The organism is Bifidobacterium aquikefiri (genome assembly GCF_002259795.1).
GTDB classification, from domain to species: domain Bacteria; phylum Actinomycetota; class Actinomycetes; order Actinomycetales; family Bifidobacteriaceae; genus Bombiscardovia; species Bombiscardovia aquikefiri.
In genome coordinates this window covers 57672-173014 of sequence record NZ_MWXA01000005.1, presented here as the reverse complement: position 1 = coordinate 173014, position 115343 = coordinate 57672, and the positions used below count along the sequence as shown (strand labels likewise).

95 protein-coding genes, 2 tRNA genes, 4 pseudogenes and 1 riboswitch (2 of these 102 cut by a window edge) are annotated in these 115343 nt (G+C 51.6%); of the genes and pseudogenes, 40 read left to right on the top strand and 61 right to left on the bottom strand.

Translation table 11 applies throughout. From position 1 onward, the window contains the following. Both BAQU_RS04640 and BAQU_RS04635 read left to right on the top strand, forming a co-directional pair. Positions 1–1169, top strand: partial view of a glycosyltransferase family 2 protein gene (locus BAQU_RS04640; protein ID WP_094693189.1) — the 3' portion only. Its footprint begins 1984 nt before the window's first position; the window shows 1169 of its 3153 coding nt (coding positions 1985–3153); its start codon lies beyond the left edge, outside the window; its stop codon occupies positions 1167–1169. Between the two features lie 8 nt (positions 1170–1177). Continuing rightward, the gene (locus BAQU_RS04635; protein ID WP_094693187.1) at positions 1178–2803 is read left to right on the top strand and encodes a DUF5719 family protein; all 1626 of its coding nucleotides are present in this window, start codon (positions 1178–1180) and stop codon (positions 2801–2803) included. A gap of 25 nt (positions 2804–2828) precedes the next feature. On the opposite strand, the gene BAQU_RS04630 is transcribed toward BAQU_RS04635, so the two are convergent. Beyond that, positions 2829–3263 (bottom strand): metallopeptidase family protein, encoded by a 435-nt coding sequence (locus tag BAQU_RS04630; RefSeq protein WP_094693185.1) that lies wholly within the window; start codon positions 3261–3263, stop codon positions 2829–2831. A 113-nt stretch (positions 3264–3376) separates the two neighbouring features. Here BAQU_RS04630 and BAQU_RS04625 point away from each other — a divergent pair, with 113 nt between their 5' ends. Both BAQU_RS04625 and BAQU_RS10425 read left to right on the top strand, forming a co-directional pair. Beyond that, a complete protein-coding gene (locus tag BAQU_RS04625) occupies positions 3377–4231 on the top strand; it encodes an HAD-IIB family hydrolase (RefSeq protein WP_244568431.1) in 855 nt (284 codons plus the stop codon). A gap of 507 nt (positions 4232–4738) precedes the next feature. Continuing rightward, a complete protein-coding gene (locus BAQU_RS10425; protein WP_158215641.1) occupies positions 4739–5257 on the top strand; it encodes a ComF family protein in 519 nt (172 codons plus the stop codon). On the opposite strand, the gene BAQU_RS04615 is transcribed toward BAQU_RS10425, so the two are convergent. From BAQU_RS04615 to glgB, 5 genes and pseudogenes are all read right to left on the bottom strand, one after another. After that, positions 5241–6638, bottom strand: a complete 1398-nt coding sequence (locus BAQU_RS04615; protein WP_244568430.1) for a Y-family DNA polymerase — start codon at positions 6636–6638, stop codon at positions 5241–5243. The genes BAQU_RS10425 and BAQU_RS04615 overlap by 17 nt on opposite strands. Positions 6639–6824: 186 nt before the next feature. Beyond that, a pseudogene (locus BAQU_RS10830) lies at positions 6825–7196 on the bottom strand (LexA family protein); the annotation flags it as partial. 408 nt (positions 7197–7604) lie between these two features. Then, positions 7605–8630 (bottom strand): sensor histidine kinase, encoded by a 1026-nt coding sequence (locus BAQU_RS04605; RefSeq protein ID WP_094693928.1) that lies wholly within the window; start codon positions 8628–8630, stop codon positions 7605–7607. A 117-nt stretch (positions 8631–8747) separates the two neighbouring features. Continuing rightward, positions 8748–9479 carry a response regulator transcription factor gene (locus tag BAQU_RS04600; RefSeq protein WP_094693181.1) on the bottom strand — a complete coding sequence of 244 codons (732 nt, stop codon included), beginning with the start codon at positions 9477–9479 and terminating at the stop codon, positions 8748–8750. A 56-nt stretch (positions 9480–9535) separates the two neighbouring features. Continuing rightward, on the bottom strand, positions 9536–11785 hold the full coding sequence (gene glgB / locus BAQU_RS04595; protein WP_169713266.1) for a 1,4-alpha-glucan branching protein GlgB: 2250 nt from the start codon (positions 11783–11785) through the stop codon (positions 9536–9538). Between the two features lie 123 nt (positions 11786–11908). Between glgB and BAQU_RS04590 the strand changes: the two genes are divergently transcribed. Next, positions 11909–12505 (top strand): CarD family transcriptional regulator, encoded by a 597-nt coding sequence (locus tag BAQU_RS04590; RefSeq protein ID WP_094693177.1) that lies wholly within the window; start codon positions 11909–11911, stop codon positions 12503–12505. Positions 12506–12518: 13 nt separating this feature from the next. Here BAQU_RS04590 and BAQU_RS04585 read toward each other — a convergent pair whose 3' ends face one another. Beyond that, on the bottom strand, positions 12519–13514 hold the full coding sequence (locus BAQU_RS04585) for a metal ABC transporter solute-binding protein, Zn/Mn family (protein WP_158215640.1): 996 nt from the start codon (positions 13512–13514) through the stop codon (positions 12519–12521). 210 nt (positions 13515–13724) lie between these two features. On the opposite strand from BAQU_RS04585, the gene BAQU_RS04580 reads away from it, so the two are divergent. The 6 genes from BAQU_RS04580 to pyk all read left to right on the top strand — a co-directional run bounded on the left by BAQU_RS04580 (position 13725) and on the right by pyk (position 21968). Next, entirely contained in the window at positions 13725–14609 is an 885-nt protein-coding gene (locus BAQU_RS04580; RefSeq protein WP_094693173.1) for a bifunctional methylenetetrahydrofolate dehydrogenase/methenyltetrahydrofolate cyclohydrolase, read from the top strand. A gap of 107 nt (positions 14610–14716) precedes the next feature. Further along, the gene (rpsA, locus tag BAQU_RS04575) at positions 14717–16204 is read left to right on the top strand and encodes a 30S ribosomal protein S1 (protein WP_094693171.1); all 1488 of its coding nucleotides are present in this window, start codon (positions 14717–14719) and stop codon (positions 16202–16204) included. A gap of 226 nt (positions 16205–16430) precedes the next feature. Continuing rightward, a complete protein-coding gene (coaE, locus tag BAQU_RS04570) occupies positions 16431–17096 on the top strand; it encodes a dephospho-CoA kinase (RefSeq protein WP_415447704.1) in 666 nt (221 codons plus the stop codon). A 46-nt stretch (positions 17097–17142) separates the two neighbouring features. Next, complete coding sequence (gene uvrB / locus BAQU_RS04565; RefSeq protein WP_094693167.1) at positions 17143–19254, top strand: excinuclease ABC subunit UvrB; 2112 nt, start codon at positions 17143–17145, stop codon at positions 19252–19254. A 126-nt stretch (positions 19255–19380) separates the two neighbouring features. Further along, positions 19381–20361 carry a TerC/Alx family metal homeostasis membrane protein gene (locus tag BAQU_RS04560; protein ID WP_094693165.1) on the top strand — a complete coding sequence of 327 codons (981 nt, stop codon included), beginning with the start codon at positions 19381–19383 and terminating at the stop codon, positions 20359–20361. Between the two features lie 164 nt (positions 20362–20525). Continuing rightward, positions 20526–21968, top strand: coding sequence for a pyruvate kinase (pyk, locus tag BAQU_RS04555; RefSeq protein ID WP_094693163.1), 1443 nt, complete (start codon positions 20526–20528; stop codon positions 21966–21968). A 139-nt stretch (positions 21969–22107) separates the two neighbouring features. On the opposite strand, the gene BAQU_RS04550 is transcribed toward pyk, so the two are convergent. Beyond that, positions 22108–22704: an NUDIX domain-containing protein gene (locus tag BAQU_RS04550; RefSeq protein ID WP_094693161.1), complete on the bottom strand. Its 597-nt coding sequence runs from the start codon at positions 22702–22704 to the stop codon at positions 22108–22110. Between the two features lie 119 nt (positions 22705–22823). Here BAQU_RS04550 and BAQU_RS04545 point away from each other — a divergent pair. The 17 genes and pseudogenes from BAQU_RS04545 to BAQU_RS04475 all read left to right on the top strand — a co-directional run bounded on the left by BAQU_RS04545 (position 22824) and on the right by BAQU_RS04475 (position 40560). Beyond that, positions 22824–22897: transfer RNA gene (locus BAQU_RS04545), tRNA-Leu, on the top strand. A gap of 83 nt (positions 22898–22980) precedes the next feature. Next, positions 22981–23595, top strand: coding sequence for an ANTAR domain-containing response regulator (locus BAQU_RS04540; RefSeq protein WP_094693159.1), 615 nt, complete (start codon positions 22981–22983; stop codon positions 23593–23595). A gap of 19 nt (positions 23596–23614) precedes the next feature. After that, complete coding sequence (gene polA / locus BAQU_RS04535) at positions 23615–26509, top strand: DNA polymerase I (RefSeq protein ID WP_094693926.1); 2895 nt, start codon at positions 23615–23617, stop codon at positions 26507–26509. A 99-nt stretch (positions 26510–26608) separates the two neighbouring features. Then, positions 26609–27571: a Nif3-like dinuclear metal center hexameric protein gene (locus BAQU_RS04530; RefSeq protein ID WP_094693157.1), complete on the top strand. Its 963-nt coding sequence runs from the start codon at positions 26609–26611 to the stop codon at positions 27569–27571. Positions 27572–27588: 17 nt separating this feature from the next. Further along, the gene (locus BAQU_RS04525; RefSeq protein WP_094693155.1) at positions 27589–28248 is read left to right on the top strand and encodes an NUDIX hydrolase; all 660 of its coding nucleotides are present in this window, start codon (positions 27589–27591) and stop codon (positions 28246–28248) included. 88 nt (positions 28249–28336) lie between these two features. Continuing rightward, the gene (glgX, locus tag BAQU_RS04520; protein WP_169713275.1) at positions 28337–30454 is read left to right on the top strand and encodes a glycogen debranching protein GlgX; all 2118 of its coding nucleotides are present in this window, start codon (positions 28337–28339) and stop codon (positions 30452–30454) included. 80 nt (positions 30455–30534) lie between these two features. Beyond that, a tRNA-Pro gene (locus tag BAQU_RS04515) sits at positions 30535–30608 on the top strand. A gap of 267 nt (positions 30609–30875) precedes the next feature. Further along, on the top strand, positions 30876–31205 hold the full coding sequence (locus BAQU_RS04510; RefSeq protein WP_143241964.1) for a helix-turn-helix domain-containing protein: 330 nt from the start codon (positions 30876–30878) through the stop codon (positions 31203–31205). After that, positions 31202–32410, top strand: coding sequence for a HipA domain-containing protein (locus tag BAQU_RS04505; RefSeq protein WP_094693149.1), 1209 nt, complete (start codon positions 31202–31204; stop codon positions 32408–32410). Before BAQU_RS04510 ends, BAQU_RS04505 begins: the two co-directional genes overlap by 4 nt. A 216-nt stretch (positions 32411–32626) precedes the next feature. Continuing rightward, positions 32627–34057 (top strand): UTP--glucose-1-phosphate uridylyltransferase, encoded by a 1431-nt coding sequence (locus tag BAQU_RS04500; protein ID WP_094693147.1) that lies wholly within the window; start codon positions 32627–32629, stop codon positions 34055–34057. Positions 34058–34296: 239 nt separating this feature from the next. After that, a pseudogene (locus tag BAQU_RS10760) lies at positions 34297–35011 on the top strand (helix-turn-helix transcriptional regulator); the annotation flags it as partial. A 107-nt stretch (positions 35012–35118) separates the two neighbouring features. Continuing rightward, positions 35119–35829 (top strand): annotated as a pseudogene (locus tag BAQU_RS10825) (WYL domain-containing protein); the annotation flags it as partial. Positions 35830–35841: 12 nt separating this feature from the next. Then, a pseudogene (locus BAQU_RS10820) lies at positions 35842–36222 on the top strand (WCX domain-containing protein); the annotation flags it as partial. Between the two features lie 11 nt (positions 36223–36233). Then, a complete protein-coding gene (locus tag BAQU_RS04490; protein WP_094693143.1) occupies positions 36234–36548 on the top strand; it encodes a hypothetical protein in 315 nt (104 codons plus the stop codon). 29 nt (positions 36549–36577) lie between these two features. Beyond that, positions 36578–39226 carry a DEAD/DEAH box helicase gene (locus BAQU_RS04485; protein WP_094693141.1) on the top strand — a complete coding sequence of 883 codons (2649 nt, stop codon included), beginning with the start codon at positions 36578–36580 and terminating at the stop codon, positions 39224–39226. An 82-nt stretch (positions 39227–39308) separates the two neighbouring features. Continuing rightward, positions 39309–39656, top strand: coding sequence for an RNA polymerase-binding protein RbpA (locus BAQU_RS04480; RefSeq protein WP_094693139.1), 348 nt, complete (start codon positions 39309–39311; stop codon positions 39654–39656). Positions 39657–39783: 127 nt separating this feature from the next. After that, a complete protein-coding gene (locus BAQU_RS04475) occupies positions 39784–40560 on the top strand; it encodes an HAD hydrolase-like protein (RefSeq protein ID WP_094693137.1) in 777 nt (258 codons plus the stop codon). Between the two features lie 227 nt (positions 40561–40787). Here the strand turns inward: BAQU_RS04475 and BAQU_RS04470 are convergent, their stop codons facing one another. The 24 genes from BAQU_RS04470 to BAQU_RS04355 all read right to left on the bottom strand — a co-directional run bounded on the left by BAQU_RS04470 (position 40788) and on the right by BAQU_RS04355 (position 63522). Next, the gene (locus BAQU_RS04470; protein WP_415447694.1) at positions 40788–41459 is read right to left on the bottom strand and encodes a MerR family transcriptional regulator; all 672 of its coding nucleotides are present in this window, start codon (positions 41457–41459) and stop codon (positions 40788–40790) included. Between the two features lie 121 nt (positions 41460–41580). Beyond that, complete coding sequence (locus BAQU_RS04465; protein WP_094693922.1) at positions 41581–42021, bottom strand: FHA domain-containing protein; 441 nt, start codon at positions 42019–42021, stop codon at positions 41581–41583. Positions 42022–42026: 5 nt separating this feature from the next. Next, positions 42027–42797: a DUF881 domain-containing protein gene (locus BAQU_RS04460; protein ID WP_094693135.1), complete on the bottom strand. Its 771-nt coding sequence runs from the start codon at positions 42795–42797 to the stop codon at positions 42027–42029. Positions 42798–42877: 80 nt separating this feature from the next. After that, positions 42878–43210 (bottom strand): small basic family protein, encoded by a 333-nt coding sequence (locus tag BAQU_RS04455; RefSeq protein WP_094693133.1) that lies wholly within the window; start codon positions 43208–43210, stop codon positions 42878–42880. Position 43211: 1 nt separating this feature from the next. Continuing rightward, the gene (locus BAQU_RS04450; protein ID WP_094693131.1) at positions 43212–44180 is read right to left on the bottom strand and encodes a DUF881 domain-containing protein; all 969 of its coding nucleotides are present in this window, start codon (positions 44178–44180) and stop codon (positions 43212–43214) included. Further along, positions 44173–44787, bottom strand: a complete 615-nt coding sequence (locus BAQU_RS04445; protein WP_094693129.1) for a CDP-alcohol phosphatidyltransferase family protein — start codon at positions 44785–44787, stop codon at positions 44173–44175. Before BAQU_RS04445 ends, BAQU_RS04450 begins: the two co-directional genes overlap by 8 nt. 2 nt (positions 44788–44789) lie before the next feature. After that, the gene (gene hisG / locus BAQU_RS04440; RefSeq protein WP_094693128.1) at positions 44790–45641 is read right to left on the bottom strand and encodes an ATP phosphoribosyltransferase; all 852 of its coding nucleotides are present in this window, start codon (positions 45639–45641) and stop codon (positions 44790–44792) included. Positions 45642–45744: 103 nt separating this feature from the next. Next, complete coding sequence (locus BAQU_RS04435) at positions 45745–46008, bottom strand: phosphoribosyl-ATP diphosphatase (RefSeq protein ID WP_094693126.1); 264 nt, start codon at positions 46006–46008, stop codon at positions 45745–45747. A gap of 60 nt (positions 46009–46068) precedes the next feature. Then, positions 46069–46734 carry a ribulose-phosphate 3-epimerase gene (gene rpe, locus BAQU_RS04430; RefSeq protein WP_094693124.1) on the bottom strand — a complete coding sequence of 222 codons (666 nt, stop codon included), beginning with the start codon at positions 46732–46734 and terminating at the stop codon, positions 46069–46071. Between the two features lie 41 nt (positions 46735–46775). Beyond that, positions 46776–47837 carry a prolipoprotein diacylglyceryl transferase gene (lgt, locus tag BAQU_RS04425; protein WP_094693122.1) on the bottom strand — a complete coding sequence of 354 codons (1062 nt, stop codon included), beginning with the start codon at positions 47835–47837 and terminating at the stop codon, positions 46776–46778. A 177-nt stretch (positions 47838–48014) separates the two neighbouring features. After that, on the bottom strand, positions 48015–48920 hold the full coding sequence (gene trpA, locus BAQU_RS04420; protein ID WP_094693920.1) for a tryptophan synthase subunit alpha: 906 nt from the start codon (positions 48918–48920) through the stop codon (positions 48015–48017). Between the two features lie 8 nt (positions 48921–48928). Further along, positions 48929–51025, bottom strand: a complete 2097-nt coding sequence (gene trpB, locus BAQU_RS04415; protein ID WP_094693918.1) for a tryptophan synthase subunit beta — start codon at positions 51023–51025, stop codon at positions 48929–48931. Between the two features lie 79 nt (positions 51026–51104). Beyond that, positions 51105–52721 (bottom strand): chorismate-binding protein, encoded by a 1617-nt coding sequence (locus BAQU_RS04410; protein WP_094693120.1) that lies wholly within the window; start codon positions 52719–52721, stop codon positions 51105–51107. Beyond that, positions 52721–53143, bottom strand: a complete 423-nt coding sequence (gene hisI / locus BAQU_RS04405) for a phosphoribosyl-AMP cyclohydrolase (protein WP_415447695.1) — start codon at positions 53141–53143, stop codon at positions 52721–52723. The genes BAQU_RS04410 and hisI overlap by 1 nt, the downstream gene beginning before the upstream one ends. 139 nt (positions 53144–53282) lie before the next feature. Further along, entirely contained in the window at positions 53283–54053 is a 771-nt protein-coding gene (hisF, locus tag BAQU_RS04400; protein WP_094693118.1) for an imidazole glycerol phosphate synthase subunit HisF, read from the bottom strand. A gap of 153 nt (positions 54054–54206) precedes the next feature. Beyond that, positions 54207–55175, bottom strand: coding sequence for a phosphatidate cytidylyltransferase (locus BAQU_RS04395; RefSeq protein WP_094693116.1), 969 nt, complete (start codon positions 55173–55175; stop codon positions 54207–54209). A gap of 53 nt (positions 55176–55228) precedes the next feature. Then, the gene (gene frr, locus BAQU_RS04390) at positions 55229–55783 is read right to left on the bottom strand and encodes a ribosome recycling factor (protein ID WP_094693114.1); all 555 of its coding nucleotides are present in this window, start codon (positions 55781–55783) and stop codon (positions 55229–55231) included. A 20-nt stretch (positions 55784–55803) separates the two neighbouring features. Then, positions 55804–56580, bottom strand: coding sequence for a UMP kinase (pyrH, locus tag BAQU_RS04385; protein ID WP_094693112.1), 777 nt, complete (start codon positions 56578–56580; stop codon positions 55804–55806). 526 nt (positions 56581–57106) lie between these two features. Continuing rightward, a complete protein-coding gene (tsf, locus tag BAQU_RS04380) occupies positions 57107–57955 on the bottom strand; it encodes a translation elongation factor Ts (RefSeq protein ID WP_094693110.1) in 849 nt (282 codons plus the stop codon). Between the two features lie 78 nt (positions 57956–58033). After that, positions 58034–58900, bottom strand: coding sequence for a 30S ribosomal protein S2 (rpsB, locus tag BAQU_RS04375; protein WP_094693108.1), 867 nt, complete (start codon positions 58898–58900; stop codon positions 58034–58036). A 204-nt stretch (positions 58901–59104) separates the two neighbouring features. Further along, positions 59105–59593, bottom strand: a complete 489-nt coding sequence (gene def, locus BAQU_RS04370; protein ID WP_094693106.1) for a peptide deformylase — start codon at positions 59591–59593, stop codon at positions 59105–59107. Positions 59594–59608: 15 nt separating this feature from the next. After that, the gene (locus BAQU_RS04365) at positions 59609–61705 is read right to left on the bottom strand and encodes an AMP-dependent synthetase/ligase (protein WP_094693104.1); all 2097 of its coding nucleotides are present in this window, start codon (positions 61703–61705) and stop codon (positions 59609–59611) included. 40 nt (positions 61706–61745) lie between these two features. Then, a complete protein-coding gene (locus BAQU_RS04360; protein ID WP_094693102.1) occupies positions 61746–62228 on the bottom strand; it encodes a hypothetical protein in 483 nt (160 codons plus the stop codon). A gap of 169 nt (positions 62229–62397) precedes the next feature. Further along, complete coding sequence (locus tag BAQU_RS04355; RefSeq protein ID WP_094693100.1) at positions 62398–63522, bottom strand: GuaB3 family IMP dehydrogenase-related protein; 1125 nt, start codon at positions 63520–63522, stop codon at positions 62398–62400. 122 nt (positions 63523–63644) lie between these two features. Here BAQU_RS04355 and BAQU_RS04350 point away from each other — a divergent pair, with 122 nt between their 5' ends. Both BAQU_RS04350 and BAQU_RS04345 read left to right on the top strand, forming a co-directional pair. After that, entirely contained in the window at positions 63645–64877 is a 1233-nt protein-coding gene (locus BAQU_RS04350; RefSeq protein WP_094693098.1) for an NADP-dependent isocitrate dehydrogenase, read from the top strand. 287 nt (positions 64878–65164) lie between these two features. Then, entirely contained in the window at positions 65165–66799 is a 1635-nt protein-coding gene (locus tag BAQU_RS04345; RefSeq protein ID WP_143241963.1) for a substrate-binding domain-containing protein, read from the top strand. A gap of 13 nt (positions 66800–66812) precedes the next feature. On the opposite strand, the gene BAQU_RS04340 is transcribed toward BAQU_RS04345, so the two are convergent. Further along, entirely contained in the window at positions 66813–68651 is a 1839-nt protein-coding gene (locus BAQU_RS04340) for an AMP-dependent synthetase/ligase (protein ID WP_094693094.1), read from the bottom strand. A gap of 160 nt (positions 68652–68811) precedes the next feature. Continuing rightward, on the bottom strand, positions 68812–69423 hold the full coding sequence (locus tag BAQU_RS04335; RefSeq protein WP_158215639.1) for a M23 family metallopeptidase: 612 nt from the start codon (positions 69421–69423) through the stop codon (positions 68812–68814). Positions 69424–69804: 381 nt separating this feature from the next. Here BAQU_RS04335 and BAQU_RS04330 point away from each other — a divergent pair, with 381 nt between their 5' ends. The 5 genes from BAQU_RS04330 (at position 69805) to BAQU_RS04310 (ending at position 75440) form a co-directional block, all read left to right on the top strand. After that, positions 69805–71154, top strand: a complete 1350-nt coding sequence (locus BAQU_RS04330; RefSeq protein WP_094693090.1) for an ABC transporter permease subunit — start codon at positions 69805–69807, stop codon at positions 71152–71154. 33 nt (positions 71155–71187) lie between these two features. Further along, positions 71188–72171, top strand: coding sequence for a branched-chain amino acid ABC transporter permease (locus BAQU_RS04325; RefSeq protein ID WP_094693088.1), 984 nt, complete (start codon positions 71188–71190; stop codon positions 72169–72171). Positions 72172–72286: 115 nt separating this feature from the next. Next, the gene (locus BAQU_RS04320; protein WP_094693914.1) at positions 72287–73312 is read left to right on the top strand and encodes an ABC transporter ATP-binding protein; all 1026 of its coding nucleotides are present in this window, start codon (positions 72287–72289) and stop codon (positions 73310–73312) included. Positions 73313–73362: 50 nt separating this feature from the next. Further along, the gene (locus BAQU_RS04315; RefSeq protein WP_244568461.1) at positions 73363–74109 is read left to right on the top strand and encodes an ABC transporter ATP-binding protein; all 747 of its coding nucleotides are present in this window, start codon (positions 73363–73365) and stop codon (positions 74107–74109) included. A gap of 74 nt (positions 74110–74183) precedes the next feature. After that, a complete protein-coding gene (locus BAQU_RS04310; protein WP_094693084.1) occupies positions 74184–75440 on the top strand; it encodes an ABC transporter substrate-binding protein in 1257 nt (418 codons plus the stop codon). 432 nt (positions 75441–75872) lie between these two features. On the opposite strand, the gene BAQU_RS04300 is transcribed toward BAQU_RS04310, so the two are convergent. Continuing rightward, the gene (locus tag BAQU_RS04300) at positions 75873–77678 is read right to left on the bottom strand and encodes a flavodoxin domain-containing protein (protein ID WP_094693080.1); all 1806 of its coding nucleotides are present in this window, start codon (positions 77676–77678) and stop codon (positions 75873–75875) included. Between the two features lie 90 nt (positions 77679–77768). Further along, a complete protein-coding gene (locus BAQU_RS04295) occupies positions 77769–78719 on the bottom strand; it encodes a TMEM175 family protein (RefSeq protein WP_158215638.1) in 951 nt (316 codons plus the stop codon). Positions 78720–78841: 122 nt separating this feature from the next. Then, positions 78842–78999, top strand: a riboswitch (M-box (ykoK) riboswitch). Between the two features lie 366 nt (positions 79000–79365). On the opposite strand from BAQU_RS04295, the gene BAQU_RS04290 reads away from it, so the two are divergent. Next, entirely contained in the window at positions 79366–81117 is a 1752-nt protein-coding gene (locus BAQU_RS04290; RefSeq protein ID WP_094693912.1) for an ABC transporter permease, read from the top strand. Between the two features lie 81 nt (positions 81118–81198). Continuing rightward, a complete protein-coding gene (locus tag BAQU_RS04285) occupies positions 81199–82512 on the top strand; it encodes an ABC transporter ATP-binding protein (RefSeq protein ID WP_415447707.1) in 1314 nt (437 codons plus the stop codon). 2 nt (positions 82513–82514) lie between these two features. Here BAQU_RS04285 and BAQU_RS04280 read toward each other — a convergent pair whose 3' ends face one another. The 16 genes from BAQU_RS04280 to BAQU_RS04205 form a co-directional block, all read right to left on the bottom strand. Beyond that, positions 82515–83285 carry a metal ABC transporter permease gene (locus BAQU_RS04280; RefSeq protein ID WP_158215637.1) on the bottom strand — a complete coding sequence of 257 codons (771 nt, stop codon included), beginning with the start codon at positions 83283–83285 and terminating at the stop codon, positions 82515–82517. A gap of 10 nt (positions 83286–83295) precedes the next feature. Beyond that, entirely contained in the window at positions 83296–84180 is an 885-nt protein-coding gene (locus BAQU_RS04275) for a metal ABC transporter permease (protein WP_094693072.1), read from the bottom strand. 93 nt (positions 84181–84273) lie between these two features. Beyond that, positions 84274–85170 carry a metal ABC transporter ATP-binding protein gene (locus BAQU_RS04270; protein WP_094693910.1) on the bottom strand — a complete coding sequence of 299 codons (897 nt, stop codon included), beginning with the start codon at positions 85168–85170 and terminating at the stop codon, positions 84274–84276. Between the two features lie 11 nt (positions 85171–85181). Continuing rightward, on the bottom strand, positions 85182–86111 hold the full coding sequence (locus tag BAQU_RS04265) for a metal ABC transporter solute-binding protein, Zn/Mn family (RefSeq protein ID WP_211277113.1): 930 nt from the start codon (positions 86109–86111) through the stop codon (positions 85182–85184). 276 nt (positions 86112–86387) lie between these two features. Continuing rightward, a complete protein-coding gene (locus BAQU_RS04260) occupies positions 86388–86954 on the bottom strand; it encodes a GNAT family N-acetyltransferase (RefSeq protein WP_211277112.1) in 567 nt (188 codons plus the stop codon). Further along, positions 86923–88353: an ATP-dependent Clp protease ATP-binding subunit ClpX gene (gene clpX, locus BAQU_RS04255; protein ID WP_094693070.1), complete on the bottom strand. Its 1431-nt coding sequence runs from the start codon at positions 88351–88353 to the stop codon at positions 86923–86925. The genes BAQU_RS04260 and clpX overlap by 32 nt, the downstream gene beginning before the upstream one ends. A gap of 509 nt (positions 88354–88862) precedes the next feature. After that, the gene (locus tag BAQU_RS04250; protein WP_094693068.1) at positions 88863–89534 is read right to left on the bottom strand and encodes an ATP-dependent Clp protease proteolytic subunit; all 672 of its coding nucleotides are present in this window, start codon (positions 89532–89534) and stop codon (positions 88863–88865) included. 2 nt (positions 89535–89536) lie between these two features. Further along, on the bottom strand, positions 89537–90154 hold the full coding sequence (locus BAQU_RS04245; protein WP_094693066.1) for an ATP-dependent Clp protease proteolytic subunit: 618 nt from the start codon (positions 90152–90154) through the stop codon (positions 89537–89539). A 217-nt stretch (positions 90155–90371) separates the two neighbouring features. After that, complete coding sequence (gene tig, locus BAQU_RS04240; RefSeq protein WP_094693064.1) at positions 90372–91784, bottom strand: trigger factor; 1413 nt, start codon at positions 91782–91784, stop codon at positions 90372–90374. Between the two features lie 46 nt (positions 91785–91830). Further along, positions 91831–93108, bottom strand: a complete 1278-nt coding sequence (locus BAQU_RS04235) for an HRDC domain-containing protein (protein WP_169713265.1) — start codon at positions 93106–93108, stop codon at positions 91831–91833. 172 nt (positions 93109–93280) lie between these two features. Further along, on the bottom strand, positions 93281–94006 hold the full coding sequence (locus BAQU_RS04230) for a DUF3000 family protein (protein WP_094693062.1): 726 nt from the start codon (positions 94004–94006) through the stop codon (positions 93281–93283). Between the two features lie 125 nt (positions 94007–94131). Continuing rightward, positions 94132–94974 (bottom strand): pyruvate formate-lyase-activating protein, encoded by an 843-nt coding sequence (pflA, locus tag BAQU_RS04225; protein WP_094693902.1) that lies wholly within the window; start codon positions 94972–94974, stop codon positions 94132–94134. 223 nt (positions 94975–95197) lie between these two features. Then, a complete protein-coding gene (locus BAQU_RS04220) occupies positions 95198–97570 on the bottom strand; it encodes a formate acetyltransferase (RefSeq protein WP_094693060.1) in 2373 nt (790 codons plus the stop codon). A gap of 241 nt (positions 97571–97811) precedes the next feature. Further along, positions 97812–98015, bottom strand: coding sequence for a hypothetical protein (locus BAQU_RS04215; protein ID WP_094693058.1), 204 nt, complete (start codon positions 98013–98015; stop codon positions 97812–97814). Positions 98016–98081: 66 nt separating this feature from the next. Then, entirely contained in the window at positions 98082–99731 is a 1650-nt protein-coding gene (locus BAQU_RS04210) for an NAD+ synthase (protein ID WP_094693056.1), read from the bottom strand. A gap of 192 nt (positions 99732–99923) precedes the next feature. Beyond that, a complete protein-coding gene (locus BAQU_RS04205; RefSeq protein ID WP_094693054.1) occupies positions 99924–101621 on the bottom strand; it encodes an oleate hydratase in 1698 nt (565 codons plus the stop codon). A gap of 224 nt (positions 101622–101845) precedes the next feature. Between BAQU_RS04205 and BAQU_RS04200 the strand changes: the two genes are divergently transcribed. Further along, entirely contained in the window at positions 101846–102385 is a 540-nt protein-coding gene (locus BAQU_RS04200; protein ID WP_094693900.1) for a peptidylprolyl isomerase, read from the top strand. Between the two features lie 121 nt (positions 102386–102506). Next, positions 102507–103553, top strand: coding sequence for a Gfo/Idh/MocA family protein (locus BAQU_RS04195; RefSeq protein ID WP_094693898.1), 1047 nt, complete (start codon positions 102507–102509; stop codon positions 103551–103553). A 95-nt stretch (positions 103554–103648) separates the two neighbouring features. Here BAQU_RS04195 and BAQU_RS04190 read toward each other — a convergent pair whose 3' ends face one another. From BAQU_RS04190 to BAQU_RS04175, 4 genes are all read right to left on the bottom strand, one after another. Then, positions 103649–104371: an ECF transporter S component gene (locus BAQU_RS04190; protein ID WP_094693052.1), complete on the bottom strand. Its 723-nt coding sequence runs from the start codon at positions 104369–104371 to the stop codon at positions 103649–103651. Between the two features lie 202 nt (positions 104372–104573). Further along, positions 104574–105968 (bottom strand): replication-associated recombination protein A, encoded by a 1395-nt coding sequence (locus BAQU_RS04185; RefSeq protein ID WP_094693896.1) that lies wholly within the window; start codon positions 105966–105968, stop codon positions 104574–104576. Positions 105969–105978: 10 nt separating this feature from the next. Next, complete coding sequence (locus tag BAQU_RS04180) at positions 105979–108549, bottom strand: DEAD/DEAH box helicase (protein WP_094693050.1); 2571 nt, start codon at positions 108547–108549, stop codon at positions 105979–105981. A 124-nt stretch (positions 108550–108673) separates the two neighbouring features. Then, a complete protein-coding gene (locus tag BAQU_RS04175; RefSeq protein WP_094693048.1) occupies positions 108674–109711 on the bottom strand; it encodes a LacI family DNA-binding transcriptional regulator in 1038 nt (345 codons plus the stop codon). 253 nt (positions 109712–109964) lie between these two features. Between BAQU_RS04175 and BAQU_RS04170 the strand changes: the two genes are divergently transcribed. Continuing rightward, positions 109965–111896 (top strand): glycoside hydrolase family 13 protein, encoded by a 1932-nt coding sequence (locus BAQU_RS04170; protein ID WP_094693046.1) that lies wholly within the window; start codon positions 109965–109967, stop codon positions 111894–111896. A gap of 185 nt (positions 111897–112081) precedes the next feature. On the opposite strand, the gene BAQU_RS04165 is transcribed toward BAQU_RS04170, so the two are convergent. From BAQU_RS04165 to BAQU_RS04145, 5 genes are all read right to left on the bottom strand, one after another. Further along, on the bottom strand, positions 112082–112294 hold the full coding sequence (locus BAQU_RS04165) for a hypothetical protein (protein WP_094693044.1): 213 nt from the start codon (positions 112292–112294) through the stop codon (positions 112082–112084). A gap of 294 nt (positions 112295–112588) precedes the next feature. Beyond that, positions 112589–112894 (bottom strand): hypothetical protein, encoded by a 306-nt coding sequence (locus BAQU_RS10420; protein WP_158215636.1) that lies wholly within the window; start codon positions 112892–112894, stop codon positions 112589–112591. Positions 112895–113116: 222 nt separating this feature from the next. Then, on the bottom strand, positions 113117–113674 hold the full coding sequence (locus BAQU_RS04155) for a hypothetical protein (protein ID WP_143241962.1): 558 nt from the start codon (positions 113672–113674) through the stop codon (positions 113117–113119). A gap of 10 nt (positions 113675–113684) precedes the next feature. Next, complete coding sequence (locus tag BAQU_RS04150) at positions 113685–114443, bottom strand: TIGR04255 family protein (protein ID WP_094693038.1); 759 nt, start codon at positions 114441–114443, stop codon at positions 113685–113687. A gap of 184 nt (positions 114444–114627) precedes the next feature. Next, positions 114628–115343: the 3' portion of a PPK2 family polyphosphate kinase gene (locus tag BAQU_RS04145; RefSeq protein ID WP_094693036.1), read on the bottom strand. The gene runs 271 nt beyond the window's last position; the window shows 716 of its 987 coding nt (coding positions 272–987); its start codon lies off the right edge, out of view; it ends in the stop codon at positions 114628–114630.

Below are 115343 nucleotides of genomic sequence, written 5' to 3'. Positions count from 1 at the left end.
TTGGTGATATTCAGATACCGGTTTCGAGCGTCGGAGCTTCGCCAAGAGCCTTGAACGCACTGCAACTCATTGAGCAGAGCTTCGGCATGCAGTCCATGCAGAGCAAACAATTGTGGCTCTTGCAAGGCAATGTCTTGGTTATCGCACTTTGGGCAAGTTTTGCCTTGCTGGTTGTATTTGGAGTGTGTGCGTTGGCTTTGCCTTTCGCTTTGCGTCTTTCAAGAATGATGTGGATTCTCGCAATCGCAGGACTGCTCGTGTCTTTGGTATCGGTTCGCATTGGAGTTGGTACGGATGCCACAGCAAGCGTGGCCGCATCACCGCTGCCCGGGCTTTCTCTCGTGATTATGGCGTTGCTTTCATGCGTCTGCCTGATAGCCGGATCGGCAGTGCATCAATTCATTGAGCTTGCTCAGCGATCCACTATGCAGGAAATCAGCGCAGGTTCACGGCATCGTTTCGTGTCTTTTGCCAAGGCGGGCCGCATCTCGCTTGCCATTGTTCTGTTCCTGTGCGTTGCAGTATGGGGGGTGTATGGTGGTCTGCTGACTAGTGCTCGAAGCTCTATTACGACATCGGGCAGTGGTCTGCCAATGGTGGCGCGAGACTATCTTTCTCAGAAATCATCGCATCGTGTGCTTGCCTTGGCTGCGCTCTCTGCAAACAGAGTGGATTATTCTCTGATGCGAACAGGCAACGGCGATATCATCGATAGTTCCCCCGCAGCACGAGTATCACAATATCTCGGCCGAGAAGATACAGCATCGGCAGTCATAGGGCAAGCCTGTGCCGAGCTGCTTTCGAATAGTGCCGATGATGCCATTGCGGCGTTGACCAATCTCGGCATTGGTGCCATCTATGTGCCCTATACGGGAATGGTCAATAATCTCAGTGCCAGGAATTCCTCGGTCAGCAGTGAAAATGCTACGGATTCCTTGATATCCAACATCACAGCGAGTGCTGGGGTGCAATCGGTCGTGAGCAACGGCAACGGAACCTATTTCCGTTTGACCGGACTCGATGCCTACAAGGGTGGCATCTCCACAGTCGGTGAACACAAGGCACTCAATAATCCATTCAGAGCGCCATGGCTCTGGTGTCTGGCAATCTGCCTTGTCATATATTGCCTCGTGGCTTTGCCTCGTCGCACAAGAAGTAGCCAGAGGTGAGAAGAAACATGAAGAAGAATACTGAAACCATGAACTCACAACACCGTGAAAATCAGCAGGGTGCCATCTTCAGCAAAGCTGAGCCGCCGGTACAGATGGCCTCATCACGCAGTCGAAGAATTTCAAAGATAGCGCTTGCATCGCTCTCCGCCCTAGTAATTCTTGCGATGATGTTCGTTCTTGTCGCCATTGAACCGGCACAGGGGCAAGTCGATAGTGAAAACGGCAGTTCCGCAATCCAGGAGCATACCGTTACCCAGCATACGATTACGGGATATTGCCCTTCTCGCATGAGTTTGGCAGATTCTGCGAGTTACGGTGATTCACAGTTCCAGGCCACTTCAGGAGACATCTCATCGGATTCGGCACATGCGGCATTTGGAGCAATCTATGATTCATCGATCACGGCTTTCCCCAATGGTGATGGGACTGCCCTGGCAACTCAACTCGAAGACAAGGATCCGACTGATGACGCTGCCGTCTCCGTCGCTCAGAGCACTGTAAATGCACACGCCTTAGTGCAGAACACGCAATTGTTGGATACCAAGAATGGTGCAGGAGCTGCCTCTTCTGTCGTTTCACAGGCAACGCAAGGTGATTTGCGTGGTTTATCGGCTACTTCATGTGTGAGTCCGACGTTGTCGCAGTCTTTTTTGCTTCCCCCAACCGATACGGGATGGACTCAGCAGTTGGTTATTGCAAATCCAACTGATAAGGCCACCGCGATTTCAATTAATGTCTGGGGGACGGGGAGCGATGGAACACTCGCACTCAATACTGCTCGAACCGTGACCGTTGGAGCTGGTAGTGAATCAGTATATGATCTTGCTGCTGCGGCTCCACAACAGGATGGTTTATTCGTCACCATTTCAAGCAAGGATACGGCAGTCGCTGCCGTCGTCAAGGTGGTTGGTCTTGATGGTTTGAAAACCTTGGGATCTGAATACGTTACGGCAAATGGTTCCGCTTCACAGAGCATGGTGTTGCCAGGCGTGACCAAGGGGCAGCATGTGAAGCTGCTTGCATACGCTGAGGCGGCCAGCAAGATCAGCTTATCTTGGGTGACGAAGGCGGGCTTGAAGAATTCAAGGTCGGAATCCATTGAGGCGCATCGCGTCGCATCCATCGATATGGGTAGCGTTCCCGACGATGCCATGGCGATATCGGTGACTGCCGATAATGATATTCATGCTTCAGCAATTACGACAGTGAACGGCTCAAACGGCCAGCAGGACTTTGGTGTGATTGCTGCCCAATCCACGCCTCAGTTCAGTGCAATCGCTCTGCCCAAGGGACTGGACGGCTCATTGGTGGTGGCGAATCACTCCACACAGAAAGCGTCAGCCGACATTGATAGTTACAATGCGGATGGCAGTCGTCTCGAAACAACAACGGTTCAGGTTGGTCCTAATGCCGCTTCCTCTCTGGCATTGAGTGATTTGGGCTCGCATGTCGCCGCAATTACAGTGCGGCAACAGCAATCTTCGAAGGATGCTCTGTCTTGGGACATAGCTTTGTCCAGTTCGACACTGGACAAAGCAAAGGTGGCTGCTTCAAGCTATCTGCAACCCATTTCTCTGATGCTTCAGCACGCAAAGATAACAGTGAACGAGACTGTCGGCGTATTGCGCTGATTCTTCATCCACCAGTCTGCATGATTCATCCCCATAGGCCCCATTGCGGATCGATTTCCTCAGGTCTTCTTCCATACAGTTCTGCAAGTCGTGACACCATTTCGTCGCGAATGAGCAGCTGCAGTTCGCTATCATCCTCGACCTGCATCTGCATGGGCATTCGATACAGGACTATGCGGGCAGGAATACCGTGGCTGGCGGGAAAGGAATTTGATAGGCTGCGCACATCTTCATCCCAGGGCACTGGATCGGATGGGGGCACGTCTTCAACGGCGAACTGGACTGGATGGATAAGATGTGGCCAAGCTTCGTTCAATCGCTTGATCTGAGAGGCAACAGCACTGTCAAAGATTCCCGAACGCGTTCGATAGCGTGGCAACCGTGTGCCAAACATCGGTTTGCGTTGTCCTCGACCATGTCTATCGCGGAAAATCTCACGCGTCCAAGGATGTTCATCCATATCTCTCACAGTAAGAGCCATCAACGACCGGTACAAGCTGCAATGCAGATATCTCTCGAAACTGTGAACTATGATGTAAGCTCTCAGCAGTGAACAGCGAAAGGAATAATGCGATGAACGGCATAGGGATGGAAACACTCACCACACAGGTTGAAATCGCAAGTTCCTGGAAGCAACTCGACATTGATGATATGGGTGCTCGCGCGAAAGTCGTTGCCTTCGATCTTGACAACACGCTTGCACGGTCGAAGATGCGCATGAGTGAGCACATGGGCTCCTTGCTCTCTCAGCTCACCCACATCACCACCGTTGCCATTGTGTCTGGCGGCAGATTCGAACAGTTTCGCGATCAGGTACTCCAAGTGCTGCCTGATGCAACGGATAATTCTCGACTTCATCTGATGCCAACCAGTGGAACGCGCTATTATCGCTGGCACAATGATGCGTGGCTCCGTGTGTATGCCCACGATCTGAGCGAGGCTGATCGCAAGCGAGCCATCGCTTCATTGACATTGCATGCGCACGAGCTTGATCTGTGGGAGAGCAGGACCTGGGGGCCTCAGATAGAGGATAGAGGCAGTCAGATAACCTTCTCTGCGCTCGGTCAGCTCGCGCCAGTCGAGGCAAAGGATGCCTGGGATCCAGACAATGCAAAGAAGAATGCCTTGGCTGCAGCCGTCCGTGCTGATTTGCCCCATCTACAGGTGCGCTCCGGCGGATCCACCAGTGTTGACATATCCGCCAAAGGCATCGACAAGGCGTATGCGGTGCGCAAGCTCGGCGATATTCTTGGTGTGGCTGTTCCTGAAATGATCTTTGTTGGAGATCGCATGGATCCACAGGGCAATGATTATCCTGCTGCATGTGCAGGTACGATGCCTGTTCGAGTCGCCAACCCAGATGAGACCGCCGCCTTTGTTGAAGAACTGCTGCACAGCATGCCACATTCTGGAACTTCGACGTTGTGAGTTTTGCGGAGATGTCCAGAGACTTTTGATGGCCAACACTTTTCGCAACGCGTGCCACATTCGACCACAGTCTTGATTTACGGTGTACCGAATCAAGGAAAGTTGGGTATCGTCACCATCATGACTGAATCCTTTGGCATCAATGTTTCTGCTCTTGCGAAACTTGCACGTTCCGTTCATGGCGATTGTCTTGTGCAATGCAGGCATGCCGGCGAACAGTGTCGTTCATCACCTGAGTCTGCGTTCACCAGCGCACCTGCGCTGATTCCTGCGATGACATTACATGCGCGCCGAGCGTCCCTTGCTCTTTCTGCCCGGTGCCTCTACCGGGAATTGCTCGATATATTGATTCCGCGTGGCTGCGCTGGATGTGAACTTCCGGATTGCGTCATCTGTCCACGATGTGCGGCGGCATTCCGATATGGCAGTATACGGGCCTTTCCTCCTGCTCGCATGGAGCGATCCTTCTCATGTGCCTTGTATCGTGGTCCAGTCAGAGCCGCCATCTTGTCGTGGAAAGATCATCGAGATGAAGAGCTCACGAATTTTTTCAGTCAGCGGATGATTCATCTGGTGTACGCGTCTTCCTTGGTGGACTGGTGCTACAAGCACGGGATATATGCTCTCTGCATTGTTCCGATGCCATCCTCGCCATATGCAATCATGAAGCGGGGGCGCACGCAAACCCTTGCTCTGGCTCAGGCAGTGGCAGAGACGCTGCAGCGAGAAGGCATCGATGCACATGTGCAATCAGCGCTGCGTCTGAATTTTTCGACAACCAAGGCCATTCGCACTGCTGATGCCAAAGGTCGCATGCAACGGGTTCATGGCAATGTTGCTGTGAAGCGAGCGCATGGATTGAACAATCGGCATGTCGTTCTTGTCGATGACATCATCACGACCGGCTCGACCATTCGCGCATGCACCAAGATGCTCAGTGCACATCAGGCACATGTTGTAACCGCACTCACCTTGGCATCAACGCCTTGCGGCCCAGGTCTCGATGCTGCTATGCATGAACGATAGGCATTTCATCCCATCTGGTCGTGCCACGGATGGAAAGCATGTCGCGCCTCATCGTCCAGGTGGCGCCGGTATCGGCATCATTGCGTCCTGCGCCGCGAAGTCCTCCATAGCCGATACCCACACGCCGAGGGACGAATCGACGGGTGGCAATTTCAAGCACGTTGCCGATGCCGTGTTCATCGCGCTGGGCATCCATGCCCTCGAAGGTGTTGAAATCCTGAGCATCACTCAGATCCAGCAACATTACACCAGCACGGATATATGGCGCATGTTCGTCTATTCTGTGACGCAAGGCATCACAAGCTGCCTTCGACACCACCATTGGATTATCGCTCGGATCATCAAGGATAACCGAATTGCCGATACGCGAGTATTCCTTGGAAAATGGGCTTGTCGAGCAGAAGGCGGCGACACTGCCACATAAACTGTTCTGACGATGCAGGCGATGACAGGCTTGCTGTGCATAGACACTCAAGGCTTGTGACAATGTTTCAAACCCCCTTACCGGTGAGGAAAACATGCGCGAGCATAAAATCTGGGTTCTCCTTACACCGCTGCTTGCATTTGATGCATCCTCAACGCATGGTATGCCACGCAGCTCCAAAACGGTGCGTTCCAACAATACGGAGAAACGATGTTGAATAAGGACCGGATCAGCTCTTTGCAGATCCAGGGCAGTGGTGATGCCCATGCTCATGAGCTTCTTGGTAATGCGTCGACCAACGCCCCACACTTCGGATACGGGTATGCTGCGTAGCACGTCATCACCGTACTCGTGCAGAATATCGGTCCAGAATGTTACGTTGTGCGAAGCGGGATGTTCCTTGGCCCAATGATTGGCGATTTTTGCCAGGGTTTTGGTTGGAGCCACACCAACGCTCACGGCAATGCCTACGCCGCGCAGCACGGCGTTTCGCAGACGGTTGCATGTCTGTTCGGTCCTTGCTCTGGTCATCGTATTGTGAAGAAAGCATTCATCGATGGAATACACTTCCTGATGAGAGAAGAATCCAGACATGACATGCATCATGCGGTGAGAGAGGCTGGCATAGAGTTCGTAGTTGGAACTTCTGGCAATCACGCCATCGTGTTCCGCCTGGTCGCGAATCTTGAACCAGGGCGTTCCATTGACGATACCTATCTGTTTGGCCGCCGCACTGCGCGACACCACACATCCGTCGTTGTTGGATAGCACCACAACCGGGCGTCCGGCCAGTTGCGGGTTGAATACCGTTTCACACGATGCGAAGAAATTATTGGCATCCGCGAGAACTATGGCATTGGGAAGACGAAAGACATCGGCACCTTGGATAGTATTGGCTGATGACTCGACGCTGTGCCCTCCAAGAGTCGAATGTTCTGCACGCATTGAATTGGCCATGGGTCATGCACCCCAACCTGATTTCGGATATCGCTGAGAGTCCTGACGTGGCTGACGGGTGCTGTGTGATCCTGCACCGTATGAGGATATGCGAGCATCGTGACTGCTTCTCGATGTGCCGGCACGCTGAGGTGCAGGTGTGGATGTGCGGGGTGCCTGGGCATTGCACTGTGGTGAGAAAGCATCACGTTGGCTGTGAAAATTGCCGGTGACGACACCCCAGATGCTGAGGCTTTCGTCATTGCCGGGAATGAAGTCTGGATATCGTACATTTTCAGGATGAAGAATCGGTGTCGTTCCATGCACCAGAAGGCGTTTCACCGTGAGCTCATCATCGAGAATCGCTACGACGATGTCACCGGCAGTTGGTGCAATCGAACGGTCGACGATGAGAAGATCGCCATCAAATATGCCGGCACCTTCCATGGAATCTCCGGCAACATGAAGGATGAAGGTTGTATCGGGATTCATAATGACATTTTCATCAAGGCTGAAGTCGCCGGCAAAATAGTCCTGAGCCACCGAAGGAAAACCCGCATGAACGGCTTCCAATGCCATCGGTACCGGTCTTGGGCTTATTGCCGCCTGAAAGATGTCAGCGATATGCACAAATGTCTGAGTCGCTGCCCCGTCGACTCCAGATACGCTATATGAAGGCCTGTCATTGTCACGTTCGGTGGCATTCGATATCTTGCCATGCATGTGCATCGCTCCTCCAGCCCATAACTTGTCTGAATAAATTTGTCTGAATAACCCGAACGCAGATCCGAACGCTGGGTAACGGTGCTCATGGGTGAAGTCAACCAAGGGTTCGAACATATGTTCGAATACCATTATGTATGAGTAAAGGGACATATGCAACCGCATAGCGCAATCGAGCGGTCATATATCGTGGACGCGCGATAATTTGGGGCGTGTCAAAACATTGGCTCAGCGTGTCCGAACAATCCATGAATGATTGATGATTTATGCGTCGTGATATCGGGGTAGTACGATTTCAAAATCCGCACCACGGGTATCGTCAACGACACTGACCGAACCGCCATGCAATTTTGCAGCCCAGCGTGCTATGGATAATCCGAGACCGGTGCCCCCGGATTCGGTTCCGGGGCCGGCCTTGCCCTTGACAAAGCGTCTGAAGATATCCGAGCGGGCCTCTTTTGGAATCTGAGAGCCATAATTCACAACATTGGTGACCACACGCGCAGGATCAATTTCCACATGACCTTCGATAAGGACAGTTGTGCCATCGGCAGAATGCTTGAGAGCATTGGAAATGATATTCGTAAAGAGCTGACGAAGCCTGTCCTGGTCGCCTTCCATCTTGATATTGTGGGGGACATCAACTTCGATCTCATGTGCATGACCGGCATCGGCAATCTCAAGCGGTTCAATGGTTTCATCGATGAAATCGGCAAAGTCGAAGCTCGTTATCTCAAGGCTCGAGGCACCTGCCTCCATACGCGAAAGATCAAGAAGAAAGGCAATGAGATCCGAAAGACGGTGGGTTTGATTGAGTATGCTCTCCAGGTTTGCAGGGGTCGGTTCAACGACGTGGTCTGCAAGGTTCTCGACCATTGCCTGCAACGCAGACACAGGGGTACGCAATTCGTGACTGACGTTTGCAACCATGTCGCGTCGCATCTGGTCGGCGTGCTGCAATTCCGCAGCCATGACATTGAACGAACGTGCCAGCTGCCCGATCTCGTCGTGACTCAGTGTCGCAGACTGCACGCGAACGGTGTAGTCGCCATCTGACATGGCTTCTGCAGCATCTCGCATCTGACGCAGCGGGGCAGTGAGTCCACGGGAAAACATATAGGTGATGCCCAGGGCCACAATCAGGGTCAGTGGCATGGCAATCCATCCACTGAGTCCAACCTTGAGCAAGAACCACGCCATGATGAATGCTATGGCCGTGGAAATGGTAATGAGAACGCTCAGCTCGCCCTTCAGCGACGAAAGAAAGCCAATGGGTCGATCGGGAGGCATGTGCTGCGTCTTGATACGCGCACCGCTTCTGGCATGAGAATTCTGCTGATGCTTGTTGCTGTCAATTTTCATATGCGTTGCACTGATATCTGCTGATATGTGTGATGTTTCCGTAAATCACGCGGCGCGCTGCTCTGGTGGCTCAAAGGCATATCCAACACCGTGTACGGTGCGAATCATGTCTGAGCCGAGCTTATGCCGCAGCGCCTTTACATGGGAATCGACGGTACGTGTACCTGACGCATCGACCCAATCCCACACGTCTTCAAGAAGTTTTTCACGGGTGAGAACCGAGCGTGGCTTGCGTGCAAGCGTCGCAAGCAGGTCGAATTCAGTAGGGGTCAGATGAATCTGCTGATCGTCAAGGGTCACAAGGCGCTGTGCAGGATCAATGATGAGCGAGCCAAAGTCCAGAATCTTTTCATTCTCTGAATTCTTGGCAATGACCTTTGCACGTTCGACGCGGCGCAGCAACGCCTTGCACCGAGCGATCAGCTCTCGCATTGAGAATGGTTTGGTCATGTAGTCGTCGGCTCCGGCACCAAGGCCGATGACCTTGTCGGCTTCATCGTCGCGGGCTGTCAGAATCAAAACAGGTACAGGCCTTTCGGCGACGATGCGCTTCGTCGCCTCAAGACCATCCATGACAGGAAGCATGATGTCCATGATGATGAGATCGGGCTTCAATTGTGCCGCAGCCTGAACTGCACTGGCACCATCGGAAGCGACTCGTGCCGTCCAACCCTCTGCCGTAAGACGTTGTGCGATTGCAGTGGCTAAGGTTGGCTCGTCCTCCACAACAAGAATCGTGCGATGTGTGGTATCGCGACGAATTGTAGTGCTATTCATGCTCACGTTTTCCTGCCTCCATATGTATGTTGGGTATCCCCAAATAATCTCTCCCGTTAGCTCTCCGGTTTCAAGAATACTGCGCCCAAGGCAGGCACGGTGAGTCTTGCAGACCATTGTCTACTATGGAAAGGTACATTATCAGCATCAAAACTGCCATTGTGTATTCCAGAACCGCCATATTTCGCATCGTCGGTGGTCAATATCTCGGTCCATCTGCCACCCTGGGGAAGTGGAACCTGATAGTTCTGCCATGCGGTTCCAGCAAAGTTCACGACTACGACAATGCATTCGTCCTGTGATCCCAGACGCATGAAACTCAGCACATTGTGATCTGAATCATCGCTGGTAAGCCACTGGAACCCTGCGGGATCAAAGTCCTGTGACCACAGGGCAGGCTCATGGCGATATACCTTGTTCAGATCTGCGACCAGCGTCTGAACTCCACGATGATCTGACCAGTTCAATGAGTCCCAGTCAATGCTGTACTCGTAATTCCATTCACCGAACTGTGCAAGTTCGTTGCCCATGAAGGTCAGATTCTTGCCCGGATGTGCCCACTGATAGGCAAACAGCGCTCTGACCGTGGCAAACCGCTGCCAGTCATCGCCTGGCATTTTACCAATGAGCGAACCTTTGCCATGGACGACCTCGTCATGAGAAATCGGCAGCACATAGTGCTCCGAATAGGCATAGACCATGGAGAAGGTGATTTCGTTATGATGATATTTTCGATTGATGGGACTCTCATGGAGATATTCGAGCGTGTCGTGCATCCAACCCATATTCCATTTGAGACCGAATCCCAGGCCACCAATGTTGGTTGGAGAGGTGACGCCTTGCCATGCAGTCGACTCCTCGGCAATCATCATGATTCCAGGATTCACACGGTATGCGGTTGCCGTCACTTCCTGAAGGAAGGAGATGGCCTCGAGGTTTTCCCGACCGCCATAGATGTTCGGCCTCCATTGACCGGGATCGCGGCTGTAATCCAGATACAGCATGGAGGAGACGGCATCGACGCGAAGGGCGTCGATGTGGAACTGTGACAGCCAATACAATGCGTTGGCAACCAGGAAATTGCGCACCTCGTTGCGTCCGAAGTTGAAGATGTATGTACCCCAGTCAGGGTGTTCTCCGCGAAGGGGATCAGGATCCTCATAGAGCGGAGTGCCATCGAAGCGACCAAGAGCGAAGCCATCTTTGGGGAAGTGAGCGGGAACCCAGTCCATGATCACGCCAATGCCTGCGTTATGCAGTTTGTCTATCAGATATTTCAAATCATCGGCACTGCCCTGGCGTGAATCTGGAGCATAGTAACCAGTGACCTGATATCCCCATGATCCGGTGAAGGGATGCTGTGTCAGGGGCATGAACTCAACGTGGGTGAAACCAAGTTGGGAGACGTAGGGGACAAGCTGATCAGCCAACTCACGGAAGTTAAGGCCTTCCTTCCAGCTGCCAGCATGAACTTCATAGATGCTGATGGGTCCAGTATGCGGATCGCGCTGAGCCCTCGCGCTCATCCAGTCCGCATCGTGCCACGTGTGCCGTGAATCACTGACGACGGATGCAGTTGCCGGGGGAATTTCATGGCCACGCTCCATGGGATCTGCCTTCATGACCCACTCGTAGTTGGCATTGAGAATCTGATATTTATATGTCTCACCCGCCTGAAGTCCCGGAATGAATAGCTCCCATATTCCTGAAGATCCCAGCTCTCTCATGGCGTAGCTTCGTCCATCCCAGGAATTGAAATTACCCACAACGCGAACTGCATGCGCATTCGGTGCCCAGACTGCGAAAGACACGCCGGTGACCTGCTGCCCAGCTGTACCGCTTGCGGAACCCATTGGGTCGTCATAGCTTCGCACATGCGCGCCGAGAATCTCCCATAGTCGTTCGTGTCGTCCTTCGCCGAAGAGGTAAATGTCGATATCACCGATCGTGGGTAGATAGCGATAGGGATCGTCTTCGACATGTATGGTTCCGTCGGCGTATTCGGTGCGGATGCGGTAATCAGGCACTGAGTAGCGCATCGAGGTCTGGAGGGCTGGGACGACAACGGTGAATATCCCGTTGAACTCATGACGTGTTGGGTATTCGCCGTCCTGAGTGATGATTACCACACTTTTTGCCATTGGCCTGAGCACTCGAATGGTGACCTCAGGATTGTCGCTTTCCATGTTAACGTGCTCGCCCAGAACTGCGTGAGGGTTGAAGTATTGTGCATTGCTCACGGCATCCAAAATAGCGTGATCAACGTTGATCGGCAGCTTGTCTGATTTTTGTGAAACTGTTGTCATAAACAGAGTGTAAACGAGCATGGCGGAAATAGGCAAAATCCATGCGATTCCTTGTCAAAGTCCTTGCTGCATGACACAATTATGTGGGTTTTTAGGCCAACTTAAAGCTACTCTGGAGGATTCATGGGATATAAGGTCGGCGATATGGTTGTCTATCCGCGGCACGGTGCAGCGAAGGTAGATGCCATTACCGAACGAACTGTCAAGGGAGTTACGCGTCAGTATCTGCAACTCTCAGTGCTGTCTTCTGATGGTTTGGTTATCAATGTTCCCGTGGATAATGCTAAAAAAGTTGGTGTTAGAGATATTGTGGGCGCGCGTGAGGTAGCCAAGGTATTTGAGATTCTTCGGACTCCAATTGTCGAAAAGGAAATGAACTGGTCACGCCGGTACAAGTTGAACGTTGAGAAGATTGCAACCGGAGATGTCAACAACATTGCAGAAGTCGTGCGTGACCTGGCACAGCGCGATGTTGACGAGCACGGGCTTTCTGCGGGTGAGAAACGTATGCTTACCAAGGCGCGTAATATTTTGACCTCGGAAATTGCCCTGTCGGAAGATCTTGATGATGACGAGGCGCAACGTCTGCTGGATGTGAATCTTGGCTATCTACCCGCCCAGCCTGGAGACGAGAAACATCACACCAAGGCTCCCAAGGAACCTGTCATGGAGACTCTGGCACGCATGGAAGCGGAAGCCAAGAGCGCCAAGAAGAAGTGATCTGCAAGGCCGATCACTGAGTTGAACTCGGCGTTGCGTCTGACCCACTGGTCGACGGTGAGGCACTGTCAGATACCGTTGCCTGAGTGGACTCTGCATCCGAGTCCTCGGACTGAATCTTTGTTCTGAGTTCCAATGCCTTGGCGATATTCGTTGTTATGGTGCTGATCCATTCATTCAGTGTCGTCTCCTGCGTAGGCATCTCTTCGGTGACATCAGTCATGGGAACAGCGTTGCCTTTGGCAGTCGTCACGAGTTTCTCCTGTGTCTCAGTCGATTGTCGCGTGGAATCTTCCAGGAAAATGCTGGGGTGCTTTGATTTGCCGAGCAGATTCACGAATTCATCGACTTCATCAACTGTAGGTTCCTCATTACCACTGAGCGCCTGTGCAAACTTTTTGGGCGTCTTGTCGCTAAATCCCAGATCAGCCATGAGGTAGTATGCGATTGGCCGTTCCTGAGCGTAGGTCAACTTTTTCTTTGACTGTGATGCAACGGTCTGTATCAGCGTTTCCAGAGTTGTCTCGCTTTTTTTCCATGCCTTGAGCCGGGCATTGAAGTAAGCCTTCTGATTGGGGAGTGCCTTGATATAGGCCTCGGTCACTTCGGTTGCAACGCTGTTGCGCACATCCTTGGAAAACCACAGATAGGGGTTGTCTCCCTCTGAAGCACCCACAGCATCGGCGGCACTGACCAAAGTTGCGTCCTTGGGCACGGATTTGGTAGCCCAATCGTCATAGCCAGCGCCATTGACGATCTCAATTCGGGACTTGCCAATGGTGGTGATATCCGTTGTCTTTGGCTCATATTCCTGTATCGCAAGATTTGGATCCGAAATGATGGTGGTGACCTTGACCTGATTGCCACCTAATTCCTGTGCCAACGAACCCCATGGACGGATGGTGGCGACTACAGGGATTGGTCCACTCAGCGTGGAAGATGTCGTGGAAGGCGTTGCGGAACTCTGCGAGCGCAGTGAGCAAGCGGATAATGCGATAACTGCGCTCATGGTGAGAAGAGCTGCCAATATCCTCTGTGCTAAGCCCCTATGTTGTTTCATACCTGACCTCTTCATCAAACATCGATGGTTACGTGACCAGCATTATCGATGCAAGCTCCACCGACTCCAATTAACTTCATCTTCATATGAAGGCGATAATCCTTAATTCACGATAGCCTATGACTCGGAGCAATTTCGAGAAGAACTGGAGTCTCAATTATGGTTTTGTTGCTTGATGGCAATGCCGTTTCACAATCGGTCAAACAGGATTTGCGGCAGCGCGTCGAACGATTGCAGCATCACGGAGTCTTTCCAGGTCTTGGAACGCTTCTTGTCGGTAACGATCCTGCTTCTGCGCGATATGTGGCTGGCAAGCATCGAGATTGTGCAGAGGTCGGCATCAAGTCAATCAAGTATGATCTTCCGGAAAGTGCCACGACTGAAGACATCATACGTACCGTCGATGATCTGAATGCAGATGCACAATGCACAGGATTCATCGTTCAGCTCCCGTTGCCGAAGGGCACGGATACGCATGCCGTGATAGATGAAATCGATGCCTGCAAGGATGCCGATGGCATGCATCCATATAATCTCGGTCAGCTGGTCTTGCACGTTTCGGGCGAGATCTCAACCCCGCTGCCATGCACTCCACGGGGAATTCTAGAACTTCTTGCTGCATACAACATAGATCTTGACGGGAAGAACGTCTGCGTTGTCGGACGGGGAATCACGATTGGTCGAACCATCGGACTGCTCCTCACCCGCAAGGAGTGCAATGCCACGGTGACGCTATGCCATACGGGTACCAGGGATCTTCACGAACAGATGAAAAGAGCCGATGTCATCATCGCCGCAACAGGGCAGCCTGGCATCGTTCAGGCGAATGATGTGAAGGACGGCGCTGTTCTCGTAGATGTCGGCATTGCCCGCATACAGGATAAAACAACAGGAAAATGGCGAATTTCAGGCGATATTGACCCATCGGCACGGAACGTCGCATCAGCGTATACGCCCAATCCTGGAGGCGTTGGGCCGATGACTCGTGCGATGCTGCTTACCAACGTCGTCGAAACTGCGGAACGCCAAGCTTTTGGAAAGTGACAACAGGCGATTTATCGCATATACTAAGGGCGTATGTGCCTACTAGGCAGATATTCATAATTGAAAATCGATTTTATTCATCCACTACTTACAGAAATAATCAATTAATGGCAGAAAATAATACAGAAGTCCAGAAGGTTGCGATCAACGACATCGGCACCGAGGAGGACTTCATCAAGGCAGTCGATTCCACCATCAAGAACTTCGATGATGGTGATTTGGTCGAGGGTACCGTCGTTCGCGTTGATCACGACGAAGTATTGCTTGACATCGGCTACAAGACTGAAGGAGTCATTCCTTCACGCGAACTTTCCATCAAGAAAGACGTCGATCCCGATGAAGTGGTCAAGGTCGGCGATTCGATCGAGGCTCTTGTCGTCACCAAGGAAGACAAGGAAGGCCGTCTTATCCTTTCCAAGAAGCGTGCACAGTATGAACGCGCCTGGGGAGATATCGAGAAGATCAAGGATGCCGATGGCGTTGTTGAGGGAACTGTCATCGAAGCTGTCAAGGGTGGCTTGATTGTCGATATCGGTCTGCGCGGATTCCTGCCTGCATCTCTTGTTGAAATGCGTCGCGTCCGTGATCTGAGCCCATACATCGGGCAGAAGATCAAGGCCAAGATTCTTGAACTTGACAAGAACCGCAACAATGTGGTTCTTTCACGCCGTCAGTACCTCGAAGAGACCCAGTCCGAAGTGCGCGAGACCTTCCTCTCGCAGCTCAAGAAGGGCCAGATCCGTGAGGGTGTTGTCAGCTCCATCGTCAACTTCGGCGCATTTGTCGATCTCGGCGGCGTTGATGGCCTCATCCACGTTTCCGAGCTCTCCTGGAAGCACATTGATCACCCGAGTGAAGTGGTCAAGGTTGGCGACAAGGTTACCGTTGAGGTCTTGGATGTCGATATGGATCGCGAGCGCATCTCGCTCAGTCTCAAGGCAACTCAGGAAGATCCATGGCAGCGCTTCGCCCGTACTCATGTTCCAGGGCAGATCGTCAAGGGCAAGGTCACGAAGATCGTGCAGTTCGGTGTCTTCATTTCCGTTGAGGATGGCATTGAGGGCCTGGTTCACATTTCCGAGCTGGCCAACCGTCACGTCGAAAATCCAGAGACTGTTGTCAAGCCAGGAGAAGAGGTCTTCGTCAAGGTCATCGATGTTGATCTTGATCGTCGTCGTATTTCCCTCTCGCTCAAGCAGGCGAACGATTCCGTTGATCCTTCATCGGAAGACTTTGATCCGGCACTCTACGGCATGCCTGCAGAGTACGACGAGAGCGGTAATTACAAGTACCCAGAAGGTTTCGACCCAGAGACCAACGAATGGATTGCAGGCTACGAGAAGCAGCGCGAAGAGTGGGAAGCTCAGTATGCTTCAGCTCACGAGCTGTGGGAAGAGCACAAGGCATTCGTTGCCAAGGAGATCGAGAACGCAGCTGCTTCCGCCGCCGAAGACGGTCAGGAATCAGAGCCGAAGGAGAAGAAGGCCGAAGAGGCAACTTCGAACTATTCTTCTGAAGAAAGCACCGAAGGCACACTTGCTGCCGACGATCAGCTCGCTGCTTTGCGCGAACAGCTCCTCAGTGAAAAGAAGTGAACTCATGCATTGAATGAACCGACTGATTGCCAGTGCGATTCATTGAATGTAGGCGATAGACCCGGTCAATTGACCGGGTCTATCGTTTTTTTCATGGCATTCTCTGTTCGTTGTGAACTTAGCGAAGTATCAACCGTAGGAAAACACCAAATCGTCAGCGTTTGATGCCATTTTTGGCATTTTATACTTGGAGAAGTTCAGAATGAATAATAAGATGGCCTGCGAGATGCGGAATCCAATGAGAATAGGTATTACCGGAGGCATTGCCGCCGGAAAAAGTACGGTCGTAGCTCATATGCGTGAGCTTGGTGCCTTTGTTCTTGATTATGACGGCATTGCTGCCGAAGTGGTTGCTCCAGATACTCCTGGATTGAGAAAGATCGTGTCTGCTTTTGGCCCGGAGGCAATTGACAATCAGGGGCAATTACGAAGGAAATGGCTGTCCTCGGTGATATTCGGGGGAGCGGAGCATGCTCCTTTACGTGAACGGTTGAATGCCATCGTCCATCCTCTGGTCTACGAACGTGCAGCAATTCTTGAGACTCGTTTCATGCAGAGATTGGATAACGGCATTGATTCGCGGTCTCGGATCATCATCCACGATATACCGCTGCTAACCGAGGTCATCCGTACCATACCCTTTGACTTCAGGCACATCATCACCGTTGAAGCACCTGTCGATCTTCGCATCCAGCGCATGCTCAGTAGTCGCCATATGTCAATGGATGATGCACAGGCACGAATTCAGAGCCAAAGCAATGAGCATCAGCGCCTGGACATTGCAGACATTGTTATCGACTCAGCTGTGAGCATCGAACAGATGTTCGAAACTGTTGATAGAGTATATGCTGGTTTGGTACAGGAGCAACAAAGGTCATGCGATGCACGATGAGCTCGGGGAAGCTGCCTGTAATCGTTGACCTTATGAGGAGGAATGTATGGGATTCAATATCGAACGTGCAAATAAGCCTTTCGAAGTGAAGTCACCATACCATCCCTCAGGCGATCAGCCACAGGCGATCAATGATCTGGTAACACGAATCGACAATGGCGAAAATGACGTTGTGTTGATGGGTGCAACCGGAACCGGAAAGACCGCCACCACTGCATGGATGATTGAAAAACTGCAGCGTCCGACGTTGATCATCGAACCGAATAAGACCCTTGCAGCGCAGCTCTGTGCAGAATTCAGGGAACTCATGCCTGACAACGCCGTCAGCTACTTCGTTTCCTATTATGACTATTACCAGCCGGAAGCCTACATTCCCCAGACGGATACCTACATTGAAAAGGATTCGAACATCAATGACGATGTTGAGCGTCTTCGGCATGCAGCAACGGCGAACCTACTCACGAGGCGAGATTGCGTCGTCGTGGCAACGGTTTCATGCATATATGGCCTGGGGACTCCAGAGGAGTATGCGAGTCGCATGCTGTTCCTCAAGCAGGGGCAGCAGCTGAACAGGGACGAGCTTCTGCGCACCTTCGTCAATATGCAATACAAACGCAATGACATTGCATTCGTTCGCGGTACCTTCCGAGTCCGGGGCGATACGGTTGAGATCATTCCGGTCTATGAGGAACTGGCCATTCGAATCGAATTCTTTGGTGACGAGATTGACCGCATATCAACCCTGCATCCCCTCACAGGAGATGAGATCGAAGAGGAGAAAGAGGTTCATATCTTCCCTGCATCGCACTATGTTGCCGGCCCCGACCGCATGGAGCATGCCCTGAAAACCATCAAGGAGGAACTTGACACTCGCGTCGCCGAGCTGCACAAGCAGGGCAAGGAACTTGAGGCGCAACGTCTGAACATGCGAACTACATACGATCTCGAAATGTTGACGCAGATTGGTGTGTGCTCTGGTGTTGAGAATTATTCAAGACATTTTGATGAACGCGCTCCCGGCACACCGCCTCATACCTTGCTTGACTTTTTCCCGGATGATTTTCTTCTGGTCATCGATGAATCGCATGTGACCATTCCTCAGATTGGCGCTATGTACGAGGGCGATGCAAGCAGAAAGAGAACGTTGGTGGAGCATGGATTCCGTTTGCAAAGCGCCATGGACAACAGGCCGTTGAAATGGCCGGAGTTTCTCGACAGAGTTGGCCAGACCGTGTATCTTTCAGCAACGCCTGGTGATTATGAACTAGGGCTTTCAGATGGCGTTGTCGAGCAGATCATCCGTCCAACGGGACTCCTGGATCCTCAGATTGAAGTACGTCCTGTCAAGGGGCAGGTCGATGATTTGCTCGCTGAAATCAAGGACCGAGTTGCCAGAAATGAACGCGTGCTTGTCACGACTCTCACCAAGAAGATGGCCGAGGATCTTACCGACTATCTCGTCGAGCGCGACATCAAGGTCGAATATCTCCACTCCGATGTTGATACCTTGCGACGGGTGGAATTGCTGCGTGAACTCAGGATTGGCACGATCGATGTGATCGTCGGCATCAACCTGCTGCGCGAGGGCCTTGATTTGCCAGAAGTGTCGTTGGTGGCGATTCTCGATGCAGACAAGGAAGGATTCCTTCGTTCCTATCGCTCGCTGATCCAGACCATAGGCCGCGCTGCAAGAAACGTTTCAGGAACTGTGCTGATGTATGCGGACGAACGCACGGATTCGATGAACAAGGCAATTTCCGAAACGAACAGGCGTCGTCAACGTCAGATTGAATACAACAAGGAACACCACATCGATCCAAAACCGCTGATCAAGAAGATCAGCGACGTCAACGACATGATTGCTCATGAGGACGTTGACACCCAATCCCTGCTGGAAGGCGGATATCGCAACGCAAACAAGGCGGGCAACTCTCACCTTGGCGTGCCAACCTTCAACGACAAGGAGGCACAAAAACGCCATGAGGAGATACTCAAGGCCGGTCTTCCGGCGCAAGATCTTACCGATTTGATTCGTCAGTTGAGCGAACAGATGCATACTGCCGCCGAACAGTTGCAATTCGAACTCGCCGCGCGATTGCGTGATGAGATCCACGATTTGAAGAAGGAGCTGCGTGGTATGGTCAATGGCGCGAAATGAGCGATGCATCATTTCGTCTATGGTCTTCTCCAACGATTGCCATGGCATCGTATTGGAAATCGATGCCATGGCATTCCCCAATCTACAAAAGGCAATCGTTCTCGGTGGGTCGTATAGTTAGCTAGTATGGCTGAAACCCCGTTACCCTTTATGATCGGCACCTTCGTGGTGCTTGCAATGTTCTTCATCGTAGACATCTTTTTCATTGGGCGAAAACCTCATGTTCCCAGCACCCGTGAATGTGTGACGCACATCGGGTTCTTTGTCGTTGCGGCGCTGCTTTTCGGCGGTTTGCTCTGGTTGGTTGCAGGTTCTCGGCCTGCCATCGAGTTCTATTCTGGATGGTTGACTGAGTACTCACTGAGCATCGATAACCTGTTCGTATTCGTCATCATCATGGCCAACTTTGCCGTTCCGAAGACACTTCAGAAATATGTATTGAGCATTGGCATTACCGTAGCTCTGCTGCTGAGAGGCCTCTTCATATTGGCTGGAGCTGCGCTTATTACCCGCTTTACCTGGGTCTTCTTCATCTTTGGGGCATTCCTTCTGGTCACAGCGGCAAGAATGGTATTCGGATCCAATGATGACGAGGAATATAAGGAAAATGGCTTGATACGGATGCTCAGAAAAGTCATGAAGATTTCCGATGACTACGATGGCGAGCATCTGCGCACCACACATCATGGTCAGCGCTATTTCACACCGATGCTCGTTGTATTTCTCGCCATTGGCACGACTGATGTGCTGTTTGCCTTTGATTCGATTCCCGCCATATTCGGTCTTACCAAAGACCCGTTCATCGTGTTCACATCAAATGTGTTTGCGCTGCTTGGTCTTCAGCAGCTTTTCTTCCTTCTCGGCGCTCTGCTGGACAAACTTGTATATCTACCGATAGGTCTTGCCGTTGTTCTCGCATTCATCGGCATCAAACTCATTCTTGAGGCGATCCATGAAAATACGCTGCCATTCATCAACGGCGGGCATGCCATCGATGCAGCGCCAGAAGTGCCCACGTGGCTGTCCTTAGGAGTGATCGTCGTTTCGATAGGAACTGCTGCAATTGCAAGTCTCATACACATGAGATCGGTGGAGGCTTCCAAATAATCATGCCAACTTGCTTGATATAACAAGTAAAATACGTATTGTGAGCGCTAACAACACACCTCGCGTATTTATGGATTCTGGTCGGTGAAAGATAGTACAGTTGTTTGTGGAAACAATGCGAGGATACAAACCTCGTTCACCAAATAAGAAATAGGCAGGCATTCATGCGCAAAGCCAAAATTGTAGATACTATCGGACCAGCCACAGAATCGCTGGAAAACATCACCAAGCTCATTGGAGCCGGGATGGACGTTGCTCGTCTGAACCGCTCACACGGAACTCCTGAAGATCACCTCAAGGTCTACAACAACGTTCGCGAGGCCAGCAAGAAGACCGGACGCAACGTTGCGGCACTGGTTGACATTCAGGGACCGAAGATCCGTTGCGGCTGGTTCAAGAAGAATGCCGATGGAGAAGACAAGGTAATCCTTAAGGAAGGCCAAGAATTCACCATCACCACCGAAGACGTCACCGGTGACGAGCACATCACCTCAACGACCTTCAAGGGTCTTCCCGGTGACTGCCATGCCGGAGACCCAATCCTGATCGATGACGGCAAGGTTCGTCTTGAGGTCACTTCCGTCGAGGGCAATGAAGTGCATACCAAGGTCATCGTCGCTGGCCCGGTCTCATCCCACAAGGGCATCAACCTTCCAGGTGTTGCTGTGAGTCTTCCCGCTCTGACCGAGAAGGATGAGGCAGATCTTCGCTGGGGCATTCAGACCGGTGCGGACATCATCGCCATGTCATTCGTGCGCTTTGCAACCGACATCGATCGCGCTCACGAAATCATGGACGAAGAGGGTCGTCGCATCCCGATCGTTGCCAAGATTGAAAAGCCCCAGGCTGTAGATAACCTCGAAGAGATCGTGCGTGCCTTCGATGGCATCATGGTTGCTCGTGGCGATATGGCCGTTGAGATGCCATTCGAACAGGTTCCTCTCGTCACCAAGCGTTGCATCGAGCTTGCTCGTCAATATGCAAAGCCTGTAATCGTGGCCACCGAAGTTCTCGGTTCCATGGTTCACTCTCCAATCCCCACACGTGCAGAGGCATCAGACTGCGCCAACGCCATCCTTGATGGTGCGGACGCAACCATGACCTCCAACGAAACCGCTGTTGGCGATTACCCAACACAGACTGTACAGACCATGGCACGCATTTCGGGTTATGCCACAGATCACGGATACGACCGTATCCCAGATCTCAAGAATCTCGATATGTCAAACTCCGGTGCTGTTTCATCCGCTGCGGTCGATTTGGCGGAGAAGCTCAATGCCAAGGCCATCGTCGCCTTTACCCAGACCGGTAACACCGTTCATCGCGTCTCCCGTGAGCGTCCTTCGGCTCCGATCTTCGGCATGACTTCAAACATGCACACTTTCCACTGGCTCGCACTGAGCTGGGGAACCGAAGCGTTCCTGCTCGACAGTGACTATCATGACCTTACCCGTAAGGAATTGATGAAGCTTGCTGACGATACCCTCAAGAAGGCCGGAAAGGTCGTTGACGGCGACAAGATCGTTTTGCTCAGCAGTGCACAGGGCGAGCACAAGGCTGGAAGCACCGATTCCATCTATGTGCACTCCGTCGGTGCCGCTGACTGATCGAGAGTTGCTCGTCACCTAAGATTGTGTGAGCTATGTAGACTGGAATGTTTTCATTGATTGCTTTCCGGCAACGGCAAACATAATAAACCGGCATCATCAAAGAATCTGATGATGCCGGTTTTTGCATGACGAACGCTTATTGCAGTTTTTCCCCAAGACCGCAATGTGCACGCAATATGGCAATCACAGTTTTCGCATCGACTATGGTCCCGCTCAATACCATCTCATAAGCCTCCTCGGGCGTATAGAGACGCACGCTTGAACGAGGTGACTCCGGACCAATGACGCCTCTGTCTACCGGTGTCAGTCCGCTCGCGTAGTACATGGAGGTGTGCTGGTTCGAAAAGCTTGGCGTATTGATGAATCTGCCGAACTGCGTGAAACTTGCAGCTTCGAAACCGGCTTCCTCATGAAGCTTGCGCTTCGCCACATCGAGGGATTTCTCGTTCGGTGAATTGGCATGTCCAGCTGGAATCTCCAACGTCCAGCGGTGTGTTGGAATCCGATATTGCTCAATGAGCGGAATCTTCCCGTCGGGCGTGACTGCGAGAACCGCAACGGTGTCGCCGTTGTTCTCATGCAGTATGTATCGCTCGAATGATCCAAACACATTGGATTCAAAAGAAACCTGATCCACATTGAAGTAGTGGCTTTGCACGATCTGGGTCCTTGAGCCCTCCTTGACTGGGGCAGGACGCCAAGGGTCGAATGGCCGATATGTTGGATTGCTCATGGAATCTCCTTGCTTCGTGGGCTTGATTTGGATTATCTCCCTACCGACATTGTATGCCGCCACGCGCGGCCATGTTGCAAGGTCGCGAGAATATGGTAGATTCCCAAAGGTAACAGTAAGCCCCTGTATCCCAATTGGTAGAGGAAACGGCCTCAAAATCCGTCCAGTGTGAGTTCGAGTCTCACCGGGGGCACGGTTGCAGGTACCTGTCAGCATACGCACCTAGGGGAGCACGGAAGCTACGCTGGGAGGGAAACATATGGAAACGAGGTTGGCATGGTAGCGGAAACGGATAAGACCGAAGACTCTCAGTCAAACAGGACGGTTGTTGTCGCTGAGGATGAATCGTTGATCCGACTCGATATCGTCGAAGCCTTGGGCGATGCCGGTTATGACGTCGTGGGTGAGGCTGCAAGCGGTCAGGAAGCTCTTGATTTTACTCGAAAAATGAAGCCTGACATTGTAGTCATGGATGTTAAGATGCCCGGTATGGATGGCATTACAGCTGCTAAGGAAATCGGCAAGGATAATCTTGCACCAGTTGTCATGCTTACGGCATTTTCACAGCAGAAGCTCGTCGAAAAGGCTGCAGAGGCCGGTGCCATGGCTTATGTTGTGAAACCGTTTGTGCCTGAAAAGCTGCTCCCCGCACTCGAGGTTGCCATTACAAGATTTGAGCAGATCAACACACTACGTGATGAAGTCAGTGATCTCAAAGCTCGTTTCGAGGCACGCAAGCGCGTTGATCGTGCAAAAGGTCTGTTGATGGAAAACATGGGCCTGACAGAGTCTGAAGCTTTCCGTTGGATTCAGAAGACTTCCATGGATAGAAGACTTACCATGCAAGAAGTTGCAGATGCAGTTATCGCTCAAGTAGAGAGTGACGACTGATTCAACGAAGGTCAGGGAGATGGATACGGATTCTGAAAATAGGCAATTGCCGAAAGACACACTCCTTGTTGTTGATGGTCATTCATTGGCCTTCAGGGCATTCTTTGCCCTGCCAGTAGAGAATTTCACCACCCAAAGTGGTCAGGCCACCAATGCGGTATGGGGCTTTGCAACGATGCTTGCACAGGTCATTGAAACGGAACGACCGAACCACCTTGCCGTTGCCTTCGACATGTCAGGTGGCACCTTCCGTAACACCATGCTCAAGCAGTACAAGGCAACGCGAGATGCGGCTCCAGAGGAGCTTCTCAGTCAGCTTCCATTGATACAGCAGCTGCTTGCTTCGCTGGGCATTACCTATGTGGAACGGCGCGGCTTTGAGGGCGACGATATCATCGCAACCCTTGCCACGATGGGTTCACAGGCGAGGTACAAGACCTTGGTTCTCTCCGGAGATCGTGATGCCTTCCAGCTGATTGACGATTATGTGACGGTGCTCTATCCGGGTCATCACTTCAAGGAATTGAAACACATGACCGCCGACGCTGTACAGGAGAAGTACCATGTCTCGCCCTCACAATATCCAGACTTGGCTGCGATGCGTGGCGAGACTGCTGATAATATTCCCGGGGTTCCTGGAGTAGGCGATGGCTATGCGGCAAAATGGATCAACCAGTACGGTGGTCTTCAGGGAATCTATGAGCATGCCGAGGAAATAGGCGGCAAAAAGGGCATAGCTCTGCGGGAAAACATCGAGCAGGTCAAACTGAACCGCAAAGTTAACGCACTCGTTCGTGATATGGATCTGGGTGTTGACATCAGTGATCTGGAATATGGTGACATCAAATCTGACGATCTTTCGAAACTCTTTGACTCCTTGCAGTTCGGTGAACGGACCCGCAAGCGCGTCATCGCTGCATTCGGTGCGGATGCAGCGAACAAGCTGAAGCAAGCTGAGGCAAGCAATGATGTGGATATTGCAGGTGAGCAGCCCAAGGCAGAGATTGCTACAGTTCTCGACTCTGTGGGCGACTCGTATGCCTTCCAGGCGTGGTTGACGGAGCATGCGCACACAGTCGAAGACTCCATTGCAACGAGCAACGACGAGCATGGCAATCCGGCATTGAAGGCATCGGCGACCGCTGCCGCAGCGTTGCCGAATGCCATTACCGTTTTCGCCGCCGGCAAGGATTTACCCGGTCGGGAATCATTTCGTTCATTGGCCATAGTGGCAGCAGACGAACATGTACTGGTGCTCGATGACGCTACCGAAAATGCCGAGTTGCTGCATTCGCTGCAGCAGTTCCTCGACAAATACCAGTCTCAGATACTGCTTCATGGGTACAAGGAGCAGCGGCATATTCTCAGTGCGTGTGGGCTTGAGCTTCATGAACCATTGTTCGATACGAAGCTTGCCGGTTACATCGTGGAACCAGACTTCCACGCAGATAGTCTTTCGGCATCAGTCGCGCATTTTCTGGATATTCATGACGACAACAACGATGTGACCATCGAGCAGGGCAGCTTTGCATTTGATGACACTGATTCAGAGGAGCGCAAGAACGAATCCTCGTCAGATGAGCATGCGCTCCCCGAATCTGTAAAACAGGCCATTCTTGTATCTCGTCTGGCACGGTATCTGATGCCGATCGTTGATGAACGCAGGCAATATAGACTCCTTCGCTCGATTGAGATACCAGTATCCTCAACGCTCTATGCCATGGAATCCTCAGGCGCATCCGTAAGTACCCAGAGAATGAAGGAACTGCACGACAGATTCATAGCGGATGCCTCACAGGCACAGGACATTGCGTGGGAAAATGCGGGTTCAAAGATCAATCTGCAAAGTCCCAAGCAACTCCAGAAAGTGCTGTTCGAAGATCTTGGCCTCAAGCCATCCCGCAAGACCAAGGGTGGGTCATATACCACCAATGCCGCAGCATTGCAGAGCATGTATCTGAAGTCCACCGATAAGACCAAGGCAAATGATTTTCTCGGTGCCCTGTTGCGTTACAGAGAGACCAACAAGCTCAAGCAAATCATGCAGACTCTGATCGATGCAGTGAATGTTCGCGACGGCAGGATTCATACGACCTTTGAGCAAACGGTTGCTGCGACAGGGAGATTGAGTTCAGTCGATCCGAACTTGCAGAACATACCGAATAGAAACGCTCAAGGGCGTGAGATTCGCTCGGCGTTCGTACCTGCAAGTGGTTACGACTATCTCTTGAGCTCCGATTATTCTCAGGTTGAATTGCGCATCATGGCCGACCTTTCTGGAGATGAGGCACTGATCGAGGCGTTCAAGTCCGGAAGGGACTTCCACAAATACGTTGCCAGCCTTGTGTACCAGAAGTCGGTTGACGACATCACTGGAGATGAACGCTCACACGTGAAGGCAATGAGCTACGGTCTGGCCTATGGATTGAGCACGTACGGACTCGCGCAACGATTAAGCGTCAGTCCCGCTGAAGCTGATGTGCTGCGCCAGAAGTATTTCGCCACCTTTGGCAAGGTTCACGAATATCTCGAATCATTGGTGAGTACGGCACGAGACAAAGGGTATACCGAAACCATGTTTGGCAGAAGAAGATATTTCCCGGGTCTCAAATCGACCAGACGTCAGATCAGAGATGCAGCAGAGCGTGGAGCACTGAACGCTCCTATCCAGGGTTCCGCTGCCGATATTATGAAGATTGCGATGATTCGAGCCGATGTCGCATTACGCTCTGCGGGTATGAAGAGTCGCATTGTGCTTCAGATTCATGATGAACTTGTGCTTGAAGTTGTAGAATCTGAAGTCAAGAAGGTCACTGCTTTGGTCACTGAGGCAATGGAACATGCAGTTCACATAGCCGTTCCCTTGGATGTGTCAACTGGTTTGGGAGCAGACTGGCAGCAAGCCGCACACTGATAGGGAAGGCGTATATCGGTGCCCACGTTGCTGATGTGTGAATGGCGGGCTGAGCCACTCACAGCGTTGCAATGATGCGTAACATTGGAGGTTATCGATATGAATCATGCAGGTCCAGATACCGATCATGTCAGGAAGCAGACACTCGGTTTCTCACAGCAAAGTAATGAGGAGCAACCCATTCTCAGTCAGGTTGTCGAGATTCTGGAATCGCTGTATCCACTCGAATATGCGGAAAGTTGGGATGCACCCGGACTTATCGTCGGTGATCTTTCAAGACGTATCAGCAGAGTCATGTTTGCGGTTGATCCGACCATAGACGTTGTTGACGAGGCGATCCGCCACCATGCCGATGTGCTGATCACCCACCACCCCTTGCTGTTCAGGGCAGTCCATGAGGTCAGTGGACTTGGCTTCAGGGGTGGCATCATCAATGCGCTTGTGCGGAACAATTGTGCATTGTGGGTTGGCCATACGAATGCCGATGTCGCCTATCGCGGAGTTGCGCACAGTGCAGCTGATGCATTCGGCTTGGTGAACCAGCACCCGCTGGTTCCCTCCGACACGCAGCAGCATGGGCATGACATTGGTCTTGGCAGAGTGGGAACGCTTAGCAAGCCGCAGACCTTGCGCAATTTCGCAACAGCGATTGCACACAAGCTGCCCAAAACGAATGCCGGCGTTCTGGTATGCGGTGAGTTGGATGCGATGGTTCATACAGTCGCCATCCTGCCGGGATCAGGTGACTCATGCTTCGATGAAGTGCGAAGCAGCGATGTTGATGTGTATGTCACCAGCGACTTGCGGCATCATCCGGTGACCGATGCCTATCAGCAGTCACGGTATGAATTCATGCTGAAAAGCTCAGGTTATATCCCTGGGGGAGAGCACCACACCGCTCCCTTTCCAGCATTCATCAATACACCTCACTCCGCAATCGAACATCTATGGCTGGAACGCGCAGCTGTGGATCTGCAGGAAGCGCTGAAACGACATCATCAGCGCAGCATTACCATCTATACGTCAACATTGAACACGGATCCTTGGAATCTACGACTGTAGTCAGGGGAAGGGGAGTCATGCCACGGAAAGAATCTGCGGTTGATCGACTTGAGGCAGTGTTGCAAGAGGATTCAGACGGCATCAACATGGAGCGTCAGCCACATATCACTGCCAGAATCGCTCAGTACTCCGGGGCAATCTTCGATGTGGACGAACTTACGGTTGCTCTGCCAAAGACGGATGGTGGCGAGGAATCCATAACTCGCCAGCTTGTCAAACATGCTCCATCGGTGGTGATGATCGTTCATGACTCCAAGCATGACAAGTATCTGGTTGAACGCGAGTATCGAGTGGGATGCAATGGCTTCGTCTTTGGATTGCCTGCAGGACTCATGGACGGTGCGGAATCCGTCGATGCCGCTGCCTTGCGTGAGCTGAGAGAAGAAACCGGCATTGTCCCGACGCAACATGCTTGCACAATCACTCGTATCAGCGATTCGTATTCCTCTATGGGCATGAGTGATGAAATTTCACATGTGATCTCTGTTGAATTGCATGATTGGAACATTCACGAAACACATTGTGATAGCGATGAACATGTCCAATCTGCATGGATAACCTGGGACACGCTGAAAGCACTGAAAATTCAATCCGCAACATGTGTTATCGCCTTGCAGTCTGAGGCATTGAAGCGAGCTGGAATCCCCGAGGAAATGAATATCAGGGAGAATTGCTGATTGCTCATTGGCCAGCTTTGCTCGGTTTCAACACCCCTTAATCGTTTTGAGGTGTCATACTGTAATTATGCAAATTAGACCAGGTTCAATGTATCCGCTCGGCGCAAGCTATGATGGGGCGGGCGTGAATTTCGCATTATTCTCACAGCTGGCCGAAAAAATTGAGCTATGTCTGTTCGACGATGATGACAACGAGACTCGAATCGAGATGAGTGAGCAGAACTCTTTCGTATGGCATAACTATGTTCCCGGCATCCAGCCCGGGCAGCGTTATGGATACCGCGTGTATGGACCTTATGAACCAGAGCATGGGCTTCGATGCAATCCCCACAAACTGTTGCTTGATCCCTATGCCAAGGCGATTGAGGGCAACTCAGATGGCGATGAGAGTCTGTATTCATTCTGGTTCGATGACAAGGGTGACCATACCGGTATGAACACACTGGACTCGGCACCCCATATGATGAAATCCGCCGTCATCAACCCCTATTTCGATTGGGGAAGCGATCAGCATCCCTTCATTCCGTATCATGATTCGGTCATCTACGAAGCACATCTTCGAGGTATGACCAATCTAAACGAGGGTGTTCCTCCCGAGATTCGTGGAACATATGCTGGTCTCGCATATCCAACCGTTATCGAATACTTGAAAAAGCTAGGAGTGACCGCCATTGAGTTGATGCCAGTGCATCAATATGTCAATGACGCATTCCTGCAGGAAAAGGGACTTTCGAATTATTGGGGATATAACACCATTGGTTTCTTCGCTCCTCACAACGAATATTCAAGTTCTGGTCAACGAGGCGAACAGGTCAACGAATTCAAATCCATGGTAAAGTCATTCCACAAGGCCGGCATGGAAGTGATTCTCGACGTGGTGTATAACCATACTGCCGAGGGCAATGACAAAGGTCCCACCTTAAGTTTCAAAGGCATCGACAACAAGTCATACTATCGTCTGGTCGATGGCGATGAGGCACATTACTTCGATACTACGGGCACCGGAAACTCACTGTTGATGCGCTCTCCCCATGCCTTACAGCTGATAACGGATTCGTTGCGCTACTGGGTTACGGAAATGCATGTTGACGGTTTCAGATTCGATCTGGCTGCAACATTGGCTCGTCAGTTCCAAGAGGTCGATAAGCTCAGTGCCTTTTTTGACATCGTGGAGCAGGATCCGGTTATTTCACGCGTCAAGCTCATCGCAGAACCTTGGGATCTGGGTTCTGGCGGTTACCAGGTGGGTGGATTCCCATCCTCGTGGAGCGAATGGAATGGTCGGTATCGTGACTGCGTCCGTGATTTCTGGCGGTCACAGCCATCGACATTACCTGAATTTGCCAGCAGATTGATGGGCAGTTCCGATTTGTACCAGGATGATGGACGCAGGCCTGTGGCATCCGTGAACTTCGTCACCGCCCATGACGGCTTTACCCTGAATGATCTGGTGAGTTACAACGACAAGCACAATGAATCGAATTTCGAAGGAAATCTGGATGGTGAGAATAACAACCGTTCATGGAACTGCGGCGTTGAAGGTCCGACGACAATCGATGATGTGACCGAATTGCGCATGCGGCAATGCAGAAACTTCCTTTCCACATTGCTGGTCAGCCAAGGCATTCCTATGATCTGCGGCGGGGATGAGGTTGGTCGTACCCAGCAGGGCAACAACAATGCGTATTGTCAGGACAATGACATTTCGTGGACCAACTGGAATCTCGATGACAGCCAAAAGGAATTGCTTGAATTTACCACCAAGTTGATTCATCTCCGTCTCGATCATCCGGTTCTGCACCGCCGTCGCTTCTTCACAGGTCGGGAACCTGGAGATAAGTCCGATACGATCCCACAGGTCGAATGGTTTGATCACACCGGTTCGATCATGGACATGAATGACTGGAACAACACGCATGCCTTCTCAGTCATGGTATTTCTCAATGGAGGTGATATTCCCGAGAAGGATTGGTTTGGTACGAATCTGACTGACAATGATTTCATATTCATCTTCAATGCCCATTACGAGCCAATCGTATTCACCCTGCCAGAGGAAAACTATGGCAATAAATGGCAACTTATGGTCGATACCTTCAATCCGAACGGCCCACAGCTTGCCTATGAGGCAGGTTTTGCCATTACAGCCCAACCCAGGAGCTTCCTGTTGCTCATGAGCGCCGGGCGGCATAATCGACTGGACGCATAACCAGAGCAACACGTGTGTTGCGGGAATTGACGCATTTCTTATGGTTATGCTAGTTTATTCTGTGGTGCTTTTTGCACCGTCGGGCCATAGCGCAGCTTGGTAGCGCACTTGACTGGGGGTCAAGGGGTCGCGAGTTCAAATCTCGCTGGCCCGACACAGCGTCCTGTGGACGCTGTGTCGCAGTGCGCGAACAGTCGAGCGCATATCGCTGCACACAGCAACCGCGAAGCGGTTCCTTTCATTATGGTCCGGTGGACGCTTTATCGCAGTGGGCGAGGCATCAAATCCACATCGCCAGGCACGACGCTCTTAAATTCCAGCGGTTTTTCAGTGTTGGATTCCGCCTGTTTCTTCCTTCGTTGGTGAATAACAGAGTTCGAGAATGTCTAACACAGCTATAATGCAAGGACGGGAGGCGATCATGAACGGCAGTATGCAGTACCAGCTCGGCAAGCCATCGAAGGAAGAGCTGAGCTTCGCGGGCAATCTGCGAAAGCGTGCCGTCGTCCGTCGTCCGAGAATCGTATATCTGACCGGCACGGAAAGTGTTTCGCGTGAATTGAAGCGCGAGATGGAGAGATTGGGCATCGGTGCGTCTCAGATTGCGGACCGCTCCGGGGTTGCACAAGAAGTGGTCGATGCCATGCTTGATGGTGGTGCCGTGCGTGCGCAGGATGCCATGAAGATTCTGAGGGCGGTTGGGCTCAACCCCACCACGTTGCCGACCGCGTATTTCAAGGGTGCATCGTGAGGGTTCTCCATGCCTGGCTTGAGGGTACATATGTTGGCAGATTTATACGAAGCGCCGACAGGCATACGGTTTTTGAATATGCAGGTGATTACCCTTCATCGCCCATAAGTCTGAGTCTGCCCCGCAATGGAAGAGGAACACGTAAGGCAGCTGGGAATTTTCTGGAGAATCTGCTGCCTGACAATCCCGCGATGCGCGAGGTCATGGCAAGGAATACCGGTGCTGCAAGCACGGATGTGTTTGACTTGCTGGACCATGCGGATACCACCGGCGGATTGGTGTTCTCATCGACCGAGAACATGCCGGTCCTGGAGGATGAACCCCCTGTACTTGCAACCGATGACGAAATTGCATCCAGAATCTCAACATTGAACCATGCCGGTACGGCGTGGTGGGAGAGTGGTCTTCCCTCAAGGTTTTCGTTGGCAGGCAACCAGCCCAAGTTCACTCTGGCCAGGGTCGGGGACGACTGGTATTGGCCCAATGCGGCTTTGCCATCCACACATATTTTTAAGCCGGAATCCACGCATATCAAAGGCGCTGAGATGATAGAGGCCGCCTCGCTCAGACTCGGCGGACTGGTGGGGCTTCCTGCCCCTGATGCGGGGGTTATGAATTTCGAGGATCGTCATGCGTATGTGGTCAGGCGCTTTGATAGGGCACAGCGCAATGGCGAGACTATAAGGGTCCATGTCGAAGACTTTATGCAGTCTTTAGGTGGCGCGTCGAACACCAAATATGATATCAGCGCGAAACGGATTCTTCGCTTGCTCTCTGACGTCGATCCGAGCTTGGAAATGTCATACGAGTGGCTGCGAAGGCTGGCGTTCAACACATCCATAGCCAATGCCGACGCGCATGCGAAGAACTATTCGGCAATGCTACGCCCCGGACAACTATCACTTTCACCGCTGTATGACACCATCACCACGCGGTATTGGCCGACATTTAACCAGAATCTCGCCATGCCCATCTCAGGAGCCGTCAGACCCGAGCAGATCACGCCCTTCCATTGGGCCAAGCTAGCTCGACAGACAGGACTCGACTCTGACAGAGCGGTGACGACGGCGCAGAAGATCGCGGGCGCAGTCGTCGCCCACGCGCCAGAGGCATATGAAGGGCTTGAAGCGCCGATGCGCGGTGAACTTCTCAAGATTATTGCATTGGCGAATGCGCGCATCGAACCGAAGAGTCCGGAGACATAAGCTGCGTGACGGTGGGGGCCGTGCCAGAGCTGCGAGAAACCCCGATCATGCGGGATTCATCATGTCGGGAGTTTCGATGCGGTCCTTCGTTCGAAGAGTCACTTCCCTGCGTAGCTCAAGCGATGATTGCCGTTTCATACTGTTTCTTCATGGAAATCGGAACAATCCCTCAGTCAAGGGACTAGACTATTGCTGACCATTACCGAAAGGGATTTAATGAGAGAAGAAGCATTTGAACTTTCTGCCGAGAAGATGCGAAAGCGTGGCTTGAGCGAGGTCTCCATCAAGCAATTCAAGCGGTTATACGATACTTGGCAGGGAGAGAATTCAGAGTTTTCGATACAGGAAAAAAATGTTGATGCTCTCAAAGAAGTGCCGTATGTCGGTGACGTTCATGACAAGATGAACCAGCAACAAGCGTTGGATGCCTTCTCCAAGACGGCATTCTTAAAGCTCAATGGTGGATTGGGAACCTCCATGGGACTTGACGGTGCTAAATCACTGCTTCCTGTGCGTCGTCACAAGGCACGCCAGATGCGATTCCTGGATATCATTCTGGGTCAGGTGCTCACAGCGAGAAAGCGTCTCGGCGTTCCGTTGCCATTGATCCTGATGAATTCCTTCAGAACTTCCAAGGACAGTCTGAAGCTGGTGAAGAAGAATCGACTGTTTGAACAGCATGACATCCCACTGGAGATCATCCAGCATGTTGAGCCGAAACTGGTGCTGAAGACTGGTGAGCCGGTGGAGTTCCCCGAGGATCCAGAACTTGAATGGTGTCCGCCTGGCCATGGTGATGTCTATTCCACTATTTGGGAGTCGGGCCTGCTGGACAAGCTTCAGGAGAATGGTATCGAATATCTGTTCATCTCCAATTCAGATAATCTTGGTGCTCGACCTTCGCGCACCTTGGCATGGCACTTTGCCAAGTCCGGTTCTCCATTCATGGTTGAGGTCTCGAGAAGAACAAAGGCGGATCGCAAGGGTGGGCACATTGTCTTTGACAAGAAGACGGGACATCTCATGCTTCGTGAAATGAGTCAGGTGGCTCCCGGTGATGAGGGCGACGCAACCAACATTCGCAAGCATCCGTACTTCAATACCAACAGTATCTGGGTCAGGGTCGATGCCTTGAAGGCCAAGCTTGAGGAATACGAAGGTGTACTTCCATTACCCGTCATCATCAACAAGAAAACCGTGAACCCTGCCGATTCGAGCACAGAAGATGTTGTTCAGCTTGAGACTGCCATGGGTGCTGCCATTGGCCTGTTTGAAGGAGCAACATGCATTGAAGTCGATCGCATGCGCTTCCTTCCCGTAAAGACAACCGATGATCTGTTCATTATGCGGTCAGATAGATTCCACTTGACGGACTCGTATGAAATGGAAGATGGCAACTATATCTTCCCGAATGTGCAGCTTGATGAACGGTATTACAAAAACATCAACGATTTCAACGAACGATTTCCATATTCCGTTCCTTCGCTTGCGGCTGCCAACTCAGTCACCATCGAGGGAGACTGGACTTTTGGTCGTGATGTGACGATGTTCGCCGATGCGGAGCTCTCTGATCAGGGCAGACCATCATACGTTCCGAATGGAGAGTTTGTAGGACCACAGGGTGTTGAACCTGACGAATGGGTCTAGAAAGCAATCAGCTCGGATTCACTCGAGGACTCTTGCCGCTATGCTTTGAGATTTGGCTGCACTGAACATAAAGAAGTGCGGTCTATCTCTCGGAGCGTATTCATATAGCTTCGCTCATAATGATATTTGTACATTTTTTGAGTTATTGTGCCTGATTCGAGCAAAATACATCTAATATAGATAAAGGTCTGTGCAAACATGCACAGTTACTTAGGTATGCTAACGATACGCGAGGACTAATGACAGAGGGAACGAATGGTAGGCGACGCTTCTCCGATAAGTGGGGGAAACATGAATTGGATGTGCTTGCCGTATTGTCCTCAGCCTTCCCGCAATGGCTGACATCCCGTCAAATCGCACAACGCGTGAAGGCGTATGCGGATTCGTACGGCGAACTTGCTGACCAGGCGGCAAAGGCTGCATTTGCTAAACAATTTCAACGTGACCGCGCAAAGCTCGCGGCAATGGGAATAGCAATCGAATCTCGACAACCCGAGTATTCGTCGAAGTCAGAAGGTCAGGATTTCGCGTCGTACCGTCTTCAACTCGGTGATGAACCAAGGGTTCGACTTCGCTTTGAGCAGGACGATTTGCCGGTGTTGGCCGCTGCCAACTACCTTGCCCGTTCCGTGTCCATTTCACAATCCGCTGAACATCAGGAGCACCACACTTCGCGCACCAGTCCACGTGTGCCACAAATGCCGGTTCCGGGACTCGGTCTTGATTCCATAGCTCCGGGCTTAGGAACGCAACCCATTCCAGATGCCTTGGTGAAGGTCATCGACTCTCGACGCTTCGCCGCTACTGTTGACGATAATGGTGAGCATATCAATGTGGCATACACGGATTCAGACGATTTGGCGATGTTCGTGCTTGGGCATCCTGGTTCATCCATCATCAGTCCTCAGGAGGCAGCCGATGCATTCAGCAGAAGACTGCATGCTGCCACGCGTCTTCAGTCCATTGACAACAATGGTGATGATCCTGTGCAACCCATGCCGGAGATCGATAACGGCAAGGATCCGTGCGAGCTTCATCACAAGGAGGGAAGAAAGTCATCGGCATCCTTCCAGACTGGTTCTGAGGTTGATCGCCGACTGCGCTTGATGCTCTTCCTTTCAGCTCACCTGGGCGAGGAGTTCTCGCTCAATGAGCTTGCAGAACGCTTTATTGGCCGTGTCCGCGACGACGACGATCTGAAGCGCTTCGTCAATATCATCCACAAGGACATCAATACCTTGACAACCGTTTCTGACGATGGTGAAATGGCAGGCAGTCAGTTCTTTGACATCGATTGGAATCTGCTCGAGACCGAAGGCATCGTCTCTGCAACAAATTCTCTCGGCCTGGAACGTCTTGCCGGAGTTTCGCCGCAGTATCTCAGTCTTCTCACTGCTTCCGTCAGCTATCTAGCCCATTCGCCACTCCTGCCGGACTCCTCGCGTCAGCAGGCTCAATCACTGTATCTTAGGCTGCGACAGCACGTCGAGCCGGGTGTGACACCATGGCTCAGCCTGACAGGATATGAACTGGAACCCATGAGCTTTACCATTGTGAAGCGTGCCATCGATACCCAGTCGATTCTTGACATGGAATATACCGATGGGGCAGGCAGGACACATCGCAAGATCGTTGCTCCAGCCAAGATTTTCGTTGATGAGGGTGTGTATTACGTCGCTGCGTGGACCGATCTCTATCATGTCATCGATATGAGTGCGATGTCGGATGAGTTCAAGGAAATCATCACCAAGCAATCGGAGCAGCTTACCCATATGAAGGGCGAGCACCGCCAATGGCAGGTATTGCGTCTCGCTCGGATTGAACATGCTCAGCTCGTTGAGACCGAGAACGTACCCGAAATTCCAGACGTTCCCATAAGCACATTGCGCGAGTGGAGTTTTGACAATGGCACTGCGGCTGTCATCATCACCGACAAGAAGCATCTTGCCTTCGTGAAGTCTCTTCCCGGAGCGACTGTTGATGACAATGGCACTGGTGAAAGGGTGCACCTGACAGTCTCCTCGGATTCTTGGTTCGTTGCTTTCTGCATCTCGCATGCCCGGCATATTACTGCTGTGGCACCTGAGACCTTGCGTACGATGATCGTCGCTCGTGCAGAGCGCGAACTAAGTTTGGGAGAGAACAGCATAGCGAACGAAGAGTAAGGGGAGTGACAATGCCAGGATGGATTTGGCTACTATTGGTCATCTTTATGATCGTTGTCCTTATCGCTGGAGCCGCGTATGTAGTGTTTCGCGCTCTCGCTGCAATGCGCACCGCGACCAAGCTCAGTACCGTCATCGGCGCTAAGATCGCTGACGCGCAGTCTTCCTCTCAAGACAAGGAACCACAGGATCCATTGCTTACACAGCCATTGAGCGTCGCAAGTGATCGCTATTCGCAGACACATGCAGAGGTTCTCCGACGCCATAACCGTATTCACGAACGGCATATGCGTACCTGGCAGCAGTGGAGGTATTTCAACGACTGATTCACGTGTAAGGATGTTTAGGGACCGTTATGCCAGATAATCCGACTCAGCGTTATGCTGCGTTCAGGAAAAGACAGACTCACGCACAGACCGCTGCCTTTCGTTTCGCCAGCAAGCTTCCATTTGAACTCGACCGATTTCAGGAAGAGGCCATTGAAGCCTTGGAGGCTGATGACAATGTGCTTGTTGCAGCCCCAACGGGATCAGGAAAGACGGTCGTTGCAGACTTTGCCGTCTTTCTTGCGCAAGAGCATAATGTCAAGGCTTTCTATACCACACCAATCAAGGCGCTGAGCAATCAGAAGTATCACGATCTGGTTGAGGTATTCGGAGAGGATCATGTGGGTCTCCTTACGGGAGATACCTCAATCAACGCAGAGGCAGACATCGTGGTGATGACGACGGAAGTTCTGCGCAACATGCTGTACGAGCACTCAACCACTCTGCAGGCTTTGCGATACGTCGTTCTCGATGAGGTTCATTATCTCAGCGATCGATTCAGGGGACCGGTCTGGGAAGAAGTGATCATTCATCTTCCTCCCTCCGTTCGTGTCATTGGATTGTCCGCTACCGTGTCGAACGTCGAGGATTTCTCCGATTGGATTCAGTCGGTTCGCGGTCACACCAAGCTCGTCATCACAGAGAATCGCCCTGTGCCTTTGGAACAGCATGTGATCGTTCAATCGGACGATCATACACCTCCCGAACTCATCGATCTGTATCGAAAGAATGCGAATGCTGACAATCATCAGCCGAAGCTCAATCCGCAATTGATCGAGCGCCTTGACCAGCTCGATCGGCAGGCTGCTCGCGCGCACGGCAAGGCTCAGGAGCGTAAGCACAGTAGCAGACATGAGCACAATGCGCATCGGCGCAATCAGTCGGAGCACTTTGCCAATTCGCGTCACGTGCCTCGTCGCTGGGCTGTTGTCGATGAATTGGATTATGAGGATCTGCTTCCGGGCATATATTTCATCTTTTCACGCAACGGATGTGATCAGGCGGTTGAGCAATGCATGAATGCGGGTCTTGAACTCACCAGTGCCGACGAGGCACAACGTATTCGGGGCATTGTCGACGAAATGGTCGAAGGCCAGCTCAGTCGTGATGATTTGAAGACACTGCACTTCTCATCGTTTAGATTTGCACTCGAAAAAGGTTTTGCAGCCCACCATGCCGGCATGGTTTCACTGTTCAGGCAGATTGTCGAACGGTTGTTCGAGGCCGGCTTGGTCAAGATGGTCTTTGCCACGGAAACGTTGGCATTGGGTATCAATATGCCTGCACGCTGCGTTGTTGTGGAGAAACTTGAAAAGTTCAACGGTATTGGACATGTGTCCCTGACTCCTGGTGAGTTCACTCAGCTCACAGGGCGCGCAGGCCGGCGAGGAATCGACAGCATCGGACATGCAGTCGTCGTCGATCATCGAGATTTTGTTCCAGCAACCGCTGCGGCACTTGCCAGCAAACGAGTCTATCCGCTGCATTCCAGTTTCCGGCCAACATTCAATATGGCTGTGAATCTTCTCAATTCCAGTGATTACAAGACGGCGCGAATGACTCTTGATCATTCCTTCGCTCAGTGGGAGGCCAACGAATCGGCGTGGCAGCTCGAATCTCGGATGGATACCCTTGCTCAGGCATTGCACGGATATGAGGATGCATTTGCCTGTGATCATGGTAATTTCGCTGAATTCATGGAAATTCGCATGAGGCTCTCGGATGCGCAGAGGCACGAGCGCCAGGAACTCAAGCACAAGCGATTTCGATCTGAAAAATCAAGAAGCCGAGCATTCCGAGAGCTCGATCAGCGCATTGCAGAGCTCAAAGATCAGGAACGGCATCATCCCTGCAGAGAATGTCCTGATTTGACCACTCACTTGAAATGGGGCCATCGCTGGGCGCGTGAAAAGAAGGAACTCGAACGGGTTCGAGACCGTTATGAATCCAGAACAGGCTCCGTAGCACGTCAGTTTGATCATATCTGCGAAATACTCAACAATCTTGGATACATCACTCCTGAGTATGCCGATGCCGTGTCTCCACTCACCCCTGCGCATCATGACAAAGTCAAGGAGTTGCTGGTTCCCAGCAGATTCAGCAACTCGGCTGATTTCGTGGATGATGCGCATACGATGGTCAACTACGCTCTGACACCGCGTGGCCAGATGCTGAGAAGAATATACAGTGAACAGGATCTGGTACTGGCTCAGATGATTGTGGATCATGATCTGCTAGGTCTATCAGCTCCAGAACTGGCAGCCGTTGTTTCATCACTGGTGTATGAAGCTCGTCGCGGCGAAGGCGGGGGAGATGGCAACTTCCCTGGCGGGCCAGAAGGCAATGTGGCAATCGCCGTCCAGGCGTCGCTGGGAAGCAGGGCACATGTTTCCATGCTCTGTGAAGACTATGGACTTGAACCCGTCAAGGAACTCGATTTTGGCATGTCACAGATCATCTATGAATGGGCCAAAGGCGAGACCTTGTCGTATGTTCTTCGGAATACTGAGCTCACGGGTGGCGATTTTGTCCGTAATACCAAACGACTCGCAGATTTGCTTACGCAGATAGCTCAGGTTGGCAGATTCTTCAAGGATGCCGCATCACTATCTAAGGTTGCCGAGCAGGCAGTGTATGTCGTGAACCGGGGGATAGTCGCCTATTCGGGAGTTGACTGATTACGCGATTGTAGAAATGTTGGAATAAGTATCAAGTCCCAGCTGTTTTGTAGCTTGGATAGTAAACATACGAGGAGGAATTATGGCAGAGCGCAGTTTGCGTGGAATGAGTATAGGGGCAAAATCCCTTGAGTCGGACGATAATGTGGACTTTGCTGCACGTACGGATGTTGCATATCTCTGTCCGAAGGGTCACCGAACCATTCTTCCCTTTGCTGAAGGTGCCGAAATCCCTGATCAGTGGGAATGTCGCTGCGGCGAGGTTGCTCATCGTGAGGGGGAGCAGGATCAGGAAGCCGATGAGATCTCCAAGCCAACGCGTACGCACTGGGATATGCTACTCGAACGTCGTTCAATGGACGAATTGAAGACTTTGCTCGACAAGCGTCTTGAAATGCACCATGACGGTTGGATTCCTGATTACGAGTAATTGTCTGGTCTCAATCTCACTATCATTCACAGCATTGTCAGGCGCGTCGTCCAACCGATGCGTCGTATAGATAAATTGTCAAGCGGTCAATCGCAGCATTGGTGATACCTCAAAAGGAGCAAATACTATGGCAGAACATCCACGCAAAGTCGTGTTGTTGGATTTGGATGGTACCTTGACGGAATCTGCTCCTGGAATTCTTGCATGTGTGAAAAAGACCTTCGAAGCGGTTGGCATGAAGATCCCTGATGATCATGAGCTCCAGCAATTCATAGGACCGGCAATCATCGAATCCCTGCAGCGTAACAATGTTCCCGAAGGTAAGCTTCAGCTTGCCGTAGACACATATCGTAGCTACTACAGCGACATCGCTGCCTTCGACGATCCTTGCATGCCAGGTAACAAGGTGCCTGGCAAGCTGGTGAATGTCATGTATCCGGGAATCATCGATCAGCTAAGAAAACTCAGGGCAGAAGGTTACTATCTGGCGATTGCCACCTGCAAGCCAGAATATCAGGCCAATCCAATATGTGAGCATTTCCATCTCACCGATGAAGTCGATGGACTCTATGGTGCCAGTCAAGATATGACTCGGTTACATAAGGATCAGGTCATTCGCTACGCTTTTGCGTCCATTGGGTTTGATGAATCCCAGGGTGATATCGCCATCATGGTCGGCGATCGTTGGACTGACGTCGACGGTGCCAAAGCAGTCGGCATTGCTTCGATTGGTTGCAACTGGGGCTATGCCAACCCAGGTGAACTTCGAGAACATGGCGTGACGACTACCATTGATAAGGTTCATGATCTGACCGATGCAGTCAATGATCTGTTTGCGCATCTCGAACGCGACGCACATGGCGATACAACGGTCAATCATTCGTATTCGGCTCAGCATGTTTGATATTCAAAAAACGCGGCGATGATCTATCGGTCATTAACGGATTCTGATAGCGATCTTTAGCCGATAATGTACGTTATGTCAGATTAGTACATCGTAAACCCAGCCACTCATTCATTGTGAACTTCCCCAAGTAACGGTGCGTAATTTTGCTTGAATTCCGGTGGAATATACATAGAAACAACGACTTATAGTTTCGCAAGTTCACAATGAGCAAGGCCGGAAGAATATCAAGCAGCAACTTCACGTTCTTGACGCTGGCGTTCAAGCTTTCGACGCACACGAAGTGCCGTGAGTTCGTCAATCGGTCGACCCTGAGCCTGTGATTGATGCATCTGCGTCAAATCAACGTGATCTTCCGAATTGAGCGCCTCTTGAATCTGATGCCAAACCTTTGCCACGGAAAGACCAAAGACTGCGCGGCCCTTAGCCATGAAATCGGACATTTCCTCTACATTGCTGCACTCATGAACAACATCACCGTCACACATAATCGTGAGATCTTCAAGATCAGATATTGAATGCTGTGTAAGAAATTCGATGGCGCGTGTCACATTCTGCAGATTGACACCGGCATCGAGAAGTTTTTTGGAAATTGCTAGAATCACAACATCTTTGAATGAATAGAGACGTCGTGAACCAGAACCATGTGAAGGCTTTATCGATGGCTCAACGATTTGTTTGCGGGCCCAGTAATCAAGCTGACGATAGGTTATTCCAGCGACCTTTGATGCCACTGTCCCCCTGTACCCTCGTGTTTGTTCCTCATCATTGCTAGTTGAAAAAAGCTCACCCTGAACTGCATCATCCGCATTAAGTGTGTCTCGTTGTTCAAGAGGCACGTGAAGGTGAAGACCTGGCTGCCCGTTACGTGATGCCACATCATCGGTCATTTCTGCCATTCTCAATCCCTTCGGCTTGCCTCTTACACTCATGTCATACCTAATATAAGTTGCAGTTTCTCGCATGAGTGCTCATATTCTGTGCCCATCATATTCGAGTGTAATCACTGCAGATGCTCAGCTAGTCCTTGACAACCGCAGATTTTGTGAAGAAAACCAAGCGAAACTTGCCGATTTGGATTTCGTCGCCTGCATGTAGTTCCATGTCATCGACTCGCTTACGATTAACGTACGTGCCATTGAGGCTGCCTGCATCGAGAACATGATAGGCATTACCGATTTTTCTGAAGATGGCATGCGCACGAGACACGGTAGAATCGTCAAGCAAAATGTCGGCATTTTGATCACGGCCAACGCTGACTTCATCCTCATCGAGAAGATAGCGTGAACCGGACACCGCTCCCCTAGTTGAGATCAGCAAAGCCGTTCCCTCTGAAAGCTTTGCTATCGTCTCCAGATCTTCCTTCGTCAAAGGACGATCCGCTGTGGTTACTACTGGCATATTGAGGGCTGGCAGACCAATGATTGTGGTCTCGCCTGCCGTTGGAATTGGATCAGTCATAGATGTCATTCTACCGTCTTTGCATACTTATACGTTGGGGAGCGTCGAACCTCGTCGATTTTGACACTTTCCTGCTGTTTCAACACTACTTTTGCATTGTATTGTACCTTGAGTCTCGAACCCACTCCCCCTGCGATCTGAATCGCATTCTGTAAGTCTTCCGGATTACCGATAGCCTTGATCGTATAAGGTGATGCGGCGCTTTGCCCATCTACATTGAGCCCCGATTTCGTATCCTTGATATACGACGAGGTGACGATTCGAACGGAATTGAAGGAAATGACTTCAGCCCCGGCATTTCTCAACTCTTCAATCAGAGTAAACATGGTCGAGGCATCCACATGAGTACTGCCCTGTGTCACGGTGATGGTGATGCCTTTGCCTTCAGCAGGCAATCTACCAGACAAAATTCCGTTGGTCGTTTCATTCTGAGCAGCGATCCTTGCTGCTTCCTCCTGCTTGTCAGCAGCCGATTGGATGGATTCCAGCTGAGCGTTCAGCTCACTCTTTCGCTGCTCAAGCTTGTCAACCTGCGTGCTCGTCTCATCAAGAACGCGCACCAACTCGTCTTCGGTCAGGGACTCGTATGAGGACTCGGTGTTGCGAACCTGTGCAACGTAGCCAAACCCCAGCAGGGCAGAAAGCAACGCAACCAGTACGCTGCTGACGATCCGTGCCCTTCTTGCATTGCCTCTCGGCCCGTAAGGTGGTTTTCTGCGCACTATCGGAAATGAGCCGGTATCTGTAGTGTCGTTGACCTTATCCTTGGTGTTCATCCTGTGGTAGCGGGGTATGGCAGCGTGAAGCTCGCGATGCCCATGCTGTTCGTAGTGTTCGTGATTAGCCCGTGCCATGATCAGCCCTTAAAGATAAATCGACGTATGGCAGAAACATTGGAAAAGATGCGAATGCCGAGCACCACGATAACTGCCGTGGAGAGCTGCGAACCTACACCAAGCTGATTGCCGAGCAGCACCAGCAGGGTTGCTGTGATGACATTCGAAAGGAACGAAATGACGAACACCTTGTCAGAGAAGCTTCGCTCAAAGAATGATCGCGCGGCACCCAACAGTGCATCGAGAGCTGCCACAACCATGATCGGCAGATATGGCTGCAGAACGATGGGAATATCGGGCTGCAGGAAGATGCCAAAAACCACGCCTGCGATTAAACCGATGACTGCGGCCATGTTATTCGCTCCTCTTTGCGTACGATAAATCCGGTGTACCAGCGGTGCTGCTCATTGTAATCATATGCTCTTTCGAAACCTGTGGATGGATCCCCGCCTTGTTCAGCGTGCCATAGAGATCCTTCTGTTCTGAGCTACTCATATCAGTCTGCAGAACGTTGGTATCGCCTATGGCGGTTATCATATAGGGACTTTGAATGGAATTGAGTCCAACGAGAATCGTGGTACCCGCTGTACGTACAGAAGTCTGGACACCTACGCGATACCCGTTGATGGAGATGGCTTCCGCACCCGCAGCCCACAGCTTCGAAACGAATTGCTGAAGGTCAACGTCGGTGATGACACGGATATTGTCATTATCACTATCGTTTGAACCTGCTGAATCCGTTGCTGCTATGGGGTTGGCAAGACTGATTGAAATACCCTCGCCCTCGACCTTAGTAAATCCGTTGAGCAAGTTGTCTCTATCGGCGGTTGGATTGACGGCGTCTCCTCCAACCTGTGCAGAGAGCGAGTCCATCTGACTGCGGAGCTTGGCAATCTTATCGTTCGTCGAATTGTATTCCCTGGTTTCCGCCTCGACCTGAGATATGAGTTTCTCGCGAATCTTGCTCCTTGGATCGGTATGCAACTCACGAACAATTACTGTTCCAGCCAATCCGACGGCAAGACATATGAAGAAGACCAGCAACCTGGACATCCATACCTGCAATGGTCCACGCCGATCATGAACCAGTGTGGCATCGCTGAACATCGGATCGAGCGAGCGGTTGGTCAAATCGTCAATGAGTCGCAGCGATTCATCGTCTATGCGTCTTCGACGATTGCGGATATTCGAAACCGTGTCCGGTAGCCGATCTACATGCCTCTCAGCGAGTCCAGAGACATCTTTCGAAAACACAGCTCTGCGGTGATATGGCATTCTGTCTGGACCCACCGAAAACGACCGTGGCCGCTGCATATCATTCATGACGTCGTTCTTCGCGCATCAGCGACATTCCCTGGCGAATGTAGAGAATGCCTGCAAACCAATAGAAGAAGACACCCCACAGTACAACTGCGAGAGAGATCAGGTGAAGAACACGGAACATTGAACCAGACCAGGCATCAGCAACGATCAGTGCAGGAATGCCGACCATGAGCAAGGCCGTGCCGGTTTTTCCCGCAAAGTGAACCGGTAACGGACCATAGTCATACTGCGCAAGAATGAGTATAAGTCCAGCCATTAGCAGGTCGCGCAGCCCTACGACAATGAGCAGCCACCAGGGCAGAATGTGTGATACGCCCAAAGCTAGAATGGTGAAGAATATCAGCATACGGTCGGCAATGGGGTCGAGCATCTGCCCGGCCTTGCTGACCTGATTGAAACGCCTGGCAATGTAGCCATCGACACCATCGGAAAGGGCTGACACAAGGATGAGCAACAGCGAAAGCACCAGATGCCTATGAGACACCAGGACGGTGATGAACGGAATGCATGCGATGCGCATCAAACTGATCGCATTCGGGATCGTCCAAATCGTGTCTTTGGCTTCTGGGCTGTATTTGCTTTCCATTGTGGGGTCCTGGGAGGTCATACTCACATTCTCGATGCTTGCAATGCGGTTACTATAATGGCACGTGCCCCAACATCATAGAGTCTATCCATCAATGTGTTCACTGTTTCCCTGGGAACCATTACGCGGACGGCAGACCACTGCCTGTCGTGCAGGTGTGAAACGGTCGGTGATTCAAAGCCTGGAGTGATATTGACAGCTTCGGGAACCTTTTCTGTGGGAATATCGTAGTCCATCAAAACATAATGATGAGCCGTGAGCACTCCCTGCAGTCTACGACTGAATTTGATCATGCGCTCATCGTCAACATGGACCCGAGGAGATCTAATGAGGATACCTTCCGAATGGAGAATCGGATCGGAGAAAATCTTCAGTCCGGCATTGCGCATGGTCGTTCCGGTCGAAACCACATCGGCGATCAGATCCGCGACACCCAGATGTACCGAAGACTCGACGGCACCGTCCAGATGAATGATCTCTGCAGAGACACCACGATCCTTAAGATAGTCGCCAACAAGCTTGTCATAAGAGCTGGCAACCCTCTTGCCATTGATATCCTTGAGTTCCTTGATATCTGAACCTTCTGGTGAGGCAAAACGGAATGTGGATGCACCAAATCCAAGCTTGAGGTGTTCTACTGCGGCAGTGCCTGAATTCAGCAACAGGTCACGGCCAGTGATGCCAACATCAACGGTTCCACGCCCGACATATACGGCAATGTCGAGTGGACGGAGATAGAAGAGTTCAATATCGTTGTCGTGGTCTTCAACGACCAGCTGACGCGGATTCGTTCTCAGTCTGTATCCCGCCTCTGCCAGCATGTTCCACGATGGTTGGGAGAGCATTCCCTTGTTTGGCACTGCTATTCTTAACATCAATCCTCCTATAAACAGCCTCTACCATACTGTTTGCGCATCCATGTCGCCAATTCGTCTCATGCGCAAACATGTCCTGATCGCAAACGTGTAATCATACGACTTACAGATGCTTATACACGTCTTCAATGCTGATACCACGATCGATCATCATGACCTGCATGTGGTATAGAAGCTGGCTCATTTCCTCCGCAGTGCGATCTGCGCCTTCGTATTCGGCCGCCATCCAGGTCTCACCTGCCTCTTCGATGATCTTCTTGCCGATGAAGTGAGTTCCCTTTGCAAGCTCCCCTACGGTGAGCGATCCTTCTTGCCTGGTGGCTGCCTTCTCTGAGAGTTCCTTGAACAGCGATTCAAATGTCTTCATGCTAACTTTCCTATGTCCCATTGCCGGTGATGCACATTCAACCAACTGGTGATGCCGAGTTCAGTCCTTATATGCAGCCTGTGCGAGATTCCTGATATTATCTATGGCCTTTGCCGGATCTGGTGACCCATACACGGCAGAACCCGCGACAAGAACATCGGCACCGGCCTCAGCGACTATATGAGCGGTAGATGGACTCACGCCACCGTCAACCTGAATATGCGTGCCAAGTCCTCGGCGTGTGATCTCATCGCGAAGGCGACGCGTCTTGCCCATCTGATTGGCAAGGAACTTCTGACCACCGAAACCAGGTTCGACCGTCATGATCAAAATCATGTCGAATTCATCGAGGATATCGAAGATTGGTTCGACGGGTTCTGCTGGGCGCACTGCGAAGCAGGCCTTGACACCCATGCCACGAAGTTGACGGGCCAGACGAACTGGAGCGTGCGTGGCTCCCATATGGAACGACACAGAATGGACGCCAAGCTTTGCAAATTCTGGAGCCCAGCGATCTGGGTCTTCAATCATCAGATGAACATCGACGGGAAGCTCACTCACTTGGCAAATTCTCTTGACGATCGGTTCGCCCAAAGTCAGATTTGGAACGAAATGATGATCCATGACATCGACGTGAACCAGATCCGCATTGTCTATTGCATGAAGATCGCGTTCTAGGTTTGCAAAATCGGCGGAAAGAATACTTGGTGCTATCTGAATACTCATACGCGCCATTCTAAGCAATACGAAAGACGAGCGGCTGTCGATCAAGCCTTCTTATTCTTCTCGGATGACGCTTCATTCGATTCCTTGCCTGTCCGCGCATCGTCGTTTTCATCACTGTCTGGCGAATTGTGCGAAAACTCGTCAGCATCGAATGACTCCCGCTTTTCGACTGTGCCACTTGGTTTTGGTGAAAGTGTTGAAGTTGAGCCTTCCTGCTCACGCGACTCAAGTTCGGTGATGGTACGCAGCTTCTCAGATAAGAGAGCAGTGGATTTGCCGTATCTCTGAATCAGTATGAAGGCAAACACGCCGAGAATGAAGCACACCATGGATACCCATACGTTGATGCGGACACCGAGGAATTCATGTGCGAAATCTATGCGCAGCATTTCAATCCATGTGCGTCCGGCCGTGTACCACATCACATATATGGCAAACAGTGAACCCGCCTTCAGTGCTTTCGACGCCCTGCGACCAATCCAAAGAATGAGTGCGGCACCGATGAGGTTCCATATCATCTCGTACAGAAACGTTGGTTGGAAAAGAGTGCCAGTTGGGCATGAGGAGCCGTCATAGCAGAGTTCACTGCTGCCGATTGCAGTACCGGTGATGTTGAGTTTGAGTCCCCATGGCAGTGTGGTCGGTGCACCATAGAGCTCCTGGTTGAACCAGTTGCCCAAGCGACCTATGGCCTGTGCCACCAGAAGGGCCGGCGCGATCACATCACTCAGCAGGGCCATGGGATAGTGACGATGTCTGCACCAGCCCCAGGCAGCAAGAGCTCCAAGCACAATCGCTCCCCATATCCCTAATCCGCCGTTCCAGATGCGAAACATGTCTATCCAATCCCCGGTTGGACCGAAGAAACGTTCAGGAGTAGTGATGATGTGATAGATTCGCGCCCCTATGATGCCAGCCGGAACTGCACAGAGGGCAATGTCAAGAATCTGATCGCTGATTCCGCCAAGTTTCTTCCATCGCACGGTTGCTATCCACACGGCAACGACAATGGCCGCAAGCATAGTCAAGGCATAAAAGTGTATGGTCAACGGTCCAATCGAGAATTCGGAAATCGACGGTGACGGAATATAGGCTAGGTTCATGACTCCCCATTCAATTGTCTGTTATGAAGCTTCGAGAGCATGTGCACTCACATGAACGGTGCCGGCAGCACACAGCCGGCCAGCACCGAATTGCAACTTCTATGTTCACAAGCCATACATAATATTAGGGCATATCCCAAGGATTGTTCACCCATGGATTTCAGGCATAGTCGAAAGCTAGCCTCGAGCTCCGTGTATTGCTTCGGCCAAATCATGTGTCGTCTGAGCCAGATCAGCCAGGCCCTGTTCTTCAGGCTTGACGTGTCTGCCCGTGCCATCCAACAATTGGTGGACCAAGGCTGAACCTACGATGACGCCATCGGCATAGCTGCCCACCTTCGAACCCTGCTCTGGCGTGGACACACCGATACCGACACAGACATGATCGGCACCTGCCTGGCGGGTACGTTCGACAAGCAACTCCGGTGAGGATGAGATGGTGGTTCTTTCGCCCGTCACCCCCATGCGTGAAGCAGCGTAGACAAAGCCTCTGGCATTGTTCGCAACGATGGCAAGCCTCTCTGCAGTGGAATCCGGTGACACCAAAAAGACCCTATCCAGACCGTAGCGCTCCGAAGCTTCGATCCACTCCCCTGCTTCGTCTGGTATCAAATCAGGTGTGATCAGTCCAGCGCCCCCGGCGTTCGAAAAATCCCTGGCGAACCGTTCGACACCATAGCGGAAGATCAGATTCCAATAGCTCATGATCAGTGGCACACCACCTGCCTTGGCCACGGTCTCGACCGCATCGAAGACTCCTGCAATGCGCTCGCCATTGTCCAAGGCAATGTGCGACGCTGCCTGAATGACCGGACCATCCATGACGGGATCAGAGTAAGGCAAACCGATTTCTACAATGTCAACGCCATGTTTGACCAGCGTCTCGAAGGCCTTCAGCGAGTATTCCTTGTTGGGAAAGCCATAGGGAAGATAGCCGATGAATGCAGGTGAATTGTTATCAGCCAGCTCCTGCAGCCTTGTGGCCGTCTTGCTAGGCGCATTGGTGAACCCAAGTGGTTGAGTATGGCGAACATCAGACGTTGCAGCTGCAGATGATTCGAAGGTATTGTGTGTGTCATTCATGCCGATCACTATTCTCCATCCACGCTGTTGCCATGGGCACCATTGGCGTCCAGAGCCTTGCTTTGTTCATCGGTCAGGAAGCCGAACCACTTGCCTGCAGTTGCCACATCCTTGTCGCCGCGACCAGAAATATTAACGACCAGTACAGGATTCTCTACACCCTTGTCTATCAGATCCTGTGCCGCCTTGTATGCACCCGCGACGGCATGAGATGATTCGAGCGCTGGAATGATGCCCTCACTGCGGGAAAGATCCAGGAATGCGCTCATGGCTTCCTTGTCGGTGGCGTAATCGTAATGTACCCGGCCAATATCCTTTAGCCATGCATGCTCAGGGCCAACGGAGGCATAGTCGAGTCCCGCTGAAATCGAATAGGTGTCAAGCGTCTGACCTTCGGCATTTTCGAGCAGATAGGATTTAGCCCCCTGGAATACACCGAGCTGTCCTGTCCCCTCGGTCAGACGAATGGCATGATCGCCTGATTCCGGCCCATTGCCACCCGCCTCATATGCATAGAGACGAACACGATCATCATCAAGAAACGCATTCATGATGCCAATCGCATTGGATCCGCCGCCCACGCAGGCAATTACCGCATCGGGATGTTCTATCCCATAGTCATCATGCAACTGTTCCTTCGCCTCTTCGCCGATGATTTTCTGGAAGTCTCTCACCATGGTTGGGAATGGGTGCGGGCCAGCGACGGTACCCAGAAGATAATGCGTATCTTCTACATTCGTTACCCAGTCGCGCAAGGCTTCATTGATGGCATCCTTCAAGATGCGTGTGCCTTGAGTCACTTCGACGACCTCGGCTCCAAGCATGCGCATGCGAGCGACGTTCAATGCCTGACGGCGTGCATCGAACTGACCCATGTAGATGCGGCACTTCAAACCAAGCAATGCACACACCGTAGCCGTGGCAACGCCGTGCTGACCTGCACCTGTCTCTGCAATGACACGGTGCTTGCCCATCCGCTTGACCAGCAGACCCTGGCCGAGTGCATTGTTGATCTTATGAGCCCCGGTATGGTTCAAGTCCTCGCGCTTGAGGAAAACCCGCACAGGAGCGCTCACTTTGTCACTGATGAGCTTTGCAAAGCGAGGTGCTTCGGTCAATGATGAAGGGCGACCGACATATTGCTTGCACAGTCGTGCAAACTCCTGGTGAAACTCAGGATCGGCCTTTGCCTGCCTGTATACGCTCTCAAGCTCATCAAGAGCATGAACCAAGGCTTCTGGAACATATCGTCCACCGTATTGTCCGAAATAAGGGCCGTCATGGGTACTGAGCGGCTGACTTTCTGATTCCTTCACGACTTTTCCTCCTTCAACGAGGCGTTTGACGGCAAGCTCATGGTCGCTCGCAGTCGCAACTCCCTCTCCCACCAGAACGGCATCTGCACCAGCTCTGGCATACATTTCGAGTTCCTTGATCCCAAATACACCTGATTCGGCTACACGGATAACGTTCTCAGGCAGGTTTGCAGCCAATGCCTTGTACTTCGTGACGTCAACAGACAAGTCTTTGAGATTGCGTGCATTGATGCCGATTATTCTCGCTCCGGCAGCTATCGCCCTATCGATCTCTTCGCGGGTGTGTGTTTCCACCAGCGCGTTGAGACCGAGCGAATGTGCAAGATCCAGCAGTTCTCGAAGCTTCGCGTCATCCAAGGCAGCCACTATCAGCAGTACTACATCGGCGCCGTGGGCTCGGGCTTCCCAGATCTGGTATGGGGTGACGATGAAGTCCTTGTTGAGGACGGGAATCTGGACCGCCTGGCGGACTGCATCCAGGTCATCAAAACTTCCCAAAAAGCGATGACGCTCGGTGAGCACAGAAATGGCGCTTGCACCACCGCTCTGATATTGCGATGCCAGCGCAGCGGGATCATCGATATCGGCAAGATGACCTTTTGAAGGTGATGCACGTTTGATTTCGGCGATGATGGGAATGCAATCAGGTTGCTTGAGCCATCGAGTGGCGTCCAAGGGTGTGCTCGTCATATTCCGTACCTGCTGCTGAAGCTGGGTCAAGGAAAGTTTGGTTTCGCGTTCGCGCTGATCAGCTAACGCTCCTGCAACCAATTCATCTAGGACTGACATCATTCACCTCGCTATTTCCACTCACTGTTCTTGGTGTTCATTTATTGAGACCATATGTCTCAAGATTATGTGCAGATCGTTAGATCTGTGCCAATTGGGCCGCGATCTGAACTGCCTCGACAGATGCCTCCGCCTTGTTGCGTGTCTCCTGCCATTCGTTCTCAGGCACGGAATCAAGCACGATGCCGGCTCCTGCCTGTACGCTCGCCTGATGGTCGCGAATGAAGGCAGTTCGAATAGCAATGGCCATATCCATGTTGCCCGAGAAATCGAAGTATCCGACCGTACCACCATAGATGCCCCGATCAATGCCTTCAATGCGGTCAATGATGCTGATGGCACTCGTTTTTGGCGCACCGCTCAACGTCCCTGCTGGGAATGCGGAAGTGAACACGTCAAAGGTCGATGCACCAGGCGCGAGTCTGCCGGTGACCGTCGAAGCGATATGCATGATATGGCTGAATCGCTTGATGTCCATAAGCGAGACAACGCTCACTGTTGAGGGATCGCAGACCCGCGAAAGATCATTCCTGGCCAAATCAACGAGCATGATATGTTCGCTGCGTTCCTTGGGATCTGCCAGGAGTTCCTCAGCCAGGCGCCGATCCTCTTCAGGAGTTGCGCCCCTGGGACGAGAGCCGGCGATTGGGAAGGTCAGTGCCCTGCCACGGTCGACTTTGATCAGGGTTTCTGGACTCGAACCGATGACATTGAAATCTCTGCCCTCCGCATCCGTCAATGCAAAGAAGTACATATATGGGCTGGGATTAAGTGTGCGCAGCACTCGATAGATATCGAATGGCCGTGAAGGAGCATCAAGATCGAGTCGTTGTGAAATCACTACCTGAAACGCGTCGCCATCGATGATATGCTGCTGCGCCTTCGCAACCCATTGCTCATAATCGCTTTTGGCCGTACGGAATCTGAGCTCCGGCCTTGGCTTATCTACATCGAGAGTGCCAATGAAATCCGTTGACTGGTTAGGATGCGCTGCATCGGTCTGCATGGCATTGAGGCGCACAACTGCCTCATCATAGGCAGCATCTGCGCGTGTCGGTCGGTTGTCGATATTGACCGCATTGGCGATCATCCATACGGATCCACTGAAATGGTCAACTACAGCAATGTCTGTTGCCAACGCCAGCACAAGTTCTGGCTGACCAGTTTCGTTTACTGCCTGACGGGGAAGCTTTTTCTCCCAGTGACGTGTTGCATCCCAGCCGATAGTACCGACCAAGCCGCTGGTCAGATTGGGAAGCCCCTCCACTTCTGGAGCCTTCAGGATGTTCAGTGTCTCGCGTGCCACATCGATCACATCGCCATGCTGGGGAACACCGGTAGGTACCTGACCGAGCCAATCGGCTTCACCATGGTTTGAGCGTAACTGGGCTATGGAATGCACCCCAATGAACGAATAACGGTTCCACGAGCCAGCATATTCGGCCGTTTCAAGGATAAAACTCCCACTGCGACCATGGGCAAGCCTCTCATAGAAGCCTACCGGTGTCAGAGTATCCCCGAGCAATCTTCTGACAATGGGAATGATTCGGTAGCCGGCATCCGCAAGGCGATGGAATTCCTCTCGGTCTGGCCACGTTGAGCCCCATTGCAGGTCCTTGACACTGCAATGGTAGTCATGCGCTGCGTTTGTGCCTTTGTTCACAGCAGCCTTGTCCGGTTCTTCAGCATTATTCATCAGATGCTCTTCTCTTCATCGCTACGCGTTCCGACGACAACCGGCAGCGGTCCACCAGAAAGGAAGCATGTACGTGTGCCATGGTGACATGCAGCTCCGACCTGATCGACCTCGACAAGAATGGCATCGCCATCGCAGTCGAGATTGAAGGACTTGACATACTGCACATGCCCCGAAGTGTCGCCCTTGCGCCAGAATTCCTGTCGTGAACGCGACCAGAAGGTGACGCGTCCTGTGGTAAGTGTGCGGCGGACGGCCTCATCGTTCATGTATCCGACCATCAGCACTTCCTTGCTGTCATATTGCTGAATAACTGCAGCGACAAGACCTTGAGCGTCATGCTTCAACCGTTGCCGAATGCGTGGATCCAGAATTTCGGAGTTGTTGTATTGCACATCGTCTGCGTCTCTAGAGGCTGGCACTTGCGTAGTTTCCTTCAATCTATTCACACCCTGAGTAATGCGAGCAGCACCTTGCCGGGCCACTCATGCTTTCTGTTTCAATTGTTGTACAGTGTAGAGTTTTGCCATCGAATTGGAGTGACGTGTCTCATGGTGAGTCCTATCTGACCTGGTACCCTGCATTGTGCAGTGCATGTTTCACCTGCGCAATAGTGATGATTCCATAGTGGAACACAGAGGCAGCCAATACGGCATCGGCTCCCGCCGCTACAGCGGGTGGAAAATCTTCCACCTTGCCTGCCCCACCGCTGGCGATGAGAGGAATGCTCACTTCCTTGCGCACAGCCGAAATCATGTCAAGATCGAATCCATTCTTGGTCCCATCTGCGTCCATTGAATTGAGCAATATCTCGCCAGCGCCAAGCTCCTCTGCGCGCTTGACCCACCAGAGCGCATCAATGCCGGTGCGCTTGCGACCGCCCATGGTCGTGACTTCAAATCCAGATTGCGTGTGTTGCGTACCCTGCTCACGACGCGCATCGATGGATAGCACAATAACCTGGCTGCCGAAACGATTCGAAATGTCAGAAATGAGTTGAGGATTATTGATTGCGGCAGTATTCACACCAATTTTGTCCGCTCCACAGCGCAGCAGAGAGTCAACATCCTCTATGCTTCGCACGCCTCCGCCAACGGTGAGTGGGATGAAGAGCTGTTCTGCCGTTCGAGTCACCACATCAATCATCGTATTGCGATGCGAAGAAGAGGCCGTCACATCGAGGAAAGTGAGTTCATCTGCACCTTGACTGTAGTATTCTGCGGCGAGTTCGACTGGATCACCTGCATCTCGAAGATTTTCAAAATGAACGCCCTTTACTACCCTTCCAGCATCAACATCCAAACAAGGGATAACCCTTATGGCAAGCGACATTTTGTGCTCCTCGTGTGTAACCGTGGTGAATCGTGTACAAACTCGTGGTGAGTCTGCCCATCATCAACGTGCGTTAGACGGTACCAGTTTTTTCAGACTACTCATAACATACGACGCGTATATATCGTGGATGGTGAAACGCTGTGTCGCATGTTATTGCAGTGTGAGAATCAGAACTGCCGCAATGAAGGGTGCACACATCAGGATGGAATCGACGCGATCAAGAACGCCACCATGCCCTTTAAGCAAGTGCCCCATATCTTTGATTCCAAGATCCCTCTTGAGCATTGATGCGCAGAGATCACCGAATGTGCCGACAATTCCTACAAGAATTCCCAGCATTATGGGCACCCACCATCGGGTCCTCCATAACGTTGCATCAAATGTCACTGCTGAAGCCACAAAGGCACCAACCATGGCAAAGAGCATCGATCCGATCAATCCCTCATATGATTTCTTCGGCGAGATTCGCGGTGAAAGCTTATGCTTGCCCAACAGAGCTCCGAAAAACAGACCGCCAATATCACTCAAGGCGGGCAAGAATACCAGCATGCAGGCATTTACGATGCTAAAGCGTTGAATATGGAGCGGAAGAACGAGGAAGCACGCAAGCAGGGGTATGTAGGTAACGGTGAAGAGCGACACTGCGACGTTCGAAAAAGCGCCCTTCGACGTTATCGCATTGTCGTGGTTGTATGAAGATTCCAAGCGTGCCGATGACTCGGAAGACGAAAGCTTGGTTGCCACGGCCATCGGAACACGGGTGCCAAAACTCAGTCGCACCGTTGCTGAAATCACCACGAGAATTGCAGTGAGCATTATGGACAGACCCATCGCAATCAATGGCCGTGGGGCATAGAAGGTCAGCAGAATCGATGCAAGTGAGCAGATTGAAAGCGTAATGAATGGTATGTGCAGTCCGGCCGTTGCAAAATCGACCCGCAGCTCCCACAAACCCAGAACCATGAATACGGCGATAAGAATAACGAATACGTCGATTTTGATGAAGAGCGTGGCAAGAATGATGATCACCAGAAGCGCACCGGTTGCCACTGCCTGGGGCATATTGCGTCCGGTACGCTTGTTGATTGCCTTCAAGGCATCTTCAGTTTCGTTCTGCATGGCCTAACACTTCGAATATTCGAATAATGGTTACCGCGAAATCTTCATAACTATCAGACCTCGAGAATTTCCTTTTGCTTGCCTTCAAGCAATTCGTCAATGGAATCAGAGATCTTCTTGGTGACGGTGTCCAGATCCTTCTGAAGACGCTTGCCTTCGTCCTCACCAAGATCGCCATCCTTGACCGAGACTTCGATGCTTTCCTTGGTCTTGCGACGAATGTTTCGTACAGCGATCTTTCCGTCCTCAGCCTTGCTCTTGGCCAACTTGACATAATCCTTGCGACGGTCCTCTGTCAATTCCGGTAGCGTCACTCGAATCACGTTGCCATCGCGATTCGGATTGACACCGAGGTCGGAATCCCTGATGGCCTTCTCGACGGCAGCAGCCTGAGAGGTGTCAAATGGTGTGACGGCCAGAGTCCTTGGTTCAGGAACACCGATAGAAGCCACGGCCTTGAGTGGCGTTGGTGAACCGTAATAGTCGACGGTAATCCCGTTAAGCAATGCAGGGTTGGCTCTCCCGGTACGGATGCCTACAAAATTTTCCTTGGTCGATTCGACAGACTTGTTCATCTGAGCCTGTGCCTGATCTACGATATTTGCCATCTGAGTTCCTTACCTGTTGATTACTCGGTTACTGATTCCTGATCGCACACCAATGTGCCAAGAGCTTCGCCCTGCAATGCCTTGGTGACATTATCCGACTTCTCGAGCCCGAACACACGAATCCTCATGTTGTTGTCACGTGCCATGGAAAGAGCAGCAGCATCCATAACCGCGAGATTATCAACCAGAGCACGCTTGTAACTCAATCGTGTGAACATCTTGGCAGTAGCATCCTTATGAGGATCGGCGGTGTAGACACCCTCGACTCCATTCTTGCCCATCAAAACCTCGGCGCAGTGGATTTCCAGTGCTCGTTGAATGGAGACCGTATCCGTTGAGAAGTAAGGCATGCCTGCGCCCGCACCAAAAATGACTACCCTGCCCTTTTCCAAGTGCCGAATTGCCTTCTGTGGAATATATGGTTCAGCAACCTGACCCATCGTGATTGCCGTCTGAACACGAGTGGCCTGGCCTTCCTGTTCGAGAAAGTCTTGCAGTGCGAGGCAGTTCATGACAGTACCGAGCATACCCATATAGTCGCCTCGTGAACGTTCGATCCCTGCCTGGCTCAGCTGCGCGCCACGGAAGAAATTTCCTCCACCCACAACGATGGCGACCTGAACTCCATGCTTCACCGCGGCGGCGATTTCTGAAGCAATACGGCTTACAACCGTGGTGTCAACACCAACGGCTCCCCCACCAAACGCTTCTCCCGAGAGCTTCAGCAAAACTCGTCTCGGTGCTACCGGTTTATTGCTCTTATCCTGATCACCATCAGGCACGTCATCGTAGGTCATTTGAAGCCTTTCATTGCCTCGCAAGCCGTTTTAACCGTATATCAGATTATCTGTGAACTGCGACAATGCAGCGAAGCATGCATCTGCACAATACTGTGTCCATAGAAAGAAAGGCTGCTCCGGTTTTGGTGTGTACGTGTACATCCGTGTGTGCTGTTCCTCTGCAAGCGTGAGCGTTCTCCTTCCTTGTCATCCCGAGCGTAGTCGAGGGATCTCCGTTGTTGGGAGCCAGAGGTGAGATCTCTCGACTGCGGCTGCGCCTTCGCTCGAGATGACAGGAAAGAGAAACGCTCAGGACGATCAGGAAAAGAGGAATGCTTGAGACGACAAGGAAAGAGAAACGCTCGGGACGATCAGAGGTATGACAATGCGAAAGGACGGCGAGTCTCACAGTTGTGCAGACTCACCGTCCTTTCGCATTGATAATGGAGCTTCATACCTTGCGGACATCAAGAATCAAGACGAAATAATCATTCATGATTTGACAACGGCAATGGAAGCAAGCCGATGTGCATCAAACACGTAATCACTCGTCACCCTTGCCGACTTCAAGTCGGGCGAAGCCAACAGCCTGTGCTCCAGCTGTCTTGAACAGGTCGCCAATCGTCTTGGATGTATCCTTGACATATTCCTGCTCCAGGAGCACCGTCTCCTTGAAGAAGGCGTTCAAACGACCCTCTACGATACGTGGAATGATCTTTTCAGGCTTGCCTTCAGCCTGTGACTTCTCAGTGGCAACGCGAGTCTCAGTCTCAACGACATCAGCAGGAACGTCTTCGCGGCGTAGCCACTTTGGACTCATTGCAGAAATCTGCAGTGCGACTTCATGCGCAATCGAAGCTCCGGCATCATCCGTCGCGATGACGGCAACGATTGATGGGGGAAGTTCGACGGACTTGTGATGAGCATAGATCTCGACATGTGGACCAGCGACGCGAGCGAACTGACCGAGCTTGACGTGTTCATGGAACAGCGCGCCAGCTTCTTCGATGGTCTCGTTGACAGTGCCTGACTTTGAGGCAGCCTTGAGTACATCTTCTGTTGTCTTGACATCAGCCTTGGCGACATCGGCAACGACTTCGTCTCCAAATTCCACAAACTGTGGTGTCTTGGCAACAAAATCGGTTTCCGAATTCAATTCAACCGCATATGCAACCTGACCATCGGCAGTGTCAGCGATGGTGGATGCGATCAAACCTTCCTGAGCCTTGCGACCTTCGCGCTTTCCTGCAGCCTGAATGCCTTTGGCACGAATGATTTCCTTTGCACGCGCGACATCGCCTTCAGCCTCGGTGAGCGCCTTCTTGACGTCCATCATGCCGGCGCCAGTTGCATCACGCAGCTCTTTGATGAGTGCGGCAGTAATCTTTGCCATAGAAACTCTCCTCTGTGATAAATTGCCGGTCGCAGCGCTTATGCACTGCGACCGGAATGCAAGTTCATGGTGCCGAAATTACTCGGCCTTTGCTTCCTGATTTGGCTCTGCAACGGATGCTGCCTCTGCCTTGTCAGCGGCTTCAACAGTTTCTGAGCCTTCTGCAGCCTTTTCACCCTCTGGTGTCTGAAGAAGATCCTTCTCCCATTCCGCCATTGGCTGTTCTGCAGACTCATCAGTCTTGGCTGCCTTGCCGGAACGCTCCAGCAGACCCTCGGCAACGGCGTCAGCCATCAATGAGGTGAGCAATTCGATGCCACGGATGGCATCATCATTTGCTGGGATTGGGTAGGTGACGGTCTCAGGATCGGTGTTCGTATCAACGAGTGCAACGACGGGAATGTGCAGCTTGTGCGCTTCCTGAACGGCAAGGGCTTCCTTGTTGATGTCGATGATGAACAGTACCGAAGGGGTGCGGTTCATGTTGCGAATGCCGCCAAGCTGCTTCTCGAGCTTGTCCTTTTCGCGCTCAAGCAGCAACAGTTCCTTCTTGGTCAGGCCGGAAGCGTGAACATCGTTGAAATCCATCTCTTCGAGTTCCTTGAGACGGGAAACACGCTTGGTGACAGTCTGGAAGTTGGTGAGCATGCCGCCCAGCCAGCGCTCGGAAACATATGGCATGTTGACGCGGGTTGCCTGAGTCTTGACTGCATCCTGAGCCTGCTTCTTGGTTCCAACAAACAGAATGGTGCCGTTGTGAGCGACGGTCTGCTTGATGAAATCATAGGCCTTGTCGATCAAATCGAGCGACTTGAAAAGATTGATGATGTGAATGCCATTGCGCTCGGTGAGAATGTACTGCTTCATCTTCGGATCCCAGCGACGTGTCTGATGTCCGAAGTGGATGCCAGCCTTGAGCATTTCGCTCATGGTGATCTGTGCCATGATAGATACCTTTCATTGTCGGTTATTGCCTGGTCATGCGAACCTGAGTACAACCCTAAAAGGCCGACCGACACAGGTCGTCGCCGACATGACGCGATGTCGTGTGTCATTTCTAGGAAAGTTCGAATCAATAGAGCCTGCGACTGCCTATCGAATCATCGACACACAAACCAACATAATACCATGAGTCATCGTCAGCGGTGGTTATCCATGGGACTGTGAACGAAGCTCCCGCAGCGCCTTGCGTCTGACATCCTTTTCCAGACGATCGATATAGACGTGCCCATCAAGGTGATCACATTCATGCTGCAACATTCGTGCCTTGATTCCATGGCCTTCAATGGTGATTGCGTCACCTGACAAATCGATGCCTCGAACGCGCGCAAATTCCGCTCGCCGCGTGTCGTACCATAATCCCGGCAGTGAAAGGCAACCTTCGGCACCGAGCTGTTCGCCTGAAGTCTCTTCAAGCACTGGATTGATGACATAGCCGAGTTCTTCCTCAATATTGAATGAGAAGATGCGCAAAGGTACGCCTATCTGATTCGCCGAAAGCCCGGCCCTGCCAGGGTCGTTGACTGTATCGAGCAAATCCTGCACCAAACGTTCGATGGCGGGCGTGATTGATTGCACTGGATCGCAAACGGTACGAAGAATCGGATCGGGAACTACTCGAATGTCACGAATTGCCAAAACTGCTCCTGAACATTAGATATCCGAGTCTTTGGTGTTGCCATCATGCGCATCGGAACCTTCTTCATGTGAGGAAGGTCGTGAGTCCGCAGACGAGTTCTGCTCGGCTTGAGAACGAATTCTCTCAGAAACGTTAGCAAGGGAATCAGACACGTTGCTGCGTGCGCGGTCAATGCTTCCGAGCATTTCATTGATGCGTGGCATGGCATTTTCCTGGGCTTTGTTGACCAGCGGTGTAATTGATTCGGATGCTCGTTCCATCAGCTTTGCAGAGGCTGGCACGGGTCTCGGCTGACCAGCCCTTGGAGCGTAGAGCACCTTGTCAATCAAATTCTCGTATTTGCGGAGCACTTGAGGACGGACAACCTTCATGCTGGGAGTGAGAGTACCATCCTCCTGTGTAAAGTCTTCATCCAAAATCAGGAATTTTCTTACCGATTCAGCGCGGGAGACGCTGCTATTGGCCTGATCGACAAACTGCTGGATGTAGGATCGAACCGCCTCGTTGCTGACTGCCTGAGCTAGCGTCAGGGAGGAATCCAACTTCTGCGATTCCAGCCAGTTTTTCAGCATGTCAGGGTCGAGTGTGACCAATCCTGCGATGAAAGGTTTGCCATCGCCGACGACCACCGCCTGCGAGACGATTGGGCATGAGGCAATCGTATCTTCCATGGGAGCGGGGCTGATATTCTTGCCTCCGGCAGTAATGATAATGTCTTTCTTCCTGCCGGTGATGAACACGAAGCCCTCGTCGTTGAGCTGAGCCAAGTCACCGGTGTGCAGCCATCCATCGCCATCAACCGTATCCTGTGCCAGATCTGGCTGGCCATAGTAGCCGACAAATACGTTCGGCCCCTTGACGAGAAGCTCGTCGTCGTCGGCTATGCGAACGGAAATGCCCGGGCCAGGGCGGCCTACGGATCCGACGATATTGTCGTGTTCGCCATTGACGCAGCAAGGTGCAGCCGTTTCCGTCATGCCATATCCCTGAATGAAGGTGATGCCGTCAAAACCATTGAAGAAGTTGGCCAGATCAGCGTTCATCGGTGCTCCACCGCATGCCAGATATTTGAGATTTGGGCCGAGTGCCGAACGAATTGAGGAGCCTACCGTGCGCATATAAAAGGAATGGCGCATGCGTGCGATGACACCGTGTTTACCGCTCTCCTGCTCATCCTTTGACCATTGTATGAAGTGCTTGAATGCATTGGCGAAGAGCCGACCCTTGAATCCAGCTCCTGCCTTCTGCGATGCTGCGTTGTACACCTTTTCAAATACGCGCGGCACACCCAAAAGATATGTCGGTTTGAAGCTTCGCAGATCGGCCAGAAGATGCTTGGCATTGGGAACGTATCCGACGACGCCCTCTGCCCCAATACACACATATTGAATATAGCGGGCAAAGCAGTGGGCCAATGGGAGGAAGAGCAGCAGACGGGTTGGCGCAGCCAGCATGTCTGGTAAGGCCTCATATCCGGCATAGATGATATGAGCGAAGTTCCGGTTCGATAGCATAACCCCCTTGGGTTTGCCTGTGGAACCGGAAGTGTACACAATCGTCAACAAATCATCCGCGTGAACGTCTGCGATGCCCTCATCAAGAGTTTCATCCGTCACTGCCTTGCCGAAGTCGCTGACAGCATTGAGACCATCATTTTCAAAGTTAAAGACGAATTTCAGCTTGTTATCGTCAAGACGTACCTGCTCCATGATCTGTGTGTGATCGTTGTCGCCGGCAAATGCCACGACCGGATCCACCGCCTGTGTTATTGCAGATGCCTGCTTACTCGAATCTGTTTCATAGATTGGTACGGTCACGGCACCTATGGCCGCACAGGCAAAGTCGACTATCCCCCAGTCATAACTCGTGGCGGAATAGATGATGATCTTGCTTCCCTTGGTCACTCCCAATGCAAGCAACCCCTTGGCAACCTGACGCACGCGGTCAAGCATCTGCTCTGCCGTTACATCATGCCATGCCTTGGTGTTCTCGTCTTGCCATTGAGCGATCACATCCTCGGGATCACGTTTGCTTCGATTGCTCAGCAATGAGTATACAGTGTCGTCGTCCGTCGTTGGTCGGTTAGTTTTTACATTGAATTCTCGCAACATGCATACCACTATAGAACTATGCCAGAATCGTGCATGTGCGTTACCCAATATCCAGCAATGAGCATCTCCATCGTCCATGTTCAATCTGCAGCACAACATTCGCCCAATAATGGCTCTCTCCAATGCTGAAGCATACTGAAACCTCATAGGTTTCAGGTCCAACCAGCAATCCATGAATCTGTTGCGGAACTACCGGCATATGTCTGAGCTCATCCTTGACAAAACCCTTCTTCGGTCGTGATTGATGCAGTAGCTTGGAAAAGGTGAGTAGTCGTTCGATCAGTTCAGGCTTGAGATAGCGCTCTAACATCTTGGAATCGAGACGCTGGCGAACCACATCCATCGCTATGCAGGCATTGCGGCAGGCCACGACTGCAAGGTGATGGCATTCCTCATTGCTGATGGTGGAAGGAATGCAGCGAGCGATGCGTATTGGTATCGGGTCCATGGTTGCAACGATGCGAACCTTGTTAACGTAAGGCCCAGTGATCGTGGGGTGGGTATCTTCGATGGAAGCATCCATATCCTATTCCTCAACTTCTAGCATTCACGGTGTGAATCGTACGTAAATTGAGCATCGCAGAGTTTTGACATGTCGTCAAGATATGAATAGGCCTGTCGAGTGTGTACGACAGGCCTATTCATATCCCTCAGAGAGCAGGTTATGAATTCAGGAACTATCCCTTATTTGTTCAGATGTGTTCGTACGGTGTGACGACGACCGAGCAACGCTGGAAGTTCTTCACATCGACATATCCGGTCGATGCCATCGCACGACGCAAAGCACCAATGTAGTTGGTCGCGCCATCGGCTTGGTGACTTGGCCCGAAGAGAACCTGCTCAAGCGGTGCAACGGTACCCACCTCAACACGGTTGCCGCGTGGCAACGTTTCATGATGTGCCTCTGAGCCCCAATGCATGCCCTTACCTGGGGCTTCGCTTGCTCGCGCAAGAGGAGCACCCAGCATCACCGCATCAGCACCCATGGCGAGAGCCTTGACGAAGTTCCCCGACGTGCCCATACCGGCATCGGCAATCACCTGAACGTAGCGCCCGCCGGATTCATCCATGTAGTCGCGGCGTGCCTCGGCAACGTCTGCGATGGATGTCGCCATTGGAGCGTGGACGCCGATGGTGGTTCTTGTGGGTGAAACGGCACCTCCACCGAAACCTACAAGCACTCCAGCGGCACCGGTACGCATCAGATGCAAGGCGGCCTGATAGGTTGCGGCACCGCCGACTATCACTGGAACATCAAGTTCATAGATAAATTTCTTCAGATTCAAAGGCTGATGACTGGTGGACACGTGTTCGGCAGACACGGCAGTGCCACGAATGACGAACAGATCAACACCAGCTTGGATCAGGGTTGATGTGAATTCCTGTGTATGCTGTGGAGAAAGCGCCCCTGCCACGGTCACACCCGCCTTGCGGATCTCTTGAATACGCTCAGCAATCAACTCAGCCTTGATAGGCTCACGGTAGATTTCCTGAATCCTCGCAGTCGCCTTGTCGGCAGGCAGTTCTGAAATCTCCTGCAACAGCAACGTCGGATCTTCATAGCGTGTCCAGAGTCCTTCCATGTCAAGCACGCCAAGCCCGCCGAGCTTGCCAAGCGCAATGGCAGTCTGAGGGCTCATAACCGAGTCCATTGGAGCTCCAAGAACCGGTATGTCAAACTCATAGGCATCAATCTGCCAAGATGTGGAAACATCTTCTGGATCGCGAGTTCGACGTGAGGGTACTATTGCTACATCATCGAGTGAGTATGCAAGACGGGCCTTTTTGCCGAGCCCGATTTCGATTTCCTGAGACATAATCCATAGGCTAATGCTCGTGCCCGACCTATGGCCGAAAACGATGATGCAATCGGTTAACATGAATGATGTATCAATGGAATTCAAGCCGCCGCCATACAAGGCGATCTTAGGAGGAATTCATGCCCACAACCAACACTTCCAAAATCAAAGTCGAGGGTACCGTTGTTGAACTCGATGGCGATGAAATGACACGCGTCATATGGAAGGACATCAAGAATCGTCTGATTCTGCCGTATCTCGAACTCAATCTGGATTATTACGATCTTGGCATCGAGAATCGCGACAGAACCGATGATCAGGTGACCATCGACTCAGCCAATGCAATTTTGAAGACACACGTTGGCGTAAAATGCGCGACAATCACTCCTGATGAGGCGCGTGTGAAGGAATTTGGTCTCAAAAAGATGTGGAAGTCGCCAAATGGAACAATCCGTAACATTCTGGGTGGCACGATTTTCCGCGAACCAATCGTCATTTCGAATGTGCCACGGCTTGTTCCCGGCTGGACCAAGCCGATCATCGTTGCCAGGCATGCATTCGGCGATCAGTACAAGGCCACCGATTTTACTGTGCCAGGCAAAGGCAAGCTGACCGTTACCTTCACCCCGGAAGACGGCTCTGCCCCAATCGAGCATCTCGTCTATGACTACCCAGGTGCCGGCATAGCTCAGGTGCAATATAATCTTGATGAATCCATCAGCGGTTTCGCTCGGGCATGCTTCAACTACGGGCTGCTTCGTCACTATCCGGTTTATCTGAGTACCAAGAATACGATTCTCAAGGCATATGACGGTAGATTCAAAGACATATTCCAGGAGATATTCGAGACTGAATACAAGCAACGCTATGACGCAGAAGGCCTGACATACGAGCATCGACTCATCGACGACATGGTTGCCAGTTCATTGAAATGGAGTGGTGGATACGTCTGGGCTTGCAAGAATTACGATGGTGATGTGCAGTCAGATACCGTTGCCCAAGGCTTCGGATCACTGGGTCTCATGACATCGGTGCTGATGACACCAGATGGTCAGACAGTAGAGGCTGAAGCTGCCCATGGCACCGTGACCCGGCACTATCGTCGCTGGCAAAAGGGCGAGAAAACCTCGACCAACCCGATCGCTTCCATCTATGCCTGGACCGGTGGTCTGAAGCATCGGGCCAAGTTGGACGGCAATTCGCAATTGCAACATTTTGCGGAAAATCTGGAACAGGTAATCATCGAAACCGTCGAATCTGGCAAGATGACGAAGGATCTCGCGCTGCTGGTGGGGCCAAATCAGCCATGGCTGGATACCGAAGGCTTCATGGATGCATTGGATGAGGCACTCGCGAGGAAACTTAGCGACTGAATATTCTGTTCAACTTGCATAAGCCCGTTGCTGTTGGGCCTATAACCCGGGTTATAGGCACGAAAATGTGTCTGGTCGTTATCCGCTGAATGTTGCGTATGTTGTGCTTGGGAAGTCGCTTTTCGAGCAAACTCAAGTGAAAGGCGACTTCCCAAGCACAACCTGAGCAACGGGCTTTTGCATGCCCGAGACAACCATGCAAACTTCAGTATGGCTGAAGTTCTACAATGGTGATGTCTTGAATTCATGTGTACTCATGAGACGATGCTGATGTGCGAAGGGATTGCATGAACTGCATAGGGAAAAGACTGGAACATTTCATCGCAATGGCTTTGAGTCTGTGCTTGATGGTGGCCACAGCCGCTTGCTCTTCAACGCCTGCTCCGGAGAAGAGCACTGCAACAGGCACCGCAGCACGAGGTTCCGTGGCAATTTTTACGCCTGCTGATGGAGTTACCTTTTCGGAACACACACCATTGAATAAGTGGACAAAACTTACGCCGGAAGTACAGAATGCCTTGACTGCAACCGAGGGCTTTCAGAAGGATTCAATCTCGACAACAACATCCGACACTCTCGATACACAGAGCCGAGCGGTTCAGGACTATGTGGTAGGGCACGTTACCTCCCAGAGTTCCAGCTCTTCCAGCGCGTCAACAACCTTCAAACCCAGTCAGGAAACCATCATCATCGCACCAGTTGTCACGAAGGACAACGCAATTCGACAGTACGGAGATTTTGTAGATCAACAGGTGACATGGAACGAATCAACTACCGATTCCTCGACTTCATCGAGTTCGCCTTCAGCCTCGGCATCGGACTCGGCATCTCCATCACCAACCCAATCACCTGCAACTGGCGACGACAATGCGGAGGCCGTTACACAGCGGGCTGCCGGAGAACGTCTTGTCGCTGCCCTGCGTCTGGCAAAAAGTTCAGGCATGCATGTCATTGTCGTATCCAATCCCATTCAGGGATTCACCCCTGAATTATTTGTCAGGATGGCAACTGCCCGTGAAATCGGCATTGTGCAGGCAAAGCAGCTGGTCAGCAAGCTCGCCCTGAATTCTACGAGCTCTGAAAATCCGAAGCATATTGAAGTAATGATTCCTGTTTCGCGCGAAGCTGATGACGACACGGATACAGACTCGGCAGGAAATCTCTTCGCTCGCGAGGCCTTCGCAGGGATCTGGAGCGTGCTGGGAAAATACTATCGCGATGGACGTGCCACCAGTCCATCGAATACCTTGACGGCATCGAGCACAGACTCCAGCTGGAGCAATGTAGTTTTTGACGCAAGAAAGGCTTCCTCGGCCCAGACCGCACTCGCCAGTCGACTCGGCAAGACCGCCGACGGTCAGGATGTTCCCGTTGCCATCAATGGCATTCTGGCTATGAATGATTTCGTTGCATCTGGTGTCACGACTGAATTAAAGAAGCTCGGATACACGGGATCTTCGTCAGATATCAATCCTCAGATCAGCATCTCTGGAATCGTCGGCAATATTACCGGCAAGCAGGATATTCAAAAGGAGAAGGCGCCTGATCCCAAACGTGCGCCAACGCAATCAAGTGAAGACGATTCGAATAGCTCGGCAGCCGCAGGAGAGAAAGCCTCGACCGCATGGCCGATTATCACAGGCTATGGCTCCTATATCGATAACATTCCATCGATTGTCGATGGAATGCAGTGGATGACGGTTATCGAGGATCGAAAGAGTCTGGCAACAGATATAGCCCATGCGACTGCCCTACTCAACGCAGACAAAGGCATCAAGTCGATACCCTCAATCGCTCAGGACACGATTGAGGGTACGAAAGTGTTGACCCTTTCTCGTGAGCAGTTGATTGTATCTGCATCTAATCTGAAGTCCATACTGCTCGATAAGGATTACATCACGCCGGCGGAGGCTGGCTTATAGGACAGCGTTGAGCTCACGCTCTGCGATTGCGGGATGTGGCACTCTGACGTGGTACGTAGATGACCTTGTCAATAAGATCGCGGTACCGCTCGATGATTGCAGATCGCTTGGCCTTGAGACTTGGCGTGATCATGCCATTCTCCTGAGTGAATTCATCATCGACGATTTCAAACTTGCGAATGGACTCTGCACGTGAAACCAGATCGTTCGCCGTGTCCACAGCGCGTTCAACCTCCGTGACGACAATCGGATTATGTTTGGCCTCAACCAATGAGGTAACCTCTTCAGCTCCCTGAGCTTTGAGCCATGCGTTTGTATCTGCCAGATCAAGTGCAATGATTGCCGCGATGAATGGCTTGCGATCACCAATGACGAGGCATTGACTTACCACAGGAGATGTCATGACTGAGGCTTCGAGCACGCTTGGCGAGACATTCTTGCCGCCGGCGGTGATGATCAGATCTTTCTTGCGTCCCGTGATGGTAACGAATCCCTGTTCGTCAATATCGCCAAGATCACCGGTATGGAGCCAACCGTCGACAATCTGACTGTGAGTAAGTTCAGGGTGATTATGGTATCCTACACAGACGCTGCCACCCTTGATGCAGAGCTCTCCATCTTCGTCGATACCCATGCTGATGCCACCCAACGGCTTGCCAATGGTACCGATTTTGTATCCATCGGTTGGATTGACGCTGGCCGGTGCTGAAGTTTCCGTCATTCCGTAGCCTTCAAGCAGTGGTAGACCAACCCCATTAAAGAAGTGTGCTATAGAGACATCGAGTGGCGCTCCTCCAGAGACCGCATATTCGACTTTGCCACCGAATACACTCATGATCGCTGAATAGATCAGCTTGTTGTAGACCGCGTATTTTGCAGCAGTTGCAAAGGAGAGTTTCTCACCGCTCTGCTGGGCCTCAGACTTCAGACGTGCCACTCTGGCAGCATCGACGAACATGCGCCCAGTCAGGCCCGTGCCGGCGCGCTGGGATGCAGCGTTATATATCTTCTCGAAGATTCTGGGAACAGCCAGTACAAATGTTGGTTTGAAACTGTTGAAATCGTTGAGGATTGTCTTCATATTGCTTGACAATCCGAGTGTCACGTTGCCTGCAAATGAGAAGAACTGCATGTAGCGGGCAAAGACATGAGCCAGTGGCAGGAAGAGCAGTAGTCTCCTATCGGGTTTCAAACTGATATCAGGCATGGTATTCACACCCGAGTATGTGATCGATACGAAGTTGCTGTGCGAAAGTTCTATGCCTTTGGGAGTCCCAGTCGATCCTGACGTATAGACGATCGTAGCCAAGTCCGAACCCTTGACCGCTGATTCCCGTTCAAGGAACTCCTCTTCCTTGACACCTCTGCCATAGGTCTGCAAGGTGTTTATGGCCCCTAGGTCAATGACATAGAGATCATTGAGATATGCGCATTGATCGCGCACCGAATCGACCTTGTCCCGCATGTCGTCGTCTTCGACAAATGCCATCTTCACCTTGGAATCATTGAAGATCGTACGAATCTGAGCAGATGAGTTGGTTTCATAGACAGGGACTGTCAAGGCGCCTATGGACATGACGGCCATATCAAGGGCAGTCCATTCCCAACGGGTATGAGAGATGATCGAGACGGCATCGCCAGGCATGATGCCACGAGCAATAAGGCCCTTGGCAAGCTCAACTACGATGTTGCGAAACTCTGCAGCGGTGAACGCCTGCCAGGTGCCGTGTGCATCCTTGTATTCAACCAGCTTGTCTTCAGGAGCCCGGTCAACTCGTTTCTGAAGTATGGAGAAAATATTGACATCACTATCGATGGGTTCACTCAGTGGACGAGTATATTCTTTGTACATGCTGCTCCCTGTGTCTTGCTTCTCCCATGATTCTACCTTGTGTTCAGGCCATTTCGACTGGGTTTTTGGCGACTGAGTGTGGGATCGATAACGTAATGATCACATTTCGTGGCTTATTTGCTACATGGGGCAGGTATCGGTCACTCAGCTAGACAATTATTCACTGTGCTTTCAGCACTATCCGTGTCTTTGCAACGCGAGAGGCGGGATCCAGATAGTCGCTGCCTCGCTTGAGTCCCCAGTGAAGGCAAGAATCCTCGCAATGATCGGACATGTTCTCAACCGTCGCGAATGGTTGGCCCTGAGTGAGACGCTCGCCCGCAGCCAGCCATGTAACCGCAGGTTCGAAGGTGAAGGTCATTGCGCCATGTTGAACGGAGACTACGGATTTTTGCGCCACCTTCCCCTGAAATGAAACAACTCCATCAACAGGCGACACGAGTGTTTGACCAGTCTGTGTCTGCATGTCGATGCCACGATGGCCGGATGACCATTGTTGTGCGGGTGCTATGAATTCCTGAGTGATCGTCGGATTTTCAACTGGCCATATGGCAATGGCCCTGCAATCAGCATGAACGGAGGCATGCGCTGCAGTTGATGCCAACGCTGTGGAATCCGGTTGCAGCAGCCACGGCAATGCACATATCCAGCAGGCAATCATGCAGGGCAATGCAAACTGTAGACAGGCTTGTTTGTCTTGCAATTGTTTCCTCAAATAGGTGTGCGCGAAAATTCGATATGCGCGATTCGCATACGACATTCGATCATTCATTGCATGCATTCCTTTCTGACAGATACTCCCCGGATAGTGTGCGCTGGAGCGTTGTGAGAGCTCATGGGTGTGCATGGTCCACCATGGCAGAAGCGGAGTGATAACGAGTGCGAAATCAGGCATTGTGGTCGAATGTGGCTTCAATCATGTCCTGTTGACAAGCTTTCCAACACACAGGAATCGGGAGTGACTCAGCAGAAAGATGCGTTCTTTTGTTTCGAATTGTTAACCAACGTAATCTTTGCGAAACCTTGGCGCAACCCTTTTGGATAGTTACAGCCCTTATCTTAGAGCACACCGAGAGGGGGAAATCTTGTGAATCACTTTTTTGCTATTCGAAGTCATTGGGGAAGAGCGCTGGCAATCTTTGCAATCGTATGCATGGCTGCTCTAGGTATTTCTTCGGGCTTTACAACGCCAGCAGCTGCTGCTGAAGCCGTTCAGACATGTAATCCCACCGCTTCCAATGGTTGCGTCAACGGAATTCTCCAGGATGAGTCTCAACATGCACTTTCTGGTGTGGTCGTGACCTTGAGCGGTGTGGAAAGTGCTGCGACAACGACGGATGCAAGCGGTAGATGGGCGTTTTCAGTTGCCAAGGACGGATCCTATACCGTAAGTATCGATCCAACGGTCGCTTCTGCGCATGATTTGAAAGCAGACAAAGCCACGGTTGAAATCAAGAAGGGTGACTTCAGCAAATCCCGACAAGTCGTTCGTTTTGACGAGGCTCAGAGCTCGGACCAGTCCTCACCGAGCAGCACCGCATCCAGCTCAAGTTCGAGTTCAGGCTCCACCAAGCAATCTGACTCCACATCCACTGCCGATGACGACAACCCTTGGGCGGACTTCTCAGCTCGCGTATGGGACCAATTGTTCAGTGGCATAGTGTTCGGTCTGCTTCTCGGATTGATGTCCATGGGAATGAACCTCGTATATGGAACAACTAGGCTCAGCTCATTCTCGCATGGCGAACAGGTGACGCTTGGCGGGTTGATGGCCTATGTGGGTACACAGATTCTGCACTGGCCCCTGATTGTATCTGCTATCTTTGCAGTCGTCGTTGGCGGTATCACCGGATGGATTCAAAATGATCTGGTCTGGTCTCCACTGCGTAAGAAGCATGTTGGAGCGATGCAGCAGATGATTGTCACGATTGGTCTTTCCATGACACTGCAATATCTCTTCCAATTCTTCTTCGGTGCAGATGTCAAGGGCATCACACTCAATGTGCCGCAGGGATATCAGATCGGTCCCATCACCACAGATACGCCAACCCTGATTTCTGCTGCCGTGGCAATAGTGGTCATCATTGGCGTGACATTCTTCCTGTACCAGACTCGACTGGGGCGAGCTACACGCGCAATCTCTGACAACAGCGCGTTAGCCGCAGCCTCAGGAATCAATGTGGAAGAAGTCGTTCGTGTCGTGTGGATTCTCTCCACTTCACTGGCAGCATTGTCCGGTGTACTCATCGGAGTGTACTTCAACGGCATCCAATGGAATACCGGCGCATTGCTGTTGCTGCTGATGTTCTCGGCGGTCACCCTGGGCGGTCTTGGCACACCTAACGGAGCGCTTATCGGCTCGCTGGTCATAGGAATCGTGGCAGATATGAGTTCGCTTTTCATTCCCAACGATATGCGCTATGCAAGCGCACTCGCGATATTGATCATCGTGCTGCTCATCAGGCCACAAGGCATTTTCGGAAAATTGCAAAGGATTGGCTGACATGTATTTGAAGATTATGAGAAGGGGCTCGCTATGGATTTCATGACTTTGCTCACCGACACCACTGCGCAGTTGTTTGCGCCAACGACGGCAGCCTACGTACTTGCAGCCATCGGCCTGAACATTCACTTTGGCATGACGGGTCTGATGAACATGGGGCAGGCGGGATTCATGCTCCTCGGCGCATACGGATTCGCCATCACGCAAGGCATGGGATGGAATCTTTTTGCATCGCTGCTTGCCGCACTTATCTTGGCAGCAATATATGCGATTCTGCTGGGCATTCCGACACTGAAGCTTGGTCCGGATTACCTGTCGATGGTGACCTTGGCTTCCGCTGAAATCATACGAATCATTGCACGATCTACGTCAATGACGGCTATCACCGGTGGTTCGGGGGGCATTTCACCTCAAAACTTCACCAATCAATTCGAGAGCAGCTCTCCCCTGCCAGATGGCCGTTCAACGATTCTGCTGTGGTCATATTCCAACAATGTGGCTGATTCCTGGTGGATTCGCATTGTCTCTTGGGGTTTGGTCATGCTTGCAGCCTGGTTGACATGGCGTTGGTTCCACTCACCCTGGGGCCGCGTGCTGAAAGGCATACGTGAAGACGAGAATGCAGTGCGCTCATTGGGCAAATCGGTGACACGCTTCAAACTCGAATCGCTCTTCCTGGGCGGTTCCTTCGGCGCCATTGCCGGCATCATCTTTGTGCTGCCTCGTTCCGTCCAACCAGATTCACTCGGTCGTCAGGTCACCTTCTACACCTGGACGATTCTGCTTCTCGGCGGCGCTGCAACGATTTTTGGTCCAATTCTGGGATCCTGCCTGTTGTGGGTGCTTTTGACCTTTGTCAAGGAAATCATGCGAAATGCAATTCCTGACTCCGTCATATCGTCAAGCCAGATTGAATCTCTGGGATGGGTCATCGTGGGGGTCGCACTGATGTGTCTGGTGATCTTTAGACCTCAAGGATTATTAGGAGATAGGAAGGAGCTGGCTTTCAATGCCTGATACATCACAGAACACTCCTGAAGGCAAGGTACCAGTGGAGAGATCCTCTGCCACCGCCCCCAAGGCTAACAGCGTCACTCATGAATCCCTGAGCCAGCAGACTGCTTTTCAGGACATGGCTCAATGGCCTATGAACAAGGACCAGGCCAAAGGCCTTATCTCGACGGCATTCGTTGATCGTGTCGCCAAGGATCTCGAATTTGTGAAGCCAATTCCGGGCATCAAGAAACCTGACCCCATTCTCGTGGCGGATAAGGTTACGCGAAGATTCGGAGGAATGACTGCTGTCGATGTGGATCATTTCGAGATTGAACGGCACGGCATCACCGCCCTGATTGGACCAAACGGTGCCGGCAAGACGACTTTTTTCAATCTGATGACGGGCTTTGACATACCGAACACCGGAACATGGAACTTTGATGGCATGGATTTGGCCAAGGTCTCCCCTGAGCAAGTCGCGCGCAGAGGCATGGTCAGAACCTTCCAACTCACCAAGGTCATGAACCGTCTTACGGTCATGGACAACATGCTTCTGGGATCGCAACGCCAGCGCGGTGAGGGGATGCTGCGTTCACTGGTTCCAGGACTGTGGAAGTCACGCGAACGGGAAATCACTGAACAGGCCAGCGAACTGCTGAAGAGATTCCTGTTGTGGAAGAAGAAGGACGATTATGCGGGTTCCCTGTCAGGAGGTCAGCGAAAACTTCTCGAAATGGCTCGTGCCTTGATGAGCAATCCGAAACTCGTCATGCTTGACGAGCCGATGGCAGGAGTGAACCCTGCGCTGAAGCAATCCCTGCTCGATCATATTCTTTCACTCAGGGAAGAGGGCACAACGGTACTCTTCGTCGAACACGACATGAACATGGTTCGTCACATTGCCGATTGGGTCACCGTCATGGCAGAAGGCAAGATCGTAGCCGAAGGAAAACCTGCCGAAGTCATGAGCGACAAGGCGGTCATCGACGCCTATCTCGGTTCTCATGCAAACATCGACCTGGGAGACATTCCTGAGTCAGTCGTGACCGAAGAATCAGCAGCAGAAGTCACCACCGCATTGACTGGATCTGAAGAATCCCCCGAAGCGACTGCTCCCCTCTCATCCGGCGAACAGTCAGCTCATGGAAAGGAGCAGGTATGACATTGGCAGTCGAAGAAAGGTCACATGATAGTGAGCTCCACAGCAATGCAATGATCGATACGGGCACCAAGGAAGTACTGCTGGAGGCGGACAATCTCATCGCCGGATACCTACCGGGAGTCAACATCCTCAACGGTGCTTCACTGACCTTGCATGATGGCGAAATCGTCGGGATCATCGGACCCAACGGTGCCGGAAAATCTACATTGCTGAAATCACTCTTTGGACTGGTGCACATCAATTCTGGTTCGTTGGTTCTCAAAGGCAACGACATAACCAATATGCGTGCCGACAAGCTGGTCACTCGAGGTGTGGGATTTGTGCCTCAGACCGAGAATGTATTTCCAAGTCTGACGGTCAGCGAAAACATGCAGATGGGTGCATATCAGCATCCCAAGGCATTTAAGGAGCGCTTCGACTACGTGGCATCCATCTTTCCGCGAATCGCCGAACGCAAGGATCAGACTGCCGGTTCACTCTCTGGCGGTGAAAGGCAAATGGTCGCGATGGGACGCGCACTGATGATGAAGCCCACGGTTCTCCTGCTTGATGAGCCTTCTGCCGGTCTGAGCCCGATGTTGCAGGACGAGACCTTCATCCGTGTGCGTCAGGTAAATGCAGCCGGCGTGAGCGTAATCATCGTTGAACAGAATGCCCGCAGATGCCTTCAAATTTGTCATCGCGGATACGTTCTGGATCAAGGACGCAATGCCTATACCGGTTCCGGTCGAGATCTGCTGAACGATCCAAAGGTCATTTCGCTCTATCTCGGCAATCTTGAAGAAGAGGATTCCTGATCGGATCCACTTTTCGGCAATATCGAATTTTTCCGTGTTGTACCAAACAGAGAATAAAGGAAGAGTAGGGAAACATGAACAAGAAATCATCAAGAAAGTATCTGACTTCAGCACTCGCTGCAGGCACTGCTTTGGTTCTCGCACTATCAGGCTGTGGTTCATCCTCATCAAGTTCTTCAGGGTCATCAAAAGCATTCGTATTGGGCGGGCTGTTCCCTGAGACGGGTTCCTTGGCCTATCTTGGACCGGCGGAAACCAGTGCGTGGAAGCTGGCAGCGAAGGATATCAATGCCGCTGGCGGAGTCCTTGATACCAAGATCCAGACAGTGAGCGCCGATATCTCCGATGCCGACCACGCGGACCAGAACACTGCTGGTGCACAGTCAGTGCTGTCAAAAAATCCATCCGTGATTCTCGGACCGGCATCGAGCTCCGTGGTGCTCAATACCTATAAATCCATTGCCGAGGCGAAGGTGCCCATGATTTCCATGGGTGCAACATCGCCGACGCTTTCGGGCATCAGTCCATACTTCTTCAGAACGGTACCGCCTGATTCCGTTCAAGGTGCTGTGATGGGCAATTTGATTGCTCAAAATGGCGTTCAGAATCTCGCCATTGCAGTCTTCAACGACACCTATGGCACGAATCTTCGTGATGCTGTGGTCAAGTCAGCCGAGGCCGCAGGTGTGAAGATTGTCTATGGCGAGAAGGATACCTTCGATCCTTCAGAGACCAACTTCTCGTCATTGGTAACCTCCATCAAGGCAACCAAGCCCGATGCAGTCCTGGTCATCGCATTCGATCAGACCAAGCAGCTGCTGAAGGAAATGAGCAGCCAAGGCGTAGACACCAAGACCAAGCTCTACATGGTTGATGGCAATACCGCCGACTATTCAAAGGATTTCGAGGCTGGCATGCTCAAGGGGGCTCAGGGCACGATTCCAGGTGCACACCCCAGCGATGCCTTCCAGAAGCGTTTGAAGACGGTGACGCCGAAACTTGCTGATTTCACCTATTCTGCAGAAACCTATGATGGCGTGATTCTCGCAGCGCTTGCTGCTGAAAAGGGCGGTGCGACAGACGGCACGACCATCAAGGACAATCTGGCTGCAGTATCAGGAGCCAAGGGTGGCACGGCATGCACGAGTTATAAGGCATGCCTGAGTCTGCTGAAGGATAAGAAGGCAATTCATTACAAGGGTCAGTCCGGTATCGGTGCCTTCAACTCGAGCAACGATCCAAGCTCTGCCAGCATTGGCATCTACCAATTCAACGGCGACAACAAGCCAGTATTCAACCATGCTGAGGAAGGTGAAGTGCCTAAGGCATGAGCTTCGTAATCTGGGCGTGTAAAGCCCGGGTCTGCATATTCGTATGAACCCTGAGACCTGAATGCCCCGAGATCGGATAAGAACTGCAATGCCTCGTTACGCATATACGTAACGAGGCATTGTCATGACATAACTGGTGCTTACTAGCCCTTCCGGTTTTGACATGTAAAGGCTATATGCCATTGAAACACATGCCCCTTCTGCCATGCCGATCGTTCTTCTTCCTTGTCGTCCCGAGCGTTTCTTTTTCCTGACCTTCCCGAGCGTCCCTCTTTCCCGTCATCCCGAGCGTAGTCGAGGGATCTGCGTTGTTGGGGCCAAGGGTGAGATCTCTCGACTTCGGCTGCGCCTTCGCTCGAGATGACGGAGGAACGGCACTCGCGGTGAACACGAACATACCAAAACCGAAACAGCCTGTTTACTCAACGCACACTACTGCTGAATATGGTTGGTGCGTTGCAGTGCGGCAATATAGGACGCTGCCTCTTCACTCGACAATCTGCCACTGAGCATCACCGCTCGTGTAAGGCTTTGCTCTATGGATGCAATCACTGCGTGGTCGTGGCCGCAGATATAGAGGTACGCTCCCGATTCGAGCCACTCGTAAAGCTTGCGCGCTTGATGCAATACAACATTTTGAACGTGCTCACGAACATCTCCATAGCGAGACCAGGCAATGTCAAGAGATTCGAGAATGCCCTGATCACGATACCGTTCGAGCTCATCCTGATAGAGATAATCCTGCTTGGGATTTCGATTGCCAACGATGAGCCAGTTTCTTCCGCTGTCACCAGCGCGCAGTGCTCGTTCCTGAAGGAAGGCTCGATAGGGAGCGATTGCCGAACCGAGACCGACCATGATGATATCTGACGACCGATCCTCAGGAAGCCGGAATCGTTTGTTCGAGAGAATTGAAATCGTGATAGGAGTGCCAATCGGTGCACTCGTCAGATAGTTGGTGCACTCCCCCACAATGTGTTCGTCTCGGAAACCGAATTGAACTCTGGTCACCGTAAGTTCAATATATCCAGACGAGACCGAAGCCGCGTTTGAAATCGAATATAGTCGCCTATTGCTCGATGTGAACAGAGCAAGCATCTGGTCTGGGGCGATTTGGGCAGGAAAGTCTTGGAATAACGCATAGGGCGGATGAGTCTGCGCATAGTCCTTGAGAACCTGACTATCAGTCGGTAGTCCAGCGAAGGGACTTTCCGGAGCATATTGCGTATACCGCTCAATCAGGGCGGGGGTGTTGCGCGTAATATCCTTCGAACTTTGAAGAATATCCACGATGCGAGCATCAACCTGAGATGCCTTGTCTGCGAATGCGTTCTTCAGAAGACGTTCAACGGTCTTGTTGGAATTCGGATACTGGACGGTGACCATATCACCAGGAAGAAAAGTGGTCTCCAACGAAGGAAGACGCAAGCGTATGCTGTACACCTGCTTCTCTGAAGTGGACGATGTCAGCAGTCTTCGTTCTTCGAGAGTGGCTCGAAATTCTTGGAAGCCGCCTGACTTTGCACTCTTGTTGGTGTTTCCCGCCTTAGCGTGTGACTCCACCGGTGATGAATCGTGTGTAGGTGCTGCAGAACGGTGCTCTGCATCTGGTTGGGATGGCTTTTGAGTTGTAACCGAGAGGTTCGAGACATCGCTCGTTTCGGTTTTGGCTGAGCTTATAGCTGCATCGTCTACCACTGCATCTTCTACCACTGCATCGCCAACTTCCATGCTGGTTTGCATCTTGGATTTGCTCTGCGGTGCACCCTGCGAAAGTCCCAGTTCTTTCTGCAAGACTGGCATGAGTTCATGAATCCACTGCTGTGCTGCCAATTCATAATCGAAGTCGCATTCGCCATGCTTCATGATTCTTCGGGCACCCAGCTGTTCATATCGTGCATCGAACTGGCGTGCCATCAGGTTGTAGCTTTCGCCGTACGCGCTGTCTCCCAGACCAAGCACAGCAAATGACATCTTGACTAGCTTTGGAGCATCCTTGCCCATGATGAAGTCATAGAGATCCTCTGCCTCGAATGGCGGCTCTCCTTCTCCCTGCGTCGAAGTGACCATGATAAGAATGTCCTCTTCAGCAAAGTCTTCACATTCGTAATCAATGGAATCGACAATACGAACATTGCTGAAGATCGGCTGCACCGTTGCAAGCAGATCTTCGGCAACCCCTCGGGAATTACCCGTTTCGGAAGCTGAGAGAATCGTTATATGTCGAGTTTCTTGCATGCCAGTTATCCTGTCTTTGTCGTCAATGTTCCCAAACCCACTGCTGCAGGTTCAATCTATAGTAAGTATTCCAGCATGGGTCAAGGCTGGCTAGTGTCTTCTGCCACGGTGATGACGATTTCTTCTTCCGCGGCGAGACTGCAGCGTTTCAGACTGCATCCCACTCCTGCCGTGCTGTTGTTGAGACTTCGATTCCTGCCGGGCGCGACTTGTCTGATAGGTCTTGTGCTCCAACGTTGCGTCATGGAACCATTGCGACGCCTGCTCTTCGTCTATTCCGAACGAACGTTGAACGTCATTGACGAAACGCAGCCATGCAGCATTCTTGTCGTCTCTGCTGAGATCCACGCTGCGCATCTGTCCAATGTAGCGGCGAAGAATCATGAGGAATCTACGCCTGTCGGCTTGCGAGAGCTTCATGAAGCTTGATACACCCTGACTGTCCAACTGCGAGATATCATTGAAATTCTGCTGTTTCCCGGCATTCGAGATAAAGGAACGTATGGGGATGATGATGAACAGCACCAGCCCAAAGTATGGACGGAAGTATGCGAGGGCGATAAAGACGACCAACAGCGCGCTGTTGGTCAGATAGGCGGAACCGAATATATAGGTATAGACCCGCTTCATCTGTGCCGCGTCCTGATATTTTGTTGGCAGCATCGCTCTGGCTATGATCACCTCGAGAATCGTGACAATCAGATACGCCGTGCCACACAGCATGACGGTGCCTTGGGCGATATCCGAAATCATGAGCTTGGTGAATGCAGGGATCAGGGATACCACAAGGAGCAGCAGAAAGTCGAGAATGATGATCGTATGCGGTACCTCTTCAACCTCGTTGAACATCAGCGCATGCTTGTACCAGCAATTGGCGACGAAACAGAAGCTCACCACATACACGCCAATGTTCTGGGCAAGCTCCATATAATCCAGTTGACCACTTGTCACCTCAACCGGAACATCCAGAACCATGATGGTAAGGATGATGGCAAAGACTGCATCGCTGAACACATCGAATCTTTCCTTGAATTTCTTCACGCAAGTAGTATCCCGCACACTATCTACTCCCAGGATCACTGCGCTGCCAGTGAAAATGAGGGGAATACGGGCAAGACTCGCGAATTCCACAAGTTGACAAATAAAAAGTTACGAGTCTATTCTTTAGCTGTCGGTAGGCGAGACTACCACGGGGATACGGGTTGCTGCCGCAGCATAGTGGAGACACTGTTCGTCGGTCAACAATTTTTGTCGAGTCAAGGCATTGATTAATGTAACATCACTGCCCCGTGAAGTTGAAGCTTGAACGATGACATCTTGAGGAAAGCTCAACCGCAGTCTGAATTCATGGCATGGTCGCCGATGATCGTTTATTGAACTTAGGGGGTGGAAGTCATGGATAGTGATAGTGCACATCAATCCGATATTCATTTATGCACGAGTTACGTTTTTCATACAATTTCACCCATTCAACAAACCGACCGCAGTTACATTTCAATGTGACGATGTGAGCTGACACTGTGCTGCTGTACATTACAATCAGCAATTCGGGCAATCGGTCAGCACGGCAGCAAGGCATGTGCGCAGCGCCACGAAGCAAAGCCAGTTTCACCTTTCGCGACACCGCAGGTTTGAGTGTGAATGGGCAACCACCGAAAAGAGGCTCGCCATGGCTTCAGCTTTCACTATGACCATGAGTAGCGTCACCACAGGAAACACTGCCGAGGAAACAACACACACCAAGCATTCATTGTTTTCCGATGTCATTGTCATCATTGGAATTCTTGCCTTGATAGGAGCCATCGCTGTGATGCTTCCAGACATTGACAAGGCAGTCGGACCGCACGGTATACCATCAACAATTTCAACGGACCCTGGCAACCTGCCCTATTATGCGATGCGCTCGGTCCTGCGCATGTTCATAGCACTTGCATTTTCGCTGCTGTTTACCGTGATATATGGACTGGCGGCAGCGAGAAGTCGAAGGCTTGGTGCGATCCTGATTCCTCTGCTCGACATTCTTCAGTCAGTACCGATTCTTGGATTCCTTTCGGCAACCATTTCGCTATGGCTGGTGCTCTTCCCTGGTTCAATTCTTGGAGTCGAGGCCGCTTCCATCTTTGCAATATTCACCAGTCAGGCTTGGAACATGACCTTCTCCTTCCACCGCTCCCTGCTCAGCGAACCAGCGGAACTTGATGAGGCTGCAAAGATTCTCAGACTCAGCCACTGGCAACGCTTCTGGAAACTTGACATGCCGAATGCAATGATCCCCCTGCTCTGGAATTGCATGATGAGTGTAGGCGGCGGCTGGTTCTTCCTGACTGCATCGGAAATGATCTCGGTCAATAACCATACCTATGCACTTCCCGGCATCGGCAGTTACGTGGCAGAGGCATCACAGCATCGTCAATTAGGCAATATTGGATGGGCAATTCTAACCATGATCATTGTTGTGGTGCTCATTGATTTCTGCCTCTGGAAGCCACTGACAGCATGGGCGGAAAAGTTCCGAATCACGTCAAGCGGTTCTGTGATGCAAAGGCGCAGCTTGGTACTTACCATTATTCGTCAGTCGCATCTCAACGATGTACTTGCTTCACTCTGCCGTCCGGTTGGCGATGGCTTGGACATGGTGACGCGATCTTTGGGACGTACTGGTTCACGCTGGCGTGTTCATTCGACCCGTTCGCGCATCGGTGATCTGGCATTTGGCACTGTTATCACCATCGCCATTGCCATAGGCATCCTTGCATGGATCGACTCCATACGAAGAGGCACCGGACTCGATGAAATCTGGCATGTTCTCGGTCTTGGTCTGCTGACCTTCCTTCGCGTCATGCTGCTTACCATTGTCTGCTCCATCATCTGGGTTCCCATTGGTGCAAGTATCGGCATGAATCCACACCTTTCTCGCATTTTCCAACCGTTGATTCAAGTGCTTTCGAGCTTCCCTGCGAACTTCACCTTTCCGCTGGTGACGCTGTGGTTCATTGCATGGCACATAGATATCAACTGGGGCACGATGCTGCTGATGTCTCTGGGAACGCAGTGGTACATTCTCTTTAACGTCATCGCAGGTGCGAGCTCGATTCCTGATGATCTGCAAGAAATGACCCATAGCTTCAGACTTTCGGGGTGGCAGCGGTGGAGCAAGCTCATTCTTCCTGCGGTGTTCGGCTCGTGGTGCACGGGTGGCATCACCGCTGCCGGTGGCGCGTGGAATGCATCAATTGTTTCCGAAACTGTTGCCTATGGTCACACCACATTGACTGCCACCGGTCTGGGCTCGTACATCGCCGCATCCACGGCGTCGGGCAATATGTCGAAAACACTGCTGGGCGTGACGATCATGGCTCTGTTCGTGGTGATTGTCAATCGCATATTCTGGCATCCATTGGAGAATCTTGCAGAACGACGATTCTCCCTGACGTCCTGATCGCGGAACTTGACGATCGAACATCCCTTGTAAATATCGCAGAACAGCACGTAATACACACATAAAGGAGTAGCTATGAACATGATTCAGGCCTCTCACGTCAATACAACCTTCATGAGCGACAAGGGTGAAGAACTTACGGTATTGAAGGACATGTCTCTCACATTGCAGGAAGGCGAAATCGTTGCCATTCTTGGCCGTTCTGGCGCAGGCAAATCAACCTTCCTTCGCACTCTTGCCGGTTTGGTGCCTCCAACCAGTGGAAGTGTCAGCTATCGTGGCAAGGAGCTCCATGGACCAAATCCCGGTGTGGCCATGGTCTTCCAGACCTTTGCTCTCATGCCATGGCTCACGGTCAAGTCAAACGTCGAACTTGGTTTGCAGGCACGTGGTGTCGGTCGAAAGGAACGCGCACAGGCAGCATTGCAAGCCATAGATTCCATCGGTCTCGATGGCTTCGAATCAGCGTATCCAAAGGAACTGTCCGGCGGCATGAGACAGCGAGTCGGCATTGCGCGCGCATTGGTGCTCCAGCCAGACGCGCTGTTCATGGATGAACCATTCTCCGCATTGGATGTGCTCACCGCTGAAAACCTTCGTCAGGAAGTGTTGAATCTCTGGTCGAATGGTGAGGGCAAGCTACGATCCATTCTGATTGTGACGCATAACATCGAAGAAGCAGTGCAAATGGCAGATCGAGTGGTGGTGCTTGGTTCGCATCCTGGGCACGTCATTGCCAATGTGGATGTCAACCTTCCCCGTCCGAGAGACAAACATGCACCAGAATTCGAAGACATGGTTGACAGGCTCTATTCGATTTTGACTGGGAGAGGCAACGAAACCATGTCCAAGTCGCCCCGCACACCCAACCCGTTGTCTGGAGTCAAACAGATGGCAGCTGAATCGCCAACAAATCGCATGCTCCCCGATGCCACTCCTGGAGGTCTTGCCGGTCTTCTCGAAATTGTTGCAGGCTATCCTGACGGTATCGATCTTGCAGAATTGGCGTCCGCACTCTCATTCGAAGTCGATGATCTTTTCCCTCTCCTTGATGCGGGCACGTTACTCGGCATGCTCGATGTCAATAGAGGTCATGTAACGGTGACCGAAGTCGGACATCGTTGGAATGATGCTGATATTTTGAACAGCAAAGTCGTGTTTGCAGACATAGCAATGAGCCATGTTCCACTGGTCCGAGCCATTGACAGGGCGCTTCGCCAATCCAGGAACGGAAGTCTGCACGGTGACCTTATCGTTGATCTTCTACGCAACAAAGAGCCGGAAGATGTTGCGAGAAAGCAATTTCATATCGCCATTGAATGGGGGCGCTACGGAGAATTGTTCGATTACGATGCCGATGACGACATACTCACCCTCGATGAAGCAGCCCTGTGAATCTAGTGTTTCCAGATGTGCGCAATGACCTTGGCAACTGCATAGACACAGGCACTTGAGGTGGCAACGAAGAAGCCGATCGGCAGATCTGTCAGTACTGACAGGGCCACGGAAAGCCACATGCAGCACAGGGCAAAGATGGACGAGAGCGTAATCGCATGAATCGGATTACGCGCCAGGGCGCAAGCGGCAGCTGGAGGAGCGACCAGCAGACTGAACAGCAGCATAGCTCCGACAATCGGTACGCTTGCCGTGGTGACACAGGCAATCACGATGGTGAAGAGCAACGCTACAAGATTATTGTTCACGCCCTGCACGCTCGCCTGTTCAGGCATGATGGACGAGGCCAGCAAGGGCCGAATCATGCAGAGCACCAGTGTGACAGCGACAATGGCAAGAATCGACATGGTAAGCAGGTCCGAATCGGTCACGGCCAAAACCTGACCGAAAAGCAGCGCATAGACTTCATTGCTGTAATCGCCGCTCAGACTGAGCATGAAGGCTCCCCCAGCGAGCAAAAACACCAGCAGCAAGGCGATGACCACATCCCGTCTGCCTTTTTTGCCAAGGAAATGCATGGCAAGAGCGGAAAGCAGCGCGGCAATGCCCATACCCGTGACCGGGCTCAAGCCAATGGTGACGGCTACGGCCGCTCCGGCAAATGACCCATGAGGAATGGCATGAGCAAGAAACGAGTCACCGCGCAATACAACAAAGACACCAATGATTCCAGCACTCAAGGCAACGACGGTGCTGGCATACCAGGTATTCATCAAATATGCCTCAAACATGAGCGACCACGGCCTTTCTGCGGGCATTGCCATGGACCAGACCAAGGGAGCGCAGCACTCGGCAGACAAGATACATGAGCAGGATCAGTGCAACGATGCAGAAGCTCACCGACCACGACTTGCCGCCAGTCCAGTGATAACTCTCATACGAAAGTATGACCCCAATCCACACACTCGCGAAGCCCAGAACGCCTGCTGTAATGATGGCATCACGCATGCGGCGAGCAAGAATCAGTCCACAGGAAGCCGGCCCTATCAGTAGAGCCGTCGAAAGAATCGCACCGACAGAAATAGATCCGAGTGCAACGCCAATGCCAAGAATGCACATGAACACCGCATTGATAAGACCATTACGCACGCCATTGGCATGAGCGAGCTGCGGCGAAACCGTTACGAACAAGGCCGGACGCCATATCAAGGCCATCGCGACGATGCTGACAACCGCAAGTAGGCAGATCAGTGGCACAGTCTGGGGATTGATGGCAAACAATGAGCCAAAGAGCACCGCCACGGCAGCACTGCCACCTGATTTGCCCGTCATGGAAAGCGTTATGAACAGCGATGTGAAACCCATGCCCGTAGCGAGCACGATACCGGTGGCAACATCACGTCCACGGATTCGTTCGATGCCAATCGCATGCATGCCCAATCCTGCCAAGACACTTGCTACGAGGAACCCCCACAATTGGTTGATTCCTAGCAGATATGCGGCGGAGCCACCAACCGAAGCAAGATCGGTCAGAGAATGACCAGCGAACGATTGACCTCTGAGCACGGTGAGTACTCCAATACAGGCAGTCGCAATCGCAACTGTCGAACCGACCAACAAGGCAGTTCGCATTTCTTGGACCTGCCACAGGTCCATCAATAGGTTCATTGCAATCCTTATTTCCCTTGTGCCACCATGCCGCCACTCACGCCTATGAACGCATAATAATCGTAGGCGTGCTGCAAGCTGATATGCATCAACTTAATCTTCTGCCTTCTTGGCCCCAAACGGATCGGCATCGTGGGCATGCGCGTGGGCGTTGTCACCAGCCATCACCATAACCCGCCCCCCCGCATGCAACACTTCGATAGGATGGCAATAAAGTTTGCTCAGTACCTCGGTGGTGATGACCTCATCCGTTTTTCCGACGACTGCATTGCCACTGGCAAGGTATACGACCTTATCGAGCGAATCGATCAGGGGATTGATATCGTGTGCAGAAAGGATGATGCTGATGCCTTCCCGGGTGCGAATCGAGTTGAGGAGACTCACTATGTCATCGGCGTTTGCAGGATCCAGGTTCGCCAGAGGTTCGTCAAGAAGCATCAGTTTGGGATTGGCCACCAGTGCTGCTGCAATGAGCACACGCTGCTGCTGACCTCCTGAGAGCCTGCCAACGGGTCTGTCAGCGAATTCCCAAGCACCAACAGCTCGCATGGCATGTTCTACCTGATCCCAAAAATGGCTGCTTCGAATGCCAATGCCGAAGCGCTGCCCATCAAGGCCAAGGGCAACCAAGTCCTTGGCTCGAATGGGCAGATCTGGATCCAATTGAATTTTTTGGGGAACGTAGCCAACCATACCCGCCTTGGCGCGTTTTCTTCCCATGATCGAAACCGTTCCGCTGGAAGGTTCGATATCGCCGAGAATCGTTCTGAGCAGGGTTGTCTTGCCCGCACCATTCGAACCTATAAGACCCAGAAATTCACCGGGTGCAACGCTTAAGTCAATGCCCTTGAGAATTTCCGTGCCACCGATCTCAACATGGATACCATGCACATCCAACAGACTGCGCCCGTTGAATGCAACTGAGCGCTCATGTGAGGTTGCTGTGGCTTTCGTTGATACAGAACCTTCATCCTGGTTCTTCAAAGACATTGATTGAGGCATCATAGGCTTTCAGTAGACTGCTGCTGCGAAACTGCCTTGTCAAGTGCGGCAAGTTCAGATGTCATCCATTGTACATAGTGATATTTCGCAGGCATTGTTTCATAGACGGCTACGATTGGAATGCCGTTCTTCTTGGCAGCTGCCTTATATTTTGCAGTTAAATCTGATGTGACCTGCTGGTTATAGACGAAGGCGTGAACCGACTTGTTCGAGAACAGCGCCATCTGAGTCGCTGAATCCTGAGCTGATGGATCCTGATCATTCATGATTGCAGCCTGCAGCGTCCAAGGTGTCTTGATATCAACCTTTGCTGCATCCAGCATATAGTTGGCAACCGGTTCCGTCGCTGCAACCGCAACGCTTGGATGCTTCGTCTGGAATTCGACAAGAGCTTCGGTATATGACTTCATCGATGTGTTGAAGGTTTGCAGATTCTTCTTGTAGTCGCTTGCATGATTTGGATCGATCGATTCGAGCTTCGTTGCGATCTTCGACGCGACGGCAGGCATGGTCTTTGGTTCATACCACAGATGAGGGTTCTTTGTGCTGTCTGGAAGCCCGAGCACTTCCTGTGCATTGATGACCGTGCGATCTGAACTCTCGTGCGCCTTGAGCATCTTGTTCAGCCAGTCATCATATCCGACACCATTCTGAACCACGATCTTGGCTTGCGCGATGAGCTTCACATCGGAAGGACTTGCCTCAAAATCATGGGGATCGGCATTTGGATTGCTGATGATTGAGGTCACGTTCACGTGTGAGCCTCCGATGGACTTCGCGACATCCCCATATTCGTTCTCAGCTGCAAGAATATCGATCTTGCCATTGCCGCTTGTTGCCGACGACGTGCCACATCCTGCGGCAGCCAACGCCATCACTCCGGTAAGCATGGTTGCAACGACGGCTTTGCTGACTTGTTTCAACTGCATGATGTCCCCAACTTTCTAATACAATAGAATACCCGACTCAATATCTCACTCTCTTAATGAGAATAATTACTATTGTCACATAGAGTACAGACGAGACATCCCCAAGTGTCATGGCAAAACCCTCAGCTTGTGCTTTTGGAGTCAGTTGTTCTGCAGATCGTGCTTGGTAAGTCGGTTTTGAGTGAGTTCGAGCACAATGCGACTCACCACGCACAACCTGCGCGGAGGAATCCTGTACTCAGCTGAAAGGGACGATAAAACGGGGATCAAAACTGGCTAGAGAGATTTGAGATAGAAGCGATCCATGGTGAGATGGTCAGGGGTGGCCAGTGGCGTGGCAAGTTGGGTGAAACCACAACGCTCGTATACATGCATCGCTGCAACCAGTGCATGGTGGGTTTCCAGATAGAGTTGGCGATAACCATCAGACCGTGCCGCCCTCTCAACGCAGTCAATCAGCCGATAGCTCGCTCCACTTCCCTGACCTTGCGGTGAGATATACAGCTTCTGCAACTCAGCAATCTCTGGTCCAAGACCGGAAAAATGCGCATAACCCGCTCCCCCAAGCACGTGATCGTCACTGTCGATGACGACGAAATAAGCGCGGCCCAGTTCTGAAGTGGGAGCGTCATAGAAATCGCTCAACGCGCCGAGTTGCGGATCATAATATGCAGTGCCGGGAACATCCAGACCAAAGCTGGCAAGACCATGCTGAATGATGGACTTCATACGCCCATTATCTGCTGATTCGATTCTGCGAATGCTCAATGCGTCGGCGTGCAGCACGAAAATCATCCAAGCCTTGTATATATCATGCCGTCTTGCGGCGTGATCCGCGACCACGACCCGATTGAACATAGCGTGGTTTCGATAATCCCATGACCGTCTTGCCATCGACGATTACGGTATCGACATCATCTCGTTCGGGAATCTCAAACATGGTCTCTTCCAATGTCTTTTCAATGATGGATCGAAGTCCTCGTGCACCTACCTTGCGGTCCATTGCAGTTTGCGCAATCTCTGCAATGGCACCATCAGTAAATTGCAGATCCACACCATCGGCAGCGAACAGTCGGCGATATTGCTTGACTAGAGCGTTCGAGGGCTCGGTAAGAATCGACTGCAGGTCATCCTGTGTCAAATCGCGCAGCACACTGATTATTGGCAACCGACCGATAAATTCTGGCAACAGACCGAATTCGGCGAGATCATCTGCGCTGACCTGCTCCAGCAGTTCCTGCGTTGTAGCCTCGTGCGTATGCCACTTCGCCCCAAAGCCACTCTCGCGGCCACCAAGACGTGTGCGAATGACATCGTCCAGTCCGACGAAAGCCCCGCCACAGATGAAAAGAATGCCACGAGTATCGATCTGTTCAACATCCTGATCGCGATGCTTGCGTGTCCCTTCCAAGGGAACGCTGGCAATGGTTCCTTCAAGAATCTTCAGCAATGCCTGCTGCACACCTTCACCGCTGACATCTCGAGTTATTGAAGTATTCTCACCGGATTTTCGGGCGATCTTGTCGATTTCGTCAATATAGATGATGCCGTGCTGTGCACGTTCAACATCACCGTCCGCTGCCTGAAGCAGACGCTGGAGAACCGTTTCCACATCGTCCCCGACATAGCCCGCCTCGGTCAGGGTAGTGGCATCGGTAATGACGAATGGCACATTCATCGCCTTCGCAAGTGTTTGTGCCAGATAGGTCTTGCCAACGCCGGTTGGCCCAAGAAGCAGAATATTCGACTTTGCAACTTCAACCTCACCGAGTGAATGTTCAATGTCTTCGCTAGCGTTGGTCAACAATGCTGATGGAGATGCCGCAGCTTTCGGATGTGCCCCCTGTGAGTGGGATTTCCTCTCATGATGTGCCTTATCCGTGTCAAGATCCCGGGGCTTATTGGCATCAGAGGAGTGCCAGTGATCGGCCGCTGCCTGCAATTCCATATTGACACGCTTGTAATGGTTATAAACCGCTACGGAGAGTGATCGCTTGGCCTCATCCTGGCCAACGACATAGGTGTTGAGATATGAAAAGATGGTGCTGGGGAAAGGCAGTTGCAGCGCATTGGCCTCAGCATCATGCACGCGCTCATCGGAGATGATATCCACGCACAGACGAATGCATTCATCGCAGATGGCCGAATTCGGACCAGTCACGAGCTTATGAACCTGACGTTCTGTCTTGCCGCAGAATTCACAGCGTGGAATGTCTTCGTTGTAGCTGACGACCCGTCCCATCCAAGCCTCCCTCACCTTGCTCCATATCGAGCATAACTATACCTATGGTGACTGGTATTGGCGAAGATTGAACGCTGTCTTCACCAATGCTGTTCGTTTGCCAATCTTTATCACTGTACATATTCGGCTATGTACGATTTTGGGTTGTACGGGTTCATCCTGAACTCTCGGCCCCCTGAGTCTGTTCGTCATCCAAATCATACTTATTCCCGTCATCTGGTTTGTCATTTCGAGCGAAGGCGAAGTCGAAGTCGAGAGATCTCCCTTATTGGACGCCAAAAGCGGAGATCCCTCGACTCGCTGCGCTCGCTCGGGATGACGTAAGAGGCTACACTCGCTCGAGATGACATAAACGGAATAGGGCCGCCGGTCAGGAGAGACACATATTTATATTTAGCGGTGCTGTGATATACGAATAGCGGGTCATGAGTATTGACCCGCTATAAGTGTACATTGTGCTGCGCTGTGATTGCTGCTTATACAGTAATCACAGCTGTTACAACAATCATTCAGGAACGGTTCACCAGAACCGAATCCACGATGCCATAATCCTTGGCCTGATCTGCGGTCAGAATCGTATCGACTTCGATATCCTTGCGAATCTTCTCGACATCCTGGCCAGTATGCTTGGCAAGCGTATTTTCAAGCCATTCACGCATGCGCAGCATTTCACGTGCATGGATCTCAATCTCAGTTGCCTTGCCAAAGTCCTGCTGCATGGCGGGCTGATGAATCAAGACTCGCGCATTGGGAAGGATCAGACGCTTGCCCTTGGCTCCCGATGCAAGCAGTATGGCGGCAGCTGATGCAGCCTGACCAAGGCAGACGGTCTGTACATCCGGTTTGATGTATTGCATGGTGTCATAGATTGCCGTCATGGCAGTCATGGAGCCACCAGGCGAATTGATATAGATCATCACGTCGCGATTCGGATCCTGACTTTCAAGAACCAGGAGCTGCGCCATGATGTCATCCGCTGACGTATCGTCAACTTGAACACCCATGAAGATGATGCGGTCATCAAAAAGGCGTGTATACGGATCCTGACGCTTGAAACCGTATGGTGTCTTCTCCTCGAACTGTGGCAGGATGTAACGGTTTCGCGGCATGAATCCTGCAACACCACGCGCTCCGGCCAAACGATCAGCGCGTGCAACAAAGCGTGCTTCTTCCGATACCATCGTCACTCCCCCTTCTCTGAGTTCATGGTGCCAGGCGTGGTCACGATCTTATCGATGAATCCATATGCCAAGGCCTGTTCGGCTGTGAACCAATGATCGTATTCGTTGTCCTTGTAAATCTCATCGAGAGTATGGCCCGTCTGCTCAGCAGTCAGCTGAGAGAGAGTCTTCTTCATGTCCATGATGAGCTCTGCATTGATACGCACATCGGTTGTTGTGCCTCCAATGCCACCAGATGGCTGGTGCATCAGCACTCGTGCATGCGATGTGATGAATCGCTTGCCTTTGGTCCCGCTCGATAGCAGGAACTGACCCATAGATGCAGCCATGCCGACGGCTACCGTGGCAACATCAGGCTCAATGAGCTGCATGGTGTCGTAGATGGCCATACCGGCGGTGATTGAACCACCGGGTGAATTGATATACAGCCAAATATCCCGTGAAGGATCTTCAGCTGCCAACATGAGCATCTGGGCACATATGACATTGGCATTATCATCCTTGACCTCATCACCCAACCAGATGATGCGATCCTTCAACAGGCGGTTGAAAATTGGATTTGATGCGGTAGGAACTTCTCCTTCCGCCATTACCGGCGGACTCGCAAGGGTGTTGCTCACCGTGTCTCCTTACATTTGATTACCTGTATGAGCCTACAGCCATCAAGGTACGTTCATTCCCATTTGAGCTATGGGCTATCTGAATTCAGCTATGATGCCAACGTAAACATGGCAAGTGACTATGCGCGAAAGGACGTATGAAAAAGCTCCGAACATCGTGTCTCGTGGCAGATGTTCGGAGCGATGCAACTACGTTCAGCGCTTCATGGTCGGCGTGTCACTCAGCCGATGCTTCAGTCTCCGAGCTCTTGTCAGCCTTGCCAGCTACCTGATCGGCCACGGCTGCTGCAGCGGAAGCTGCCTCAACGCTTTCATTTTCTTCCTCCTGAGCCTCATCGCCAAGGAACTTGCTCAAATCGAGAACATTGCCATCGGTATCCTTGAAGGTTACGGCACGCATTCCTGCAAGCAGACCCTTCGAGCGGCCGACTTCCTGAACTGCGGAACCAAGCTGACCGTTGTTGACAATGGCATTGATGAAGTTGTTGGGATCCATGCCATACTGCTGTGCAATGGAAGAAAGGAAGTTGGTCACGTCGGTCTGGGATACCTTGACATCAAGCTGCTCGGCAAGTGAATCGAGCACCATCTGATCGCGCAATTCCTTCTCGACGGCCTCTTCGGCTTCTTTCTTCTGGTCATCGGTTGGTGCTGCATCCTTGGCTGCGTCGCCTTGGGTCTGAGCGTTCTTCAAACGCTCCTCGACCATATTGGCCTTGACGCCTGCGGGCACTGGGAGCTCAAGTCCATCTTCGAGCTTGGTGATGAACGCATCACGGGCTTCGGTTGCCTGACGTCCTTCGGCATCCGCCTCGCTTTGCTTGCGAACATCCGCCTTCAACTCTTCAAGAGTGTCGAACTCAGATGCTTCCTGAGCAAAGTCATCATCGATATCTGGCAATTCCTCGGTCTTCACTGAGTTCACCTTGACACTGACCTGAGCCTTTTCGCCCTGGTGCTCACCTGCCTCAAGAGTTCCCTCAAAGGTCGTCTCTTCGCCCGCAGAAAGCCCATCCAAAGCCTCGTCAAGACCGTCAAGCATGGTGGCCGAACCGAGTTCGTAGCTCACACCCTCTTGAGAATCGACGGACTTGTCGTCAATCTTTGCATCGAGATCGATGTTTGCGTAATCGCCTTTCTTGGCAGGACGATCAACGCCGACAAGCGTGCCGAACCGTTGACGCAACGCTTCAATACGCTTGTCAACATCCTCATCGGTCACTTCCGGCCTTGCAACTTCGATGGCCATGCCCTCGACTGCCGGCAGTTCGAACTTTGGCCGTACCTCGACCTCTGCGGTGAACTTGAGCTTGGTCTCATCACTGGGCGACTGAGGCACTTCCTTGACGTCAAGCTTTGGCTGATCCATCGGATGGATCTTCTTTTCGTTCAAGGCCTTCGAATACAGCTCGGGAACACCATTGTTGACGGCTTCTCCTGCAACGGATGCAAATCCGACACGCTGATCGATAATCTTTCCTGGCACATGCCCCTTACGGAATCCAGGAATGTTGACCTGCTTGCCGATCTCTTTACGAGCGGCATCCAGATATGGATTCAGCTCCTCTGCTTCCACGGTGACGGTGAGCCTTACCTTGGTTGGCTCGAGGTTCCTGACACTGATTTTCACGCTGCGCTCCAATTCATACGTACATTATTATGCCCGTAGGCAACCGTTACATAATAGCTCGACTTATGGACTCGTCAACCAAGTCAATCTGCCAGTTGCGTGCACCTTGATCTGCAAGGAACTCAGCCACGTCGCGCTTTTCAGGTTCGTCGGTCCAACATAGGTTCCTTAAGTACTGTGGTTTAAGAATCACGTCCATCGGTGTTTTCGTATCCTGCGAAATCTGCGAAATTGCAGACTTCGCGGCCATCAGTCCAGCATACCTCTGAGGATGCTTCTCGCGCCAGAACTTCATCGAATGGGGTGCCTTGTTCTCTTCGGAGACAACGGGTGAGACCGGTGGAACAGGAAGCTCGGCACTCGGCAGCTCCAAGGCCTGCTGAATGATGTCTTTCCAATGTGAGGGTTTAATGCTGCGCTGTATGGGGGCATATCGTTCGAACATCTTGTCCTGCTCACCACCGGTATGCATGCGAACGCGTTGATTGATCGATCTAATTGCCCGAAATTCCTTGGCATTGTGCGGTTTCTGTCGAGCAGCCTCAATGATCGAGGCATCGGAAAGCAACAACGACGGAGCGATGTCATAGAGCCGTGCCAGACGGTCTCGCTCGGTCCATAGGGCGCGTACTATCGCCAGACCCCAGCGGTCATTGTGCAGGGATGTTATGTGCGAAACCCGTCGCCACGGCTGTGGGTGGTTATGGCGATTCCGTGAACCTTTCTTGAGCAGATATGCAAACTCCTCCTCTGCCCAACCCGTCTTGCCCTGATTGTCCAGATCATCACGCATCTTGCGTTCCAGAGGTATGAGCAATTCAACATCCAAGGCTGCATAATTGCGCCAATCCCTAGGAAGCGGTCGATATGACCAGTCTGCAGCGGAATGTTCCTTCGCCAATGTCAGATCGAGATAATGCTCCGTCACAGCTGCAAGTCCCACATGGTGCAGTCCGAGCATTCTGGCGGCCAATTCTGAATCAAAGAGCTGCTTCGGCTCAAGACCAAGCTCGGTGAATCCAGGCAAATCCTGCAATGAATCATGAATGATCCACGTCGTATCGCCAACGGCATCATTGAAATCTGCCCAGTAGTCACCATCATCTGCAAGTGCGATTGGATCGACCAGAGCGATTCCACATCCTTCCCGCTTGAACTGAACCAGCCAATCCTCATGCCCGTACCGGAAGCCTGAAGCGCGCTCTGCATCAGCGGCAAGTGAGCTTGCACCGGTGGAAAACCGTTCACACATTCGCTCAAATGCTTCGTGTGTGGAGATAACATCCGGCACTCCGGCATGTGGCTCCGACAATAAGCGTGGCATCTGCTCGATTGACACTGTGTTCAGCTCCCCGTTCCATCAACGTGGCCAATACGTGGCCATTGCAATACTATCGAAATACTACCGGGTGCGGAGAACCAGTGGGAAGCATGCGGCAGGCAATGCCTTCTCTCACAGCCGGTGCTGAGGAAGCGCGCGAAAGGTCATGCGACATTCACCGTTGAGGATCAGAATCCCTCTCGCACTGATCCATGAGATCCAAACCGAAGTCGAGCATGAGTTGTGACCAAAGATGTACATAATCTGCAGCAGTCTGGCCACCCTGACCATCGAGGCGAGGAGTCCATGAGGCACGAATCTCATAACTATCTTGGATTTTCGACTCATCCATGCCGAAGCTATGGTTCTCCGTCGAGGATATCGTTCCAGAGATCTGCACCGCATTGGCATTGCGCAGTCTTTGCTGGACGTTGGCGAGGAGCGCATGTGTCTCAGAGTCATCGAAGTTCGTTTCAAATTTCGGTTCACGCATGTAGGCTACGCACTGCCATTGAGCATGTGTACCGACATCTGAAGCATGTGCGAGGAGAACCATGATCCAGCCATGGAATGATGTCTCGGTCTGCGTCTTTCTACACTTCTTATCCAGAATGACCGGATATTGAATCTCAATCCCGATTCCATAGTCAGCAATTGAGGATGGAGTCGGCATTTCTGAATACGTCATTCCCGGGATTTTTGGCATGGCTCGGATAGATTCGACAGCTTGCCATACGGCAGAAGGAACATTGGCTTGCTCAAACTGTTGCAATACTGCGGACCGCTTATTGTCACCTTCACGATGTGCAGTGGCATCAGAGGAAAATTGCTGATGGCCTGAAAATTGCTGATGGCCTGAAAATTCCTGACGCGCCGCTGGAAATTGATAAATCTCAGCCATGGCTCTTAGACTACTCGAATCTGATACGGAATTGCGAGTGTATCATGCAAATTCTTCACGTAATCCAAATCAAAGAAGAGTAAATCACAATCTCCATAGTCGCATTACATAAGGGGAAAGCGAGTCTAGTAGACAGTAAAACCGTGTGACTCAAACTGTTTGCGCACTCGTTCGCGCAACTCTCGCGATGGCCCCTTGGCGTTCTCCAAAGGGTATGGTATCCGCAATTCATGCCATTTTGGTCGTCCAAGCTGATGGAAACCGAGCACATCGATATGTTCGACAGCATCACCGAATTGTTCGCAGATGCGTGCGACGCCTTCGACATTCTCGATGGAATCCGTCAACTCTGGAACGAGAACGAAGCGCACCCATATCTTGCTGCCCAATCGCGACAAGCGCTTGCCGAAGTCAATGGTCGGTTGCAGAACCCCCCCGGTAACTTTTCTATAAGTCTCCTCGTTTCCCGATTTAACGTCCAACAGACAAAGATCGATGTCACGAATCATGTCGTCGGTGTAGTTGCGATTCAAGAAGCCTGAAGTATCCAGGCACGTGTGCACGTCCATCTCTTTTGCAGCTCTGAACACTCGTGACACGAATGCCGGTTGCATCATCGATTCACCTCCAGAGAATGTGATGCCACCACCTGTTGCCTGGAATAAATCCTTGTACCGCTCGACTTTGTCAATCATGGCTTTGAGATACACAGGTTGACCGTCGCGCATCTTCCATGTGTCGGGATTCTGACAATATTGGCACCTAAGCGGGCACCCACTCATGAAAACCGTCATGCGTGTACCTGGTCCATCGACAGAGGTGTTGATATCCCAAGAATGGACGAAACCAATATCCCCAGAGCGCAAGGCATTAAGTCGATCTCGCCTATCAAGTCCAATTGGCGATTCAAAGCCGGACAGTCCACCCATGAGGGTCTGGCTTTGATAGGTCTTCGATTCCTTGAGCATATGCTGGCGTGTGACGTGAAATCCACCATGTGTTTGTTCAATCTGGGGCGTTTCTACGAGAGATGCCGTAACTCCCGGACTCTTCACCTGTGGCTGTGATATTCGAGTCGCCGTTGCCTGAGACATCATTGTCCTCCTTGAATAGCGAAGGGGCGGGACTCGTTGCCCCGCCCCCAAGCTACCATCTAGCGAATGATTGCGCCGTGAGCTTGTTGAAAAGCCTTCAGTCGGTTACCGAACCTTGATGGAAGGTACGGGAAATGACATCAAGCTGCTGTTCCTTCGTGAGCTTCACGAAGTTCACCGCATAACCGGAAACGCGAACTGTAAGATGAGGATATTTCTCTGGGTTTTCGACTGCATCCTCAAGCTGTTCCTTGCGCAGAACGTTGATGTTGGCATGATAGAGACCATGGCCATTGCCTGCATCGAGAATGCCCACAAGGTTGCCGATTCTCTCCTGCTCGTCTCGACCAAGGCCATCAGGAGTGATGGTGTTGGTCAGAGAGATGCCATCGAGAGCATCGTCATAGTTGATCTTGCCAACTGAAAACATCGAAGGAAGCATGCCGTGCGAATCCATGCCGTTCTCTGGGTTTGCACCTGGAGCATATGGATCGCCCTTTTTGTGTCCCGATGGGAATGAACCGGTATTCTTGCCGTATTCGACATTTGATGTGATCGTGAGAATCGACTGAGTTGGTACTGCTCCGCGATATACAGGCAGACGCTTGACCTGACCCATGACGGTTGAGACAACCCACTTCGCAAGTTCATCAGCGCGGTCATCGTCATTGCCATAGACAGGGAATTCCCCTTCAGTCCTGTATCCGACGACAAGATTGTCAGATGCGCCATCCACGTGCTCGTAGCTGGAGTCATCCTTGTTATAGATCGGATAGACCTTCGCATACTTGATCGCCGAAAGCGAGTCCGCAGCGATAGAAAGACCGGACATGCCGCAACCGAGGGTACGGTAGACCTCCTTGTCATGCAGGGCCATTTCAATGGACTCATAAGCGTACTTGTCATGCATGTAATGAATGATGTTCAACGCTTCGACATAGGTTTCGCTAAGCCATTCAAGGGCCTTCTCATAGTTGGCCTTGACCTGCTCGAAGTCGAGTGTTCCATCGGCCTGTGGCTTGATGGGCTCGATGACACCTTCATCGATGACCTGCATGCCAGTCATCTCATCCTTGCCACCATTGATGGCATAAAGCAACGCCTTTGCACTGTTGACGCGAGCTGCAAAGAACTGCATCTGCTTGCCGACACGCATTGGGGATACGCAGCATGCGATTGCTGCATCGTCACCCCAATGAGCACGAATCTCCTTGTCGGACTCGTACTGAATGGCTGAGGTGTCGATGGAAATTCTTGCGCAGAAGCGCTTGTATCCGGCTGGAAGCTTTGGATCCCAGAAAATGGTGATGTTTGGCTCCGGACCAGGTCCAAGATGTTCAAGTGTCAGCGTATTGAGCAGACGGAAGGATGTCTTGGTAACCATCGAACGACCGTCGTCACCGAAGCCGGCATCCGACCATGTCGCCCAGTATGGATCGCCGGAGAATATGTTGTCGTAGTCCTTGGTACGCAGGAAACGCACAATGCGAAGTTTCATCACGATGTTGTCGATGATCTCCTGTGCATCAGTCTCGTCGATGACACCGTTCTTCAGATCACGTTCGAAGTAGGTATCGAAGAATGCCGAGAGGCGACCGATAGACATGGCAGCACCGTCTTGGCTCTTGACGGACGCAAGGTAACCCATATAGGTCCACTGCACTGCTTCCTTGGCCGACTGTGCAGGACGGCTCAAGTCAAGACCATATTCATTGCCGAGTTTGATGAGCTTCTTCAATGCCTTTATCTGCTCGTCGTGCTCCTCGCGGAACCGAATCCAATGCTCTATCTCTGGCTCGGTGAAATCGTTGCGATAAGGTACTGAATCCTTGTCACGCTTCTTAAAGGCGAGGAGCGCATTCACCCCATAGAGCGCAACGCGTCGATAATCGCCGATGATGCGGCCGCGGCCGTATGCATCTGGCAGACCGGTCAGAATCTTGTTGTGACGGGCAATCTTGATGCGGCGAGTGTATACGCCGAATACGCCATCGTTGTGTGTCTTGCGATACCGGGTGAAGATCTTCTTGATTTCAGGATCAGGTGTCTTGCCAGCCTCAAGAATGGCCTGCTCGACCATCCGCCAGCCACCGTTTGGCATCATGCCACGCTTGCATGGCACATCGGTTTGCAGGCCGACTATTACATTGTCCTGCGTGTCCGCTGCATCCTTGCCATCAATGTATCCTGCTGCGAAAGCATCGATATCGGATGGGATATGGGTTTCAATATCATAGACGCGCTGCTTGCGCTCCACGGAAAGGATGTTGTCATCGAGATAGTTCCAGAGGAATTTGGTTTTCTCTGTGGCAGGAGCCAGGAACGACTCGTCGCCATCGTATGGGGTGTAGTTCTTTTGGATGAAATCGCGAACGTCAATGTCCTTCTGCCAGTTTCCTGCTTTGAACGAGTCCCAAGCCTTGGCTTGAAGCTCTTCCTGTGACAAGGCTGTTGATTCAACTGCTGTCATGGTCACTCCTTGGGTGATTGGTTCGGCAAACGCATCTTCACGTTGCCGGATATCTGTAATCTTAGTCTTTGCTGCTGAAGGACAATTGCCGGAATAGTGTGATTTGAGTCACATTTCACTGGGCGCCGAGCCGGAAGCAACAATTTATGCTATGTAAAAACAAATACTTGCAAACTTTGTTCGATATTGAGTCAATTTGTAGCATTTTGTTATTTTATATGACTCTACATACAACTCTCACTCAGCGAGAACCATTGCCATTCCACTCCCGATCCTGATTCTCCCAGTGCTCATTGCGTTTGTTGAAAATCTCCCAGGCATTCATCGCTTCCTCTCGTGTCTGGTATGGTCCCATTCTGTCACCAACTGGGGAAATTCTGCCCTGCTCTGCCTCCTGCTTCACGGTATTGAAATACCAGAGCTTGTCCTTGTCTTCATCAGCCATTGCATGCCTCCCTTATTGCACATGTATTGGATACAACGTACGTGTTCTCTAATGGTGAGTTCTTCTTTATTCTCTGAACGCATTCGTCACCGGCAAGCGTCGATCGCGTCCAAATGCCAACGCGGTCACTTTCGGACCAAGCGGATATTGCCGTCGTTTCCATTCCGCTCTGTCGACCAGACGCATGACCGTATCGACGGTATGTTCGTCAAAGCCGTCAGCCAAGAGGTCGGCTCTACCGTGTGCGAGTTCGATGTAAGCCTCAAGAACCTTATCGAGCAGGGCATACTCAGGCAAGGAATCCGAATCCCTCTGCCCCGGACGAAGTTCGGCGCTGGGAGCCTTTTCGATCGAACTGATTGGTATCGGAGGCAAGTCATCATGTGACTCGGCATAGCGATTGCGCCAACGCGCCAAATCCCATACCTTGGTCTTGAGCACATCCTTGATAGGTGCAAAGCCACCGACTGCATCGCCGTAGATGGTTGAATATCCACACGCTAATTCCGACTTGTTTCCAGGGGCCAGAGCCAACAGACCCTTGCTGTTGGAATAAGCCATCACAATCACACCTCGGATTCTCGCCTGTATATTCTCTGCGGCGATGCCTTCGAGATGAAGCTGCCGCTGATAGCAATCGAAGACTCGCTCAATCGACTCTGTCTGGTAGTGAGCACCAAGATTCGAAGCGAGCAGTCGAGCATCGTCACGTGAGCCTTGAGAAGAATATGTACTTGGCATCGAAATGCCCCACACATTATCCCCGCCGCAGGCGTCGGATGCCATGGTCGCCACCAGTGCCGAATCGATTCCACCGGAAAGGCCTATGCATACACCAGCGAAATGATTCTTGAGCATATAGTCGCGCAGACCCAGCACGCATGCCCGATACATCTCTTCGTCAGTTGCAAGTTCCGAACTGAGCGCTGATGCACTCGACATGGATGCATCATGAGTCAAGTCCCAAAAGTCGAGATGCTCGACAAACTGCGGGGAACGTTCCAGCAATGCACCATCTTCGTCGATGATGAAGCTTCCACCATCAAACACGAGATCGTCCTGACCTCCGACTTGGTTGAGATACACGACTGGGGCGTGTACTTCCTTGGCGCGCCGAGCACCCAACTCATGACGGGTATGACCTTTGCCTGCCTCATAGGGAGAGCCATTGATGGTGAGCAGCACATCGATGTTCTTCGTTGCCAATTCAGCGACAGGACCACCGTCCTGCCAGATATCCTCACATATGGCTACACCAATCCTGTATCCATCTATCTCAAGCACGACTGATTTCTGCCCCGAAGTGAATATTCGAAACTCGTCGAAGACACCGTAATTGGGAAGAAAATGCTTGTCATAGCCGGCCCAGACGATGCCATCGTGCAGTATAACCATGCGATTGCGTGGCAACCCGCGTTCATTGTCGGTTCCCACAGTCCCTACAACAACATATGCGTCTGCAAAACCTTCGTCCTTCAATTGCGATGCGAGTGCATTCGCCTTGTCCCATGCCGCATTGCGGAAGGTTGCACGGAAGGCAAGATCTTCGATTGGGTAGCCCGTCAGCGTCATCTCTGGAAAGACCACGACAGTCGCCTTGTTGGCTACCGACTTTCTCGTAAATTCCAGTACTTTTTCTCCATTGCCATCCAAGTCACCGACACAGGTATCGATCTGTGCAAGCGCAAAACGAATGCCGTTATTCCCAATTGTCATATCAACATCCTATCGCTACTGAGATTTCGAGTTTTGTTGCCTTTACAAGGTATGAAAGCTCCAAATTCGCTTTCTGGCGGTGTTTATTTCAATGATTTCTGCACTGTGTACTTTGCAAAGGCAACAAAACTCGAAATCTCGCGTTGAACACGCATCTTGTGATCCTTCGGAGGATCACAAGATGCGCTGTATTCAGCGGAACATGGTGCGCGCGGCGTTGAACAGAACTCTTGGATCTTTTTCGTAGTGGTGCAAAGGCGTGAGCTTTGAGACTGGAATACCGAGGAACCTATATACGGCCACCTGAGCGCAACGAATCGAATACTGCTCGGTGAATACCATATCGAAGGGCATTTCTGCGAATTCGCTGACAAAAGCCAGATTGTGAGAATGACGTGGTACCACCAAAGGCCTGTCTCCGACCGAGCGCTGGTTGAAGAGTGCGCTTGCATAGGGCATATGCGCTGGAACCACATTCACGATCGAATCGAGTATTTCATCGTGATGATCTGCTATTCCCTCGGTTCTTGAATCGGCAGCGGCAAGGAAGCCAAGCGTCTCCTCAAGCATCTCGCGGCCGGTCATTTCAATGAAGGGTTTGTGGACGTATCGTCCCACGGCTCTTGGATACAGCGCATAACCCCACAGAACTCCTTCATTCTCTTTCTGGAACTTGTAGTGAGGCTGATGATGCACCACCAACGAAAGTAGTTCAGGGCTGTCGATGAACGTGTTCAGGGCATTGCCTGGATGTTGCTGCGTTATCTGCGATATATCGGTGATCAGCATATGCGTGTTGGTGGTCACGGTAAAGCTGGTCCATTCGCTCTGACTGCGGTCACCGAAGAACTTGTCCGGGTGACCGAGATCGTAGAAATGTTCAGCGGCCTGCTTCCACAGTGCTGCACTCGGGGCATAGCTCATGTCTTCAACAACCGGGGTATCAAGATCCCCCAACGAAGTACTGTCCGTTATCGAACCGTTGGTATCAAAGACAAGGTCTTCAGGTTCTATGTCAATCTTTCCCTCTGCAGCCTGGGTGCCTGCTTCAGCAACGGTCTGGTCAACATCTCGGTACCTCAGTGCAGTGACGACAATCTCATCGCGAAGCCTGGTGTCTTTGAACTCGAAGTCCGTGACCATGCGGTTATTGACGAAGTGAACGCCTTGGTCCTCCAACCAAGCCCGCAATGGCATGATCAGGCTTTCGTATTGGTTGTAGGGAGTTCTGGTAACCCCGGAAAGGGTGTTGATACGACTGAATTCAAGAATCATGCGATTCATATATCGTCGCAGTTCCATGGCCGAACTGTTTCGTTTGAATGCGAAGGTCGTCTCCCACATGTACCAGAAATTGGTGGTAAAGATATGTGGACTTGATGAGAACCATTGTTCGATGCTGACATCATTCAGCGAGCGTTCCTGTGATTCAGGTATCATCATGAGCTTGGTGAGCAGCAGACGATCAAGCGTGTTGAATTGCATGTGGGAGTAATCGTTATTGTCTCCATTGTTGCGTACGCCATTGAGTGAATCTATCAGTCGGCCGACATCATGGGTGGGATGAGCATGGTCGAATTCGAGAATTTCCTCGGTGACAGACCTTCCTGGAGCATTGAGCGAGGGAATGCTGCGGAAGATATCCCACAGATTCTCGTAGGTCTCCTCATTGAGCATTCTTCCGCCGCGATTGATGTAACCGCGGGCATTGTTGATGTTCGCAACGACAAATTCATTCTCGAACTCCTGTACGGTATTGCCGTCGTTGGCTCCGTGCTTCTCCAAACCCATGATCGTGATGTTGCTGCCATCCCAATGCCCATCACGAATCAGGTATACCGCCGCTGAAAGGTTCCCGATTCCTGCACCTATCATGTATGCCTTTGCCATGCTCAATCAACTCCTCCTCGTGTCGACCATGAATGCAACTGCTGCAACTGCTCTGGCTGGTCCCAGTCATTCCATCCGACTCTACTCCGTAACGATTCAATGCAGACATATGCCGACACCCGTGTTTTGGGTTGAGGTGCAGGAGAGTATGGTGCCTCGTGGAACTTCACTCAACGCATATTTTCCTCATCGTGGTGGTCTGGTTCGCATGAAAGACTATGACCATGACACACATAATCATGCACACCACCGCTGGTGATATCGCAATCTCGCTCTTCGACGACAAGGCTCCTGCCACCGTCAAGAACTTCATCGCTCTTGCCAAGGGCACCCAGACCTGGACTGACCCCATCACTGGTGAACCGAGCAATGAGCCGTTCTATAACGGCTTGACCTTCCATCGCATCATCAAGGACTTCATGATTCAGGGCGGATGCCCGCTCGGTAATGGTACCGGAGGTCCGGGTTACACCTTCGATGATGAAATCGATCCCGATCTGCATTTTGACAAGCCCTACATGCTCGCCATGGCAAACGCCGGACTTCAGCGAGATCCCGTTTCAGGTGAGGTGCACGGAACCAACGGTTCACAGTTCTTCATCACCACCGTGGCCACACCGTGGCTCGATGGTCATCACACAATCTTTGGCGAGGTCAGCGACGACACTTCCAAGGCTGTCGTTGATGCTCTTGATGGTGTTTCCACGGATCCCAGTGACGCACCACTTGATCCAGTTATGATTGAAAGCATCGAGATTCTCTGAGCGTAGAGGATCACGTTTGGTGAATTCCTGGAATGTTTCTTCAACCACGCATGCTCTGCTGCTTGGTAAGGCATTCCAGGTGTAAGCACTTTCTCAGGTTTGAAACAAAGGGGTGGATTTCATGAGCAGCATGAATGGCAATCGCAGTGCCTTCGAAGACGAGGGAAAACCAGTTTCCATCGCGATTCTTGGTGCAGGAAACATAGCCAACGCCATGGCAAGAACCATATCGGCAATGAGCAACGACGAGCGCTATCGCAATCTCGTGGCACTGCATGCAGTCGCCTCTCGTGATGAGCGTCGAGCAGCAGAGTTTGCCAACCGTTTCACCATTCCTGTGCATTACGGGTCATACGAGGAGCTGGCTGAAGACGATGACGTTGACTTGGTCTATATAGCAACACCGCATAATTTCCATGCCGAACATGCGATACTGTGCATGCGCAACGGTAAGAATGTTCTGGTGGAAAAGTCATTCACCGCCAACCGCGAACAGGCAGATGCAGTTCTCGGCGTTGCAGAATCCACAGGGTTGCTCTGCACTGAGGCTATCTGGACTCGTTATATGCCTTCGCGCACAATCATTGATGATCTGCTGCTATCAAACGTTATCGGAGATGTCACCACGGTAACGGCAAATCTTGGATATCCGCTGACTGGTGTCAAACGAATGGTCGACCCGAACCTTGCCGGTGGAGCACTCTTGGATGTTGGCATCTATCCGCTCAATTTCATCGATATGGTCTTAGGACCGCAGCAGCTGTCGTCGCTCCAGAGCAGCGCGTCCTTCTTCGAAACCGGCGTTGATGCACAAAGCTCGACTACCTTGCATTATGAGAATGGGCATATGGGCGTGGCATCCTGCTCCATGCTGGGCATGAGCGATGCCCAAGGCATTGTCTGGGGCAGCAATGGATACATGATTTGTAACAATATCAATAACATCGATGGCATTGATATCTATGAAGACGGGCATCGTCTTTCGAGGCACGTTGACATTCCTCAGCAGCTTACGGGATACGAATATGAAGTTGCCTCTGCTGCCAACGCGATCCTTGATGGCGAGACTCAATGCCCTGAAATGACGCATGAAGATACATTGCGATTGGTCTCATTGGAGGACAACATCAGAGATATCTGGGGAATGACCTATCCGTTCGAGGATTGATGGTTCAACGGAACCGGATCGATCGATTCCCCCTATTTCTCTCGCCATATCAGTGATGTCGTCCAGCACCATATGAGAGTGATGGGGAATCGGTATCAGCTGCTCACCTTGTCAAACACCATGCGACCGGAAGCAAAGTGTGACAATGCTCCAGACTTGGCAATGGCAATGTAGAGATACCACATCAGAATTCCGGAAATGACAGCACCGGAAATGCAATTCGCAATGATGTTCGTGACCACGTAGGCGCCACCTGCGTTCAACCCAGACTGCAATACGATCAGTGAATAGAGCGAGCCACCGAGCCCGGTAACCAGCCCGGAAAGTGTGGCAGTCCACGCATTCCACATCCGATACATGACGATAGCGAACACGAGTTCGCTGAAAACGCCCTGAACGAGTCCAGCTACCAGCGAGCCAGAGAAGCCCCACTGATTGCCAAGTGCCAATTCAAGCAATCCCCCGATTGTTTCTGCGTAGATCGCTGCGCCAGGCTTGCGCACGATGATGATGGCAAGAGGCCCGGCAATGTACCAGAAGCCACTGATCAGACCGGACAGTCCTGGAATCAGGCCTTCGAGGAACGCCGATGGTGCGGTTACGACCAGATCGAACATCCAAAAGACCAAACCGCAAGCAACGGCAATGACCGATGCGACGGTGATGTCAATCGGGCGCCAACGGGCATTGGTGCGACGTTTGGGTGCGGCTACCCCTTGCAAACGTTGGGTTGCCGGCGTTGATGGCGCGGTAGATTCCTCTGCCGCGGTTGCGGTTGAGGTTGAATTACGTGTTGTATGTTGCGTAGGTGCAGACATGCTCTCCTCCGATAATCTCGTCTGCGCACGCTGGATTGCACACGAATGACTCATGTGCCATTGAACGAACACAGACATAGGTATCACGAGAAGGATTACCAAGATAGGAATTGACTTCGTTCGACGGTACTAGCCGCTTCACGTTCAACGGTCGGAGATGTTGATCTCCCTCTCAGCTTTCCAGCTCCCGTGTCTTGCAACTTCACGATAGTTTCTTGTGTGGACCGGTCGGCTTGCTACCATGCAGGATCTCGCGGATACGTTCGAGCCGCGGACCGATATCATGCTCATAACCTCGATCATTGGGGTGGTAATATTCATGTCCCCTGAGTTCCTCAGGCATATATTCCTGCTCAGCGACGGCCCCTGGTGCATCATGGGCATACTGATAGCCCTCATGGTTGCCCCAGGTCTTCATGAGCTTGGTGGGGGCGTTGCGCAAGTGCAGGGGCACTTCACCGATACGACCAGCATCAACGTCGGCGAGCGCGGCATCCATCGCCTTATAGCTCGCATTCGATTTTGGCGCCGTGGCCACGGCGACGACTGCCTCGGCGAGAATTATTCGAGCCTCGGGCATACCAATCATTGCGACAGCCTGAGCAGCAGCTACCGTGGTCTGCAGTATCTGCGGTGCCGCCATGCCCACCTCTTCAGCTGAAGCGATCATGATACGCCGTGCTATGAACCGTGGATCTTCGCCTGCGCGAATCATGCGTGCGAGATAGTGCAGCGCTGCATCGACATCCGAACCACGCATGGATTTGATGAATGCACTGATGACATCGTAATGGTCATCACCCTGCCTGTCATAGCGAACAGTGGCGATATCCATCACTGAAGACACCACATCTGGCCTGATGACAGGCTTTCTGCTGCCCTTTTTGCGTTTCTTGTCTCCAGTCATCGACCCGGCTGCGGCTTCCAGAATGGTGAGGGCCTTGCGCGCATCTCCCCCAGAGAGACGAACGATCTGATCGACCGCCTGATCGTCGATTTTGACCTGATCGTTCAAACCTCGACTGTCTTCTATTGCACGATGTATCACGGAAACAAGATCATGGTCGTCCAGTGCCTCGAGCTTGACGACGACGGAACGCGACAACAGTGGGGAAATCACGGAAAAGCTGGGATTTTCGGTGGTTGCCGCGATAAAGGTCACATCACGATTCTCAACGCTCGGAAGCAGAGCATCCTGCTGGGACTTCGAGAAACGGTGCACTTCATCAATGAACAGCACGGTTTCCGTGCCCTGCGTGACCAAGCGTTCGCGAGCACGCTGCAGCACCTCGCGAACATCCTTGACGCCTGAAGTCACGGCTGAGAGTTCTTCGAATTCGCGTTCCGATTGCTGAGCCACTATATGCGCGAGTGTGGTTTTGCCCACTCCTGGAGGACCGAAGAGAATGACCGAACTGGGTGACGTCACCGAACCCTTCGAAGCCGGCGTGGCAAGCCGTTGCAGTGGTGAGCCTGGTTTCAATACTGCCGACTGGCCTAAGACCTGCTGCAAGGTGGTAGGCCTCATGCGCACGGCAAGCGGTCTGGTCATGGCATCTTCGGGAATTTCGGCGGCACTGAACAAATCTTGACTCATATGCTCCACTCTAATCCAGGTTCAATTCTTCAATTGGGCCGACCGTATAATCATCGAAGACGGCTTCGCCACGATTCTGCGTTTCGTCCAGGTCAACGTATGCCGCTATCCCCCAATCATGGTCGTCATCAACGTCGTCGAAAATCTGACGGACAAACCATCGATGATCGCTACGTTCCAGATGCTCGTCAAACGTGATGAATGTGGAGGAACGTGCCTCGCCGTCAACACCAATCGATTCATGAGCATCATAGAGGTCATCGAGTGCATCTTCCCAACGATGAACGCCATAGCTCCACTCGGAATCCAAGTCGCCGAGCTTTTCGGCATCGTCGAATGCCACCAGCTGGACTCGAGTAAACATCGCATTGCGGATGAGCACCTGCAAGCCTGGTCGATCTGCAACAATCTGAGCTTCTCCTATCGGTGGCGCTGCAGTGAGCCCATCGCCAGGGTTCTCGGTTTCTCCAGCGGATTCCCACTCGTCGACCAGTGAGGAGTCGACCGAGCGTACAACCACCCTGAGCCAAGAGATGATGTCTTCTAGCTGATCGTCACATTTTTCGACAGGGACGGTACGGCTCAATGCTCTATACGCATCGCTCAGATATCGAAGCAGCGTGCCTTCGGATCGAGAAATCCCATATCTGCCAATGTAACCCTTGAAATCGGATGCGGTTTCTATCATGTCTCGAACTACGGATTTTGGATTCAGCTCATAATCATTCGCCCACGGAACGTCCTTGCAATACTGTTCATATGCCGATTCGAGCAGCTCTTCAAGAGGTTTCGGATAGGTGATTTCAGCAAGACGATCCATGCGATCGTCGTATTCCACGCCTTCTTCCTTCATGGTCATCATCGCCTGGTCCTTCGCCTGTCGCTCCTGAGCGCGCAATACCTGACGTGGGTTTTCCAGCGTGGCCTCAACCATCGAAATGACATCCAGTGCGTATGTTGGCGATTGCGGATCCAGCAGCTCCAGTGAAGCCAGCAAGAAGGGTGAAAGTGGCTGATCGAGTGCGAAATCCTCAGGCAGATCGACGGTTGTGAAGAAATCATCGTTGCCATCGTCGTCCTGCTCGATTTCAATGACATCGGAGTCGATCAGCGTCTGGAAGATTTCTCCTGCGCGCTCGTGCAGCTGCGTTTTCTGCTGGTCCGTCTGCAACGAATCGTCAATCAGGCGATCAACGCGTGCACGAGCGTCTCCACCCTGTACCACTTCGTTGAGAATCATCGAATGGGTGATGTCGAGGTGAGGTGTCAGCTTCTCAGGTTGCGCCTCAATCAGCTTGTTGAAGGTACTTTCGTTCCAGGTAACGAATCCCTCCGGCGGTTTCTTGCGCTTGATGCGTTTGAGCTTCCTGGGATCGTTGCCGGCCTTGGCGATTGCCCTGGCATTCTCAATCTCATATTCTGGAGCTTCGGCAACGACAAGACCTTCGGAATCGAAGCCCATACGTCCTGCGCGTCCAGCGATCTGATGGAATTCACGCGAGCGCAGACGGCGTTGTCGACGTCCGTCAAATTTGGTAAGCGCCGTAAGCACCACGGTATGAATCGGGACATTGATACCCACGCCAAGCGTATCGGTTCCGCAAATAACCGGAAGCAGCCCCTGCTGTGCGAGCTGCTCGACAAGTCTGCGATATCGGGGAAGCATGCCAGCATGATGGACGCCTACACCGGTACGAAGCAGACGTTGCAGAATCTGGCCGAACGCTGTCGTGAATCGAGTTCCCTTGATGGCTTCCTTGATATTCTCGCGCTGCTGCTTGTCTGAGATGCCGGTGCTTGACAGCGCCTGAGCCGTTTCCAAGGCTGCATCCTGCGAGAAATGCACGATATAAACCGGGGTATCGCCTTTGCCGATGAGTTCTTCAAGCGTTGATGGCAGTTGCGTGTCGACATATTCGTAGCTCAATGGGACCGGGCGCGGAGCATCGTCGATCACGTCAACATCGGTACCGGTCGAATCCTCAAGGGAAGCGGCCAGATCGCTCACATCGCCAAGCGTGGCCGACATGAGCAGGAACTGTGTTCTGGGCAGAGTCAGCAAAGGCACCTGCCATGCCCAGCCCCGTTCATAATCGCCGTAATAATGGAATTCATCCATTGCGACACATCCGACTTCAGCATGTATGCCTTCTCGCAGTGCCTGATTCGCAAGGATTTCTGCCGTGCAGCAGATGACCGGCGCATCCGTGTTGATGTGCGTGTCGCCGGTAATCATGCCAACGTTCTCACGGCCGAGCAGCTTCACCAGATCGAAGAATTTCTCGCTCACCAGCGCCTTGATTGGTGCCGTGTAGTATGAGCGTCTGCCTGTGCAAAGGGCCGCATAGTGCATGCCAAGCGCGACCAACGACTTGCCTGATCCTGTCGGTGTGCTCAGGATCACATGGTTTCCCGAAAGCAGGCTCAACACCGCATCTTCCTGGTGTGGCCATGGTGTGATGCCGCGGCTTTGAACCCAGGCAAAGAAGCGATCGTAGATCTCGTCGGCACCGATGGATCTGGAATCCTCACCAAGGCTTGGTATGAGGTCTCGAAGCGTCACCTCTTCCTCCGGGAGCATCGACGCTGAACTTTCTCCTGATGAAGGCCCTGAAAATCCTATTGGAGACGATGACACGCTGAAAACCTCACTCTCAATATTTTCGAGTACATGATATCTGCATTCAAGACTATTCCTTGGCACGCTATTTATCGAGAAATGCCACAGTGGTATCACGCAGCACAAGAGAGGCGTGCATCTTCACATGCGGCTGTGCAAGCTGCTCGCCTCCGAGCAATGACAAAATTTGCTGTGCGGCGATGCGACCCATTTCCACGGGATTCTGATGGAATGTTGTCAGCCCAGCAAGTGGTGCAAGCGAATAGTCGTCAAAACCTATGATTGAGATGTCCTGAGGCACACGAATGTCGAATCTTCGTAGGCTGGAAATCAAAGCCACTGCGAAATCGTCCGTTTCCACACAGATTGCACTCGGATGCACTGGACTTGAGAGAATGCTTGCGACCACGGACGAAGCGGCATCGTCCATCGATCTGAACTCATCACGGCTTCCAGGATTGAAGTGCTCGATCGCATTTTCGGAATATCCCTGACTTCTGGCGGCTTTGCGAAATGCTTCGCCGCGAAGCTGAGAACTGAAGAGCAGTCCGGAAACATTAGGCATGGATACGAAGCCGATGTTACGATGCCCCAGCGAGTTCAGCAGACGCACTGCCGCTGCCATGGCGTCCTCCTCATCGATTCTGACAGTGGCGTCAAATCCTTCGATGCCCCTGGAATCGAATCCAATGACAGGCATGGAAGTTCGACCAAGAATGTCTCTCTGCCGTTCAGTCAGGCTCAGGGAGACGACCATGAGCGCATCGCTGTTTTGATTGCCAATAAGGGATTCAAAATAATTGTTGAGCGATGTCGCGCTTTGTGCAATATGGGGAATCAGATCATATCCATGTTCCGAAAGAACTTCGTAGGTACCTTGCAGAGACGAGGAATTGAACCATGTGTTCAAAGCCTCGGTAAAAAGCATGGTAACTTTCATGGTTTTGCCCGAAGCCAATGATGAAGCACTTCTTGAGAGCACGAAATGATACTGTTTGGCGATCTCCTCGATTTTGATTCTGGTTTTCGGATTGACCTTGTTCAGTCCACGCAAGGCTCGCGATACCGTGGAATCTGACACTCCTGCAGCTTCGGCTACATCATGTAGTGTGATCCTGCCCATTCAGGCCTCCAACATTTCTTGTCTGCTTAACAGATCGATTCTTCCTTGAGTAGTTTATGACATATAGAGTGCAAGTCATGCACCAATACTCATATGAGCTTCCCATTCATGCTCGCGTTGGAAAGATTGCAGGGAATATGCATGACACCCGGTGAAACATTGTGCAAGCGCTGTTACAATTATCTGTGATAAAGAAATATCTCACACCTCTGCACTACGTGGCTGTTGAGCATCTCAACGAGGAGAATACCAAATGAACTTACCTAACGCTTCAGTAGCAAATAACTCTGATGCAAGCGCTTTTATAGATACCTCAGAAACTGGCAACAATCAACCATTGGAATTGGCCGATCTCAATGCCAGTTCTCCCCAGACATGGTGGAAGCAGGCCGTTGTCTATCAGATCTACCCTCGTTCATTCAAAGACTCGACGGGTTCTGGACTCGGTGACATAGCCGGAATCACGAGCAAGATCGATTATCTGCAGCAACTGGGCGTTGACTGCATATGGCTGTCACCGTTCTATCCTTCAGCATTGGCCGATGGTGGATACGACGTTGCAAACTACCGCAACGTTGATCCCAAACTCGGAACAATGGCTGATTTTGACGACCTATCTGCCGCCGCCCATGCCCACGGTCTGAAGATCGTTGTCGATATTGTGCCAAATCATTCTTCGAATCTGCATCCCTGGTTCCAGGAGGCGCTCATTGCTGAACCGAATTCGGCAGCAAGGCAGCGCTATATTTTCCGCGACGGACGCGGAGCTCAAGGTGAGCTGCCTCCTACTGACTGGATTGGCAATTTCGGTGGTTCTGCATGGACTCGCGTAGCAGACGGTCAATGGTATCTGCATCTCTTCGCAAAGGAACAGCCCGATTTCAATTGGGACAATCGTGATGTGCGAGAGGACTTCATCAAGACACTGCGATTCTGGAGCGATCATGGAGCCGATGGGTTCCGAGTCGATGTTGCGCACGGTCTCGCCAAGGATCTCAACCGCACCGATTTGAATGACTGGAGCGCCCTCGCGACGCTTCCGCTGCCAATAGATGGCAGCCACCCGCTGTATGATCGTGACGAGGTTCACGAAATCTTCAGGCAGTGGCGCACGGTCTTCGATGAATATGATCCCCCTCGTTTCGCCGTTGCAGAAGCATGGGTAAATCCAGCGAGACAATATCTGTATTCGAGTCCGAAAGAGCTTGGGCAAATCTTCAACTTCGAGTTTGCCAAGAAGAACTGGATTCGCAACGAAATACATCAGGCCATCGAAGAAGGCATCGAACAGGCGGCCCGTTCAGGCTCCACCTCAACATGGGTGATGTCGAACCACGATGTGATTCGTCACGCCACCAGATATGCGCTGCCTCAAGTGCCTACAAAAAATGGGCTCTATCACACGCAGGCAAAGGATTGGGTCTTACGAGACGGCAGTTCATTCATAGAGAACCGAGCTCTGGGGACACGACGATCACGAGCAGCAATCATGCTTGAATTGGCGTTGCCAGGTTCCGCCTATGTATATCAGGGTGAAGAGCTTGGCTTGTTTGAAGTACCAGACATTCCTTGGAATCAGCTGCAGGATCCCGAGAGCTTCGGCACTTCGGGTGCAGCTTCAAGCAAGGGTCGCGACGGTTGCCGAGTGCCACTGCCATGGGTCGAATCAGACCACCCCATCCTGAATGCAGTCGATGTCCATGAATTCTCTGTGACGCAGGATGTGATTTCCCGCTTTGGACATATCAATCCGAAGGATGGATCCGGCAGTTTTGGATTCTCGCCAAGCAAGAAGACAGACGGGTCGAACCACGTTGCCGAGGAGACTCATCTGCCGCAGCCGGATTGGTATGCACATTTCGCGGCAGATGTCGAATCAAGCGATCCTCAGTCAATGCTTCATCTGTACCAGAGGGCCCTGCAGCTTCGTCACGAACTGCAGACGAACAACACCACGCTCACCTGGCTTGAAGGCTACGACAAGACCTCTTCGATTCACGATGGTGCCGATGGACAACTCGGTGGAGTCATTGCATACAAACGTGCCAACGGTTGGGCAAGCATCACCAATTTCGGCTCAGAGTCGGTGTCATTGCCCACCGGAACAGTCATACTCACATCGACACCACTCAACGATGACGGCAAGCTGCCACAAGATGCTACTGCATGGATAATGCTCGGATAGTCACGGAGTATGTAATCTCGTAGTTTCAAAACACGCGGAAAGTATAGTGCCATCCATGCAAGTTGCAGCGTGGATGGCACTATACTTTCCCATCGTATGAATATATGGAAACAGGATTGGCTTTCATCCATGCAGATGCTCTCATCACACATGAGAGCATCTGCATGGCCTGTTCTGCAATAGCCCTACTGCTTTTTAGTGTCAGCGCTTTTCGATGCAGCTTCAGATGCTGCCGGTTTCTGCTCCTGCGCAATTGCCTTGTAATCATCCGATATTGCTATTTTATTTTTTTCGAACCATATCGATTTTGCAAATTCCTTTTTCGCCAGCGCCTCGCTCGCAATTTTAGATTTGATGAACTCATAGTTCTCGATGCCATCCTTACCCCAGTTGACCACATGGGTTTGCAGGTAATCATCAACAAAGTCCGGCTTGGAAAAATTGTTGAGGCTATATATTTCTCCTAAAACGGCATATGGTCATCTCGAAGCGGTTATGTCGAAAATGGTACTTTATTTGCATACGGTCGGTCTGGAACCCGATGCTTCTCCCGCTGATATCGAACGCGAGCTCGGCTTGTCTCCTGGAGACCTCAATGGTCAGTCGTGTCGAGTACCCGATAGTCCTTACACGACTTTCAAGATACCAAGAAATATCATTACTGTGGCATCACCAGCAGCCATATAGAATACTCAGCTTGTTACTTCTCCCAACGTTTCAGGAATCAACTGAGGTACGCCACACATCGCAAACAGCTTCTCATAGAGTTGCGTAAGCAGCTTTCTCAACTCGTTATCCATTTCTTCCCCACGCTGCTTGGGATAACGCTTCACATCAATTTCTTGAGAAAACAGAATCGCGTGCGAGTCAAAACCTTCCAACGGATCAGCTTTGACGGAGAGCGAAACGATTCCGCTCTCAACACTGACTTCAACGAGTCGAGTACAAGCAGCTTCAAATTCTATAAATGCAACGGCATCTACGTCGGCAGCGTGCATGGCAGTGTCAGCGTTGCCATACCTTCTGCGCACCAAAGAGCTGACTTGCTCGCCAGTTTGAGGACGGAACAGTCTGAATGGAATCAAATCTACAAAGTCGAGCGTTTCTCCCCTTTTCTTCTGATGCCTTCTTCTATTGTGGAAATGCTGGGGATCACGAATATATCTGGCCAGAATCTCAGAATCAGCTATCGCAGGGACTTGTTGCACTTGCATGACTTCTTATTTCCGCCGAACATCATGCAAAAAAACAGCGAGATATTGGGAAAGTTCATTTTCGGAAGTTTGTTCTCCAATTTCATATTCTGTTTCTCCAACGAAGATAAGACCACGAACGCCATTGTTACCAGTTTCCAATACGAATTGATGCCTTTCATCTATTCTTCTGCCAAACTCAATCGTCCCATTATCGGTTGGCCAGATTTGAAGCTTGTCTAGCAAACCAACATTTTCCAAAATATCCACAAGCCGATAGGCATGTTGCATAGACTTATACGTAGGTCGTTCTTCTTCATCAAGACCGGAGAAATCACGAATAGTTTCCAACGCCTTGCCGCGTAAATTAAAAGTTATATCGAAATCATACCGCTCACGCGATTGAATCAGGCTGGAATCATAAGAGTCATAGAATAGTTGTGAATCCAGGGTGAACTCATCACATACATCATCGATCTGTGGTCTGTTCACCATGTCAAACCGCTGCTTAACTTTGGCAATCGGATGATAGTCGCTCGTCTCTCGTAATGGCGACACATATGGAGCAAACGATGTCGCAGTCATAGGCACCCCTTTATTCGAATCTGTTAGAGATTGGCTGTATCAATCGAATGAAGAAATCGTGTGAAACATCATGCATCAGGTTCAATATGCCAGATATGCTATCGAAAGAGCATCGCTGCTTCCGTATGACAGTCGTATCACAAATGGCGACGTTTTCATCTGGATCAATCTTTGCTTCGCCGATGGAGAGTTTAAAATCAGTGCTTTCATCAATCTCTGCCAGATAGTCGATGAATGTTGACAGCGTCGTGAATTGTCCTGTTGTTATCGACAAGCGGTGAGGCAGGGTAATGGTTATTCCCAGATCGTCCTCAACGAAGTCTGCAGGGCTTTTCCCTCGCAAGATATCTCTGCGGAAAGCATCGACATATTGAAGCCGTATAAGATCAATATGATGATCGCCTTTCCCCAATACAGCCGAAAGTACGTTGACCACCAAATCAATTTCATCTCTGAAATCCACCCAAGTCTGATAGGAGTTATCACTGGAAATGCGCACCTCATTGTGAGCCAAGGCAACATCAACGCCTATTTCCTTGAAGCTATAGAACAGGTGATAGAACGGTCGATTATGTGGAACTCGTTCAACCATTCTTCGGGGAATCATCCATTCGGAATCCAAATCGGTTATACCCTCAACATGAAATTTTGCAAATGTGGTCTTGAATTCATGTGGATCGAGAGCTGAATCGGCCTCGACTTTGTTCCATCTCAGAACGCATTGCGACTTAATGAGTGGGGCATTCTTCACAATTGAAGCAGTTTCCATAAGTCATCCATTCATGTTATGCAGCTCGTACTATGCAGCCCTTGCATGTCCAATTTCACAATCAACAGAATATCAAACTCTGGATATCAGTTCGTGCAAAGTTTCCTGTAAAGGCTCAAGACCAGAGAATTTGCCCATTTGAATTCGTTATCACTGTACTGGCGTCGTCATGGACACAGAATCTTTATTCTGTACTCGCAGGATTGTTGAGCTGGTGTTTGACCATATCGACATTGAAGTCGGCGGGTGGCCATGCAAGATTCATCTCTTGCATTCTCGCCCGCAGTATCTGGGAAAGCACCGCCCTGGAGTACCAGCGATGATTGGCGGGAACGATATGCCACGGCGCGTAATTGGTCGATGTTCGTTCCATGACATCCTGCCATGCATTCATGTAGTCATCCCAGTGTGAGCGAGCTTTGAGATCGCTCGGATCGAACTTCCAGAATTTGGTCGGATCGTCGAGTCGCTTCAGGAATCGCTTCTTCTGAAAATCTTTGGAAATGCAGAGAAATATCTTGATGATGGAGCATCCATCATCAACCAGACGGTGCTCGAAGGCGTTGATCTCGTCATAGCGAGATTCCCAGATAGTGCGAGGATAGGTTCCGTAAATGCGCGGCATAACAATATCCTCGTATTGCGATCGGTCGAAGATTGAAATCCAGCCATCTTTTGGCAATTCTCGACGAATCCGCCACAGGTAGTCATGATTGAGTTCTTCTTGGCTTGGTGCTGCAAATCCGTGATAATGGATTCCCATAGGGCTTAACTGGCTAAACACATGCTCGACCATGCTGCCCTTGCCGGATGTATCCATGCCTTGCAAGATAATCAGCATCCGCCTGTGTGAACCTTTGATGCCATTCGCATACAGCTGTTCTTGAAAGCTGTTGATTT

Excerpts from the sequence above, each read along its gene's own strand:
- BAQU_RS04635 (WP_094693187.1), top strand. The coding sequence starts at position 1,178 with ATGAAGAAGAATACTGAAACCATGAACTCACAACACCGTGAAAATCAG.
- BAQU_RS04630 (WP_094693185.1), bottom strand. The coding sequence starts at position 3,263 with ATGGATGAACATCCTTGGACGCGTGAGATTTTCCGCGATAGACATGGT.
- BAQU_RS04625 (WP_244568431.1), top strand. The coding sequence starts at position 3,377 with ATGAACGGCATAGGGATGGAAACACTCACCACACAGGTTGAAATCGCA.
- BAQU_RS04615 (WP_244568430.1), bottom strand. The coding sequence starts at position 6,638 with ATGGCCAATTCAATGCGTGCAGAACATTCGACTCTTGGAGGGCACAGC.
- BAQU_RS04605 (WP_094693928.1), bottom strand. The coding sequence starts at position 8,630 with ATGCCTCCCGATCGACCCATTGGCTTTCTTTCGTCGCTGAAGGGCGAG.
- BAQU_RS04600 (WP_094693181.1), bottom strand. The coding sequence starts at position 9,479 with ATGAATAGCACTACAATTCGTCGCGATACCACACATCGCACGATTCTT.
- glgB (WP_169713266.1), bottom strand. The coding sequence starts at position 11,785 with ATGACAACAGTTTCACAAAAATCAGACAAGCTGCCGATCAACGTTGAT.
- BAQU_RS04590 (WP_094693177.1), top strand. The coding sequence starts at position 11,909 with ATGGGATATAAGGTCGGCGATATGGTTGTCTATCCGCGGCACGGTGCA.
- BAQU_RS04585 (WP_158215640.1), bottom strand. The coding sequence starts at position 13,514 with ATGAGCGCAGTTATCGCATTATCCGCTTGCTCACTGCGCTCGCAGAGT.
- BAQU_RS04580 (WP_094693173.1), top strand. The coding sequence starts at position 13,725 with ATGGTTTTGTTGCTTGATGGCAATGCCGTTTCACAATCGGTCAAACAG.
- rpsA (WP_094693171.1), top strand. The coding sequence starts at position 14,717 with ATGGCAGAAAATAATACAGAAGTCCAGAAGGTTGCGATCAACGACATC.
- coaE (WP_415447704.1), top strand. The coding sequence starts at position 16,431 with ATGCGGAATCCAATGAGAATAGGTATTACCGGAGGCATTGCCGCCGGA.
- uvrB (WP_094693167.1), top strand. The coding sequence starts at position 17,143 with ATGGGATTCAATATCGAACGTGCAAATAAGCCTTTCGAAGTGAAGTCA.
- BAQU_RS04560 (WP_094693165.1), top strand. The coding sequence starts at position 19,381 with ATGGCTGAAACCCCGTTACCCTTTATGATCGGCACCTTCGTGGTGCTT.
- pyk (WP_094693163.1), top strand. The coding sequence starts at position 20,526 with ATGCGCAAAGCCAAAATTGTAGATACTATCGGACCAGCCACAGAATCG.
- BAQU_RS04550 (WP_094693161.1), bottom strand. The coding sequence starts at position 22,704 with ATGAGCAATCCAACATATCGGCCATTCGACCCTTGGCGTCCTGCCCCA.
- BAQU_RS04540 (WP_094693159.1), top strand. The coding sequence starts at position 22,981 with ATGGTAGCGGAAACGGATAAGACCGAAGACTCTCAGTCAAACAGGACG.
- polA (WP_094693926.1), top strand. The coding sequence starts at position 23,615 with ATGGATACGGATTCTGAAAATAGGCAATTGCCGAAAGACACACTCCTT.
- BAQU_RS04530 (WP_094693157.1), top strand. The coding sequence starts at position 26,609 with ATGAATCATGCAGGTCCAGATACCGATCATGTCAGGAAGCAGACACTC.
- BAQU_RS04525 (WP_094693155.1), top strand. The coding sequence starts at position 27,589 with ATGCCACGGAAAGAATCTGCGGTTGATCGACTTGAGGCAGTGTTGCAA.
- glgX (WP_169713275.1), top strand. The coding sequence starts at position 28,337 with ATGTATCCGCTCGGCGCAAGCTATGATGGGGCGGGCGTGAATTTCGCA.
- BAQU_RS04510 (WP_143241964.1), top strand. The coding sequence starts at position 30,876 with ATGAACGGCAGTATGCAGTACCAGCTCGGCAAGCCATCGAAGGAAGAG.
- BAQU_RS04500 (WP_094693147.1), top strand. The coding sequence starts at position 32,627 with ATGAGAGAAGAAGCATTTGAACTTTCTGCCGAGAAGATGCGAAAGCGT.
- BAQU_RS04490 (WP_094693143.1), top strand. The coding sequence starts at position 36,234 with ATGCCAGGATGGATTTGGCTACTATTGGTCATCTTTATGATCGTTGTC.
- BAQU_RS04485 (WP_094693141.1), top strand. The coding sequence starts at position 36,578 with ATGCCAGATAATCCGACTCAGCGTTATGCTGCGTTCAGGAAAAGACAG.
- BAQU_RS04480 (WP_094693139.1), top strand. The coding sequence starts at position 39,309 with ATGGCAGAGCGCAGTTTGCGTGGAATGAGTATAGGGGCAAAATCCCTT.
- BAQU_RS04475 (WP_094693137.1), top strand. The coding sequence starts at position 39,784 with ATGGCAGAACATCCACGCAAAGTCGTGTTGTTGGATTTGGATGGTACC.
- BAQU_RS04470 (WP_415447694.1), bottom strand. The coding sequence starts at position 41,459 with ATGGCAGAAATGACCGATGATGTGGCATCACGTAACGGGCAGCCAGGT.
- BAQU_RS04465 (WP_094693922.1), bottom strand. The coding sequence starts at position 42,021 with ATGACTGATCCAATTCCAACGGCAGGCGAGACCACAATCATTGGTCTG.
- BAQU_RS04460 (WP_094693135.1), bottom strand. The coding sequence starts at position 42,797 with ATGAACACCAAGGATAAGGTCAACGACACTACAGATACCGGCTCATTT.
- BAQU_RS04455 (WP_094693133.1), bottom strand. The coding sequence starts at position 43,210 with ATGGCCGCAGTCATCGGTTTAATCGCAGGCGTGGTTTTTGGCATCTTC.
- BAQU_RS04450 (WP_094693131.1), bottom strand. The coding sequence starts at position 44,180 with ATGAATGATATGCAGCGGCCACGGTCGTTTTCGGTGGGTCCAGACAGA.
- BAQU_RS04445 (WP_094693129.1), bottom strand. The coding sequence starts at position 44,787 with ATGACCTCCCAGGACCCCACAATGGAAAGCAAATACAGCCCAGAAGCC.
- hisG (WP_094693128.1), bottom strand. The coding sequence starts at position 45,641 with ATGTTAAGAATAGCAGTGCCAAACAAGGGAATGCTCTCCCAACCATCG.
- BAQU_RS04435 (WP_094693126.1), bottom strand. The coding sequence starts at position 46,008 with ATGAAGACATTTGAATCGCTGTTCAAGGAACTCTCAGAGAAGGCAGCC.
- rpe (WP_094693124.1), bottom strand. The coding sequence starts at position 46,734 with ATGAGTATTCAGATAGCACCAAGTATTCTTTCCGCCGATTTTGCAAAC.
- lgt (WP_094693122.1), bottom strand. The coding sequence starts at position 47,837 with ATGAACCTAGCCTATATTCCGTCACCGTCGATTTCCGAATTCTCGATT.
- trpA (WP_094693920.1), bottom strand. The coding sequence starts at position 48,920 with ATGAATGACACACACAATACCTTCGAATCATCTGCAGCTGCAACGTCT.
- trpB (WP_094693918.1), bottom strand. The coding sequence starts at position 51,025 with ATGTCAGTCCTAGATGAATTGGTTGCAGGAGCGTTAGCTGATCAGCGC.
- BAQU_RS04410 (WP_094693120.1), bottom strand. The coding sequence starts at position 52,721 with ATGAATAATGCTGAAGAACCGGACAAGGCTGCTGTGAACAAAGGCACA.
- hisF (WP_094693118.1), bottom strand. The coding sequence starts at position 54,053 with ATGTCGCTTGCCATAAGGGTTATCCCTTGTTTGGATGTTGATGCTGGA.
- BAQU_RS04395 (WP_094693116.1), bottom strand. The coding sequence starts at position 55,175 with ATGCAGAACGAAACTGAAGATGCCTTGAAGGCAATCAACAAGCGTACC.
- frr (WP_094693114.1), bottom strand. The coding sequence starts at position 55,783 with ATGGCAAATATCGTAGATCAGGCACAGGCTCAGATGAACAAGTCTGTC.
- pyrH (WP_094693112.1), bottom strand. The coding sequence starts at position 56,580 with ATGACCTACGATGACGTGCCTGATGGTGATCAGGATAAGAGCAATAAA.
- tsf (WP_094693110.1), bottom strand. The coding sequence starts at position 57,955 with ATGGCAAAGATTACTGCCGCACTCATCAAAGAGCTGCGTGATGCAACT.
- rpsB (WP_094693108.1), bottom strand. The coding sequence starts at position 58,900 with ATGGCACAGATCACCATGAGCGAAATGCTCAAGGCTGGCATCCACTTC.
- BAQU_RS04365 (WP_094693104.1), bottom strand. The coding sequence starts at position 61,705 with ATGTTGCGAGAATTCAATGTAAAAACTAACCGACCAACGACGGACGAC.
- BAQU_RS04360 (WP_094693102.1), bottom strand. The coding sequence starts at position 62,228 with ATGGATGCTTCCATCGAAGATACCCACCCCACGATCACTGGGCCTTAC.
- BAQU_RS04355 (WP_094693100.1), bottom strand. The coding sequence starts at position 63,522 with ATGTCTCAGGAAATCGAAATCGGGCTCGGCAAAAAGGCCCGTCTTGCA.
- BAQU_RS04350 (WP_094693098.1), top strand. The coding sequence starts at position 63,645 with ATGCCCACAACCAACACTTCCAAAATCAAAGTCGAGGGTACCGTTGTT.
- BAQU_RS04345 (WP_143241963.1), top strand. The coding sequence starts at position 65,165 with ATGAACTGCATAGGGAAAAGACTGGAACATTTCATCGCAATGGCTTTG.
- BAQU_RS04340 (WP_094693094.1), bottom strand. The coding sequence starts at position 68,651 with ATGTACAAAGAATATACTCGTCCACTGAGTGAACCCATCGATAGTGAT.
- BAQU_RS04335 (WP_158215639.1), bottom strand. The coding sequence starts at position 69,423 with ATGAATGATCGAATGTCGTATGCGAATCGCGCATATCGAATTTTCGCG.
- BAQU_RS04330 (WP_094693090.1), top strand. The coding sequence starts at position 69,805 with ATGGCTGCTCTAGGTATTTCTTCGGGCTTTACAACGCCAGCAGCTGCT.
- BAQU_RS04325 (WP_094693088.1), top strand. The coding sequence starts at position 71,188 with ATGGATTTCATGACTTTGCTCACCGACACCACTGCGCAGTTGTTTGCG.
- BAQU_RS04320 (WP_094693914.1), top strand. The coding sequence starts at position 72,287 with ATGGCTCAATGGCCTATGAACAAGGACCAGGCCAAAGGCCTTATCTCG.
- BAQU_RS04315 (WP_244568461.1), top strand. The coding sequence starts at position 73,363 with ATGATCGATACGGGCACCAAGGAAGTACTGCTGGAGGCGGACAATCTC.
- BAQU_RS04310 (WP_094693084.1), top strand. The coding sequence starts at position 74,184 with ATGAACAAGAAATCATCAAGAAAGTATCTGACTTCAGCACTCGCTGCA.
- BAQU_RS04300 (WP_094693080.1), bottom strand. The coding sequence starts at position 77,678 with ATGCAAGAAACTCGACATATAACGATTCTCTCAGCTTCCGAAACGGGT.
- BAQU_RS04290 (WP_094693912.1), top strand. The coding sequence starts at position 79,366 with ATGACCATGAGTAGCGTCACCACAGGAAACACTGCCGAGGAAACAACA.
- BAQU_RS04285 (WP_415447707.1), top strand. The coding sequence starts at position 81,199 with ATGATTCAGGCCTCTCACGTCAATACAACCTTCATGAGCGACAAGGGT.
- BAQU_RS04280 (WP_158215637.1), bottom strand. The coding sequence starts at position 83,285 with ATGAATACCTGGTATGCCAGCACCGTCGTTGCCTTGAGTGCTGGAATC.
- BAQU_RS04275 (WP_094693072.1), bottom strand. The coding sequence starts at position 84,180 with ATGAACCTATTGATGGACCTGTGGCAGGTCCAAGAAATGCGAACTGCC.
- BAQU_RS04270 (WP_094693910.1), bottom strand. The coding sequence starts at position 85,170 with ATGTCTTTGAAGAACCAGGATGAAGGTTCTGTATCAACGAAAGCCACA.
- BAQU_RS04265 (WP_211277113.1), bottom strand. The coding sequence starts at position 86,111 with ATGCAGTTGAAACAAGTCAGCAAAGCCGTCGTTGCAACCATGCTTACC.
- clpX (WP_094693070.1), bottom strand. The coding sequence starts at position 88,353 with ATGGGACGGGTCGTCAGCTACAACGAAGACATTCCACGCTGTGAATTC.
- BAQU_RS04250 (WP_094693068.1), bottom strand. The coding sequence starts at position 89,534 with ATGGTATCGGAAGAAGCACGCTTTGTTGCACGCGCTGATCGTTTGGCC.
- BAQU_RS04235 (WP_169713265.1), bottom strand. The coding sequence starts at position 93,108 with ATGCCACGCTTATTGTCGGAGCCACATGCCGGAGTGCCGGATGTTATC.
- BAQU_RS04230 (WP_094693062.1), bottom strand. The coding sequence starts at position 94,006 with ATGGCTGAGATTTATCAATTTCCAGCGGCGCGTCAGGAATTTTCAGGC.
- pflA (WP_094693902.1), bottom strand. The coding sequence starts at position 94,974 with ATGCTCAAGGAATCGAAGACCTATCAAAGCCAGACCCTCATGGGTGGA.
- BAQU_RS04220 (WP_094693060.1), bottom strand. The coding sequence starts at position 97,570 with ATGACAGCAGTTGAATCAACAGCCTTGTCACAGGAAGAGCTTCAAGCC.
- BAQU_RS04215 (WP_094693058.1), bottom strand. The coding sequence starts at position 98,015 with ATGGCTGATGAAGACAAGGACAAGCTCTGGTATTTCAATACCGTGAAG.
- BAQU_RS04210 (WP_094693056.1), bottom strand. The coding sequence starts at position 99,731 with ATGACAATTGGGAATAACGGCATTCGTTTTGCGCTTGCACAGATCGAT.
- BAQU_RS04205 (WP_094693054.1), bottom strand. The coding sequence starts at position 101,621 with ATGGCAAAGGCATACATGATAGGTGCAGGAATCGGGAACCTTTCAGCG.
- BAQU_RS04200 (WP_094693900.1), top strand. The coding sequence starts at position 101,846 with ATGACACACATAATCATGCACACCACCGCTGGTGATATCGCAATCTCG.
- BAQU_RS04195 (WP_094693898.1), top strand. The coding sequence starts at position 102,507 with ATGAGCAGCATGAATGGCAATCGCAGTGCCTTCGAAGACGAGGGAAAA.
- BAQU_RS04190 (WP_094693052.1), bottom strand. The coding sequence starts at position 104,371 with ATGTCTGCACCTACGCAACATACAACACGTAATTCAACCTCAACCGCA.
- BAQU_RS04185 (WP_094693896.1), bottom strand. The coding sequence starts at position 105,968 with ATGAGTCAAGATTTGTTCAGTGCCGCCGAAATTCCCGAAGATGCCATG.
- BAQU_RS04180 (WP_094693050.1), bottom strand. The coding sequence starts at position 108,549 with ATGCTCCCGGAGGAAGAGGTGACGCTTCGAGACCTCATACCAAGCCTT.
- BAQU_RS04175 (WP_094693048.1), bottom strand. The coding sequence starts at position 109,711 with ATGGGCAGGATCACACTACATGATGTAGCCGAAGCTGCAGGAGTGTCA.
- BAQU_RS04170 (WP_094693046.1), top strand. The coding sequence starts at position 109,965 with ATGAACTTACCTAACGCTTCAGTAGCAAATAACTCTGATGCAAGCGCT.
- BAQU_RS10420 (WP_158215636.1), bottom strand. The coding sequence starts at position 112,894 with ATGCACGCTGCCGACGTAGATGCCGTTGCATTTATAGAATTTGAAGCT.
- BAQU_RS04155 (WP_143241962.1), bottom strand. The coding sequence starts at position 113,674 with ATGACTGCGACATCGTTTGCTCCATATGTGTCGCCATTACGAGAGACG.
- BAQU_RS04150 (WP_094693038.1), bottom strand. The coding sequence starts at position 114,443 with ATGGAAACTGCTTCAATTGTGAAGAATGCCCCACTCATTAAGTCGCAA.